We start from the raw sequence: 112,261 nt of genomic DNA on the forward strand, positions 1-112,261 counted from the left end.
CCCGCGCTTCCGCCTGCCCGAGAGCGTGATCGACGAGGAGATGGGCTTCATCGTCAATCTGGGCCTCGACATGCGGCTGGGCCAGCGGGTCGACAGCATGGCGGCACTGCTGCGGCAGGACTATGACGCGATCTTCGTCGGCACCGGCGCGCCGCGCGGCCGCGATCTCGATCTGCCCGGCCGGCGTGAGGCGGCGGCGAACATTCATATCGGCATCGACTGGCTGGCGAACGTGTCGTTCGGGCATGTCGACAGCATCGGCAAGCGCGTGATCGTGCTCGGCGGCGGCAACACCGCGATGGATTGCTGCCGTACTTCGCGCCGGCTCGGTGGCGAGGACGTGAAGGTGATCGTGCGCTCCGGCTATGAGGAGATGAAGGCGTCGCCGTGGGAGAAGGAGGATGCCCAGCATGAAGGCATTCCGATCCACAATTATCTGGTGCCAAAGGCGTTCACCCATGAAGACGGCCGGCTGACGGGTGTGACCTTCGAGAAGGTCGCCCCGCTGATCGACGAGAAGGGCCGCCGGACGCTGCAGCCGACCGGCGAACCCGACGAGCATTTCGAGTGTGACGATGTCCTGATCGCGGTCGGCCAGGAGAACAGCTTCCCCTGGATCGAGCGCGACATCGGCCTCGAGTTCGACCAGTGGGGGATGCCCGTTGTCGACGAGGTCACTTTCCAGTCGACCTTGCCGAAAGTCTTCTTCGGCGGCGACGCCGCGTTCGGGCCGAAGAACATCATCTGGGCGGTCGCGCATGGCCATGACGCGGCGGTGTCGATCGACCATTTCTGCCGTGGCACCAATTTGCGGCTGCGACCGCCGCCGGGCGTGCATGTCTCTTCGCAGAAGATGGGCATCCACGAATGGAGCTACGACAACGACATCTCCGCGCAGGATCGCCAGAAGGTGCCGTTGCTGCCGATCGCCGCCGCGCTCGCCGACGTGAAGGCCGAGGTCGAGCTCGGCTTCGACGATCCGCGGACCTGGGCGGAGACCCAGCGCTGCCTGAACTGCGACGTGCAGACCGTGTTCGCCAAGCCGCTGTGCATCGAGTGCGACGCCTGCGCGGACATCTGCCCCACCGACTGCATCACCTTCACGGTCAACGGCGACCAAGATGAACTCCGGCCCCGGCTGAAGGCGCCCGCGCTGAACCTGGCGCAGGAGCTCTATGTTTCCTCGACGCTGCCGACCGGCCGGGTGATGGTGAAGGACGAGGATGTCTGCCTGCATTGCGGGCTATGCGCCGAGCGCTGCCCGACCGGCGCGTGGGACATGCAGAAGACGCTGATCGAGATGACCCATGCTGGAGGGTGCTCGAAATGACCAAGGCCCTGAGCGCGGTGAACGATTTCGTCGTCAAGTTCGCCAATGTGAACGGCTCGGGCTCGGCCTCGGCCAACGGGCTGTTCGTCAAGGCGATCCTGCGGATGGGCGTGCCGGTCGGCGCGCGCAACATCTTCCCGTCGAACATCCAGGGGCTGCCGACCTGGTACGAGATCCGCGTCAGCGGCGAAGGCTGGCTCGGCCGGCGCGGCGGAGTCGACCTGATGGTGGCGATGAACCCGCAGACCTGGGACCGCGACATCGCCGAGATCGAGAGCGGCGGCTATCTGTTCTACGACTCGACCAAGCCGATGCCGGCCGACCGCTTCCGCAAGGACATCAACATCGTCGGCATTCCCCTGACTGCGCTGTGCAACGAAGCCTATGTCGAGCCAGCGAAGCGAAAGGTATTGAAAAACATCATCTATCTTGGCGCCCTTGCCTATCTTCTCGGGATCGAGCGTGAGGTGGTCGAGGCGCTGCTGGCCGAGGAATATGCCTCCAAGCCCGCGCTGATCCCGGCCAATATCGAGGCGCTGGGCATCGGCTTCGATCACGCGCGCGCCACGCTGAAGCCGCTGGGCCTGCAGCTGCAGCGTGCCGATGCGGTCGGCGAGCGGATCTTCGTCGACGGGAACACCGCGGCCGGGCTCGGCGCGGTCTATGGCGGCGCCACCGTCTGTGCCTGGTATCCGATCACGCCCTCGACCTCGCTGGCCGAGGCGTTCATCGACTATTGCAGGAAGCTGCGCCACGATCCCGACACCGGAGACGCGCGCTACGCCATCGTCCAGGCCGAGGACGAGATCGCCTCGATCGGCATGGTCACCGGCGCCGGCTGGAACGGCGCCCGCGCCTTCACCTGCACCTCTGGACCCGGCATATCGCTGATGCAGGAGTTCATCGGCCTGAGCTATTTCGCCGAGATTCCGGCAGTGATCTTCGACGTCCAGCGCGGCGGCCCGTCGACCGGAATGCCGACCCGCACCCAGCAGTCGGACATCCTGTCCGCCGCCTATGCCAGCCATGGCGACACCAAGCATGTGTTGCTGCTGCCGGAGGGTCCGGGCGAATGCTTCGAATTCGGCGCGCTCGCCTTCGATCTCGCAGATCGACTGCAGACCATGGTGTTCGTCATGCTCGATCTCGACATGGGCATGAACGAGTGGCTGATCGAACCCTTCGCGTGGGACGAGAGCCGGCCGCTCGACCGGGGCAAGGTGATGACCGCCGAGATGCTCGAGGCCGGCGCCGATTTCGGACGATACAAGGATGTCGATGGCGACGGCATCCCCTACCGCACCCTGCCCGCCACCCATCCGTCGAAGGGCGCCTATTTCACCCGCGGCACCTCGCGCGATCCCTATGCGCGGTACAGCGAGGAGGGCGCGGTCTATGTCGACAATATGGAGCGGCTGCTGCGCAAGTTCGACAGCGCCAAGGCGCTGGTGCCCGCGCCTGTCCTGCACAAGGCGGTCCGTCCGACCTCCTATGGCGTGATCTATTACGGATCGACCTCGCCGGCGATGGACGAGGCGCTGGCGTGGCTGGACGGCGAGGGTATCGCCATCGATGCGCTGCGCGTCCGCGCCTTTCCTTTTTCGGGCGAAGTGTTCGATTTCATCGCGGCGCACGATCTGGTGTTCGTGGTCGAGCAGAACCGCGATGCCCAGCTGCGCGCGCTGCTGATCAATGAGGGCGGGGTCGATCCGGCCCGGCTCGTCAAGGTCCTGAACTACGATGGCTCGCCGATCACCGCGCGCTTCATCGAGCGCGAACTCGCCCGGGGAATGGCCGCGGGCATGGGCACTACCGTCGGGGAGATGGTGAAGTGACATTTATCGCCAAGCCGAAATTCCATCACCCGTCGCTGCAGACCAACGCGCTCGGCTTCACCCGGCGCGACTATGAGGGCAAGGTCTCGACCCTGTGCGCCGGCTGCGGACACGACTCGATCAGCGCGTCGATCGTCCAGGCCTGTTTCGAGATCGACCTCGAGCCGCACCGGCTCGCCAAGATGTCGGGGATCGGCTGCTCTTCGAAGACGCCCGATTATTTCCTGGGGGCGAGCCACGGCTTCAATACCGTGCACGGCCGCATGCCATCGGTCCTCACCGGCGCCAATCTCGCCAATCGCGAGCTGATCTATCTCGGCGTGTCAGGCGATGGCGACAGCGCCTCGATCGGGCTCGGCCAGTTCGCCCATGCCATCCGTCGCGGCGTCAACATGGCCTATATTGTCGAGAATAACGGCGTCTACGGACTCACCAAGGGGCAGTTCTCGGCGACCGCCGACAAGGGCAGCAAGTCCAAGAAGGGCGTGGTCAACTCCGACAGCGGCATCGATCTGGTGGCACTCGCGCTGCAGCTGGGCGCGACCTTCGTGGGCCGCAGCTTCTCCGGCGACAAGGAGCAGCTGGTGCCGCTGATCAAGGCGGCGCTGCGGCACAAGGGCGCGGCGTTCATCGACGTGCTGAGCCCGTGCATCGCGTTCAACAATCACAAGGGGTCGACCAAGAGCTTCGACTGGGTGCGCGAGCATAACGAGGCGGTCAACCGGCTTGACGTGCTGCTCGGTCGCGCCCCGGTAATGGCATCCTATGAGCCCGGCTCGCTGGTCGAGGTGGCGCAGCATGACGGTTCGGTGCTGGTGCTGCGCAAGGTTGCCGCCGACTATGATCCCACCGATCGGGTTGCCGCCATGAGCTATCTCCACCAGCGGGAGGCGGTGGGCGAGATCGTCACTGGCCTGCTCTATGTCGATCCCCATGCCGAGGACCTGCACGACGCGCTGGGCACGGTGAAGCGCCCGCTCAACGCGCTGTCCGATCGCGAGCTGACCCCGCCGGCATCGGCGCTGGCCAAGATCAACGCGGCGTTGCGATAGTTTACTTGACCAGGGTGGCAAATCTTCGCTGAATGGCGGCATCGTAGCGCCGAGTGATCGAGATCATAGCGCTACGCCCGTATGACGACGACACGGGACATATCGTTCGAACTGCCGATCCTAACCCTTCGGTAATCGAATGTCGGAGATAGATGCCCGATGTCGCTGCTTGTCTGCCTCAGCCTGTTCCTCGCTTTGCTGGCCGCGCTGCGGCTCTACGCATGGCGCGAGGCTCTGGGCACGACTCGCGTCGCGACTGCCCGGCGGACCAGTGAGCATTGGACGGAGCGCCGGGCAAGGCATGCGCGCGCGCGCGCGGCACGGTCGGGGGCGATCTACCTGGGCTCGGCCGCGGTCTTGCTCCAGGGTGTCGCGCAGCTGTTCAACTATTAGAGCCTGAACCGATCAAGGCCGGGGCTCGAGCCACCGCCGGCCTAGCCTGCCGATGCATCTCGCGCTATGGCGCGCGGCGATGAGCAACAAGCTGACCGAAATCTGCGACGTCAAACGCGATCATGTGGCGCGCGCCAAGGCGGCGACATCCTTCGCCGACCTCACCGCCCGTGCCCGGGCCGCCAGCCCTCCTCGCGGGTTCCGGGCCGCACTCGATCGCAAGGCTGCCGACGGCTATGGCCTCATCGCGGAGATCAAGAAGGCGTCGCCCTCCAAGGGCCTGATCCGCGCCGATTTCGATCCGCCGACGCACGCGCGCGCCTATGAGCAGGCCGGCGCCGCCTGCCTCTCGGTGCTAACCGACACGCCCTATTTCCAGGGTCATGACGATTATCTGGTGGCGGCGCGGGCGGCCTGCTCGTTGCCGTGCCTGCGCAAGGATTTCATGATTGATCCGTGGCAGGTGACCGAGGCGCGCGCGCTGGGCGCCGATGCGATCCTGATCATCGTCGCGGCGCTCGACAACGGCGCGATGGCCGAGATCGAGGCCGCAGCGATCGAGCATGGCATGGACGTTCTGGTCGAGGTCCATGACGCCGGCGAGCTGGAGCGCGCCACACGGCTCACATCCCGGCTGATCGGGGTCAACAATCGCGACCTGCGCGACTTCTCCATCGATCTGTCGCGCACCTATGAACTGGTGGCCAATGCGCCCGCGGGTTGCACGTTCGTCGCGGAGAGCGGGCTCGGCTCGAAGGCCGATCTCGACGCGATGGCCGGGCACGGCGTGCGCTGTTTCCTGGTCGGGGAGTCGCTGATGCGCGAAGCCGATGTCGCCGCGGCGACGCGCAGGCTGCTGACCGGCGCATGACCGGCAAGCTCACCCATATCGACGATGAGGGCGCGGCCCGGATGGTCGACGTCTCGGCGAAGGCCGAGACAAAGCGGGAGGCGATCGCCGAGGGGCGGATCCTGATAGCGGCGCCCGCGCTCGATGCGATCCGCGCCGGATCGGTCAAGAAGGGTGACGTCCTCGCGGCGGCGCGGGTCGCCGGGATCATGGCCGCCAAGAAGACCGCCGACCTCATCCCGCTGTGCCATCCGCTGCCGATCTCGGGCGTGACGCTGGACCTCGCGATCGAGGCCGACGGCATCCGTGCCACCGCCGCGGTGGTCACCACCTACACCACCGGCATCGAGATGGAGGCGATGACCGCTGTCTCGGTCGCGCTCCTCACCGTCTACGACATGGCCAAGGCGCTCGATCGCGGCATGCGGATCGAAGGCGTCCGCCTGTTGTCCAAGACCGGCGGTAAGTCGGGCGACTGGACGGCCTGATGACGCTGATTCCCGTTGCCGAGGCGCAGGCGCGGATGATGGCGCTCAGGCCGCCGCTGCCGATCGAAACGGTGCCGCTGGTCCAGGCGAACGGACGCCATGCCGCCGTCGATGTCGTCGCCGCCCGCACCCAGCCCGCGCTCGATCTGTCGGCGATGGACGGCTATGCGATCCGCTTCGCCGAGCGGCCCGGGCCCTGGACCGTCATTGGCGAAAGCGCGGCGGGCGGCGGCCTGGATCGTGCGCTCGCAGCTGGCGAGGCCGCGCGGATCTTCACCGGAGCGCCAGTGCCCGAAGGGGCCGACGCGATCCTCGTCCAGGAAGAAGCGGCGCGCGACGGCGACCGCCTGATGATGGCGGGCGAAGGACCGCGCGGGCCCGGCGCGCATATCCGCCGCGCCGGCAGCGATTTCGCGCAGGGGGACACGCTCATCGCTGCTGGCACGGCCATCGGCGCGGCGGCGATCGCGCTTGCCGTCAGCGGTGGCCATGGCGCGCTCGCAATTCGCCGGCGCCCGCGCATCTCCATTCTCTCGACCGGCAACGAACTGGTGCGGCCGGGCGTGCCGACCAGCGGCGCGCTGCTGCCCGCTTCCAACGGACCGATGCTGGCGGCCATGCTGGCGGGGCCGACCTGCATCGTCACCGATCACGGCATCGTCCGCGACGATCTCGACGCAATCGCTGCGGCCTTCTCCGCTTTGGCCGACCAGGCCAATATCATCGTCACCACGGGCGGTGCGTCGGTCGGCGATCATGATCTCGTCCTGCCCGCCCTGCAGAAGGCCGGCGCGCGCATCGATTTCTGGAAGGTCGCGCTGAAGCCCGGCAAGCCGGTGATGATCGGCACGCTCGGCGAAGCGATCGTGCTGGGGCTGCCCGGCAATCCGGTCTCGGCCTTCGTCACCGCCACCCTGTTCCTGAAGCCCCTCGTCGCCCACCTGCTGGGCGCGCGCAGTCCTGTCCCGGCGCCTATGCTCGCCCGGCTCGGAGCGGCGCTCCCGGCGACCGGCAACCGCGCCGAATATCTGCGCGGCCGCTGGAGCGAAGGTCGGGCGGTTCCGGTCATCAGCCAGGACAGCGCCGGCCTCGTGGCCCTGGTGCAAGCGGAAATGCTGATCGTGCGGCCGCCCAAGTCCGCGGCGCTCGAGCCGGGCGCGGATATCGAGATCATTCCACTCGCTTGACAGATTCGCGCCGGTTGCCTAAATGTTCTCCGTCCGTTCTAGACGAGGGCATTGCCATGCTGACGCGCAAGCAACATGAACTTCTCCTATTCATCCACGACCGGCTGATCGAGACCGGCGTGTCGCCCTCGTTCGAGGAGATGAAGGATGCGCTGGACCTCAAGTCCAAATCGGGCGTCCACCGGCTGATCAGCGCGCTCGAGGAGCGCAACTTCATACGCCGGCTGCCGAACCGCGCGCGCGCGCTCGAAGTGCTGCGTATGCCCGACATGATCGCCAAGGCTCCGGCCGCACCATCGAAGGCTCCGCCGGTCGTGCCGCAGGCAGCGAACGAGAATGTGCTGGAAATCCCGCTGCACGGCCGCATCGCCGCCGGTTTGCCGATCGAGGCGCTCGAGGGCCAAAGCACCTTGTCGGTGCCTGCGGCGCTGCTCGGCCCAGGCGAACATTATGCGCTCGAAGTCTCCGGCGATTCGATGGTCGAAGCCGGTATTCTCGACGGCGACTATGCCCTGATCCGCAAGGCCGAGACGGCGCGCGACGGCGACATCATCGTGGCCCTGATCGCCGACAGCGAAGCGACGCTCAAATATTTCCGCAAGGAAGGCGCGATGATCCGGCTCGACCCGGCGAACCGCGCTTATGACCCGCAACGCTACAAGCCGGACCAGGTCCGTGTGCAGGGCAAGCTTGCGGGATTGCTGCGGCGCTACTGACAGGCCGAACGTCATCCTGCACTTGTTTCAGGATCCACATGTCGGCTCGGGATCATTCCCGTGTCGGGAAGTGGATGCTGGAATAAACTCAGCATAGCGACATCAAGGACGAGTAGGCGATCCGGGCCGGAACACGGACCAGGGATGGCGACCGACCGACCCGGCCACGGTTTCGACGACGCCGCGCTCCAGATCGATCGACAGACCCCCGCTGCGCGCCAGTAACGGCCGGTCGATGACGATCCAGCGCGGGCGGCACGAACGCGGCATCCGCCGGTCGCTTATGACAATGTCGGCGCGCGCGCAGGCACGGTTCATCCGGGCGATGTCGACCAGATAGGGGCTCCGGGTCGCGAGCAGCGTCCACGCGCGGCTGCCGCGCCGGAGCTGCGCCTCGCACAGGTCCGCGGAGCAGCGCGCCGCCTGGAGCGCATCGATCGGCACCGGCTCGCCATCGACCCCGGCCGCCTCGCTGAGCACGTCACGGATATAATCGCCGGCACGATCCCGCAGCAACGCCACCCGTCCGTCCGCCAGCACCACGGCAACATGCCGGCCGTCGCCCGTCACCAGCAGGTCCGGCACCGGGGACTGCAGCGCCCAGACGGCACCTATCACCAGCGGCACGGTGCCCCAGCGCCGCATCTTCGTCCGCCACAGCGCGATCCACAGCCCGCCCGCGATCATCAGCGCGAAGGCGCCCCACGCCATGCTCGGCAGCATCGCCACCGCACCCGGCGCGTCGCCGACCCGATGGGCGATCCAGAGCAGCAGCGCGAGCGCCTTCGACACCAGCCACCAGAAGGGCGCACCCAGGCCAGCAATGTCGAGCAGCAGCGCCACCGCCTCGAGCGGCATGATGACGAAGGTGGTCAGTGGAATCGCGACGATGTTGGCGGCGGCGCCATAGAGACCCGATTTGTGGAAGTGAAACAGCGCGATCGGCGCCAGCGCCGCCTCGATCACCACCCCCGAGAGCAGCAGCACCGCCAGCGAGCGCCCGAGCCGAGCCGCCCAGTGCTCGTCCCGCCCAGCCGAGAAGGATACCACTTTGGGATGTTCCAGGAAGGCGATCAGCGCGGTGACGGCCGCGAAGCTCAGTTGGAAGCTCGGCCCCGCGAGCGCTTCCGGCCACAGCAGCAGCACGATCAGGGCCCCCGTCGCGACCAGCCGCAGCGTGATCGCCTCTCGCCCCATGGCAATGCCGGCCAACACGAGCAGCGCGGCGACGCACGAGCGGATCGTCGGCACCTGCGCGCCCGACAACAGGGTATAGCCGATCCCCGCCAGCGCGCCAGCGCCGGCCGCGACCAGCAACAGCGGCGCGTGCAGCGCCAGCCGGGGGCTCAGCGCGAACAGCCGCAGGGTAAGCAGCATCACGCCGCCGACCACCGCCGAGACGTGCAGCCCCGACACCGACAGCAGATGGGCCAGCCCGGATCGCCGGATCGCCTCCGCGTCTTCCTCGCCGATCGCCCCCTGGTCCCCGGTGGCGAAGGATGCGGCGATGCCACCTGCGCTGGCGCCGGTGACCCGCTGTTCGATATGCGCCGATAGCCGCGCCCGGCGGTCGGCAAGCCAGGTTGAAAAGCCGCCGCCGCCCGCGCCGGCATCGATCTTCGGCGGATCGAGCGCCTTTCCCCCGGCGCCGATGCCGAGGAACCAGGCGGTGCGGGCATAGTCATAGCCGCCGGGCACCGCCGGGGGTGCAGGCGGCATCAGCCGCGCGCGCACTGCGATATGCGCGCCGCCGGGTACCAGGGCGGGCAGGTCGGCCTGATCGACATTCAGCCTGATACGCGGCGGCAGCAGGGCCGGATCGGTCGCTATCGTCAGCCGGACCAGCTCGCGCGCCGGAAGCCGCTCGACCGTCTCGATCCGTCCCGTGACCATCGCCACCAGCGGTCGATCGATCCGCGGCGCCGCCACCCAGTCGGCCCGCGACCATATCACCACCATGCCGATGAGCGCCGCCAATCCGGTTACCAGCACGGCACGGCCGATCCTGCGCTCGACGCCGGTCGCGACGCCGGCCAGCGCCACGCCCGCGAGCGCCGCCATGCCAGCCAGCCAGGCCAAGCGGTCAGGCAGCACCAGCCACAGCGCGATCCCGCCGGCGAGCATGACCGGCACCCACAAGCCAAGCTGGTCGCGCTCCATTTCGAGCGCACGCTCGACCCGATCTAGCATCCGCGCCATGGCCGCCCGGCCGCCCGTTGGAAGAGGCGGAGCCGCTACGCTAGGTGCGCGATCGAGCATCGACCACCCCGCTCTGATCATGGCCGGCCGCTCCCGACTCGCCGGCCAATTTGACCGGAGCCGAAAATGCTATACGGGGCGCCTCGACTTCGCTGGCCATCGTGCCGATCTTGGAGAAAGCGCGCGTGGGCGCAAGCACCGAAAATCAGACCCCCAAAGCCGAGGTCGTCACCCGCTTCGCGCCATCTCCGACCGGATATCTACATATCGGCGGTGCGCGAACCGCGTTGTTCAACTGGCTGTTCGCCCGCCATCATGGCGGCAAGTTCCTGCTTCGCATCGAGGATACCGATCGGGCCCGGTCGACGCAGCCCGCGATCGACGCCATCCTCGACGGCATGAACTGGCTCGACCTCGGCTGGGACGGGGATGCCGTCTACCAGTTCGCGCGCGCCGATCGCCACGCCGCGGTGGCGCAGCAGCTGCTCGAAAAGGGGCACGCCTATCGCTGCTATGCGACCTCCGAGGAACTGGCCGAGCTGCGTGAACAGCAGCGTGCCGCCAGGCAGCCACTGCGCTATGATGGCCGCTGGCGCGATCGCGACCCCGCAGAAGCGCCAGCCGGCACGCCCTTCGTCGTCCGCCTCAAGGCGCCGCGCGAAGGCGAGGTGACGATCGAGGATCTCGTGCAGGGACCGGTGACCGTCCAGAATGCCGAGCTCGACGACATGATCCTGCTCCGCTCCGACGGCAGCCCGACCTATATGCTCGCCGTCGTCGTCGACGATCATGACATGGGTGTCACCCATGTCATCCGTGGCGACGATCACCTCAACAACGCCTTCCGGCAGCTGGCGATGATTCGCGCACTGAATGAAATCTCGGGCGGCTGGCCCGATCCCATCTACGCCCATATCCCGCTGATCCACGGCGCGGATGGCGCGAAGCTGTCCAAGCGCCATGGTGCGCTCGGGGTCGATGCCTATCGCGACGAGATGGGAATGCTGCCGGAAGCGGTGAACAATTATCTGCTCCGGCTGGGCTGGGGCCATGGCGACGACGAGATCATCGACCGCGAGCAGGCGATACGCTGGTTCAGCCTGGATGGCGTCGGACGCTCACCGTCCCGGTTCGATTTCAAGAAGCTGGAGAACCTCAACGGCCATTATATCCGCGAAGCCGCCGATGCCCGGCTGGCCGACCTGATCGCGCCCGGAGTCGCGGCGCAGCTGGGCCGCGATTTCGGCCCGGAAGACCATGAACTACTGCTTCGCAGCATTCCTTTCCTGAAGGTAAGGGCTAAGGATCTCAATGAGTTGAAGGAGGGAGCAACCTTTCTGTTTCGCACCCGCCCGCTCGATATGGACGAGAAGGCCGCATCGCTGCTAGACGAACCGGGCAAGGCGCTGCTGGCGCAGGCCCGCGACGCCCTTGCAGCCACTGCCGACTGGTCGGCGCCCGCGCTCGAGGCGGCGGTCCGGACGGTGGCGGAAAACGGGGGGATCGGCCTCGGCAAGGTTGCGCAACCGCTGCGGGCGGCGCTGACCGGCCGCACCACCTCTCCGGGTATTTTCGATGTGCTGGCGCTGCTCGGCCGCGACGAGAGCCTGGGGCGGCTGGACGATCGACTGGGTTAGAACGGGTGAAAGCATACAGGACGAGGACCGAGCCGGCCTGCCGGTGAAGGGGCGAACCAGGAGGAGTGAAGATGGCGGACAAAGTTAAGGTGGAGTTCGACGGCAAGGCGTCGGAATATCCCGTCATGTCGGGCACGGTCGGCCCCGACGTCATCGACATCCGCAAGCTTTATGCGGCGACCGGCGCCTTCACCTACGATCCCGGCTTCACTTCGACCGCCTCCTGCCAGTCGGCGCTGACCTATATCGACGGCGACGCTGGCATATTGCTCCACCGTGGCTATCCGATCGACCAGCTCGCCGAGCAGTCGAGCTTCATGGAAGTGTCCTACCTGCTGCTCAACGGTGAGTTGCCGAGCCGCGAAGAGCTGGACAAGTTCACCTACACTATCAGCCGCCACACCATGCTGCACGAGCAGCTCGCGACCTTCTATCGCGGCTTCCGGCGCGATGCGCATCCGATGTCGATCATGTGCGGCGTGGTCGGCGCATTGTCCGCCTTCTATCACGACTCGACCGACATCACCGACCCGAAACAGCGGATGATCGCTTCGCACCGCCTGATCGCCAAGATGCCGACAATCGCGGCCATGGCGTATAAATATGCGGTCGGGCAGCCCTTCCTCTATCCACGCAACGATCTGAGCTACACCGGGAACTTCCTGCGCATGACCTTCGGCGTTCCCGCCGAGGAATATGAGATCGATCCGGTGATCGAGTCGGCGATGGACAAGATCTTCATTCTCCATGCCGATCACGAGCAGAATGCGTCGACCTCGACCGTCCGCCTCGCGGGATCGTCGGGCGCCAACCCGTTCGCCTGCATCGCCGCCGGCATCGCCTGCCTGTGGGGTCCGGCGCATGGCGGCGCCAACGAAGCGGCGCTCAACATGCTGCGCGAGATCGGCACGCCCGATCGCATTCCGGAATATATCGCCCGCGCCAAGAACAAGGACGATCCGTTCCGGCTGATGGGCTTCGGCCACCGCGTCTACAAGAATTTCGATCCACGCGCGAAGGTGCTCGGCAAGGCCGCCACCGAAGTGCTCGACAAGCTCGGGATCAGCGATCCGGTGCTCGATACCGCGCGCGAACTCGAGCGGATCGCGCTGTCCGACCAATATTTCATCGACAAGAAGCTTTATCCGAATGTCGACTTCTATTCGGGCGTGATCCTGTCGGCGATCGGCTTCCCGACGACGATGTTCACCGTCCTGTTCGCTCTTGCCCGCACAGTCGGCTGGGTGGCGCAGTGGAACGAGATGATCTCCGATCCGGAACAGAAGATCGGCCGCCCCCGCCAGCTCTATATGGGCCCGGACCAGCGGGATTATGTGCCGGTCAGCCAGCGCTGACGAGGCGATAGCCGCAAGCATCGAGGGCGGGACGAAAGTCCCGCCTTTTTGCGCTAAACCATTGACAGAACATGATTCACGGTTTCGGCGGAAGCGCCACGCGCTTCCACCTCAAACGATCATGCTCTAGACGCCCGGCCGGTCGAAGGCAGCTGCCACCGGTAGCGTGAGGACGAATCGCGCGCCCCGCCCCGGCGCGCTGTCGACGCCGAGATCCCCGCCCATCGCGCGCGCCAGGCGACGCGAGATGTACAGGCCCAGGCCGCTGCCGCTGCCGTCGCGCAGTCCCAGCCGCTCGAAGCGATCGAAAATCTTTTCCTGGTCCTGCTCGGCGATGCCGCGGCCGTCGTCCGCCACCACAACGGCGGCGATGTCGCCTTCGCGCTCGCAGCGTATCCACACCGTCCCGTCGGCGGGCGAATGCCGGATCGCATTGCTGAGCAGGTTGATCAGCACCTGCAGAATACGCCGGAAGTCGCCGCTGGCCATCACGGGCTGCGCCGGCGCGGCGGCGTCGATCCGGACATGGTGATTGGCTGCGCGCACGCCGAGCAGGCCGGCGGCGCGCAGCGCCGTGTCGGCCAGGTCGACGACGTCCGCCTCCGGGCGGAAGTCCGGCCGCTCGATGGTCTGCAGGTCGACCAGGTCCTCGACCAGCGCCAGCAGGTGGCGGCCGGCGCCGGCGATATCCTCCGCATAGGCGGTATAATCGTGCCGCACCGGCCCGTCGCCGCGATCCTGGATGGCGTCGGCGTTGGCGATGATCCGGTCGAGCGGCTCGCGCATGGCCCGGCCCAGCTGAGTACCGAATGCCTCGTCGAACAGGATGAAGTCGGCACCATGGCCCGCGCCGGAGGGATCGGGCGACCGGCGGCTGACCAGCAGTTGATAGCCGGCCAGCCCGCCTAGCCCGTCGACCAGCGGCACCCCTGCGACGCACACCGGGATGCCCGCGCCAACCAGCAGGACGGCGCCATCGTCCTCGAACCGTTCATGAACTCGCGCCGCACCGGCGATGCGGCTGCCGCCGGCTTCGTCGCGACTCAATGCGAACAGCAGGTCGATCGGCTGGCCGAGAGCGCCCGGCATTCCGACCGGCGGCTGGGTGACCCGGAGCATCGTGTCCGTCTCGAAGATCCAGTCCGCGCCCGCTCGGCTGAAGTCGCGCCAACGCACCGCCTCCAGCCCCGGCTGCGGCTGGCTCGGGGCCACGTCCTGCCAGCCGGTGATGGCGAGTTCGACGCCGTCGCCATCGGGCTTCACCCGCACCCATAGATCGACATCCTGATCGCCATGGGCGGCCACTACTCGCCGCGAGATTGTAATCCTGAGCCGCCGGGCCAACCGCGCCAGCGAGGCCAGCTGCGGCACCGCCAGCCCGCCGCCATGCACCCCGCCCGCCTGTTCCTGCAGGTGCAGCAGCGGCGGATCCGCCTCCACCAGCCGGCCTTGACCGTCGATCCTTCCATGGACAGGCCGAACCGCGATATGGGCGTTCACCGCCCGTCTCCGGCGCTGCGGCCGCCGCCGATCTCGATCACGGCACGGCGGTAATTGGGGTCGAGTCGCCAGATCAGTACCGCCTCGGCGGCATCGCGCACTGCGAGCCGATCGAACCCGTCGGCGCGCTCCACGAGCACCTCTTCGTCCGCGCCCTCGGCCGATCCGATCCGCCAGATCATCGTCACGGCCGCGTCGCGGCCGCAATCGATCGCCCGCAGGACCGTACCCAGCATCATGCCCGACGGATCGGCGACCATCGACCAGACGCCCGCCGAATCTATTCCAGCCCGCTGCGCGATCGCGGCGGTGAAAAGCGCAAGCCAGCCCTCCTCGAGCGCGGCCGACAACAAGGCATCGTCGAGCAGGCCGGCGCCGCCGAGCAGCGCCGCCAGCGCATCGGCCCGCCCCTCCAGCGTGTCGTCATCGTCATGATCGTCGAGCAGATCGCGGACGGCGCCGGCAAGCAGCAGGTCCGCCTGCGCGTCGGGCACCGCGTGCTGCCGGATCAGGTAATGCCGCAGCGCCGCCGCAACCGCCCACAGCAGCCGGCGATGCGGCCCCGGCGGCAGGTCGGTACGGGCCAGCGCCGGATCCCCGAACTGATCGTAGCGGCGGCTCTCGGCAATCAGCAGCGCCATCACCGCCTCGGCGATGGCTTCGTCGCCGAGGTCGAGCAGCCGTTGCGCCAGATCGGCGGAATGATAGGGCGAATCACGGCCCAGCCGCAGCGCGAGGCGGTGCTCGTCGACGCGGCGCAGCATCGCCGCGATGAGGTCGGGTTCGCGCAGCAGCTGGGTGCGCTCCAGCAGCGGCAGCGCTATCGCAACATGCGCGGCACCGAGCGCGGCCGCCAGCCCGGCAGGCAAATCGGCTGGAAGAGCATTGCCGACGCGAATCCTGAGCTCGTCCTCGATCGCGCCGATCAGCGCGCGCATCAGCTGGGTGATCTGCGCACGGTGCTGGTCCGAAAGGTTGAAGGCGTCGTTGTGGAACAGCTCGCTGGCGGCGCGGCCGACGCGATTTTCGAGACCATCGAGCGCGCGCACGGCGTCGGTCAGCCATCGCGTTCCCGCGGGCCGTTCGCCCTCCAGCCGTTCGTCGTCCAGCCCCATCATGCTTCGGTCATATAGGAATGTCGTTAAATCGAAGCTAAACCCTCATTTGTCACAAATCCGTGCGCCCTTCCATGCCGCAATGAACCTTTGCAGGAAGGAGATCACCGCATAGCCGGCCAGTGCCACGACCATCCAGCGCCAGCCGCCAAGGACCGCCATGAACGGCGCCACCCACAGCAGTGCGTCCGCGCTTGCCAGCCAGGGCGACGGCGCCAGCGGCCGGATCGCCTCGACGATCGGCTCCAGCGCCAGCAGCCCAGCGAGAGCCACCGGAAGCAGCGCCGCCACCATCCACCAGCCCCAGCCGCCCTGCGCCGCGAGGACCTTGGTGAGCAGGATCAGCGCGGCCAGGCCAGCGGCATGGCGCGCTAGCGCCGGCAGCACCGCGGGCGCGGCGACGCCGATCCAGATCCGCGCCATCCGTCGCGCCGCGGACGCGATGGCCGCGCCAAGCGGCAGCAGCAATATCGTCGCCCAGAACAGACCGAATGCCGCAAGCAGCGCCCCGATCCAGGCAAGCGCTATTGCTGCGATGGCGACATGCATCTGATCGATCTGCCGCGCGACAAGCTGCCTGATCAGCGGCGCCGCGACGAAGCGGTGGACATAGCGTTCGGTCCAATGGCCGTCGCCGGGATCGGCGCGGCGCAACAGATTTGCCTCGATCGTGGCGATCGCCGATGGGCCGATCGCCAGCACCGGTGGCGGCAACGGCCGATCACCGGTGGGGTTCAGCGCCTCGATGCGCACGGCGTCGGCCTGGACGAGGCGGCGCAGCAGCGTGGAGCCCAGGTCCCAGTCGCCGAGCATCTGCGCCGTCGCCTCGAGCGCGGGCTTGGCGAGCAGCGCGAAACCCGCCCAGCGCTGCGCCGCGTCGATCCGTTCGAACTCGGCATGATCCTGGGTATCGGGCAGGGCGAGCAGTGCCGGTGCATGTCCGGCCACGAGGGCATCGACCGCCCCCTGCGCCACGATCGCGCCATCGGCGATCAGCAGGATCCGCTCGTCGGGATGCATGCGGTCGATCGCATCGGCGACGCTGCGCGCGATCTCGATCCGGGCGCCCTGCCGACGCAGCCGATCCACGGCCTGCGCCAGCGCCGCCGGAACCCGCTCGACCAGGATGACGACATGGCCCGCTCCCGCCGCCAGCGCCAGACCGGCCTGATATTCGACGAGCGTCCGGCCGGCGAGCGGCAGTGTCGCCCGCAGCCCGTCTCCGCTATCCGTCTGGTCCTGCGCGGCGATAAGCGCTGCGAGCGGCAAGTCTCGATCCCCCTTCGGCAAGCGGAGCGGGATAGGCGCTGCAAGCCGATTCGGCAAAGCCCATCATTTTAGGCGACTGTCAGCGGCACCCGGCCAGGGCTTCCGCCAGCGACTCGAGCAGCAGCGGATCCTGCGCAGCGCATGCCGCGCGCGCTGCGGCCTGCATCAGGCCGGTCATGCCAAAGCTGGCGGCGAGACCCTGCAGCTTGAGTGCCTCGTCGCGCCATGAGGCGGCACCGCCGGCCTGCGACATCGCCGCGAGGTGCATGGTTGCCGACGCCAGGAACAGCGCGCGCAATTCACCCGCGACGGCGCTGTCGCCGCCGACGGCTTCGGCGAGCAGATGATCGAGGGTGCCGGGTTCGAAGGACATGCCCCGATAAGCGGCCAATCGGGTTAAGATTTCGTTAGGCTGAGGCTATCGCTCGATTCGCGATTCCTATAGAATCCCGGCGCATGGGGAAGGCACCGCATCCACTGGATAGCTGGCGCGCCGCGAATGCGGCCGAGGCGGATGCCGTGCGCGCAGCGGCGGCGGCAGGGCAACTGCCTGAAACAGCTGCCCAAAGCGACAATGAACATGGCGAACTGCTGCTCGTCGACACGGCGGATGACGATGTCCCCGCCGGTGCCGAGCCCGCCGCGCCGCGATCGTCGCGCCGCGCCGCGGACATGGCGATCGGCGCGCTGTTCGGCCTGGCCGCGGCCGGCTGGATCGCGCTGTGGATCGTCGGCACCGGTCCTGTCCCGCTCGATCCATCGGCCATCGCCAACACTGTCGCGCTGGCCAGCGGGCCGCTCGCGCTGCTCGGCATCATCTACATACTGATCCAGCGCAGCACTCGCCGCGAAGCCGGCCGCTTCGGCGAGACGGCCCTGTCGATGCGCGTCGAGAGCCGCCGGCTCGAGGATGCGGTGGGCCGTGTCCTCACCGCGCTCGACAGCCGCCGCACCGAACTTGCTGCCCATACCGACTCGCTGTTCGAAGAGGGCGACCGTGCCGCCCGCAGGCTGCAGCAGATCAGCATGGACATGCGCGACGAAACCGATCTTCTCGCCCGTCAGACCAGCCTGCTCCATGATGCCACCGGCGTCGCCCGCTCAGACATGACCGGCCTGATGCAGGACCTTCCCCGCTCGCTCGGCATCGTCAACGAGGTCGCCGAACTGATCCGCGGCATCGGCGGCACCGCGCGCGAGCATGCCGAGGGCCTGTCGGAAGCGCTGACCACCATTATCGCCCGCAGCCATGAAGCCGACGAGCTGATCGGCGCCGCCACCGGCCGCTTCGCCACCCAGATCGGCCGGATCGAAACGCGTACCGAGCGCACCGCGCGCACGATCGAGGAGACGACGGCCGGCCTTGGCCACGCGATCGACACCACCCTCGACCGCGCGACCATGGCCATCGAACAGACCCGGGCGGGCATGGATCTGCAGCGCGAGGCGATGGCGGCGATTATCGACCATGGCCGCGCCGCCCTGGACGAAGCCGGCACGGTCGCCGCCGCTTCGATCGCCGAACGGCTCGGCGAGATGAGCGCGCACGCCGAGGCGCTCTCGGCGCAGCTCGCCCGCCAGGATGAGGATGCCCGCCGGCTCGTCGCCAATCTCGAACAGGCGCTGGGCGCCATCGAAAGCCGCTTCGAGGCGCTGGGCGCGACCGGCACGGAGCAGACCGCCGACCTCGCCGAACTGATCGTGACGCTCAGCGAACATGTCGACCATCTCGGCCAGGCGGTGACCAGCAGCATGGCCGGCGCGCGGACCCTGACCGACCGCGCCAACGGGCTGCGCATCGCCTTCGATTCGATCATCGGCAATGTCGAGCGCGATCTGCCGCAGACGATGCAGCGGGTCGAGAGCGAAGCGGCGCGCGGCGACGCGACGATGCGCGCGATCACCGCCCAGGCCGAGCAACTCGCCGCGACGGTCGAGCGCGCCACCGACCGGCTCGACTCCGCCGACACCATGATCGACCGCCAGCGCGAGGCGATCGCCGGCCTGGGCGACCAGGCCGCCCGCCGCATGGCCAGCATCGCCGCCGAGGGCGACACGATGCTCGAACGCCAGCGCGAGCTGTCCGATGCCTTCGCCGAGGAAGCCAACGCCCGGCTCGAGGCGCTGCGCGACCATTCGAACGAACTCGGCCGGCTCATCGCCGAAAGCGAATCGAACATGCGCTCGCTGTCCGAACTGTCGGGAGGGCAGCTCGTCGACGCGATCCTCAAGGTTCGCGAAACCGCAGGCGAAGCCGCGCGGGGCGCACGGGCGGCGCTCGAATCGATCATCCCCGATGCCAGCGAGATGCTGGCGAAGAGCGGTGCCGAGGCGATCGAACGCACCTTCGGTACCCAGATCACGCAGCGCATCCACCTGATCTCGGACACCGCCGAGGCCGCCGTTACCGCCGCCAACCTGGCCAGCGAGCGACTGCTGACCCAGATGCTGTCGATCGCCGAGGCGAGCGCAAATATGGAGAAGCGCGTCGCCGAGGCGCAGGCGCGCCAGGAGCATGTCGAGCAGGAGGAGGTCAGCCGCGAGGTCGCGATCCTGGTCGAGCATCTCAACTCGGCCGCAATCGACGTGACCAAGCTGCTGTCGCACGACGTGCCCGATGGCGCGTGGAAAGCCTATCTCCACGGCGATCACGGCGCCTTCACCCGCGCCGCGGTGCGGCTGCTGCGCAAGGAGGAAGCCGGGCTGATCAGCCAGCTGTACGACGGCAATGTCGAGTTCCGCGAGCATGTGAACCGCTACATCCACGACTTCGAGGCGCTGCTCCGCCGCGTCCTCGCCAGCCGCGACGGCGGCGCCCTCGCGGTGACGATGATCTCGTCCGACATGGGCAAGCTCTATGTGGCCCTGGCCCAGGCGATCGAACGCCTGCTGATCTGAGTGGAGCCGGGCAGCCGGGGGCTCGCGCGCACCGCGCCTTCGCGCCCTGACACCGTCATGCTGAACTCGTTTCAGCATCCACTCTTCCACGAGGAAGCGCTCCAGCCCGACAAGTGGACCCTGAAACAAGTTCAGGGTGACGGAATCGCCGCGAAGGCGCCACGTCGCATTGACCGAACACGCTTCGCTAACCACCTTGCTGCTAAGGGCCGGGTCGATCCGGCCTATTTGCCGCAAGGCGAAATGCCTGTAGGATGGCACCCTTCTCTGGGATGTAGCGACTGATGAAGACCAAGACCCTGTTGCGTTCGGTTGGGCTGTTCGGCGCCGGAGCGCTTGTTGCCACGTTGACGCCCGCGATCAGCGCGGTCGACATGAGCACCTACAAGGAACTCGACCAGTTCATGAGCGTGTTCGAGCGCGTCCGCGCCGACTATGTCGACAAGGTCGATGACCGCACGCTGATGAAGGGCGCGATCGACGGCATGCTCGCCAGCCTCGATCCGCACAGCGCCTATCTCGACGCCCGCGACCGCCAGAATATGCGGACCCAGACCCAGGGCGCCTATGGCGGCCTCGGCCTGTCGGTCACGATGGAGGACGGCGCCGTCAAGATCATGACCGCGCAGGAGGATACCCCGGCGCAGAAGGCCGGCCTCAAGACCGGGGACTATATCACCCATCTCGACGGCAAGCTGCTCTATGGCGGCACGCTCGACGAGGCCGTCGACCAGATGCGCGGCAAGCCCGGCAGCAAGATTTCGCTGACCGTCGTCCGCCCCGGCCGCGACAAGCCGTTCGACGTTTCGCTGACCCGTGAGCTGATCCAGCTCAAGCCGGTCAAGTGGGAGGTCAAGGACCAGGTCGGCATCATCAACATCAACACCTTCGTCAATTCGAACACGGGCGATTCGGTGCGCGCGGCGATCGCGGGCATCCAGAAGTCGATCGGCCATGATCCACTCGGCTATATCGTCGATCTACGCTCCAATCCGGGCGGGCTGCTCGACCAGGCGATCGACGTGTCGGACATTTTCCTGGAGCGCGGCGAGATCGTCTCGCAGCGCGGGCGCGAGAAGACCGACATCGAGCGCCGCTTCGCGACCGCGGGCGACCTGGCGCACGGCCTGCCGGTGATCGTGCTCGTCGATGCCGGCTCGGCCTCGGCCGCCGAGATTGTCGCAGGCGCGTTGCAGGACCAGAAGCGCGCGCTCGTCATGGGCGAACGCAGCTTCGGCAAGGGTTCGGTCCAGACGGTGATGGAGCTGTCCGACGACACGGCGCTGAAGCTCACCACGGCGCGCTATTTCACGCCGTCGGGCCGGTCGGTGCAGGAAGGCGGGATCAATCCCGACATTCTCGTGCCACAGCTCAGCGACCCCGATTACAAGGATCGGCCGCGCCTGCGCGAGGCCGACCTGCGCCGCCACCTGATCAACGAAGCGAAGATCGACGACAAGGTGCTCGAGGATGACGGCAAGGCCGATCCCCGCTTCATCCTGACCGCCGAGGCGCTCAAGAAGCAGGGCGTCGACGACTTCCAGCTCGACTATGCGGTCAAGACGATCGCCCGCATGTCGCAGCCGGCCCTGCGCACGGCGCTGGCCGGCGCGAAGCGCGGCGCGCGGTAACGCCGATTCCTCCTCCCGGCGGGAGGAGGAATGCGGACGCGGGGGCTTATTTCTTGCGCGTCACCCGCTATACCGGGATGATGACCCGCTTCGCCCAGGCCAGGCTCGCCGCGCTCCTGCTTCCTGCAGCATTGATGGCCGGCGCGCTCGGCTCCCAATATGTTGGCGGGCTTTTCCCCTGCGAGATGTGCCACTGGCAGCGCTGGCCGCATTATGCGGCGATCGCGCTGGCCCTGCTCGCCTTCGGGGTTCCTGAAAAACCGCTCGGCCGGATGCTGGTGGCGCTGGCGGTCGCGGCGATACTCACAAGCGGCGCGATCGGCCTATTCCATGCCGGCGTCGAATATCACTGGTGGACGGGCATCACTCGCTGCTCCGCCCCGATCGTGGGCGGATCGAGCGCCGACCTGCTCTCGCAGATCATGGCGACGCCGATGATCCAGTGCGACGTGCCGCAATGGACGCTGTTCGGCATATCGCTGGCCGGCTTCAACGCGATCTTCTCGATACTGGGCGGCCTCGCGATCCTTGCCTTGTGGAGATCCCGCATATGAACGCCGACGAACAGCAACGCGCCGGGATGCTGCGGGTCGATCAGGCCGGGGAATTTGGCGCGACCCGTATCTATGCCGGCCAGCTGGCGGTGATGGGGCAGCGTTCGGACGAGGCGCGGGCGATCGCGCGCATGGCCGAGCAGGAGGCCCGGCATCGGGCGATCTTCGACCGGATGATGACGCAGCGCGGCGTCCGCCCGACGGCGCTGCAACCACTGTGGAACGTGGCGGGATTCGCACTGGGCGCGGCCACCGCGCTGATCGGTCCGAAGGCGGCGATGGCCTGCACCGTCGCGATCGAGACCGAGATCGACCGCCATTATGGCGAACAGCTCGACCAGCTGGGCGATGGCGATCCCGAGCTGAGCGCCACGATCGGGGAATTCCGCGCGGAAGAGGTCGAGCATCGCGAGACGGCACTGGCGGCAGGCGCCGAGCAGGCGCCCGCTTATGCGCTGCTGTCGGGCGCGATCCGGCTCGGTTGCCGCATTGCCATTCACCTGTCGCGCAACATATAAGAAGCACCCATAGGACAGGATCCGAGCCGATGAAGACCCTCCGCTTGCTTTCTCCGGCTCTGGCGGTCGCCGCCCTGTCGATGGCTCTGCCGCTGGCGGCACCGGTCGAGGCGCAACGCACCGAACGGGTGCTCACCATCTTCGGCACCGATCCCTGCCCCACCAGCAACGGCGAGGAAATCGTCGTCTGCCGGCGCATGCCCGAGGCGGAGCGCTATCGCATCCCCGAGCAGCTGCGCAAGTCCGGCGACCGCGGCAACGAAAATTGGGGCGATCGCGCCGCCAGCCTCGAATATGTCGGCCGTAGCGGCGTCAACAGCTGCTCCACCAGCGGCTCGGGCGGCGCCTCCGGCTGCTTCCGCGAACTCGCCCGCAAGGCCTGCGAAGAGGACAAGGCCGACGGCAAGAAGTGCGGCATCAAGTTCTGACGCCTTTGGCCACCGGACGCACGTCATTCAGCAGTCCGAAAGCCGCCAGCGCGTCTAGCTGAAGCTATGAAATCGCTGATCCTGCTCCCATTGTTCATGGCCGCGACCCCGCTCGCTGCTGCCCAAAAGGCGGAGGACTCACCGCCGCGAGTCAGCACGCTCGTCGTGTTCGGCAACGATCCCTGCCCGCGCAGCAGCGACGAGGAGATCATCGTCTGTGCGCGCCAGCCGGAGAGCGAGCGCTATCGCATCCCCAAGCAGTTCCGGAAGCAGAAGCGCGAGGCGGTCACCCAGAGCTGGGTCGATCGCGCCCGAACGCTGGACATGGTCAGCCGCAGGGGCCTGCCCAACAGCTGCTCGCCGCAGGGGTCGAATGGCCAGACCGGCTGCATGCGCCAGTTCCTCGAGGCCGCCCGTGCCGAGCGCGAGGCGATGAAGAACGGGGAATGACGTTTTCCGATCCATCGCGTCGGCCGGCACCGTCCGGATGTCCAGCACTCTTCCGATTTGGTCCGAATCCGCTATAATTCCCTCGATCGAGGGGTGAATCGATGAAGGCGATCGATCCGGACCTGTTGCTGAGAGCCTATTCCATCGGCGTCTTTCCGATGGCGGACAGCCGCGCCGCGGATGATGTCTACTGGGTCGAACCCAAAAAGCGCGGAATAATGCCGCTCGATGGCTTCCGGCTGTCACACTCGCTGGCGAAGACGATCCGCTCCGAGCGCTTCACCGTGACCGCCGACAAGGCGTTCTCGCAGGTCGTGTCGGAATGCGCGGCAAGCACGTCGGATCGGCCCGATACCTGGATAAATCCCGCCATCGAAATAGCCTATGCCGACCTGCACCGGCGCGGCCACGCCCATTCGATCGAGACCTGGCATGATGGCCGCCTGGTGGGTGGCCTCTATGGCGTCAAGCTGGGCGGCGCCTTTTTCGGCGAAAGCATGTTCAGCCGCCAGAGCAATGCGTCGAAAGTCGCCCTTGCGCACCTCGTCGCACGGCTGAGGGCGGGGAAGTTCACCCTGCTCGATTGCCAGTTCATCACCGATCACCTCCAGTCGCTCGGCGCGATCGAGGTGAGCCGTGACGCCTATGTGGCGCTGTTGGATTCCGCGATGGGCGTGGCAGGCGGCGCCGTCGGCGCGGCGGCGGGCTGGTCGCCGCCCGACTTCTTCGCCTTGGACGGCGCGACCGATCCGGAAAGGCGCACGGTGTCGGGCCCGATATCAGGATGCACCATCGTGCAGCTTTTGGGCCACACGTCGTAAACCGCATCCTCGACCGCGTTCAGCGACGGGGATTCCTTGAACAGCCAGCCGGAGAACACCCGCCGCCAGCTGCCGTCGCGGTTGCGGACGTCGGTCTGGACGAAGGCGCCGGTCAGCTTCTGGTCCTCCCACGGCGCGGTGGTCTCGCAGGCGCGCAGGCGGATGACGACGTCGCCGACCCGGATCGCCTGGCCCGGCCTGAGCGTCACGTCGCGTGACTCGCCGTTGCGTTTGTTGAGCAGGCCGAGCACCGCAACCCGTTGATCGAGCGGCGTGCCTTCGGTGATCAGCGGCTTGTCGGGAATCTTCTCGACCACGGCGCCCGGCGCCGCGGCCTGGGCGCTGCTGTTGCCTGGCTCGCTGTCGCCGGCGGCCGGCGCCAGAATCGGCGACGCGACCTGCTCTTCCGAGGTCACCGCCTCGATCGGCGCCTGCTCCTGGCTCACCGCCCAGGTCGCAGCGCCCGCAATGCCGCCGAGCGCGACGGCGCCCAGCAGGACACGCTTCACGGCTTGGCGGCTCCAGCAGGCGCAGGTTCGGCCGGCGCGCTGCTGCCGGACTTGTTGATGAACTGGCCGACCATGCTCATCAGGTCCATTGCGCCCTGGGTATCGGCGATCGTATCGCCATTTTTGAGCGGGGCGGGATCGCCACCCGGGATCAGCGAGATGAAGGTTGCGCCGAGGAAGCCCTCGGAGGTGATCGCGGCGCTGCTGTCGGCAGGAAGCTTCACGGCCGGATCGAGCGCCAGGGTCATGTTGACCTGGAAGCTTTGCGGATCGAGCTTCTGCGCGGTGACGGTGCCGACCTTCATGCCCGCGACCCGAACGTCGCTGCCGACGTTCACGCCGGTCGAGTTCGGGAACAGCGCGTGGACATGGATCGCGCCGGACTTGGTGCCGCCGCCCGTGGCCGACCACGCAAACCATATGAACCAGGCTGCGAAGACGATGACGAACAGGCCAACCAGCGCCTCGCCGATATTTTCACGAAACAACGACTTCATGGTTCAGCTCGGGCTCCATGCCTCATAATCGCCGGTCGCGGCGGCACGGACGCCGCCCTTCTCGAGAGCGCCCGCCGGCCGGTAGGCCGCATCGGTTCCCGTGAGATTGGGCTGTGGCGTCTTCTGCCAGCTGCGCGGTGGCGGCAGCTGGTCCGGGGTAAGATCGGTGCTGTGATGCAGCCAGCCATGCCATTCGGGGGGCACCCGGCTGGCGTCGTTGGCTCCCGAATAGATCACCCAGCGGCGAGCGCGGCCATCGGTGGTCCGGCCGCCCTCGAAATAGACATTGCCGAGCGAATCCTCGCCCACGCGGCTGCCGTTGAGCTTGCTGAACAGCAGCGTGCCGATTGTGGCACCGTTCCACCAAGTGAAGATCTTCTTGAGCATGGCACCTCGCTTAGCGCTTGCCGGCCATGCCGTGCAACCGTTTAGAGGCGAAGGCCAGCCCGTCGCCAGATTGCCGGCCGGCCCGTCAACGAGGAGCCACTGGGCTCGGTGAGACACCGCATCGAGGACGTCCTTCGATGCGCCTCTCTCCTTGGCCGCTCAGCCGGACGAGCGGTCCCGCGCATCTCGACCGCCGTTACGGCCTCTTCCAGCTCACCTTGTCGCCCTCGACGATGCCATCCGCGGCCGCGCCGCCTCCTGTAATCTCGAGGACGGCCGACACCGGTTCACCCGATTCGACCGTATCGAGACTTTCGGGAACGGTGTTTGCGGCGATCCTGGCGATCGTGCCGTCCGGGCGGATGAAGATCATATCCAGCGGGATATAGGTGTTCTTCATCCAGAAGGCTGCGAAGCGGGCAGGCGTCATCGGGAAGATCATCCCGCCATGAGCGGGCAGGCTGGTCCGGTACATCAGCCCGCGCGATTGCTCCTCCGGCGTCGACGCGACCTCGACGTGGAATTTGACGACACCCCTGGCCGTCCTGATCTCCAGCGGCGCCAGCGGCACGCCCGTCGCGGAGGCGGCAGCCGCGGTATCGGCGGAGCGCGCCGCGCCGGGCGTGCAGCCTGCCAGCGCAGCGAGCGCGAGCACGCAGAGAGGCCGCGCCGGGAACGCCACCGTCAGTTGGGGATAAGTTCCACCGCGAGCGGACCCTTGCGGCCCTCTGCGATGCGCGCCTTCATCCGCATCTCTGGCATGAGATCGGCGAAACCGGCCCTGCGCACGGTTTCCATATGGATGAAAATGTCCTGGGTGTCGCCCTCGCGGACCACGAAGCCATAGCCCTTGAGCCGGTTGAACCATTTGACCACGACCGCCTCGGGTTCGCCGGCATTGTCGATCAGCTGGGTCGGATCGACCCGATCGGCATTGCGCTTGGCGATGAGATCGGGATCCGGGCCGGTCGCGGTCGACAGGTCGATGGCGAGGATGCGGCGGGCCTGCAGGCCGCGATCACGCGCCACTACTTCGCAGGCGATCCGGGCGCCTTCGGGCAGGGTGCGCCGGCCATGGTCGCGCAGCACGGAGAAATGGACGAGCACATCGCCACGATCATTGTCGGTCGCGATGAAGCCGAAGCCGCGGGTGGCGTCGAACCACTTGACCGCGCCCACAACAGTTTCGGCGGCTTCGCCAGCAGTCATCGATACGCGTTCCTGATCGCTATCCAGGCTCACGTCGCGCAACGTCACAGACGCAACAGACTGTTCATTCATCGTTGAGACACCCGCTGCCTAGATGACCTTTTTATCACAGACCGGCTTTGAAACGAAGCTATTCCGACACCGGATATCCGCCATTGCCCGGAAAATGCGGATTATCAACCTCTTCTTCCTCGGGTTCGCCCCCGAGCACGCGCAAAACCAGATCGAGGGGATGGCCCGCCCGTGCCATCGCGGCGATCCAGCGGCGCTTTTCCGTCGCGTCGGGCCGGTGGCCGGCAAACGGCCCGATCCGCTTGCGCCGTGCATAGAGCATGGCAGCCTGTTCCGCGCCGGCGTCGATCCGCCCGCATAGCGCGCCGCTCGTCTCGGCATCGATGCCGGCGGTGCGCAGCGCCATGGCGATGCGGCGCACGCCATAACCGCGGCGCAGCAGCGAATCGGCGCGCGCCGTGGCAAAAGCACGGTCGTCGACATAGCCGCGCTCGGCAAAGCGCTCGACGAGCGCCTCGACCGGCGGTGGGCTGTCGCCCTCCCAGCCGCGCTCGCGCAGCTTGCGGCGCAGATAGGCGGCCAGTTTGGCGCGGGTCGTGGCATAGCGCGCGGCATAATCGAGCGCAGCGCGTTCAAGTGTCGCAATGTCATATGGCGACAGGATTTTGGGGGTCGATCGGGGCATGCGCCATGATTGTGCCACAGTCGGGCCGGATTTTGAACGCGGGCTTCGGCGAAGGCAGGCAACATGAACAGGGCTGCCCGGCGGCCGCAGTGGCCCCAGGGGAGGCGCGCTGATGCTGGACCGGGTGGATAGCGCTTCGACGATGCAGAGGAACGATATTATAATGGCATTGGTGCCGACGCCCACGATGGACGCCCTGCCGCGCCGTTTCGCCGATTTCGACACTCTGGGAGCGGCGCTCGACTACGCTGCCGCCGGGGTTCGCGGCCTGAATTTCCACGACGCGCGCGGGACGCTTGTCCAGCCCTACACCTACACAGAGCTGCGCGCCGACAGCATGGCCAATGCCGGCCGGCTGATCGCCGCAGGGATCCGCCCCGGCGATCGCATCGCGCTGGTCGCCGAAACCGGGCCGCTGTTCGCAGCGCTGTTCTTCGGCGCGGTCTATGCCGGCGCATGGCCGGTGCCGCTGCCGCTGCCGACCTCGTTCGGCGGCAAGGACAGCTATATAGACCAGCTGATCGTCCAGCTTTCGAGTTCCGATCCGAAACTCTTCTTCTATCCGGCCGAGCTCGAGGACATGGCGTCGGCCGCGGCCCGGCAGCGCGGCGTCGAGGGGCTGAGCTACGAAGCGTTCGAGGCGCGCGAGGCAGTCGACGCGATCCTGCCGCAGGCTTCGCCGGACGATATCGCCTATCTGCAATATTCGAGCGGTTCGACACGCTTTCCGCATGGCGTGGCGGTTACCCACCGCGCGCTGCTCAACAATCTCGCGGCGCATTCGCATGGCATGCTGGTCGAGCCGCAGGATCGCTGCATCAGCTGGCTGCCCTGGTATCACGACATGGGGCTGGTGGGCTGCTTCCTGTCGCCGGTCGCCAACCAGGTTTCGACCGACTACCTCAAGACCGAGGATTTCGCGCGCCGCCCGCTCGCGTGGCTCGACATGATCAGCCGCAACGAAGGCACGACGATCAGCTATTCGCCGACCTTCGGCTACGACATCTGCGCGCGCCGCATGTCGAGCCAGACCAAGGCCTCCGACCGTTTCGACCTGTCGCGCTGGCGGCTCGCCGGCAACGGCGCCGACATGATCCGCCCGGACGTGATGCAGGCCTTCGTCGATGCCTTCGCCGAAGCCGGCTTCCGGGCCAACGCCTTCCTGCCGAGTTATGGCTTGGCCGAGGCGACGCTCGCGGTATCGATCATGCCGCCGGGCGAGGGCATCGTCGTCGAGCTGGTCGAGGAGACCCAGCTGTCGGGCGGCGACCACAGCCAGGACCGGCCGCGCCGCTTCCGTGCCATCGTCAATTGCGGCAAGCCGGTGCGCGACATGCGGGTCGAGATCCGCGACGACGACGGTTCGGTGCTGCCCGAGAAGATGATCGGCAAGCTGTGGGCCAAGGGCCCGTCGATCATGCAGGGCTATTTCCGCGACCAGGAGGCGACCGACGCCTGCATGGTCGACGGCTGGCTCGACACCGGCGACATGGCCTATATCTCGGACGGCTATATCTTCATCGTCGGCCGCGCCAAGGACATGATCATCATCAACGGCAAGAATCACTGGCCGCAGGACATCGAGTGGGCCGTCGAGCAGCTGCCGGGTTTCAAGGCCGGCGACATCGCCGCCTTCGCGATCACTACGCCGGGCGGCGAGGAGACCCCTGCCGTGCTGGTCCAGTGCCGCACCTCGGACCCCAGCGAGCGCGCCCGGCTGCGCGACCAGATCCGCGAGAAGGTACGCGCGATCACCGGCATGCACTGCGTCGTCGAGCTCGTGCCGCCGCGCACCCTGCCCAAGACCAGCTCGGGCAAGCTGAGCCGCGCCAAGGCCCGCAACCTCTATCTGGCGGGCGAGATCCAAGGCTACGACATCGCGGCATAAGCCCTGTCCATTACCGCTCGTCATGCTGAACTTGTTTCAGCATCCACTTGCGAACGCGGGAACGGCCACCTGTGGAGGAGTGGATGCTGAAACAAGTTCAGCATGACGGCGGCGTGGTTATCGGGGCTCTTTGCTCAGCGGCACTCATCTCTTTGCTGATCGTCGCCACGCCGCTGGCCGCAGCCCCGCTCGACCCGCTCGGCGATCCCGCCGTCTTCAAGCGCGACCTCGAGGAGCTCAATCGCAATCCTCTGCCCGACGATGCCGCGCTGGCCCGGGCAGTCGGCACGGCCGTCGCCGTCGACGCCCGCCAGCGCGGTCGATGCGCGCCGAAAAAAATCAGGCTCGGCAAGCTCGCGCCCGTCAGCCTCGACGGCATGATCACCACCATGATCGCCAAGGGCCAGATCGAGAATGGCTGGCTGGTGCGGGTTACGCTCGACGATTGCCCGCCGGCCGATCCGATCCGCGTGCTGCTGTTGCGCGCCGCCGATGGCCGGACGCTGCAGGGGATCTTCGCCGGACAGGGCACGAGCTATGCCTGGCCATCATTGTCGCGCGAGGCGCTGCGGGGTGCCGTGAATACCGCGCTCAAGCAGCTTCGCACCGCCGACTCGGCCTGTAGCCCACGCGACATCACACCAACGGGCATGCGCATCGCCGGCAGCAGCGCCGATCTCGGTCCCGATGTCTATGGAATCAGGCTGAAGGGCTCGTGGAACGAGATCTGGACGTTCGAGCCCTGCCGCCACCGCATCGAAGTGCCGATCGCCTTTCGCACCAACGGCAATGGCGGCGCCTATTGGGACATCGACGATGCGGGCGTCAGATATACGCGCTGACCGCTTGGCACGTCGCCAACCCCTTGCACTCCAACGGTCCCACCGCTATGTGCCCGCGTCTCGGACCCGGAGGAGTGTAGCTCAGTTGGTAGAGCATCGGTCTCCAAAACCGAGGGCCGTGGGTTCGAGTCCCTCCACTCCTGCCATTTCGAAATGGTAGGGTAAGGCCGACGGGGTCGAGAATAACGAGGTCAAGGTCCGCAGCCGCAAGGCTAAATAGCGGACTGAGGCCTCGTGTCGTTGTTGTGGAAGCACTGGCAGGCATTTGCCTGTCGATTTGGGTAGGCGAGGACGTGGCGAAGACTTCACCCGGCGAGTTCATCCGGCAGGTAAAGGCCGAGACGGCGAAGGTCGCCTGGCCGAGCCGCAAGGAGACCGTGACGACCACCATCATGGTGGGCATCATGACGCTGCTGCTGGGTATATTCTTCTTCGGGCTCGATCAGCTGTTCGCAGCGATCGTGAAGTTCCTGCTGTCGCTCTTGGGCTAGATTTTTTGGTGGTCGCGATTTCCGGGTGTCGGATCTGATCTGACTGGAAATCGCTCCGAATACGGAGACGTTGGCGTTCATGTCGCGCTGGTACATCATTCACGCCTATTCGGGCTTCGAGAACAAGGTCAAGGAATCGATCCTGGCCGATGCTGCGCGCATGGGGCTCGAGCAGCTGGTCGAATCGGTCGAAGTTCCGACCGAGAAGATCACCGAGGTTCGCCGCGGCAAGAAGATCACGTCGGACCGGAAATTCTTTCCCGGCTATGTGCTGGCCAAGCTCAGCATGAACGACGACGTCTATCACCTGGTGAAGAACACGCCGAAGGTGACCGGCTTCCTCGGCTCGATGGGCAAGCCCCAGCCGATCAGCGAAGCCGAGGCCGCACGCATCCTGAACACCAAGGAGGAGGCCGCCGCGGCCGCCCCCAAGGCCAAGCTCAAGGTCGATTACGAGATCGGCGATCAGGTCAAGGTTCTCGACGGCCCGTTCGCGAGCTTCAACGGCATCGTCGAGGAGCTCGATTTCGATCGCAGCCGCGTCAAGGTGTCGGTCTCGATCTTCGGCCGCGCGACCCCGGTCGAGCTCGAGTTCGAGCAGGTCGAACGGGTTAAGTGACGGCCTGATCAAGGCCGTCATCCTGAACTTGTTTCAGGATCCACCGAGCCACGGGAGAGCGTTCCCGGTTGATGGGTGGATGCTGAAACAAGTTCAGCATGACGAATTTGGAGGTTCCGGCTCAAACCGGATAGTGCCTTCCAGGCACAAGCTGCGGGAGGAGATTTCGATCTCCGCATGGACCGCTAAACTTGAACCGGGAGGATCGCCTGCGATCCGACCAACTACAGAGTGAGTGAACATGGCAAAGAAGATCACGGGCTATATCAAGCTCCAGGTGCCCGCTGGAAAGGCGAACCCATCGCCGCCGATCGGTCCCGCGCTGGGCCAGCGCGGCGTCAACATCATGGAGTTCTGCAAGGCGTTCAACGCGCAGACCGGTGACCAGGAAGTCGGCACGCCGCTGCCGACCGTCATCACCGTCTATGCCGACCGCAGCTTCAGCTTCATCACCAAGACGCCACCCGCCAGCTTCCTGATCAAGAAGGCCGCCGGCCTGAAGTCGGGCTCGAAGGAGCCGGGCAAGATCGTCGCCGCCAAGATCAAGCGTTCGCAGCTCACCGCGATCGCCGAAGCGAAGATGAAGGATCTCAACGCCAACGATATCGACGCGGCGACCCGCATCATCGAAGGCAGCGCCCGCGCAATGGGCCTCGAAGTGGTGGAGGGCTGATAACATGGCCAAGCTCAGCAAGAAGCAGAAGAACCAGGCCGCTTCGGTCGACCGCGACAAGCTTTACGACGTCGATGCGGCGATCAAGCTCGCCAAGACCAACGCCACCTCCAAGTTCGACGAGACCATCGAGGTCGCGCTCAACCTGGGCGTCGATCCGCGTCACGCCGACCAGATGGTCCGCGGCGTGGTGACGCTGCCCAAGGGCACCGGCAAGGACGTCCGCGTCGGCGTGTTCGCGCGCGGCGCCAAGGCTGAAGAAGCCCTGGCAGCGGGTGCCGAAGTCGTCGGCGCCGAAGACCTGCTCGAGACGATCCAGGGCGGCACGGTCGACTTCGACCGCTGCATCGCGACCCCGGACATGATGGGTCTGGTCGGCCGGCTCGGCAAGATCCTGGGCCCGAAGGGCCTGATGCCGAACCCCAAGCTGGGCACCGTCACGATGAACGTCGGCGAAGCCGTCAAGGCTGCCAAGGGTGGGCAGGTCGAGTTCCGCGTCGAAAAGGCCGGCATCATCCATTCGGGAATCGGCAAGGCGAGCTTCCCGGCGGAAGACCTGCGCGCCAATTTCGACGCGTTCGTCGATGCGATCGTCAAGGCCAAGCCGACCGGCGCCAAGGGCAAGTACCTCCAGAAGGCCGCGGTCAGCTCGACCATGGGCCCGGGCGTCAAGATCGACACCGCCGACCTCGGCGCCTGATCCTGCGCCCCGCCGCCAGGCGGGGTGACGGATCATCGAACTACGGAACCGCGACGACGCCCTTGCCGGGAGTCGCCGCGGTTTTTGTTTGCCGCGCACCACGTCCCGAGGCCGGACCCGACAAGCGTCGGGATTCCTTACACAGATCAGGAATGATCATGACCGATAATGTGCACAAAAGCCGGAAATCCGCCGATTCCTGGATCTGGCACGATTCTCGCTTACTATTCGGCGTACCCGATTTTCCAGCTCGCCGGGGGCGAAGGCGGGGGGAGGCGATCCGATGGTAAGTGCCGCATTACGGGGGGTAATTGCGTTGATTGCTGCCCTCGCGGTTGCCTCTCCCGCCTGGGCGCAGCTCGGCCTTGTATCGGCATGGCTGCGCAACGTGCCGCAGCCGAGCGCGCTGGGCATGTTCCTGATCGCGATCGCCGGCGTGTTCGTCGGCCGCATCGCCAGCCAGAAACGTCGGGACCCGTAGTTTTGCTTCTGTTCGGTTTGCTTAGAGATTTTATCCTTTCCCCTGTAGCGTTGCGATGCGTATCCGGCCCCCGCCCACCCCTCACCGATGCGATCGGTGGAGGGCGGGCGGGGGCCGCGTTCTTTCTGCGTTGACCTGATCGTGCGGGCGCGCTTGAAGCGGCAGCTATGACGACCACCCTCGAACAGCTCGAATCGACGATCAATGCGCGGCGGGGCGCCGACCCATCAACGTCCTACGTCGCCTCGCTGTTCGCGCGGGGCATGCCCAAGATTGCCCAGAAGCTCGGCGAAGAGGCCGTAGAAACGGTCATCGCCGCGATGGCCGGCGATCCGAAGGCGGTTGCCAGCGAGGCCGCCGACCTGCTTTTCCACCTTACCGTGCTGCTCGCTGCCGCAGGCGTGCCGCTTGGCGACGTGCTCGCCGAACTCGACCGGCGCGAGGGGGTTTCCGGATTGACCGAGAAAGCCGGGCGGACCTCATCCTGATCCGAGTCATCACGGGAAACAAACATGCCGATCGACGCCACCCTGCCCTATGACGACAGCAACGTCTTCGCCCGCATCCTACGTGGCGAGCTGCCGTCGAAGACCGTCTATGAGGATGAGTTCGCGCTCGCCTTCCACGATGCCAGACCGCAGGCGCCGGTCCATCTCCTGGTCATTCCCAAGGGCCGCTACGTCTCGTGGGACGATTTCACCGCGAAGGGCAGCGACGCCGAGATCACCGGCTTCATCCGGGCGGTCGGCCATGTCGCCCGCGCGGCGGGGCTGGCCGAGCCCGGCTATCGCCTGCTGGCCAACACAGGCGGCCATGGCCACCAGGAGGTGCCGCATCTCCATGTCCATGTTTTCGGCGGCCGCCAGTTCTACGAAATGCTGCCGAGATCGTAACCGTCACATCCGCGCAATCCTATTGCGCGCTCGGAATTACCGGTTAGGCTCCTCTTCCCATGACCGGCCGCGCGCGAACAGCCCGGCCCGACGAGGGAACTCCGCATGATATTTGGGCGCGTAAAGCCACTCGACGCCATTCTCGCCACCGCAGCCCGAAAGTCGCTGCATCGATCCCTCGGCCCCTTCCAGCTGACCATGCTGGGCATCGGCGGCATCATCGGTACCGGTATTTTCGTCCTCACCGCCGAGGCCGCCCAGAAGGCGGGCCCGGGCATGATCCTCGCCTTCATCATCGCCGGCTTCGTCTGCGCGGTCGCCGCGCTCTGCTATGCCGAGATGGCGGCGATGGTGCCGGTTTCGGGCTCGGCCTACACCTATAGCTATGCCGTGATGGGCGAGCTGGTCGCCTGGATGGTCGGCTGGGCGCTGGTCCTCGAATATGCGATCGCCGCGGGAGCCGTGTCTGTCGGATGGTCGGGCTATGTCGTCGGCCTGTTCCAGAACCTGACGGGCATAGTCCTGCCCAAGACGCTGGTGCTGGGCCCGATCGACGGAGGCATCATCAACCTCCCCGCCGCGATCATCGCCGGCCTGGTCACCTGGTTGCTGGTGCTCGGTACCAAGGAGAGCGCCACGGTCAACGCGGTGCTCGTCGGCATCAAGATCGCAGCGCTGTCACTGTTCGTGATCCTTGCCCTGCCGGTGATGAACATGGAGAATTTCCACCCCTTCTCGCCGACCGGCTTCGGCGGCATTTCCGCGGCGGCGGCCTCGATCTTCTTCGCCTATGTCGGCTTCGATGCCGTCTCGACCGCAGCCGAGGAAACCAAGAACCCACAGCGCAACATGCCGATCGGCCTGATCGGCTCGCTGGGCATCTGCACCATCTTCTACATGCTGGTCGCGGCCGGTGTGATCGGCGGCGTCGGCGCGCAGCCGATGCTGAACGCCGCGGGCACCGCCTTGCCGACCGGCTCGGCCGAACTGACCGCCGCCTGCTCGGCGATCGGCGACGCCAAGGTTGTCTGCTCGAAGGAGGCGCTGGCCTGGACGCTGCGCGAGATCGGCTGGCCGCAGATCGGCAACCTGCTCGGCCTCGCCGCCGGCCTCGCGCTGCCGTCGGTCATCCTGATGATGATGTTCGGCCAGACCCGCATCTTCTTCGTGATGAGCCGCGACGGCCTGCTGCCGGCCGTGTTTTCGAAGGTCCATCCCCGCTTTCACACGCCACATGTCGTGACGATGATGACCGGGGTGTTTGTCGCCATCTTCGCGGCGCTCTTCCCGGTCGGCGCGCTCGCCGACATCTCCAACTCCGGCACGCTGTTCGCCTTCGCCGCGGTGTCGATCGCCGTGCTCGTGCTGCGCTGGACCGATCCGAGCCGTAATCGTCCGTTCCGTACCCCGGCGGTGGCGATCGTCGCGCCGATCTCGGTCTTCGGCTGCATCTATCTATTTTCCAGCCTGTCGACCTACACGATCACGCTGTTCTTCAGCTGGGCGGCGATCGGCCTGGTGGTTTATTTCCTCTACGGCTACCGCAAGAGCAACCTCGGCCGCGGCATCGTCGAGACCCACGAGATGGACGAGGACGTGCCGCCGATGCCAGTGCCGCCGATCAGCTGACGGCGCAAATCGACTGCTTGGGCGCACCGTCATCCTGAACTTGTTTCAGGATCCACTCTCCCGCTCGGGGCCGTTCTCCTGTTGCACGGTGGATGCTGAAACAAGTTCAGCATGACGGAAATATGTTCGGCGCTAACCGCCCAGCCGCGCTTCGATCAGGGCGCCAAGATCCTCGCCCTCGGGCAGGCGAGGGCCGATAATGCCGATGATCCGGCCCGCCGCGATCGATCCCATCCGCAAGGCGACAGCCAAATCGCGGCCCTGCGCCAGCCCGGCCAGAACGCCGGCCGCGAACAGATCGCCCGCACCGGTCGTATCCACGATCGGCCCGCACGGCTCCGCCGCTATTTCGGTGCGCTGTCCCTTCTCGATGCCGATCGCCCCATCGGCGCCGCGGGTCGCGATCAGCAGCGGCACCCGCTCCGCCGCCCAGGCGACGGCGGCCTCGACATCGGCCAGCCCGCTCAAGGCGGCAAGTTCGCCCTCGTTGGCGAACAGCATGTCGACCAGCCCCTCGTCGAGCAGCCCGACGAACTCATCATGATGCTGTCGCACGCAAAACTCCGAGGAGAGCGTGAAGGCGGTGCGACGGCCATGCGCGCGGGCAACTGCCAGCGCAGCACGCGATGCCGCGCGCGGCTCCGCGGTGCGCCACATATAGCCTTCGACATAGAGGATCGCCGCTTCCGCCGCGATTGCCGCATCGAAGGCGGCGGCGGGCAGATATTCGGACGCGCCGATCGCCGTGTTCATCGTGCGATGGCCGTCAGGGCCGACGATGATCAGGCAGCGCCCGGTCGGGGCCGCGATAGGCGGCAGCGGGAAGTCGATGCCGCTCGCCGCCATGTCGCCGGCGAACATCCGCCCCAGCCGGTCGTCGCCGACCTGCCCGACAAAGGCGAGCCGCAGGCCGAGCCGCGCCAGCGCCGCCATCGTGTTGGCCGCCGAACCGCCGCACACTTCCTGGCAGTCGCCCATCGCCTGGTGCAGCAACACCGCGCGATCGGGCGCGATCGGCTGCATCATCCCGCGATCGAGCCCCTGCGCCGCGACGAACGCATCATCCTTATGGGTAAGCACGTCGACCAGCGCATTGCCGATCGCGAGGACATCATAGCGGAGGGAAGCCATCGCCACCCCTTCGGGTGCCCGGCTATTGGATTCGGTCACTCTTCCGCACATCCTGAGTAAGGGCTGAGCTTGGCGAAGACCGCATCGAAGGACGATCCTTCGAGACGCCACTTCGCCAGGCTCAGTGGCTCCTCAGGATGAGCGGATCGATTTGGTCATAGCAGGCGTAGCGAAATCCGCCGTGGCCGCAAAGCCGCTCGACGACGCCGGCTTGCATCAGGCCGAGGATGATGCTCTCGGGACAGCATGAATATCCTGCGCCTGACCCCGCTCGCGCCGCTCGCGATCCTCGCCGGCTGCGGCCCCACCCAGCCGCCGCTGGTGGTCGCGCCGCCCCCGCCGGTGCGGGTCGAAGCCGGACTGGACCGGGTGCTGGGCCAGGACGCCCGTGCACTGATCGCGCTGTTCGGCACGCCCAACCAGGATGTCCGCGAGGAGCCCGCCCGCAAGCTCCAATATGCCAGCGGCGTCTGCGTGCTCGACGCCTATCTCTACCCGCCGGGCCCGGGCCGCGAACCGCTGGTCACCCATGTCGACGCGCGCCTGCCGACCGGCGAGGACATCGACCGCGCGTCGTGCATCGCGGCGCTGGTACGAAGGAAAGAGGCGCGCTGAGGTCAGTCCTCGACGCCGTCGAGCGCCGCCGCCAACTCGTCGAGCCAGAGCTTGGCATTACCGTCCGAAGGCGCGCGCCAGTCGCCGCGGGGGGACAGCGCGCCGCCACCCGACACCTTGGGGCCGTTGGGCATCGCCGAGCGCTTGAACTGGCTGATCGTGAAGAAGCGGAACAGGAAATTCTCGAGCCAGCGGCGGATCGTCGCGAGATCGTAGCTGTTGCGCAATTCGTCCGGGAAGCCCGCCGGCCACAGCCCCGCATCGGCGTCCTTCCAGGCATGCCAGGCGAGGAAGGCGATCTTCGACGGCTTGAGCCCGAGCCGGATGACATGGTGGAGGAAGAAGTCGTTCAGCTCATAGGGCCCGACCTTGGACTCGGTGCTCTGGATCGCGCCGCTGGCATCGGCGGGGACAAGTTCGGGTGAAATCTCCGTGCCCAGGATCGATGTCAGGATCGCATCGGTCGCAGCGTCGAACTGGCCGGTGCGCACGCACCAGCGGATCAGATATTGGATCAGGGTCTTGGGAACGCCGGAATTGACGCCATAATGGCTCATCTGGTCGCCGACGCCATAGGTGCACCAGCCGAGCGCCAGCTCGCTCAGGTCGCCGGTGCCGATCACGAAGCCGCCATGCTGGTTGGCGAGGCGGAACAGATAATCGGTCCTCAAGCCGGCCTGAACATTCTCGAACGCGATGTCGTAGACCGGCTCGCCCTTGGCGAAGGGATGGTCCATGTCGGCCAGCATCTGCCGGGCGGCGGGACGGATGTCGATCTCGGCCGCGGTGATGCCAAGCGCCCGCATCAGCGCCCAGGCGTTGGACTTGGTGGCGTCGCCGGTCGCGAAACCGGGCATGGTATAGCCGAGGATCGCCTTGCGCGGCAGGCCGAGGCGATCGCACGCCTTGGCGGCGACGATCAGCGCATGGGTCGAGTCGAGCCCGCCCGAGACCCCGATCACCATCGTGCGGCCCGAGGTTGAGGTGAAGCGCTTGGCCAGGCCTTCGACCTGGATGTTGAATGCCTCGTAGCAGTCGGCATCGAGCTGCAGCGGATCGGCCGGCACGAACGGAAAGCGCGCCACCTGCCGCTTGAGGCCGACATCGGCGAAGCTGGGCTTGTGGGCGAAGGCAATGCGCCGGAAAGCCTTCTCCGGGTGGCCGCTGGCGGCGGCGCAGTCGTTGAACGTCCCCATCCGCAGCCGCTCGAGGCGCAGGCGGGAGACGTCGACATCGGCCATGATCAGCTCCGGATCGTCCCCGAAGCGGCTCGACTCCGCCATCATCACGCCGAGTTCGTGGATCATCGCCTGGCCGTCCCAGGCAAGGTCGGTGGTGCTCTCGCCCGGCCCACTGGCCGAATAGCAATAAGCGGCGATGGCGCGCATCGATTGCGACGCGGCGAGCACCGCCCGGTCGCGGGCCTTGCCTATGATGATGTTCGATGCCGACAGGTTGCACAGGATCAGCGCCCCGGCCATCGCGCCGAGCGTGGACGGCGGCAGCGGCGCCCAATAATCCTCGCAGATCTCGACATGGAAGATGAAGTCGGCGAGATCGTCGGCGGCAAAGATCAGGTCCGGGCCGAACGGCGCGGCCTGGCCGCACAGGGCGATGTCGAGGCCGCGCAGCCCATAGCCCGGCGCAAACCAGCGCTTCTCATAATATTCGCGGTAATTCGGCAGGAAGCTCTTGGGCACCACCCCCAGGATTTGCCCGCGCGAGACGACCACCGCGCAGTTATACAGCCGGCCATTGCGCCGGATCGGGGCGCCGACCAGCAGCACTGGCGCCAGGTCGGCACTGGCAGCAACGATCCCGGCAAGTTCGGCCTCGACCCGGTCGAGCAGCGCATCCTGGAGATGGAGATCGTCGATCGCGTAGGACGACAAGGCGAGCTCCGGCAGGACGAGCAGGTCGACCCCTTCGCCATCGGCCTGCCGCGCCAGCGCGACGATCCCGGCGGCATTGGCCGCGACATCGCCCGCGCTCGCCAGGGGCGTGCCGGCACCAAGGCGCACCAGGCCATGGCCATGTATCGAACGGAAGGGAACGGCACCGGGCATTGAGGCTCTCGCAAACTGCTGTCGTTCCGCCCAGTAAAGGATGAAGGGCGATTGGGCTAATCGCATACGGATAAACCGCGTCATGCTGAACTTGTTTCAGCATCCACCCCGAGACGCAGGGATGCCATGGGGGCGTAGTCGACCCGTCGACCAGGCGTTTATAGGCTTGCGAGCGGCCGCAATCATGTCGGCGTGATGTCGAACCCGATGGCCCGCATCTATCAGCACGGATTGGAATCGCCCATGTCCAGCTGACCATCCCCGAGCGGCGAGGTGGATGCTGAAACAAGTTCAGCATGACAAGGAGAGGGCCTTGGCCTGAGCCAATTACTCCGCTGCGTTGATCCGGTTGCGGCCGTCCTGCTTGGCCTTGTACAGCGCGGCGTCGGCGCGCTTCAGCAGCGAACCCGGCGAATCCTTGGCATCGAGCGTCGCGACACCGCCGGAGAAGCTCAGCCGCCCCAGCGACTGGCCGGTGTGGGTGACCTTGAGTTCGCGCGCGGCAATCGCGGCGCGGACCTTGTCGAGGATCCCCATCGACTGAGCGGCGGCACCGCGCTCGAACACCATCACGAACTCCTCGCCGCCATAGCGCGCGACGAAGATGTCGCCATTGGCCGAGCGGCCGAGCGACGATCCCACGAACTTGATCACCTCGTCGCCGATCTGGTGGCCATGGGTGTCGTTGAAGATCTTGAAATGATCGATGTCGCAGATCGCCAGCGCCAGCGGCGAATCGGCGCGGCGGGCATTTTCGAAGGCGGTGCGCAGGTGATTGTCGAGCGCACGACGATTCGGCAGGCCGGTAAGCGGATCGCTGTTGGCCTTGTGGTGTGCGACGGCCAGGTCCTTGCGCATCGCGCTCATCTGCATCTCGGTGCGGCGCAGATCCTCTTCGGCGGCCTGCGCCTTGTCGATCATCGAGCGGGTCAGTTCGACCAATGTCTCTACCGACACGACCGGGGACTTGCTCTTCACGAGCCCCGCCGCCTCATTCTCGAGGGCGACGCCATAGTCGCGGGCATCGTCGCCCGAGCGGGCGAGAATGGCGGACATCTGCTCCAGATAGCCCTGCGCGTCGACGGCGATGCGCGACAGTTCGTCGGTCGACAGCCCCGAGTCGAGCTTGGCCGAGATTGCCGCAGTCACGGCTTCGCTGAGATTGCCGTCCTTGGCGATGGCGCGATCGACCATCGCGGTGAGCTCGCCGTCGCGGCCCGACAGATAGCGGTGGCACAGGTCGAAATTAGCCGGGGATGGCTCGAGTCCGTGATCGAACAGCAGCTTGCCGATCATGTCGTACAGCCTGCGCCATTCGTCACGCTCTGCTGATTTCGCGGCTATTCTTTCTTCGCGCACCGTCACACCCCTAATCTCAGTGCAGGGAGATAGCGCGAGATTCGATACATCCGGTTAATGCGACCACGTGTTTCTACGCAGTCAGGGTCGCCAGCGGCCGGTTTCCATCCATGCCAGCAGCGGCTTGAGCGGCAATATCCATATGATGCCCGCGACGATGTAGATCGCCGCCTGCACGAGCATATGCTGCTGCCCGATCCAGGGCGAAGCGCTCGCCACGATCACGGCCCACACAAATATGATGAGCAAGATCAAAAAGATGCCGAACGGCTTGCGCCAGCTGGGTTGTGTCATTGCTGCTCGCTTTTCCCGATCATGCCCGCTTCCGTGACGACGGCATCGAGCCGCACATCCCAAGGATCGCACGCTATGACCGGAACGCGCTGTACCGACCAGCCGAAACCGATCTTCGCCCCCCCCGGCCGTTCGGCAAAGACGCGATCGTAAAAGCCGGCGCCCTGGCCGAGTCGCGCCAGGGTCGAGTCGAAACCCAGCAGCGGGGTGACGATGATGTCCGGGACAAGCTCGGGCGCATCGCCAAGCGGCTGCTGCAGTCCGCGCCAGCCGGGCTCGAGCGGATCGCCTGGTGCCCATGCGAGAAAGCGCATGGGCTGGGCGCGGCCTGCCACATGCGGCAGTGCGATGCTGACGCCCTGGATCGCCGCCGCGGCGATCGCGGGGCCGCAGCCGAGCTCGCTGCCCAGCCCATGATAGAAGGCGACGCATTTCGCGCCCGTGATGAGCGGCATCAGATTCGCCGCGGCGCGCGCCTCGAGCCGCGCACGCTGCCCCTCCGCGAGATCCAGCACGAATCCGTCGCGGGCGGCGCGCAGCCCGGCGCGCAGCGCCGGCTTGGATGGCTCAATCATCGGGGCCGGCTCGCTTCATGGGGTGGCGGGACCGCCATGGTCGTTTCTGGAATATCCTCTGACGCCGAAAGCATCAGGTGGGAGCCATATGCATCGGACCAGGGTCCGGACAGAGACAGCCCCCATAGGAATTGAATCGCCTCAGGGATGTTCGCGCAGCTCGTGCCGGGCAGTACCCGCCATGGCCATATGTAGGGCGCGGGGCGGCTGAGCTCAAGAGGATGGTGACGACAGGGGAGCTTCCCTCGTGAAACGAGGGGCGACTGGCAATCTACTCCCTCGGCCGCTCGAACTGCGACGCCAGCCGTTCGACCCGCTCGGCGATGCGCTCGATCGCCACAGCATAGGCGGGATCGGGTTCGACATCGGCCGGCGACTCGTTGCGCGCGACCGCCGCCGCGCCGCGCAGGTCGTTGAGTTCGTCGGCGATCAGCAAGGCGGAAAGCAGCAGCGTCCTGGTTTCGGTCATCTCACCGAGCGTGCCGGTGATCTCCTCGGCCTTGAGATCGACCATCCGGACGAGCGCGCGAAGATGATCCTCCTCGCCGTCGCGGCAGCTCAGCTTGTAGCGGCGCCCGGCGACAGCAACCTCGACATCGGCCATCAGTTCGCTCCCAGCAGCCGGTCGATCCGCTCGATCGCCGATTCGGTAGCCTCGCGCAGCGTACGGTGGCGCTCGGCAAGGCGGAACAGCGCCTCGCTTTCGTCATGCCCGAAGGGCGGCGCTGACGAGAGCGATTGCGGACCCGCCTCGATTCCCGCCTCAATGCGGGCAAGTGCGCGTTCGAGGCGGCCAAGGGCCAATATGAGACGACGGTCGGTCATGGATTCAAAGGAATAGCAGCCTCGTTACGGCCCGCAAGCGCAGCGTTGCGATCGGCCAGCTCGCACGGATGCTTTGCTGAAACCGACCCTGGAGTTGACGATAGCGCCTCAGCACGACAAAGGGTCCGCGCGAGCAGCAAATCCGCCTGTTCGCCGATCCCGCCGGTCTGCAGAAGGTTATTCCATGACGATTGCATCGAAGCAGCTCGCCAATGCCATTCGCGCGCTGTCGATGGATGCCGTGCAGGCTGCGAACTCGGGGCATCCCGGCATGCCGATGGGCATGGCCGACGTCGCCACCGAGTTGTTCACCAAGCACCTGAAGTTCGATCCGTCGCAACCCAAATGGGCCGACCGCGATCGCTTCGTGCTGTCGGCCGGCCATGGCTCGATGCTGATCTACTCGCTGCTTCACCTCACAGGTTATGCGCGCCCGACCATCGAGGATATCGCCAATTTCCGCCAGTTGCACAGCCCGTGCGCCGGCCACCCCGAGAATTTCGAGCTGGCTGGCGTCGAGGCGACCACGGGTCCGCTCGGCTCGGGCCTGGCCACAGCGGTCGGCATGGCGATCGCCGAGCGGCACCTGAACGCCGTGTTCGGCGACGAGCTTGTCGATCACCGCACCTGGGTGCTGGCCGGCGACGGCTGCCTGATGGAAGGCATCAACCATGAGGCGATCGGACTCGCCGGGCATCTGCAGCTCGGCCGGATGATCGTGTTGTGGGACGACAACCGAATCACCATCGACGGCGCGGTCTCGCTCAGCTCGTCGGAAGACGTTCTCGCCCGCTATGCCGCGACCGGCTGGCATACCGTCAGCTGCGACGGCCATGATCCGGACAGCATCAACGCCGCGCTCGAGGCCGCGAAGTTCGATCCGCGCCCATCGATCGTCCGCTGCACGACGATCATTGGCTATGGCGCACCCAACAAGCAGGGCACCTCGGCGACCCACGGCGCAGCGCTCGGCACCGACGAAGTCGCCGCGACGCGCGCTGAGCTCGGCTGGACCGCCGAGCCCTTCGTCATCCCGGAGGATATCAAGGCCGCCTGGCTCGAAGCCGGCCATCGCGGCGCGGCGGCGCGCAGCGGCTGGGAAGCCCGGCTCGTCGCCTCGAACAACCGCGCCGAATTCGAGCGCCGCATGGCCGGCAAGCTGCCGGAGAATTTCTCGCTCCAGCCCTATCTCCAGGACCTGATCGCCAACCCGCAGAAGGTGGCGACCCGCAAGGCGTCCGAGATGGTGCTGGCGCCGATCAACCAGCAGCTGTCCGAGACGATCGGCGGCTCGGCCGACCTGACCGGATCGAACAACACCAAGACCAAGGATCAGGCGCCGCTGACCGCCGGCGACTATGCCGGCCGCTATGTCTATTACGGCATCCGCGAATTCGGCATGGCCTGTGCCATGAACGGCATGGCGCTGCATGGCGGCGTCATCCCTTATGGCGGCACCTTCCTGGTCTTCTCCGATTATTGCCGCGGCGCGATCCGGCTGTCGGCGCTCCAGCAGCAGCGCGTCGTCTATGTGATGACCCATGATTCGATCGGCCTCGGCGAGGACGGCCCGACCCACCAGCCGATCGAGCATCTGATGAGCCTGCGGGTGATGCCGAACCTCGATGTCTATCGGCCCTGCGACGTGATCGAAACCGCCGAATGCTGGGCGTTGAGCCTCGAAAAGGCCGATGGCCCGTCGCTGCTCGCCCTGTCGCGCGAGGGGCTGCCGCAGCTCCGCACCGACATCAGCCAGAATTTCTCGGCCAAGGGCGCCTATCGCCTCAAGGCGGCCGAGGCCCCGCGCAAGGCGGTGCTGATCGCCAGCGGCTCGGAGGTCGAGATCGCGCTCGCCACCGCGAAGAAGATCGAGGAAGCCGGCCATGGCGTCGATGTCGTCTCGATGCCGAGCTGGGAGCGCTTCGACGCGCAGCCCGAAAGCTACCGCGACGAGATCCTGCCCGATGGCGTGCTGCTGGTCTCGATCGAGGCTGGAACAACCATCGGATGGGAGCGCTATGTCGGCCGCAAGGGCCTGCGCTTCGGCCTCGACAGCTTCGGTGCGTCCGCGCCGGTGAAGGCACTCTACGATCATTTCGGCCTGACGGCCGACAAGCTCGCCCCGCAGATCCTCGGGGCGCTCGCACACTAAGAAGGAGTATTTCGGCATGGCGGTTAAGGTTGCGATCAACGGGTTCGGGCGCATTGGGCGCAATGTCGCGCGCGCCATCCTCGAACGGACGGATCATGATCTCGAGCTGGTCTCGATCAACGATCTCGCCGACGCAAAAGCGAACGCCCTGCTGTTCAAGCGCGATTCGGTCCATGGCGCCTTCAGCGGCTCGGTCGAAGTCGATGGCAATGACCTGATCATCAACGGCAAGCGCATCCACGTGACCGCCGAGCGCGACCCGGCCAAGCTGCCGCACGCGGCGCAGGGCGTCGACATCGCGCTAGAGTGCACCGGCTTCTTCACCAATCGTAAGGGCGGCCAGGCGCATATCGATGCAGGCGCCAAGCGCGTTCTGATCTCGGCGCCCGGCAAGGAGGTCGACCTGACCGTTGTGTTCGGCGTCAATCAGGACAAGCTGACCGCAGATCACATCATCGTCTCGAACGCCTCCTGCACCACCAACTGCCTCGCGCCTTTCGCCAAGGTGCTGAACGATGYGATCGGCATCGAGCGTGGGCTGATGACCACGATCCACGCCTACACCAACGACCAGAAGATCCTCGACCAGATCCACGAGGATCCGCGCCGCGCCCGCGCCGCCGCGATGTCGATGATACCGACCACCACCGGCGCCGCGCGCGCCGTCGGCGAGGTGCTGCCCGAGCTCAAGGGCAAGCTCGATGGCTCGGCGATCCGCGTGCCGACCCCGAACGTATCGGTCGTCGACCTGACCTTCACGCCGAAGCGCGACACCAGCAGGGAAGAGGTCAACGCGCTGCTCAAGGCGGCGGCGGACGGCCCGCTCAAGGGTGTGCTCGGCTATACCGACGAGCCATTGGTCTCGATCGACTTCAACCATGACGCGCATTCGTCGACGATCGACAGCCTGGAGACAGCGGTGATCGACGGCAAGCTGGTCCGCGTGCTGAGCTGGTATGACAATGAATGGGGCTTCTCGAACCGCATGGTCGACACCGCCGGCGCGATGGCCAAATTGCTGTAAGTGAAGCGCGCCGGTCTGATCGTCACCCCGGCGGAGGCCGGGGTCTCAGGAGGCAAGGACACATCCTCGCCTCGCGAGGCGCCGGCCTCTGCCGGCGCGACGAGCGCCGCGCGCTGATGCCGGGCCGCCTGATCGGTATCGCTCGCAAGGGGCGTCCGCGCGGGGAGATGGAGACGCTCGATCATGCCATGGTCGGGATCGAGACCGGCATAGCCGGCGACTATCGCGGCGCGATGCGGCCCGGCAAGATCAACCGGCGGCAGATCACGATCATGGCCGCCGAGGACTGGATGGCGGCGCTGGCGGAACTGGGCGAGCCGGTGTCGTGGGAACAGCGGCGCGCCAATCTTCTGATCGAGGGCATCATCCTGCCGCGCGAACCCGGCACGCGCCTGAAGGTGGGGAAGGTGCTGGTGGAAATCACCGGCGAATGTGATCCGTGCCGGCGGATGGATGCGGTGGCGGACGGCCTGTTGCTGGCGCTGATGCCGGACTGGCGCGGAGGCCGGACGGCGCGGGTGATCGAGGGCGGCGATATCGCGCTCGGCGACTTGGTTTCGTGCTTCGATGCGACCGAACAAACAGATGATGGGACGGTAACATGGCTTTCAGGACGCTCGACGACATAGGCGATGTGCGCGGCAAGCGCGTGCTGGTCCGCGAGGATCTGAACGTGCCGATGGAGGATGGCCGGGTCACCGACGACACCCGGCTCCGCTCGGCGGCACCGACCGTGGCGGAACTCGCGGACAAGGGCGCGATCGTGCTGGTGCTCGCGCATTTCGGCCGGCCGAAGGGCGAGCGCAATCCGGATATGAGCCTTGCGCTCGTCACCAACGCCTTCCGCGCCGTGCTCGGCCGCGACGTGCGCTTCATCGGCGACTGCTGCGGCGAACAGGCCGAGGCGGCGGTCGCGCAGCTCGAACCCGGCACCATCGCGCTGCTCGAGAACACCCGGTTCCACAAGGGCGAGGAGAAGAATGACCCCGCACTCGCCACGGCGATGGCGAAGCTCGGCGACCTCTATGTGAACGACGCCTTCTCGGCGGCGCACCGCGCCCATGTCTCGACCGAGGCCCTCGCCCATCTGCTGCCCGCTTATGCCGGCCGTTCGATGCAGGCCGAGCTGGAGGCGCTCGAAAAGGCACTCGGCAAGCCCGAGCACCCGGTCGCAGCGGTGGTCGGCGGCGCCAAGGTGTCGACCAAGCTCGACGTGCTCAAGCATCTCGTCGCGCGCGTCGATCACCTGATCATCGGCGGCGGCATGGCCAACACCTTCCTCGCCGCGCGCGGCGTCGATGTCGGCAAGTCGCTGTGCGAGCATGATCTGAAGGATACCGTGCTCGAGATCCTCGACGCCGCCGACAAGGCCGACTGCACCGTCCACCTACCCTATGACGTGGTGGTGGCGAAGGAGTTCAAGGCCAATCCGCCAACCCGCACCGTCAACGTCCACGATGTCGCCGCCGACGAGATGATCCTCGATGTCGGGCCGGCCGCGGTCGAGGCACTTGGCGATGCGCTGAAGACCTGCAAGACGCTGGTCTGGAACGGTCCGATGGGCGCGTTCGAGATACCGCCCTTCGACACCGCCACCGTCGCGCTCGCGCGGACCGCCGCGGCGCTCACCAAGGGCGGTTCGCTGGTCTCGGTCGCGGGCGGAGGCGATACCGTCGCGGCGCTCAACCATGCCGCCGCCGCCGCCGACTTCAGCTTCGTCTCGACCGCGGGCGGCGCCTTCCTGGAATGGATGGAGGGCCGCGAGCTGCCAGGGGTCAAGGCGCTGGAGGCCTGAAACAGATGCCGGCGGCCTCGACATCGCGAGCCGTCGGGCTGTTCGCGACGCCGGTGATCGCCGAGTCATGGCCGGAGGCCGCCCGCTTCAACCAGGCGCTGCGCGCCGCCATCGTCGAGCGCCGCGCCAGCGATCCTGGCGTATCGCTGTCGAACATATTGGGGTGGCAGTCTGGCAACGATATGACCCGCTGGGGCGGCGATGCGGCCCGTGCGCTGAGCGACTATGTCACCCGCCGCGCCGACGGGATCACCTTCGACAAGGGGCAGACCGGCCCCGCGCGCCGCTTCGCCTGGTCAGCCGAGATGTGGGCCAACGTCTCCGAGCGGGGCGCGTCGAACCAGACCCACAGCCATCCGGGCGCCTATTGGTCGGCGGTCTATTATGTCGACGACGGCTATGGAGGGTCCGACGATCCCGCGCTCGGCGGCCAGCTCGTCTTCCTCGACCCGCGCTTTCCGATGGTGCGGATGCGCACGCCCGACCTGCGCTACCGACGTCCCGACGGCAGCGGCGATCATCACGAGGTCTGGATGCGGCCCGCCGAGGGGCGGATCGTGATCTTTCCCTCCTGGCTGTCGCATAGCGTGCGCCCGTTCGAGGGGCCCGGCACGCGGATATCGATCGCGATCAACCTTGTGACCGGATTGGTCGCCTGATGGGCCCGGTGATCGAAGCCCTGTTCGAGACGCCGGTCATCGTCGATTCGCTGCCCGACGCTGCGGCGCTGAATGCCGGGTTGCTCTCGGCGATCCGCGCCCGCCGCGCCAGCCATCCCGCCGGCGTCACCCGCTCGAATCAGCTCGGCTGGCATAGCGATATCGACATGCTCGACTGGGGCGGCGCGGCGGCCCGCGCGCTTGTCGAGCATGTCGTCGGCGTCGCCGACGAGCACAGCATCGACATCGTCTCGCCCGATGCGCCGCGCTTCGCCTGGCTTCCCGAGATGTGGGCCAATATCTCGCCGCGCGGCGCCTCCAACCAGTTCCACTGCCATGCGGGCGCCTTTTGGTCCGCGGTCTATTATGTCGACGACGGCTATGCCGGATCGAGCGACCGGCGGCTGGGCGGTGAATTGATCATCGAGGATCCGCGCATGCCGATGCTGCTGATGGAAGGCCCCGACCTGCGCTTTCGCCCGCGCCCGGATTCGACGATCGCCGAGCCGGAGCAGCTGTTCCGCCCGGCCTCGGGCCGGCTGCTGATGTTTCCCGGCTGGCTGCGCCATGGCGTGAAGCCCTATCTCGGCGGCCGCGAGCGTGTCTCGATCGCCATCAACCTGACTGCCTTTCGCCGACCGGCCTGAGCTGGCCCATAACTTTCAAGCCCACCCCAATTGGAGAATATCCCACATGCTCAACCAGGACATGACCAAGAAGATCGCCGACGGAAACGGCTTCATCGCCGCGCTCGACCAGAGCGGCGGTTCCACGCCGAAGGCGCTCAAGGGCTATGGAATCGAGGAAGGCGCCTGGTCGAGCGAAGAAGAAATGTACGGCCTGATCCACCAGATGCGCACCCGCATCATCACCTCGCCCGCCTTTACCGGCGACAAGGTGATCGGCGCGATCCTGTTCGAGCGGACGATGGACGGCCAGGCCGATGGCAAGCCGGTGCCGCAGGCGCTGATCGAGCGCGGCGTGGTGCCCTTCATCAAGATCGACAAGGGTCTCGAGGACGAGAAGAACGGCGTCCAGCTGATGAAACCGATGCCCGAGCTCGACGCGCTGCTCAGCCGTTCGAAGAAGCTCGGCGTGTTCGGCACCAAGGAGCGCTCGGTGATCAACCTCGCCAACCGCGAGGGCATCGCCGCGATCGTCAAGCAGCAGTTCGAAATCGGCCGGCAGGTGCTCGCCGCCGGGCTGATGCCGATGCTGGAGCCCGAGCAGAACATCAAGAGCCCCGAGCGTGCCGAGGCCGACCAGATCCTGCTGGAGGAGCTGCTCAAGGCGCTCGATGCGCTGCCGGGCGACGACAAGGTGATGCTGAAGCTGTCGCTGCCGGCGAAGCCCGGCCTGTTCGATCCGCTGGTGGACCATCCCCGCGTGCTGCGCGTGGTCGCGCTGTCGGGTGGCTATGCGCGCCCCGAAGCCTGCGCCGAGCTCGCCAAGAATCGCGGCATCATCGCCAGCTTCAGCCGCGCCCTGCTCGAGGATCTTCGCCACCAGATGACCCCGGCCGAGTTCGACGCCTCGCTGGGCGGCGCGATCGGCGAGATCTACACGGCATCGACGAAGAAGGTCGGCTGATTTCTCTAGGCCCGCCTCTCACGGGCTACGGCCTCACATATTTTCCTCTTGTTCGTCATCTCAGCGAAAGCTGGGATCTCTCTTGGCACTTTGCTCAACAGGTCAGCGCAGAGAGATTCCAGCTTTCGCTGGAATGACGGGCTTGGGGTAAGTCCTGTTTTCAAATGATCTCTTCATACGAACCTCGGCACCTCAGGGGGAGGGACCGATCAGGGCCTTCATCGCCAGCGCATCGGCGATCGCATGGGCGTCGATGTCGTTGTTGAAATAGCCCCAGACCGTCCGGCCCTCCGCCTCCTGCGCGCGCATCCAGCGCGCCCAGTCGGCAAGGGCGGCCGGTTCGTAGCGCCCGGCATATTTGCCGCCGGCGCCGTGGAAGCGGACATAGGCGATCCGCCCCGAAGCCCAGCGCTCGGTTGCCAGCCCGGCCATGTCGTGCACGCAAAAGCCGGCACCGGCGCCATCGAGCAGCGCCAATATCTCCTCGCTCATCCAACTCCGGTCGCGAAACTCGAAAACATGGGCCAGGTCGCGCGGCAGCAGCACGAGAAACGCCGCGAGCCGCTCCGCATTTGCATGCCAGCGCGGCGGCAGCTGGTAGAGGATCGGGCCCAGCGTGGCGCCGAGATGGCGGGCATGATCGAGAAACCGCGCCACCGATTCGCCAGCATCCTTGAGCTTGCGCATATGGGTGATGAAGCGCGGCGCCTTGACCGCATAGCAGAAGCCCGGCGGCGCCGCGTCGGCCCAGGCGGCGAAGGTTTCGGGCTTTGGCAGCCGGTAGAAGCTGTTGTTGATCTCGACCGTGTCGAACTGCGCGGCATAATGGGCGTACCAGCGCCTGGCCGGCACACCCTCGGGATAGAAGCGGCCCCGCCAGTGGCGATAGTTCCAGCCAGAGCAGCCGATCCGGATCATATGGCGGTCAACGCCGATATTGGGCTAGAGGGCTCGCATGAACGATGATTTCGATGACGACAGCGAGTCCCTCTCGCTCGACCCCCACTTCGCCGACCGCTTCGAGCGCGACGAGCGCCGCGGCGCGTGCAAGCTCTACCTGATCTCGCCGCCGGCGATCGACATGGGCTTTGCCGAGACGCTGGCGGCCACGCTCGATGCGGGGCCGGTCGCGGCGTTCCAGCTGCGCCTCAAGGGCATCGACGACCACCGCATCGCCGAACTGGCCGGGCCGCTCCAGGCAGTCTGCGCCTCGCGCGAGGTGGCGTTCATCGTCAACGATTCGATCGGCCTGGCCAAGCGGCTCGGCGCCGATGGCGTCCACCTCGGCCAGGATGACGGCGACCCGCGCGAAGCCCGCGAGGTGCTGGGCCCCGACGCGCAGATCGGCGTCACCTGCCATGACAGCCGCCATCTCGCGATGGAGGCCGGCGAATCCGGCGCCGACTATGTCGCCTTCGGCGCCTTCTACCCCACGACCACCAAGGAAACCGAGCACCGGCCCGAGCTCTCGATCCTCGGCTGGTGGTCGACGCTGTTCGAGCTGCCCTGCGTCGCCATCGGCGGCATCACGCCCGGCAACGCCGCGCCGCTGATCGCGGCAGGGGCGGATTTCCTGGCGGTGTCGGGTGCGGTGTGGAACGATCCGGAAGGCGCGGCCGCGGCCGTGAAGAAATTCGCCGCGCTGAAGGGGATGGGGTGACGCTGCGGCGCCTTGCATCCAGAGCCATCCGCCTACATATTGTCCGTAATATCGGCCAAAGGAGCGGCAGATGACGCAAGCAGCCAAGAAGCCCACCGCCGCCGTGCGTTTCTCGATCACCAGCCTGATGGATGATCGCGGCGCGGTGAAGGTCGATGACGTGGCCGAAGCCTTCAGCATGTCCAAGGCGCAACTCGCCGACACCGCCGGCCTCGCCCGCGAAGTGTTCCAGAAAGCGAGCCGCCGCGACGGTCCCAAGGCCCAGGGTCGGGTCCGCGAAATGCTTGAGATCATCAACCTCGTCCAGGCCTGGGCCGGTGGCGCGGCCCAGGCCATGGCCTGGTATCGCGCCGAGCCCATCCCGGCGTTCGGCGGCCGAACCGCCGAAGCGCTGGTGAAGTCCGGCAACGCGACAGCGGTGCGGGACTATGTCGATCACCTGGCGACCGGCGGATACGCTTGAGGTTCAAAGGCGAGTGCTTCCGGGCGCATGATCCCAACTGGGCCTGGAGCCCGCTGTCGGGTGCCGGTGCCGCTCTCAAGGGCCGCCGGTTCAACTGGCCGGGATTGGACACGCTGTATCTCTCGCTCAACTTCACCACCGTGTTCCGCGAGGTATCCGGTGGTTTCGCGCACCGGCTGACGCCCTATGTGCTGTGCAGCTACGACGTCGACTGCGCGGACATCATCGATCTGAGGACCGATGCGGACCGGGCGGCGCTGGGCGTTGCACTGAGCGACCTGTGCTGTGCGTGGGGCGATGCGCTGATCGCGCGGCGAGATCCCGCATCCTGGGGCGTGGTACGGCGGCTATTGGCGGATGGCTGCGCCGGCATCCTGGTCCCGAGCTTCGCCAACGGCGCGACGGCGGACGACCAGAACCTTGTGCTGTGGCGCTGGGGGCCTGCGCTGCCGCACCGGGTAGAGGTGTTTGACCCTGCCGGGAAGCTGCCGAAGACCCGGCCATCGTGAACCTGGAATGAGGGCACACGGCACCGACGCGCTAGGGCGAACCATAGAACGGGAACGTCCGGAAGGGGTGGATTTGCGACGGTCCGCTTCGGAACGCGGAAGCGCTGAAACGGACATGGTTCAGAATGCCGAGGACAGGAGCTTCCGCCTCTTCCGGACCTCTGCTCAAAACTCTACGTACAGTTCCGGTCGTCACCACCCATTCTGATTATCGCAGTTCTCGCAAATCGGGCTAGGCTCAAGACGACGGTTTACATGAGCGTCGAACCATTTGTTAAGCCGGAACGCCTGATTATTGCCCGTGTCGCGCACATAAAAGAGGCTGACCCCGCAGTTCTGGCACCGCATTAGTCGCACCACCAGCAAGCCAGTTAGGGGAATTGCCAAGACGAAAATCGCATTCCCGAGCAGGCCCACATAGAGATGGCCGAGGAATATCCATATTAGGATTGCCCCCAACAACAGCAGTCTGAACTGTCGCGCAAAGCTATACCAAGGATGCATCGTTGCCCTGACTTATCTATATTGCTGCATCGGGTATCCGTGGAAGGGCCATCTTGCAACGGGCGCATTGAACGAATGACGGCTTTAGGGGTTCACGCCCGACTTCGGAACGACCGCGATGGGGTCGGCAGCCGCCACAAGATCCGTTCTGGACAGGGATGACCGCGAAGGGGTGGCTAGCTGCCGTGAGAGCGGCGGCGGATTATCCAGTTGATAAGTGCGCGGCTACCGAAACCAACCGTGGCTGCGATGGCAAGCGCGGTCAATATCAGTAGCCAATCAAGATCGTGATTACACGGCGTGTCTGGAGCGCAATCCCCGAGGGCGCTCACGACGATAGCAAGGCTGATTAGTGGGAGACCCACTAACGTCGCCAAACCACAGCCCCACTTACCGCCCAGTGAATTATTCGACTGATAGCCGCCATCCATAAGGGAGACTATCAACAGAACGACTGTCCGCAAATGGGTCGGGTGCGGCCGTTCGATCCGATCCGGTGCTAAATGACGAGGATTGGTCGCTTCCGGTCAGTCCGGTTTAAGCCCACCGCCTACCCCAGCTTCCCGAACTCGGCCTCGAAACCCGCCTTGTCGTCATTTTCCAGATAGCGCGCCTGGTCGATCCAGCGGTCGCGGAAGATGCGGCCCTTGAACGCGCCGAGCCGGGCGTCGACCTCGGCCGCCTGAGCGGGGTCAAGATCGGCGAGCTGGGCATAGTTGCGGATGCCGATGCCGTTCAGCACCGCCTGGGCCTTCGGCCCCAGCCCCTTGATCCGGGTGAGGTCGTCGGCCGGCTGGTCGGGATGGGCATCGATGCCGATCATCTGGCCCGAGACGTCGAGCACCGCGGCGGCAGCACTATCGGTCAGGCCGTGCCGCTCGGCCGGGCGGGCCGGCGCTGCGGGCGGCGGCGTCCGGGGCAGTGGCGCGCTTTCCGACAGCGACACCCGCTGGGTCGGCTTGCGCACCAGCACGAACAGCCCGACGACCGCGAATAGCGCGATGATGGCGGCAATGATGAGGGTGGTGTTAGACATTCCCCGTCCTTCTCACTCTGATCTTCTTATCCAATGCGGGAATGCTTCAAGCGTTCCGCTGCCGTGCCAATTCACGCCAGCCGATGTCACGCCGGCAGAATCCGCTCGGGAAATCGAGCGCATCGACCGCGGCATAGGCCGTATCGCGTGCTTCGCCGATATCCTTGCCCAGCGCAGTGACATTGAGCACCCGCCCGCCATTGGCGACGAGCCCCGCCGGTCCCTCGGCCGTGCCGGCGTGGAAGACCTTGGCACCCTTGGCCTCCGCCTCGACGATGTTGCGGATCGCGCCACCCTTGGCCGGCGTGCCCGGATAACCGCTCGCCGCCATCACCACCGTCAGCGCGGTATTGGGCGAGAAGCTCGGGCGCGGCAGGTCCGCCAGCCGCCCCTCCGCGATCGCGAGCAGCAGCGTGATCAGGTCCTCCTCGAGGCGGAGCATCAGCACCTGGCATTCGGGATCGCCGAAACGCGCATTATATTCGATCAGCTTCGGGCCGCTCTCGGTCAGCATCAGGCCCGCATAGAGCACGCCCGAATAGGGTGTTCCCATCGCCGCCATCGCGCGCACGGTGGGCTCGACGATCTCCTGCATGGCCCGTGCCTCGAGCTCGGGGGTCAGCACCGGCGCGGGGCTATAGGCGCCCATGCCGCCCGTGTTCGGCCCGACATCGCCGTCACCGACGCGCTTGTGATCCTGCGCCGAACCGAACGGCACCACCGTGGTGCCATCGGTCAGCGCGAAGAAGCTCGCCTCCTCGCCGGTGAGGAACTCCTCGACCACCACCTCCGCGCCGGCGGTCCCGAAGCTGCCACCGAACATGTCGTCGATCGCCTCCTCGGCCTGGTAGCGGCTTTCGGCGATCACCACGCCCTTGCCCGCCGCAAGACCGTCGGCCTTGATCACCACCGGCAGGCCGAAGCTGTCGAGCGCCGACTTGGCCGAGCCGGCGCTGGTGAAGCGGCCATAGGCCGCGGTCGGGATATGCTCGCGCCGACAGAGATCCTTGGTGAAGCCCTTCGAGCCCTCGAGCTGGGCCGCGGCCTTGCTCGGCCCGAAGGTGAGGATGCCATTCTCGCGCAGCAGATCCGCGAGCCCCGCGACGAGCGGTGCCTCCGGCCCGATCACGACCAGCCCGACATTCTCGTCGCGCGCAAAGGCCAGCACCGAATCGATATGGGTCGGATCGAGATCGACGCATTCGGCGCACTGGGCTATGCCGGGATTGCCGGGTGCGGCGTAGAGCTTGGTAAGGCGTTCGGATTGCGCGAGCTTCCAGGCCAGCGCATGTTCGCGGCCACCCGATCCCAACAGCAGGACGATCATGAACGAACTTCTCCCCGGAGATGCCCCAAGCGACGGGCCCCGCCTGTTAGCCGAGGAGCAGCCGGGCGACAACGCACCCGCGCTCACCGTCACCGAATTATCGGGAGCGCTCAAGCGGCAGGTCGAGGATGCCTTCGGCCATGTCCGCGTGCGCGGGGAGATTTCGGGGTTCAAGCGGCACAGCTCGGGCCATTGCTATCTGAGCCTCAAGGATGAGCGCGCCTGCATCGACGGGGTGATCTGGAAGGGCCAGGCCGCGGCCATGCGCTTTCGCCCGGAGGACGGGATCGAGGTGATCGCGACCGGCAAGCTCACCACCTATCCCGGTCGCTCCAAATATCAGATCGTCATCGACCGGATGGAACTTGCCGGCCAGGGCGCGCTGATGGCGCTGCTCGACCAGCGCCGCCGGATGCTCGCCGCCGAGGGCCTGTTCAGCGACGAGCGCAAGCGGCCGCTGCCCTTCATGCCGCGCGTGATCGGCGTGGTGACATCCCCCACCGGCGCGGTGATCCGCGACATTCTCCACCGGCTCGAGGACCGCTGCCCTACCCATGTCATCCTCTGGCCGGTCGCGGTCCAGGGCGAAACCGCGGCGCACCAGATCGCCGGCGCGGTGCGCGGCTTCGGCGCGCTGGGCGAACTCGGGCCGGTTCCCCGCCCCGACCTGCTGATCGTCGGGCGAGGCGGCGGCTCGATCGAGGATCTCTGGGCGTTCAACGAGGAAGAAGTGGTCCGCGCGATCGCCGAATCGCCGATTCCGGTCATCTCGGCGGTCGGCCATGAGACCGACACCACGCTGGCCGACTTCGCCGCCGACCGTCGCGCGCCGACCCCCACCGCCGCCGCCGAGATGGCGGTGCCGGTGCGCGCCGATCTGGCCCACCACGTCCGCGAGCTGGGCGCGCGCGCCGAGCGGCTGGCACAGCGCTATCGCGAGCGGGCCGCCGAGCGTTTCGCGGCGGTGGCCGATCGCTTTCCGGCGCTCGAAAGCCTGTTCGCAGGGCAGCAGCAGCGGCTCGACGACATCGCCGACCGGCTGCCCCGCGCGCTCGACCGCCGCCTCGCCGTGGCGCGCGGGGACCTCGCCCATGCAGCCGGGGCGTTGCGCCCTGCGCTGCTGACCCAGCGTCTCGCGCGCGCCAGCGACAGGCTCGGTGCGGTGCGGCTCAACGACCGGCCGATCAGGGCTCGGATCGACGAGGCCCATGCCACGCTCGACCGACTGTGGCGGATCGCCGAACAGCTCCATCCCGACAAGCCGCTCCAGCGTGGCTATGTCCGCGTCGAGAAACGCGGCGGCGGCGTGCTGACCGAGGCGGGCGCCGCAAAGGCTGCGGGCCTGCTCACCCTCCACTTTGCCGACGGCGCAGTCGATGCGCGGGTTGAGAATGGCGGCAAGCCGCCTTATGCGAAATCGAAGGACCCGGAAGCGACGCTGCGCCAGCAGGACCTCTTCTAGACCTTGGTCGAATCAGGCTGAATCAGCCTGATTCGACCAAGGCCCAAATCATTGACAGAGCATGATTCACGCTTTCGGCTGAAGCGCCACGCGCTTCCACCTCAAACGATCATGCTCTAGGATGGGATGGCCGATCCCATATATGTTGCGAAGGAGCCGAAGATGCTGATGAACGCGGGCCGCCTCGCCAAGCTCGATTATACCGCCAACGGGTTTCGCGTGCTGGTGCCGGGTGATCATGTGCTGTGCGCGGTATCGGGCGCTGCGATCCCGCTCGACGAGCTGCGCTACTGGAGCGTGGCCCGGCAGGAGGCCTATGCCGGGGCGGCTGAAGCGACCGAGGCGGAGCGGAAGGCTTGAACGAAGGCCGGTGCGGCCTGGGTGCCGCGCTGATCGCATCGCTGCTAGCGGGCTGCACCCCGACCGTCGTCCCGCCTGCGCCGCCGCCCGCGCCCTCTGCCGCGCCGGTCGTGGTCGACAATGCCGATTTTCATCTATCGGGAGCGCTGATCCAGGGCGGGCTCGCCTTCGGGACGGTCCCTGCGGGCACCCGCACCCTGCTGCTCGATGGCAAGGCGATCGGCTTCGCGGCCGACGGCCGCTTCCTGATCGCCTTCGATCGCGACCAGACGGCCACGGTCATGCTCGAGGCGCAGCTGGCCGACGGCGCGATTCATCGCCGCACGCTGACCATTGCGCCGCGCAGCTGGCAGATCGAATCGCTGCCCACCCTGCCGCGCGGCACGACGCCGACCCCGGAGTTCCTTGCCAAGCGTAAGATCGAGCTCGAGCAGATCGCTGCCGCCCGTGCGATCGACAGCGGCGCCACCGGCTGGCGCAGCCGCTTCATCTGGCCGGTGACCGGGAGGATCAGCGGCGTGTTCGGATCGCAGCGCATCTATGCCGGCGAACCCGGCGCTTTCCACACGGGAGTCGATGTCGCACGGCCGACGGGAACGCAGATCGTCGCCCCGGCCGACGGCGTGGTGATCCTCGCGGCGGCCGCCCCGTTCACGCTGGAGGGCAATCTGCTGATGATCGACCATGGCATGGGCCTGAACTCGGCCTTCCTCCATCTGTCGCGGATCGACGTGACGGTGGGGCAGACGGTTCGCCAGGGCCAGCCGCTGGGCGCGATCGGCATGACCGGGCGCGCGACCGGGCCGCATCTCCACTGGGGCATGAAGTGGCGCGATGCGCGGATCGATCCGGCGCCGCTGGCGGGGCCGATACCCGCGGCTGACCCGATAGGTTCCGATGGCGAGCGCTGACGCACTGCGCGAGGCCTATGCGCTGTACCAGCGCGGCGACTTTGCCGGCGCTGAAGCGCTGGGCCGTCGGATTGCGGCGAGCGGCGTGCGCAGCGGCGCGCTGGAAGGGCTGCTCGGCATGGCCGCGCTGCAGGCCGGACGCTATGGCGACGCGGTGCCGCACCTTGAGGCGGCGCTGCGCGAGACGCCCGACGCCGTGCAGCTCCGCGCCAGCCTCGCCTTCGCGCTGGTCAACAGCGGCGATCTCGAGGGCGCGCGCCGGGTTGCCGCGGTCGGCACCGCGCCGCAGCTGCTTCGCATAACCGCGTTCGTCGACCAGCAGCAGGGCCGCGCCGAGCAGGCGATCACCGGCTATCGCCGGGTGCTCGCCGGCTTTCCGCAGGATTATGAAAGCTGGGACAATCTCGGCCTGCTGTTGTCGGCGGCGGGCGATATCGGTGGAGCGGTCGACGCATTCGACCAGGCGATAAGGCTGCGCGCTGAACCGGCCTTCCACATCCATCGTTCCAAGGCGCTGGCCCAGGGGGTGCGGCATAGCGAGCGTCAGTCGGGACTGCGAGCTGCGGCCAAGCTGTTCCCGCGCGACGTGCCGCTGCTGGTGGAGCTGGGCCTCGCCGAAGGCGCCGTCGGGGATTTTGGCGCAGCCGAGGCCGCCTATCGCATGGCGCTGCAGGTCGATCCCCGCCATGCGCCGGCCTATCTTGAATATGGCATGCTGCTCGAAACGCTGAACCGGCTCGGCGACATGCGCGCGCTGGTCGGGCAGGCGCACACAGCCGGCATCGACGGCGCGGAGATCGCCTTCGTCGAGGCATGGCTGCTCAAGCGCGAAGGCCGCTTCGCCGAAGCGCTGGTCCGCGCCGAGGCGGCTTTTCCAGGCACCGAGCCATCGCGCCACGCGCAACTGATCGGGGAGATCTGCGACCGTCTGGGCGACACCGATCGCGCCTTCGCCGCCTTTGCCGAGATGAACCGCATCGCCGCGCTGGGGCCAGCATCGGCATTCGCGAGATCGCAGGACTTTCCCGCGCAGGTCGCGCAGGTCGTCGAGCGGCTCACCCCGGAGGCGGTCGCCCGCTGGACTCCGCTCGCGCTTGCCGACGATCCGCCCGCCCCGATCTTCCTCCTCGGCTTCCCGCGTTCGGGTACGACGCTGCTAGACACGCTGCTGATGAACCTGGCCGAGCTGCAGGTGTTCGAAGAAGCGCCGATGCTCGAGCGGGTCGAGGCGATGCTGGGCGATCCGGCCCGGCTTGCCACGCTCCAGAGCGATGAGGCCGCGCGGCTGCGACGAGCCTATTTCGCCGAAGCGGCAGCGATCCAGCCGCTCGACGGCCGCACCATCGTCGATAAATTTCCGCTCCACCTCGCAAGGGCGCCGCTGATCCACCGGCTGTTCCCCGATGCGCGCATCATCATGGCCGAGCGCCACCCCTGCGATGTGGTGCTGAGCTGCTTCATGGCGCGGTTCCAGGTCAATCGCGCGATGGTCCAGTTCCACGGACTGGACAGTGCGGCGCGGCTATATGACCTCGCGATGCAGGCCTGGACGCGCGCCGAGGCACTGCTGCCGATACGCGTCCATCATGTCCGCTACGAGCGCATGGTCGATGACCTCGCCGGCGAGATACGGCCGCTGCTCGATTTCCTCGGCCTGGCCTGGCGCGACGAAGTGCTCGACAACCGTGGCAGCGCCGCGCGCCGCAGCCACATCGCCACCGCAAGCTACGCCCAGGTGAGCGAGCCGATCTACACGCGGGCAGCCTATCGCTGGGAGCGGTATCGCCGCCATCTCGAACCGGTGCTGCCGGTGCTCGCGCCGTGGGCGGAGCGGCTGGGATATTCGATCTAGAGTCGCGCGCTCTTAATCTGAAGCACTTCCCGCTCATCCTGAGTAGGCATTGAGCGAAGTCGAAATGGCGTATCGAAGGACGTCCTTCGATACGGGGCTTCGGCAAGCTCAGCCCCTACTCAGGATGAGCGGTTCATATCAAAGGCGGGACGCTCACATCTAGCTCAATCCACCCGGCGGAAGCGGACGCCCTTGTTCGATCCGAACGAACCGAGATAGCTGCCCATCATCGCCTTCGAGATGCGGATCTTCTGGCCTGCCCGCGGTTCGTACTTCACCGGCGTCATCGTCTCCCAGGTGCCGGCATCCGGCAGGACGAGCGACCAGCGATCGCTGGCGATCTGGCGCACCGAGCCGATGCTGGTCTGGATCTCGCTGACATCTTCCTGGGCCTCTTCCCTGCCACCGCCGAACAGGCCTATTTTCGGCAGGGTGAAGCCGAACAGCGATTTGCGCGTCTCGCGCATCTGCTCGCGGTCGACCACCACGACGTCCTTGCGCTGCTCCGCGGCTTCGAGCGCGCCGACCGACTGGTCGTAGCAGGCAAGACGCTGGGTATTATCCGTAATGGATCGGCAGTCTATCACCTTGCTAAACAGCTCGGGCCGGTTGCGTGGCTTTTCTGCCGCCGCCGCGGTCGCCGACAGCATCGCTGCCGCTGCGAAGATTGTCGTTACGGGCACATAATTCACCGCGTTTCTCCTGAGTGTGAAACAATATAACCATCTTTTGGTGCGTCACAGCAATGACATTTCGCGACTGTTGCAAAAAGGCGACATCGGCGTTGCAAGATGCCCGCGGGATTAACCTCCGCTTTACAGTCTGATCGGATTTCTTGCACATCTGCCGACATGCCTGAAAGGAATGGAGGGCGGCGTGCCAGCGCCGCGCCATTTTCGAAGGTTGAGCACGGGTAGAAGATCTCCCCCCGCTCACTCCAGAAAAGGGACTGGAAAGTGACCAACAACATGAAGAAGATGGGCCGCTTCGGGCTTGGCGCAAGCGCGGGTTCGATCGCGCTGAGCCTGCTCATGGGCTCGACGCCAGCGTTCGCGCAGGCGGCGCCCGATGAAGGATCCGAAAATGTCATCATCGTCACCGGGTCGCGCATCGCGCGTCCCGACCTGACGGCGAACAGCCCGATCTCGATCGTCGGCACGCAGGACATCGAGCTGAAGGCCGGATCGGCAAACGTCGAGCAGGTGCTGAACGATCTTCCGCAGATCACCGCTACCCAGTCGTCGACCTCGAACAACCCCGGCGGCGGCGTCGCCACGGTCAACCTGCGCAATCTCGGTTCGCAACGCACCCTCGTCCTCGTCGACGGCAAGCGCTACATGTCGTACGACGTTCAACAGATCGTCGACCTCAACACCATTCCGTCGTCGCTGATCAAGCGGGTCGACGTGACGACTGGCGGCGCCTCGGCGGTTTATGGTTCGGACGCGATCGGCGGCGTCGTCAACTTCATCCTGAAGCGTGATTTCAGCGGCGTCGAGCTCAACAGCGAATATGACGTCACCTCGCGCGGCGATGGCCAGGTGTGGGACATAAACGGCACCATCGGCACCAATTTCGACGAAGGCCGCGGCAACGTCACCCTGTTCGCCGAATATACCAAGCGCAAGCCCACTTTCGCCGGTGATCGCGCCTTCTCGACCAACGCGCTCAGCGACGCTGAGGACGGCACGCCGCCCTTCGCCGCGGGCGGTTCGCCTTCGGTTCCGCAGGGCCGCGTCAACATCGCCGGCCTCGGCGCCGCCACCGGCCTCGGCTGCGACATCCAGGACTTCACCGATACCGGCGCAAATCGCTGCTATGTCGCCGCCAACGGCTACAACTTCTCGCCGATCAACTATCTGCAGGTGCCGCAGGAGCGCTTCCTCGTCTCGGGCATGGCGCAATATGAGATCAACGAGCATTTCACGCCCTATATGGAGGCGCAGTTCGTCAACAACCGGGTTACCGCCCAGTTGGCAGCGACGCCGATCAGCAACGGCTCGCCTTACGGCGCCAGCGCGGCAGGCGTGATCGGCCCGCTGACCCTGCAGACGCAGTCGCCCTTCTTCACCCCGGCCTTCCGTGCGGCATTGGCCTCGCTCGATACCGACGGTGACGGCTATGTGCAGTCAAACTTCAACTATCGTACTACCCAGCTCGGGCCGCGCGCCAATTTCGACGAGCGCAACGCTTTCCGCGTCTTGGCGGGCATGAAGGGCGACATCGCGGCGGGCTTCTCCTATGACGGCTCGTACATGTATTCGCGCACGAAGAACTCGCAGCGCCAGCTCGGCAACGTCGCGATCAGCAACTTCCTGGCGGCGACGACGACCGAGTTTGGTCCGGGCGGCGTCCTCCAGTGCCGTGACGCCACGGCGCGCGCCGCTGGTTGCGTTCCGGCGAACATCTTCGGCCAGGGCAATCTGAGCCAGGGTGCGATCGATTATCTCGGCATCGGCGCGACCAACCTCGAGCAATATGTCACCCAGGTCGCCAACCTGTCGATCACCAACAGCAATTTGTTCGACTTTGGGGCCGGAGGCGTTGGCGTGGCGTTCGGCGTCGAATGGCGCAGTGAGAGCGGTTCGGTCACGCCGGACCAGTATCTGTCCTCGGGCAATGTGGCGGGCTTCAACCCCGGCCAGGCGACTTCGGGCCGCTACAGCGTCCGCGAGTTCTTCGGAGAAATCCGCGTCCCGCTGATCAAGGACAGCTTCATCTACAGCCTCGAGCTCAACGGTGCGGCTCGCGCAACCCATTACTCCAACGCTCCGGGCAATGTGTTCACCTTTGCCGGCGGCGTCGAGTTTGCGCCGATCAGGGACATCCTGTTCCGCGCGAATTACCAGAAGGCGATCCGCGGCCCGAGCGTTAACGAGCTCTATTTGGGCAGCACCGTCAACTTTGCCGGCAATGCCGATGGCTGCGCAACGGCGGCGGCTCCGACCGGCACGCTGCGCGACATCTGCCTTGCGCAGGGCGTTCCCGCGGCAATCCTCGACGGCCCGGCACCGGCCCGTCTCGCGCTCGGCGATCCCAACAACGTCAATCCGCTGACCTTCCTGGGCGGCAACGCCAACCTGAAGGAGGAAACCGCCAAGACCTACACCGTCGGCGTGGTGTTCCAGCCGACCTTCCTGCCGCGCTTCCACGCCAAGGTCGATTATTACCACATCAAGATCACCGACTTCATCGTGCCCGGCATCGGTACGCAGACGATCGGCAATCTCTGCTTTAGCGCGTTCAACCAGGCTTATTGTGGTCCGGACATCATCCGCCGCAACTCGTTCGGCGAGATCGACAGCTTCAGCGATCTCTACACCAACTCGGGCGGCCTGCTGAACGCCGGTATCGACGTTGAGGTGGACTATACCGTTCCGCTCGGCGCCACCTTCTTCGGCGAAGAGTCGCGGCTGGCATTCGACCTCAAGGGTTCCTACCTGACGAAGTCGACGATCCAGACCGTGGTCGGCATCCCGTCGACCCTGGTCGACTGCCAGGGCAAGTTCGGCGTGCTCCAGTGCGGCGTCCCGACGCCGAAATGGCGCCACACCTTCCGCACCACCCTGGATACCGGCCCGGTCACGATGTCGCTGCTGTGGCGCTACATCGGCAAGGCGACCGACGACGATCCCAGCATCCTCTATGGTTCGGAGACCCTCAAGGCGCAGAACTATATCGACCTGACCGGTCAGGTCGAAGCCACCGACAACATCACCCTCACCGCGGGTGTCAGCAACCTGTTCGACAAGAAGCCCCCGCTCGCTGCCAGCCAGCAGAATGGCGGCAATGGCGAACAGTCGAACACCTACCCGACGCTGTACGACGTGCTCGGCCGCTCCTTCTTCATGCGCGCCAAGCTCAAATTCTAAGCTTCGGACCTTCGCTTAAAATCGGGGGGCGGCGAGCAATCGCCGCCCCCTTTTTTGTGTGAGCACAGGACGTACCCACCGCAGTCATTCCAGCGAAAGCTGGAAGCTCTCTGCGGTGACTTCTTGAGCAGGTGCCAAGAGAGATCCCAGCTTCCGCTGGGATGACGAACAAAAAGGAGGATGTGTGAGGCCGTCGTCTTCAGGCGAGGCGCAGGCGGTGCTCCTCGATACAACGCGCAAGGGGAGTTACGCGTCCTCGGCCCAGCCCCGCGCCCGGCCGCGATGGCGGTCATAGGCGGTGAGCAGGCCGGTCAGCCCCGGCCGCTCGGCGGGCTCGATATAGGGATTCCAGCCGTCGACGATCAGGATCACCCGATCCTCGCCACTCTCGTTCCACGCCTCATGCTCAATCGTGTCGTCGAACGCCCAGGCCTTGCCGGCCTGCCACGCGCGCACCTCGTTGCCGACCCGGAAGGCGCAGTCCGGCGGCACGATCAGCCCCAAATGGATCGTCGCCCGCATGTTGGTGACACCGGTGTGCGGCGGAATGCGCGCGCCGGCGCGCAGCACCGAGAAGAAGGCATTGGGCGCGCGATCGGGCACGACGATCCGCGGCAGGCTTTCGACCAGCGCGGCGGTTCGCGGGCAGCGCGCACAATTCGCGTCTTGTCGGATGCCGTTCAGCCACAGGTGGAACGCGCTCCAGCGCTTCGAATGGTTGAGCTCGCCCCATTGGTTTAGCGGAACCCCGGCGGGGCGTGCGACATAGGGTTCGAAGCCCGGCTCATCAGGCGCCGCCAGCAGGCCGAGCAGTTCCTCCAGCACATCCTCGGCGGCGGCTTCGAGATCGGCGAGCCAGGGGAAATCGGCCGCGTCGAAATAGGGGATCGCCGGCAGCCGCGGCACCGTCAGAAAGGTCGGCTGCTGGACATAGCGCCGCGCCTCGCCCGTGAGCAGGCCGATCGCCTCGGCGAGGCGAGGCGAGATGTCCGCGACGCCGACCGTCTCCGCCACGATCGCCCGCAGCTTGCCATTGTCCGCGTCGATCGCTGCCAGCGCCTGCGCCACCGCCCCGGCCATCCGGGGATCGGATCGCAGCTGGGGCGGCATGCAGTCGAAATAGTTGCGATAGATCGCCGCCGCCTCGACCGGTTGCCCGACCCGATCCAGCAGGGCCGCCTTATGGAACAGTGCCTGGACGAAATAGGGATCGATCGCCAGTGCCGCATCCAGCGCCCGGAGCGCGTCGTCATAACGCCCCAGGCCGCCCTGCGCGGTCGCCAGGTTGAAGTGCAGCGCCGCCTGCCTGGGCTCGGCGGCCACGGCGCGGGTCAGCAGCGGCACCGCTTCTCCGGCCTCTCCCTGCGACAAATGCCAGTTCGCCACCGCATTGAGCGCTTCGGGATGACCGGGATCCTGCGCGAGCACCTGCCGCCACAGCGCGGCGGCGCGCGGCCTGTCCCCGGCCGCGGCGCGGGCCTGGCTCGCGACAAGCTCGGTCTCTGCTCCCCCGCTCATCGCGCCAGCATGCGATGCGCCGGCGGCGCGGGCAAGGTCTTCATGGCTGCCCGGCGCGCAGCCAGCCGGTGATCGACAGGCGCGGCGCGCCGGCGAAGCTGGTAACGATGCTCACGCTGTGCGGCTGCGGCACGCTGAACAGCGTCAGGCTGTTGAACGCCGGCACCAGCCCGCTGACCTGTCCATCGCTCTCGTGGAACAGCAGCAGCCCGCCCCATTCGACCCGCCAGCGGCGCGTCAGCCCATAGACATAGGCAGCCACGCGGTTCTTGCCCGCCACCTCGTCGTCATGGCCGGTCAGGAAATCGCCCGGGTTGTAGCGGGTGGCCTGGGCATCGGCGAAGCCGATCGCGGCTTGCCCGGTCACCGCCTGCAGGAACCGCAGCACCGGCTCGGACGACAGGAAGGCCGCAAAGCGATCGATCGGCCGTCCCGCCGCGCTGCGCTCGGCCGGAGCATCGGGCACGCGCAGCGCCTCATAGCGATATTGAAAACCCCAGCGCGCCGCCTCGTCGACAGCAGCCTGCAGCGCTGCGGAGCGGTCGGCGTCGAAGCTGGCCCGCACCTCGCGCGAAAGCTCGAACAGCTTGTCGCCCGAATTGACCATCTGCAGCCAGGCATCGCTTGCCAGCAGCACGCGCTCGAGCTCATCGGCCGAGGCAGGATCGAGCAAGTCGTCGATGCGGACCCTGCCGTCGCGACGATAGGCCTCGGCGAGCCGCGACCAGTCGAGCGCCGGGTTCAGGCTGGGGGCGAAGCCGTTCACAGCATCAGCGATATTCGGCCGCGGTCGCAAACTCAATCGCCCCCTCCACATCGGTGCCTAACGAAGCATCTAAGCCGGGTGCGGCCATTTCACATACGGTGCGACATTCTGTGTGATTATCGAGATTAAATCCCTGTAATATAATAATTTTTGTTATTTACCGTCTCCGCACCAATGCGCAGACACGACCATCAGCCAAGGCCGGATCGGTAGCGATTTCCGCGTCAGAATCGTCGTCCCGACCGGTCTTCATCGGCCAGCAAAGGGATTGTCGTGAACCGCTTTCAAAACAAGATCCGTCGCGCCGCGCTCGCCGCCGGCGCGGCGCCATTCGCTGTCGGCATCATGCTGGCGTCTCCGGCCCAAAGCCAGGCGACGCCGCCGACCAGCCGGCCCCCTGCGGCGGGAAGCGCCGCCGCGTATGACGAGAACAACGTCATCATCGTCACCGGTTCGCGCATCGCGCGGCCCGAACTCCAGGCCGCCACACCGATCGCCGTGGTCGGCGCGCCCCAGATCCGGAATCAGGGTGTCACCAACGTATCGGACCTGGTGCAGGAGCTACCGCAGGCGGGCATTCCCGGCATCAGCACCACCAACAGCAACTTCAACACCACCGGAAACGGCATCTCGACGATCAACCTGCGCAACCTGGACACCGCGCGCACGCTGGTGCTCGTCAACGGCCGCCGTTTCGTGCCAGGCGTGGCCGGCACGTCGATCGTCGACGTCAACAACATCCCGACCGATTTCGTCGACCGCGTCGAGGTGGTGACGGGCGGCGCCTCGGCGGTCTACGGTTCGGACGCCATCGCCGGCGTCGTCAACTTCGTGTTGAAGGACAAGCTCGACGGCCTGGTGGCTCGAGCCCAATATGGCCTGACCTCGCGCGGCGACAACCGGCGCTATTCGGCCAGCCTGACCGGCGGCATGGCGTTCGGACCCGACGACCGCGGATCGGTCATCGCCAACTTCACCTATGACCGCGACTACGGCCTGCTGTCGCGCAAGCGCAAGATTTCGGCACAGGACTGCCTCTTCACCTGCGGCCCGGAAGCCTATAGCTCATTCCCCGCACAGGGCCGCTTCGTGCTGGTCGGTGATTCCCCCGAGATCCTGACGGCGGCGGACGGCACGCCAACCGACAACTTCACCTTCAACCCCGACAACAGCCTCGTGACCGGTTTTCCGGTCGGCTACGGCTATAACCGCAATTCGGTGCGCCGCATATCGACCCCGGTGGAGCGCTATCTGGGCGCGGCATCGGCCAGATATGAGCTGACCGACCATGTCACAGCGTTCATCGAAGGCACCTACGCCCATACGCGGTCATCCTCCCAGATCGAGGCCGCGCCGTTCGGTGCCGGTGCAGGCATCCCTCAGCCCGACCTGGCCCTGGGCTATGGCATCGACAATCCGTTCATCCCGGCCTCGGTCGCGGCGGCCATCGCCGCGCGCAACGGCGATGCCGATCCGACCAACGACATCACCTCGATCAGCTTCGCGCGCCGCCAGACCGAGGTGTTCACCCGCAGCAACACCAACCGCCGCGACACTTTCCGCATTGCCGGCGGCGTCCGCGGCGACATCGCCGACCAGTGGAACTACGAGATCTCCGCGGTCTACGGCCAGCTCAAGGACCATACCCAGACCCAGGACGTCGACCTGACGAAATATGCCGCTGCGCTCGATGCGGTGCGCGATCCGACCGGCGCGATCCTGTGCCGCGACCCCGCCGCGCGGGCAGCCGGCTGCGTGCCGATCAACCTGTTCGGCTACAACAGCGCCTCGCCCGAGGCATCGGCCTATGTGCGCTCCGCGGTCCCGCGCAGCGACGACGTCAAGAATACCCAGCTCGTCGTCACTGCGAATATCTCTGGCACGGTGGTGAAGCTGCCCTATGGCGACCTGAAGGTGTCAGTGGGCGCCGAATATCGCCGCGAGAAGAGCGTCGACAATTGGGACGAGTTGACCAATGCCGGCCTCAACTCGGGCAACCTGACGCCGGACACGATCGGCAGATATACCGTGAAGGAGCTGTTCGGCGAGGTGGACATCCCGCTGCTCAGGGATCTGCCTTTCGTCCGCTCTCTCAGCGTGCAGGGCGCGGCGCGCTATTCGCATTATTCGACGATCGGCAATGTGTTCAGCTGGAATGCCGGCGCCGAATATTCGCCGGTCGAGGGGCTGCGGCTGCGCGGCAACTATGCCGTCGCCAACCGCGCACCGAACATCAGCGAGCTGTTCTCGGCACCATCCGAAACCTTCCCGACCGTGCAGGATCCCTGCAACGGCATCACCGCCACCAGCGGCGGCGGCGATTTCGCGGCGGCATGCCGCGACATTCCGGCGGTCGCGGCGGCCATCGCGCGCAACGGTAGCTTCGAATATGGGCAGGCCGATCTGCAGGGCATCAACGGCTTCGACGGCGGCAATCGCAATCTGCAGGAGGAGAAGGGCAAGACGCTGACGCTCGGTGCGGTGATATCGCCGAACGCGCTGCGGGGCTTCAGCCTGACCGCCGATTATTTCGACATCAAGGTGTCGAACGCCATCGGCATCATACCGCGCCAGACCTCCATCCAGCAGTGCCTCGCGACCGGCCTGTCGCAATTCTGCAACAACGTCATCCGCGATCCGAACAGCGGCTTCATCACCACCGTCAACGCGCAGAACATCAACATCGCGAACCTGCGCACCCGCGGCATCGATTTCAACCTGGCCTATAATCGCAGGCTCGGGCTGATGACCGACGACCGGCTGGCGCTGAACATCCTTTATACGCGGACCCTCAAGTACAAGACCCAATCCGATCCGTCCGCGCCGGTCCAAAGCGGCCTCGGCAACCTCGAATATGGCGAGGTGTTCAAGCACAAGATCAATGCGACGATCAATTACAGCTTCGGGCCGATCAGCCTGAACTGGACGACCACCTATCTGAGCAAGATGGTCGATACGCCGATCGAGGAGTTCGATCCCGAGGGCACCCTCGACTTCCTGATCAACAGCGCCGGCCTGACCCCGGAGCAGGCCGCGCGGGCGGTGTCGCACAACAACATCAAGGCGCGTCTCTATCACGATGTCCAGTTTCGCGCCCGCGCCGGCGACAAGGAGCAGTTCGAGTTCTTCGTGGGCGTCGACAATCTGTTCGACCGCAAGCCGCCGATCCTGGAAGACGGGCTGTTCTTCGGCTCGATCACCGGAACGACCACCGCTGCCGACGTCTACGACCCGTTCGGCCGCCGCTTCTATGCCGGCGTGCAGGTTAAGTTCTGATCGGGCGGCTTTTCAGGCCCGGGTGGCGCCGGGCTTCCACAGGATATCGCCCTCGCCGCCAAGGTTGAGGTAACGCGCGAGCACGAACAGATGGTCGGACAGGCGGTTGATATAGGCGAGCCCCACCGGGTTGAGGCCGACATCGGCGTTCGCCGCCACCGCAGAGCGCTCGGCCCGGCGGCAGGTCGCGCGGGCGAGATGGACCGCCGCAGCTGCAGGCGATCCGCCGGGCAGGATGAAGCTGCGCAGCGGATCGAGCGCTTCGTTCATCGCATCGATCTCGCGCTCGAGCCGCTCGACCTGCGACGCGACGATGCGCAGCGCCATGTCCGACGGCGCGAAGTCGGGGCCGGGAGTCGCGAAATCGGCGCCCAGATCGAACAGCTCGTTCTGGATACGGCCGAGCTGGGCGCGAGCCTCTTGCGGCAGGGCCTGCGTCAGCGCGACGCCGATCGCCGAATTCAGCTCGTCGACGTCTCCGATCGCGGCCATGCGCGGCGCATATTTGGGCAGGCGCGATCCGTCGACCAGCCCGGTTTCGCCGGCATCGCCGCCGCGCGTGTAGATCCTGTTGAGGCGCACCATCGCCGGTGGCTCAGCCGCCGCGGCTCATGATCAGCAACAGGATGACGAGGATCACCGCGATCGCCTGGAACGCGATGCGCTGCCGCATCATGCGGTTCTGCTTGAGCCCCGACTGGCTGATCCCGTCGCCCTTCAGGTCCGCCTCGGTGGTTCGCAGGAAGGTGATGATCCCCCGCACCAGCGCCACGACGGTCGCGATCATGGCCGCGACGATGAGGATCAAGAAGAGCGTGTTTCCCATGAACAGCATGTAGCGCGACAGCCGGTGAATTACACCCCTGCTGTTTTCCTCAGCCCGTCATGCCAACGAGGGCTGACGTCTCAGGCTTGCGCAGAGCGCCGCCGCATCCACGCCCTCGGCGCGCATCGAGGCCAGCGTCGGCGCGCCCGCGCGTTTTGCGAGCCGCTCACCTTTCCCGTCGGTCAGCAGCCGATGATGATGGTAGCGCGGCGTCGGCAGGCCGAGCAGCGCCTGCAACAGGCGGTGGACATGCGTCGCCGCGAACAGGTCCGCGCCCCGGACAACATCGGTGACGGCCTGCGCGGCATCGTCGACGGTGACCGCGAGATGGTAGCTGGTCGGCGCGTCCTTGCGCGCGAGAACGACATCGCCATGGATTTCCGGCGTCGCCGACACAGCGCCGGCAGCCTCGTCATGCCAGGTCAGCGGGCCCGCCCGCACCGCGGCCATGGCGATGTCCAGGCGCCAGGCATGCGGTTCACCCGCGCCGATCCGTCCCGCCCGCTCGGCATCGCCCAGCGAGCGGCATGTCCCCGGATAGATCGGTCCATCCGGTCCGTGCGGCGCACTCGCGCTCGCCGCGACCTCGGCGGCAATCCGCGCACGGGTGCAGAAACAGGGATAGGCCAGGCCCGCTGTCCGCAGCTGGTCCAGCGCGGCGCGATAGAGCGGCAGCCTTGTCGACTGGAACAGCGGCTCGCCATCCCATTCCACCCCCAGCCAGCGCAGGTCCTCTATTATTCCGTCGACATGTTCGGGACGGCAGCGGGTCGGGTCGATATCCTCGATCCGCAGCAGGAAATGTCCGCCGCGCGACCGCGCGAAATCATGCGCCAGCAGCGCCGAAAAGGCGTGGCCGAGGTGCAGCCGTCCGGTCGGGCTCGGCGCAAATCGGGAAATTACACTTTCGTGCATTCGGACTCTTGACGAGGAGTCGACGGAAATGCTGTCATGCCCATGTCACGCTTTCGAGCGAAAGGGTGGCCACGAGGGCGCGGCCGGTTCGGCCATAGGCGTTCCGGTGTGCGAACGGAAGGCTGTGGGCTGGCCCGGGTGGAGTTCTCCATCTCGTGCAGAAGGCTCTGGTTCGTTCATGTACCATTCCGATCTCATGCGACATCCGGACAGTTGTCCAGCGCTCGTGCTCAACGCCGATTATACGCCGTTGAGCTATTACCCCTTATCGTTGTGGAACTGGCAAACCGCTATTAAGGCGGTTTTTTTGGAACGCGTCGACATCGTCTCGCAATATGAGCGCGAGGTGCACAGCCCCAGTTTCTCCATGAAGCTGCCCTCGGTGATCGCGCTGCGGCAATATGTGAAGCAGTCCGAGCATCCCGCCTTCACCCGGTTCAACCTGTTCCTGCGCGATCGCTTCTCCTGCCAATATTGCGGTTCGCTGGCGGACCTGACGTTCGATCACGTCATTCCGCGCGCGCACGGCGGACGCACCACCTGGGAAAATGTCTCGACCGCCTGCGCGCCGTGCAACCTGCGCAAGGGGGGGCGCACCCCCCAGCAGGCACGCATGCGGCTCTTCGAATCGCCGTTTCGCCCGACCAGCTGGCAGCTCCAGGAAAACGGCCGCAGCTTCCCGCCGCACTATCTCCACCAGAGCTGGCGCGACTGGCTCTACTGGGACATCGAACTCGAGGCCTGATCGAATCCTCCGTCCTTGACGACAGAGAGCCGGGCCCCGCCGGGGTGACGGATAATGGCGAGCCTCCCCTCCTCCGTTGCCCGATTGGCCATTCCCGATTAAGTAGTTTCCCGGAGCGAGCGATGCGACTGCGTCCACGCCCCGGGGGAGTTTGCATATGTTTTCGTCCGAAGTGCTTTTGCGCGAGGGGCCGTGCCGCCGCGCCGCGTCGCGAAACGCCAGCGCGCTCGACACCAACCTGCGCCATGCTTCTTCGGCGTCCCGGTCGCCCTGCCGGATCATCGACATATCGATGAGCGGTGCGCGGCTGCGGCTCTATCAGGATCTCGCGCCCGATACCTCGATCCGCATCTCGCTGCCCGGAAAGGGGCTGGTCGACGCGCGCATCGTCTGGGCAGACGGCCGCGAGGCTGGCTGCAGATTCGATCGCCCGCTCGACGAGGCCAGCGTGAGCATGCTGCAAGCGAGCGCCGAACGGCCCGCGGCGGGCTGATCAACCGCGCATCGGCAGGGCGTCCAGCATTTCGTGGAGCGCGCCTAGGCAGTCCGCACCGAGCTGCTTGGACCGCTCCGGCGACCAACCCCGTTCGGGGTCGGGCAGGTCGCGATTGTCCTTGAACGGCATCTCCAGCGTCGCGGCCACGCAACCGAAGCGGTTGGCGAGCTGGTTAGTCGACATCGCGAGATTGGCCTTGCCGGCCGACGCCACCGGATAGCCGTAGCGCGTCTGGAAATCGGGGGTGCGGCGCGCCAGCGTGTCGCGGAACAGATGATAGAGCCGGCCCTGCTCCTCGGTCCAGTTCGGGATGCCCTCGAAGCCGGCGATGAAGACATAGGGGATCGCCTCGTCGCCATGGACATCCATTGCGAAATCGACGCCGGTCGCATCCATCCGGCGCAGGACATGCACGACCTCGGGGCTGCGATCGAGGCTGGGCTCGTGCCACTCGCGGTTGAGGTTGATGCCGGCGGCGTTGGTGCGCAGATGACCGCGGCGCGAACCGTCGGGGTTCATGTTGGGGACAATGTGGAAGGTGGCGCGCTGGCGCAGGCTGCGCGCGATCGGATCGGACGGATCGATCAGCCGCTCGAGGGCCCCTTCCATCCACCATTCCGCCATCGACTCGCCGGGGTGCTGCCGGGCGTAGAACCATAGCTGCCGCGGGCCGTCGCCCATCGTCAGCAGGTCGATATCCTGGCCATCCAGCGTAGCGCCGAGCCGTTCATGGCGGACTCCCGGCGCGGCTGCGATCCTGGCGACCAGGTCGTGATGCCGCTCCATCGAATAGGGCGCGAAATAGGCCAGCCAGACGTTGTCGGCCTCGGGCGTGAAAGCGATCGTCAGCATGCCGTCGGCAAAGCTGGTCGGCACCCGGAACCAGTGCTGCCGATCGATCGAAGCGCAGGCGTTATAGTCCTTCCAGCCGTCGGGATAGGCCGATCCGCCGGCATTGGTGATGCGCAGGCTGACCGGCTGGCCCTTGGCGCCGGTCAGCCTGAAGTGGAACCATTGGTAGAAATCGGACTGATGATCCTTGACGATGGCGAGGTCGAGAACGGTGCCGTCGCGACGGATCAGGGCGATGTTGCCGCTGTCGAAGCCGCTGGAAACACCGATGCTTTGGGGAGTGGTCATTTCACCGTGATAGTCTCGCCCGACTGGCCGGGGAAGCCCTGGAACAGCGCCGCGGCGAGACGCGCCGCGGCCGCTTCGGGATTGGCCTGGGGACTGCCGTCGCGCGCGACCGCTTCGGCGCGGCCTTCCCAGATCACGGTGCCCTCGGAACGCCGCTTGAGCTGGACCGACAGCTGCGTCAGCACGTCCATGCGCTGCCGCGCCTGCCCGATCGGAAAGCTCACCGCACCGCCGAGCCCGACGCTGGTGCCGCCACGCCAGCCGCCGCCGCTGCCCCCACCGACGCCGATCGACACCGAGGAACGCTGCGCCTCGCCTGCCGGGCGCCAGGAGCGGCTGACTTCGGTCACGGCCACCAGTTCGGACGTGGCGAGGTTCGGGGCGATGTTGAAGCCGAGCCGGTTGAGCTCGCCCTGCACGATGCGGGCATAGGTCTGGAATTCGAGATCCTTCGCCAGGGTGGGATCGCGCGGCTCCACGACCACCGCGCCCGGCGCGATCGGTTGGCCCAGATGAAAGCGGGTGACCCGCATCTCTGGCGTCTGCGCGGCGCATCCGGCAAGGGCGAGCGCCGTTCCGATCATCATGGCCCTGGCGGCGAAGTTGTTGGCGATCATGTATTCATCCCTCCAGCGATGCATAGCATCGAAACGCATCAGCAACATTTTCGCTGCATATAGGCTTAACGGTTGCAAGCAACCGCCCCTCAAACGCCGGGCGGCAGGCATCCGCCTGCCTTGGCTTCGCGCCAATAAGGCGCGGCGGCCGGTCGGCCTTGCGGAGCCCTGGCCGGGCTCCGACGCCGGGCTTGATCTCAGGACTCGCCAGTGTCGCTGCAACACCACCGCGAGCGAGACGCTGCGTGGCTCGAAGAGACAAGCGCGCACAGCGCGTCCGAGCGAAAGCGAGGAAGCCCAAGCAGGGCGGATGCCCTGCGCCCGGCGTCTGAGGGCAAAACAAACTTGACTCCCTCCAGCCGCCGCCATAGGGGAGCGCCTCGTTTTTCCGATATCAGACAGAGTGAAGGCAGGCGTTACGGCCATGAAGATCCGCAATTCCCTTAAGTCGCTGAAGGACCGTCATCGCGACAACCGCGTGATCCGCCGTCGTGGCCGCACCTATGTGATCAACAAGACCAACCGCCGTTTCAAGGCGCGTCAGGGCTAATCGATCCGCTGCCACAGCGCCGCACGCGCGCCGTCATCTTCGATGTCGGCAATGTGCTCTACGACTGGAACCTCCGGCAATTTTTTGAACAGCTCGTGCCCGCGCACGAGCTGGAGCTGTTCCTGCGCGATGTCGTCAATCTCGATTGGCACGGCCAGCATGATGCCGGCCGGCCTTTCGCCGAGACCAGCGCCGAACTGATCGCCGCCTGGCCGCGCTTCGCCGAGGCCATCACCGCCTTCGGCCCCCGCTTCTCCGAGACCGTCGCCGGCCTGTTGCCCGGCATGGAGGCGATTGTCCGCGCCCTGCACGGCAGCGGCATTCCGCTCTACGCCATCACCAATTTCAGCCATGAATTCTGGCCGCCATTCCGTGCCCGCGAGGCGGCGATCTTCGACCTGTTCACGGACATCCTCGTCTCGGGCGAGGTGCGGCTGGTGAAGCCCGATCCCGCGATCTACGCACTGGCGCTGGATCGGTTCGCTCTCATCGCGGGCGAGGCGATCTTCATCGACGACAGGGCGGAGAATGTCGTCGGCGCGCAGGCGGCGGGCATGCTGGGGCATCTGTTCGAAGGCGCAGGGCCGCTGGCGGAAGAGCTGCGGCGGCTGGGCCTGCTCGGAAGCTGATCATTCTGCGAAGGGATCAGCGGCTGCGCCGCTTCAGCGACCACCTCCCGGCACCTTTGTCCGCGCCGCGCCTGCGCGATGCTCATCCTCGGACCAACCCTGCTCGCCGATCAGCGGCACGAATGTGACCGCCCCGAGATTTTCCTCCTCGTAGCTCCCGGCGCCGGTGCGCGTCACCTTGCACAGCGACTGGCTTCCCCGCTCGCCTACCGGAACCACCAGGGTGCCGCCGACCTTGAGCTGGGCCTTGAGCGCGCGGGGCACCTCGGGTCCACCGGCCGAGACGATGATGGCATCGAATGGCGCTTGTTGCGGGAGGCCCAGGCTGCCGTCGCCGATATGCACCTCGACATTGCCATAGCCGAGCGCCTCGATGCGCTGCCGCGCCAGCCTGCCAAGCGTCTCGTGCCGCTCCACCGCAAACACCCTGGCGGCGATGCGACCGACCACGGCTGCGGCATATCCGGATCCCGCGCCAACCTCGAGCACGCGATCGTCGGCGTCGATCTCCGCAGCCTCGATCATGGCCGCGACGATATAGGGCTGCGAGATCGTCTGGCCGTGCCCGATCGCCAGCGGCGAATCCTCATAGGCAAACTCTTCCATGCCCTCCGGCACGAAGCGCTCGCGCGGCACCTCGCGCATGGCCGCCAGCACGGCCTTGTCGCGCACGCCCCGGCGCACGATCTGGGTGGCGACCATGCGCTTCCGCAGCTTCGCGAAGTCAGCCATGCACCGGCGCGGGTGGCTCATCGCACTGTCGCTCCATCGACTAGGCTCTTGTATATGGCATAGGCCTCGATCGGTTCCCATGAGCCGCAAGGCCGGCGCCACTTATCCCGCCAGTCGGGCCGCGGCGGCAATCATCCAGGCTAGCGCGCCTGATCCTCTACCCGCACATGCAGCGCCCGCCGGTCGAGGATCGTCACCGCCCGACCTCCCGGCAGGGCGATGATCCCGGCGCGCTTGAGGCCCGTCATCTGCCGACTGACCGTCTCGATCGTCAGGCCCAGCACTGCCGCCATCTCGCCGCGCGCCAGCGGCAGATCGAAGGTCAGCGGCCCGCCCGGCGCAGCGCGGCAGCCGGTGGCCTTCGCGCGGTCGGCCATGTCGAGCAGGAAGCCTGCCACCTTGGCCGCCGCCGAACCGCGCGTAAGGCTCACCATCCGCGCACGCGCATCGCCGAGCGCCGCGAGCACGCGTTCGAGCAGCAGCCGCTCCATCCGCCGATGATCACCAAGCACCTGTTCGAATGGCGCGCGGGGGAAAACGCATAGCTCGGCGTCGGTCAGCGCCGTGACGCTGAAGTCGACCTGCTCGGCGAACGGGCGCCCGACAAAATCCGCCGGATACAACAGGCCGACGATATGTTCGTCACCGCCGGCGGTGGTAGCGCCGAGCTTCAGCACGCCCGACAGCAGATTTGCGCAGACGATATTCTCATCACCAGCCCAGGCGATCGTTTCATCGCGCGCGATTCGATGGCGGCGGCCGATGCGGTTGAGCGAGGCGAGTTCGGCGTCGGTCAGGCTGCCGCACAGCGCCTGATCGCGCACCGCGCAGTCGGCACAGATATCGATCTGCATCATCACCGGACCATAGCCGCAACCGGGCCGAAATCGAACCCGATTTGACCGGGATCAATGGCTCCGCCGCCAGACCGGGGCAAGGCGTGGTTCAGGCATAGGAGGAACGACATGCTAGGATTTATCGGCGACCATTATTTCGTCATCCCCATCGCAGCGGGAATTTTCTTCACGGCAATCATCAGCTTCGTGAGCATCGAGGATGCGCTGCGGCGGCACTGATCGCGCAACGGCACCGATCGCGATGCCCGCTGCCCGCCTACCCCGGTTTCGCGGCGGCGGCGGAGGAGGCGGTCGGCGAATATAACGGCAAGTTCTGACCGGAAAACCTAACCCCCATAGCCCTTCAACTCATCCCCCGTCAGCCGCACGACATGGATCACATTCGTCGATCCCGGCGTCCCGAACGGCACGCCAGCCACCACGACGATCCGGTCGCCGGCCTTCGCCAGCTTGTGGCGCAGCGCCATGCGGCGGGCCTTGCCGACCATTTCCTCGAAGCTGTCGACATCGCGGGTGCGGACGGCATGGCTGCCCCAGAGGATGCCGGCCCGGCGCGCTGTCGCGAGCTTCGGGGTGAGCACCATCAGCGGCACCGAAGGGCGTTCGCGGGCGATGCGGCGGGCAGTGGAGCCCGACAGGGTGAAGCAGACGATCAGGCTGGCCGACACGGTGTCGGCGATCCGCGCCGCGGCCTCGGCCAGGGCATCGGCCGTGGTCGCGTCGGGATGGGTTTCGGTGAAGTGGAGCCGCGCGGCATAGCCGGGGTCGCTTTCCACCGACATCGCGATCGCGTTCATCATCGCCACCGCTTCCTCGGGCCATAGCCCGCTGGCCGATTCGGCCGAGAGCATCACCGCGTCGGCGCCGTCATAGATGGCGGTGGCGACGTCGGACACTTCGGCGCGGGTCGGGCTGGGCGACTGGATCATCGATTCGAGCATCTGGGTGGCGACCACCACCGGCCGGCCCATGCGCCGCGCGGTCTCGACGATGCGCTTCTGCATCGGCGGCACCCGCTCGGGCGGCAGCTCGACGCCGAGATCGCCGCGCGCCACCATCACCGCGTCGGCCAGCTCCAATATCTCCTCGAGCCGGTCGACCGCCGCCGGCTTCTCGATCTTGGCGAGCAGCGCCGCCTTGCCGCCGATCAGGCTGCGCGCCTCCGCGACATCCTCGGGTCGCTGGACGAAGCTGAGCGCGATCCAGTCGGCGCCATGTTCGCAGGCGAAGGTCAGGTCGCGCCGGTCCTTTTCGGTCAGCGCCGCCATCGGCACGATGACGTCGGGCACGTTGAGCCCCTTGCTGTTCGACAGCGTACCGCCGACCTCGACCAGCGTCTCGATATGGTCGGTGCGGACGGTGCGCACGCGCAGCACCAGCTTGCCGTCGTCGAGCAGCAGCCGCGCGCCCGGTTCGAGCGCTTCGAAGATCTCGCGGTGCGGCAGTTCGACCCGGCCGGCGTCGCCGAGCGCCGGATCCCGGTCGAGCACGAAACTCTTGCCGGTGGCGAGCTGGACGCTGCCGTCGGCGAACTTGCCGACGCGGAGCTTGGGCCCCTGCAGATCGAACAGGATCGTCGTCGCCCGGCCGAGTTCCTTCTCCATCGCGCGGATCGCCTGGATGACCGGCAGCTTATCCTCATGGGTGCCATGGCTCATATTGATGCGGAAGGCATCGGCACCGGCGCGAAACAGCTTGGCGATCATCGCGGGCGAGGCGCTGGCCGGGCCGAGCGTGGCGAGGACGCGCACCTTGCGCAGGCGGGGGGTAATCTGGCTGTCCACTAGGCGTATCTGCTCCGGGCCGAAGGAGGCGCCCCAGATAAAAGCAATGGTAGAGATCGCAAGCCTTTCCGCCATCGTTCCGTCATGGTTCGTCGCATCGGAGGCGGTTCGAATGATTCCCCGTTGAGCGGTCCGGCGGCACTCTCTACAGCCAGCGCCTTCACGAATCTCACGGGGTATCCGAATCATGGCCGAAGCCGACACGACCCAAGACAACGGCAGCATTGCGGCGCAGGAGCTGCGTCTGTTCGTCGAACGCGTCGAGCGGCTCGAGGAAGAGAAGAAGGGCATCGCCGACGACATCAAGGAAGTCATGTCCGAGATGAAGGGCCGCGGCTACGACACCAAGATCGTCCGCAAGATCCTCGCCATCCGCAAGAAGAAGAAGGGCGAGCATGAGGAAGAGGCGATGATCCTCGAAACCTACATGGCGGCATTAGGTATGATTTAAGGGGATTTTTGTTGAGCCTCAGGCGCCGGCGGTCACATCCGTGACCTTGGCTATCCTCGCTATCGCTCGGGCGCGCTGCACGCGCACGGCTCGCTCGGCGAGCCGATCTCCGGCTGCAGACTGCCCCCGGCAGTCCGCTGGCCGCCTACGATCTCTTCGAACCCCTCGAAGGCGGAGGATGAGCCCGGCGTCGGGACATGCTAATGTCCCGCAAGGCCGAACGGCCGCCCGAGCTTATTGCGAGGAAGCCAAGCCGACGGATGTCGGCGCCCGGCGTTTGAGGGGCTAAACAAAGATGTCGACTTTCCAGCTAGACAGCGCCACCAGCCGCGCCAATCCGACGCCCGCGCCGATGAAGCGGCTGACCGTGCCGGCGATCCGCAAGGCCAAGGGCGGCGAGCCGATCGTGGTGCTGACCGCCTATACGATCCGGATGGCGCAGATCCTCGATCCGCATTGCGACATGCTGCTGGTCGGGGACAGTCTGGGGCAGGTGCTGTACGGCCTGCCGTCGAGCGTTCCGGTCAGCCTCGACATGATGATCGCCCATGGCGCGGCGGTGGTGCGCGGCAGCTATCACAGCCTGGTGGTGATCGACATGCCGTTCGGCGCCTATGAGGAAAGCCCGGCGCAGGCGTTCCGCTCGGCCGCGCGGATACTGAAGGAGACCGGGGCGGCGGCCGTAAAGCTCGAAGGCGGCGAGGCCATGGCCGAAACCGTCGCCTTCCTGGCGGCGCGCGGCGTGCCGGTGGTCGGCCATGTCGGGCTGACCCCGCAGGCGGTGAACGCGCTTGGCGGCTATGGCGCGCGCGGCCGCAGCGAGGAAGAACGCGCCAAGCTGGTGCGCGATGCCAGGGCCATCGCCGATGCGGGCGCCTTCGCCCTGGTCGTCGAAGGCGTGGTCGAGCCGATCGCGGTGGAAATCACCCGGGCCATCGACATCCCGACGATCGGGATCGGCGGATCGGCCGAATGCGACGGCCAGGTGCTGGTTATCGACGACATGCTCGGCATGTTCGACCGGGTGCCGCGCTTCGTGAAGAAATATGAGCAGCTCGCCGAAAAGATCGATGCCGCGGTCGCGCAATATGCCGGAGAGGTCCGCGCGCGCAGCTTTCCGACGATCGAACAGACCTACCAGCCCAAGGCGTAACCCTTTGCCGCACGGCGGCGGCGCGGCCGCGTTCATCCACCATATCTATTGACTATGGCACCGCGCGCTTACGCCAGCTAAGAGGGCGGCGATCCTTGTTCTGGAGATGATGCTTGGCCTCGACGCCGCCCACCGAAGAAGCCTTTCTGCGTGAAGTCGACGATGAGCTGCGCCGCGAGCAGATCCAGACGATGTGGAAGCGTTATGGCACGCTCGCGCTGGTCGCGGTCGGCCTGCTGCTCGCCGGCTTCGCCGGCTTCCTGTTCTGGCGCGCCGAGATCGCCCGCAAGGCCGAGGAGCAGGGCGAGCGGATGAGCGCGGCGATCGCCGACATCCAGGCTGGCCGCAAGACCGCCGCCGGCCAGAAGGTCGAGACGCTGATCGCGGAAGGCGGGCCCGGCTATCGCATCACCGCGCTGTTCACCAAGGCGGCGCTGGCCGCCGACAAGGGCGACGCGAAGGCCGCCGCCGCCATCTATGCTGGCATCGCCGCCGACGAGGATGCCGCCCAGCCCTATCGCGATCTCGCCCTGATCCGCCAGACGCTGATCGAATATGACGGCCTGAAGCCGCAGCAGGTAATCGACCGGCTGAAGCCGCTCACGATCGAGGATAACGGCTTCTTCGGCACCGCGGGCGAACTCACCGCCATCGCGATGATCCAGCTAAATCGCCCAGCCGAGGCCGGACGCCTGCTCGCCGCTGTTGCCCGTGATGCCCGGACCCCGGCGACGCTGCGCGCCCGCGCGGGACGCCTCGCCACCAGCCTCGGTGTCGATGTCGACGCCAAACCGGCTGCGGCGGCCAATATTGCTGACAAGGACTGATTGCATGAACCGGAAGTTTTTCGCCCTGGCGGCGGCGCTGGCGCTGACGACCACGCTGGGCGGCTGCGGCATTTTCGGCGGCGGCGAAGGCAAGAAGCCGAAGACGCCGGTGCTGGGACAGCGCATCGCCGTGCTGACCGCCGAGACCGGCGCCGAGATCGACCCCACCCTCGAGGGCGTGCCGGTCGTGCCGCCCGCCGAGCAGGTCAATCCGGAATGGACCCAGCCGGGCGGCAATGCCGCCAAGTCGATGGGCCACCTCGCGCTCGGCCAGAATCTCGCCGTCGCCTGGGATCGCAAGATCCCGGGATCGAGCAAGCAGGCGCGGCTCGGCGCTGGCCCTGTGGTCGGCGGCGGCAAGGTCTATGTGCTCGACGTCGACGCCGTGATCCATGCTTTCGACCTGAAGACCGGCGCGCCCGCGTGGACCAGGGCGGTCACCGACAAGGAGGGCAACAAGCCGTCGCTGTTCGGCGGCGGGGTCAGCTATGACAATGGCAAGGTCTATGCGACCAACGGCGTGGGCGACGCCGCGGCGTTCGACGCGGGTACCGGCAACCAGCTGTGGAGCGTGCGCCCGGGCGGCCCGCTGCGCGGCGCGCCGTCGATCGGCAACGACACCGTCTATGTGATGAGCCAGGACAACCAGCTGTTCGCGCTCAAGGAAGCCAATGGCGAGACCATCTGGACCGCGAGCGGCAGTCTCGAAAACGCCGCGGTGTTCGGCGCGGCGGCCCCCGCGATCGGCCAGGGCACCGTCGTCGCCGGCTTCTCCTCGGGCGAGCTGACCGCCTATCGCTACGAAAATGGCCGCGCCGTGTGGCAGGACTCGCTGTCGCGCACGAGCATCACAACCTCGGTCGCCAGCCTCGTCGACATCGACGCCTCGCCGGTGGTCGAGCAGGGCCGCGTCTATGCCGTCGGCCAGGGTGGCCGCATGGTGTCGATGGACATCCTGACCGGCCAGCGGCTGTGGGAACTCAACATCGCCGGCCTCAAGACGCCCTGGGTGGCGGGCGAATGGCTGTTCGTGGTGACCGACGACTCCAAGCTGCTGTGCATCGCGCGCAACAGCGGCAAGGTCCGCTGGCTGACCCAGCTGGCTCGCTACAAGGACGCCAAGAAGCGCAACAAGCCGATCGGCTGGTCCGGCCCGGTGCTTGCCGGCGGACGCCTGATCCTGACGAGCACGCAGGGCGATATCATCAACGTCGCCGTCGCCGATGGCACGATCGGCACCAGCACGCGGCTGGGCACGCCGATCTACCAGCCGCCGGTGGTGGCGGACAGCACGATGCTGGTGCTGACCGACAGCGGCAGGCTGGTCGCGTATAGGTAGCCGCTGCGCGGCGCCCTCAAACGCCGGGCGCAGCACATCCGTGCTGCTTGGCTTCCTCGCTAGCGCTCGGACGCGCGGCACGCGCTTGCCTCTTCGATCCACTGTGACTTTGTGCCGGCCGAGGCGTAGTCGAGAAGCTGCCGACCGGCAGCCGCGCCTTATTGGCGCGAAGCCAAGGCAGGCGGATGCCTGCCGCCCGGCGTCTGAGGCGCCCCGAATTCTTCGGGGGCTAACAAAAACCATCCGGGCGCTGTAAGGCGCGCGGATGAAACGCTTACCCACCGTCGCGATCGTCGGCCGCCCGAATGTCGGCAAGTCGACGCTGTTCAACCGCCTTGTCGGCAAGAAGCTCGCCCTGGTCGACGATCTGCCCGGCGTGACGCGTGACCGGCGCGAGGGCGATGCGACGCTGATCGGGCTCGATTTCAGGATCATCGATACCGCCGGCTATGAGACCGACGATGCCGAGACCCTGCCGGGGCGGATGCGCGCGCAGACGCTGGCCGCAGTGCGCGGCGCCGACGTCGCGCTGTTCATGATCGATGCGCGCGCGGGCGTGGTGCCTCTCGAGGAGGAGATCGCCCGCTGGCTGCGCAGCGAGGATACGCCGGTGGTCGTCGTCGCCAACAAGGCCGAGGGCAAGGCCGGCGAAAGCGGCGTCATCGAGGCGTTCGGACTGGGCTTTGCCGAACCGATCCCGCTCAGCGCCGAGCATGGCGAAGGCATGGCCGATCTGTTCGAGGCGCTGCTCCCCTATATCGACCGCCCCGACGGCGAAGACGAGGAGGAGGAAGGCGAGGACGAGGAGAACGGCCCGCTGAAGCTCGCCATCGTCGGCCGCCCCAATGCCGGCAAATCGACCCTGATCAACAAGATCCTCGGCGAGGAGCGGATGATCACCGGTCCCGAGGCCGGCATCACTCGCGACTCGATCGCGATCGACTGGGACTGGACCGCTCCGGACGGGACCGTCCGCCCGATTCGGCTGATCGACACCGCGGGCATGCGCAAGCGCGCCAAGGTGCAGGACAAGCTCGAAAAATTATCGGTGGCCGACGGCCTCCACGCGGTCGATTTCGCCGAGGTCGTGGTGCTGCTGCTCGATGCGACGCTCGGCCTCGAGGCGCAGGACCTGCGCATCGCCGACAAGGTCCTGCAAGAGGGGCGCGCCCTGATCATCGCGCTCAACAAATGGGACGTTGCCGCCGATCCGCCCTCATTGTTCCAGGGGGTGCGCACCGCGCTGGACGAGGGGCTGGCGCAGGTCAAGGGCCTGCCCCTGCTGACCGTCTCGGGGATCACCGGGCGCGGCATCGATCAGCTGCTCCAGGTCGCCTATGAAAGCCGCGACGCCTGGTCGAAGCGCATATCGACGGGCCAACTCAACCGCTGGTTCGAAAAGGCGATCGAGGCCAATCCACCGCCGGCGCCCGGCGGCAAGCGGATCAAGCTGCGCTACCTGACCCAGGCCAAGACCCGGCCGCCGGGCTTCATCCTGTTCGGCACCCGCGTCGACCAGCTGCCCGAAAGCTATCGCCGCTACCTGGTCAACGGCATCAGGCGCGATCTCGGCTTCGGTGCCGTGCCGGTACGGCTGACCTTGCGCGCGCCGAAGAATCCGTTCGACTGATGGCGCCGCGGCGGCTGGACGCGCGGGGAATGCGCTGCCCGTGGCCGGTGCTGCGCCTCGCCAGGGCGATGCGCGAGCCTGGCGGGCCGATATTGATCCTCGCCGACGATCCGATCGCGCCGGGCGAAATCGCCGCGCTGGCGGCGGCCAAGGGCTGGATGGTCGCCACGGCCGACGAGCCATCCGCCTGGCTGGTCGAGGCGCCAATGCCACAGCCAGCGCCGTAACGACCCGCAAAAATCCGTAATAATACAAGGTTCTCGCGGTAACCTGTCGTTTACGTCCCTGCGCTATGGTCATCCTTCGCAGCTGATGGTGGCGAGCAGGGAACAGCTATGGGTCAGATGGGCAACGGCGTAGTGAATTGGACGACTTTCGCCCAGACACGTGCGTTGATCGGCAATGAGTTCGCCACGATACTCGGCTATTATCGCGATGACGCCGCCAAGTGCGTGGTCGCGGTCGAGCAGGCCTATAAACTACGCGATGCGATCTCGATGGTGCGCCCCGCGCATACGCTGAAGGGCGATTCGCTCCAGTTCGGCGGCGAGGCGCTCGGCAAGCTTGCCGAACATATCGAGCACAGCGCACGCCGCTGCGTCGAAGATCATAGCGCGCCCGATTCGCTCGATACCGAAATCCTGCGATTGCGGCCGATGCTGATCGAGACGCTTGCCTGCTTCGAGCGCGAACTCAAGAACAACATGGTGCCGATGCGCCGGCCTGCGGTCGCGGCAGGATTTGGCCGCAAGCAGGCGTAATTCGCGCCTTTCCAGCCCCTACTCTCCCGCCGGGCTCGACTGCAGCTGGACGTAATTCTGCATCCCCATCCGCGCGATCATCTCGAACTGGGTCTCGAGGAAGTCGACATGCTCCTCTTCCCCGTCGAGAATCGACTGGAGCAGGTCGCGGCTGACATAGTCGCGGACCTGTTCGCAATAGGCGATGCCTTCGCGCAGCTGCGGAATCGCCTCATTCTCCAGCGCCAGGTCGGCCTTGAGCAGTTCCTCAACCGTTTCGCCGATCCGCAGCCGCCCGAGCATCTGGAAGTTGGGCAGGCCATCGAGGAACAATATCCGCTCGGCGAGCCGGTCGGCATGCTTCATCTCGTCGATCGACTCTTCATATTCGGCCTTGGCGAGCTTCGCGATGCCCCAATGGCCAAGCATGCGATAATGCAGGAAATATTGATTGATCGCGGTCAGCTCATTCTTGAGCGTCTCGTTGAGGATCTCGATGACCTTTGCATCGCCCTTCATGTTCGCCTCCGCATCTGGTTCGCTCCCGACGATAGGAGCATGCGCAGACAATTACACGATTTTCTGTACCGATCAGGCGGCGACGGCCTCTTCCTCGATGATGGTGCGCGCGAAGGGCAGGCACTGTCCACAGCGCGGGCGGCGGCCAAGCGTTTCATAGGCGGACCGCGGGCAGCTGGCGCCCCTGCGGACCGCGGCGCGCACGTCCGATTCCTTGATGGCATTGCAGACACAGACGACCATGTTCAGCACCTCTCGTGATTCGGTATGTAGCGCTATTGCGACTGACTTGCAATAGTATTTAGCGGCGCGACTTGCATCCTGGACGCCCGGATGCTCTAGGCGCGCCGATGACCGCCACGCCGCTCGATCGTCCGGCCAGGATCGCCGCCGCTTTCGGCCGAGCCCATCGCTATGAGGAGGACGCTGCCGTGCAGCGCGCGGCGGCCGTGGCGCTGGGGCGGCGAATCGCCGCAGCAACACTGCCGCCACGGCCGCGCATCCTGGAACTGGGCTGCGGCACCGGCTTCCTGACCCGCGCGGTCGCCGAGGCGATCGGGCCCGCGCGGTGGACCGTCACCGACGTCGCCCCCGCCATGGTCGAGCGCGCGCGCGCGGCACTGGATCTCGACGCCGACTTCCGGGTGGCGGACGGCGAGGCGGTCGATCCGGCGCTCGGCGCCTTCGATCTGATCGCCTCCAACCTCGCCTTCCAATGGTTTCATGATCTACCCGGCGCGATAAAGCGGCTTGCGGAGCGACTGGGCGACGGCGGGCTGCTGGCCTTCACGACGATGGCTGCGGACAGCTTCCCGGAATGGACCGCAGCGCTCGCCGCCGAGGGCCTGGCATCCGGCACTCCCGACTATCCCGACGAGCGCGCCCTGCACACGCTGGTCCCGCCGCTCCTGTCAGGCGACATCGAGATCGTCGACATGCCCGAAGCGCAACACGATGCCCGTAGCTTCCTCCGTGGGCTCAAGGCGATCGGCGCGGGCACCCCCGCCCCCGGTTATCGCCCGCTGTCGCCGGCCGCGCTGCGCCGGGCGATGGCGCGGTTCGACGCCGGCCCGCGCATCATAACCTATCGGATCGGCTTCTGCCTGCTGCGCCGGGTCAGCGGCCGATCGTGACACTGACCTCGCCGGCCGTCATGCCTGACAGCGCCAGCACATAGCGTCCGGGGACCAGTTCATAGTCGAGTATCTTGGCGATGCCCGATCCGGGTGCTCCCGGCCGGTCGCCGACCGGCTCCAGCGCCTTGCCGTCGCGGACCATATCGACCCAGCCGGGCGCGCCGAGCGCGACATGGTAGCGACCGCCCTCGTCGACATCGACCGACAGGATCGCGCCATGATTGGCGGGGGCATGCGGCAAGGGCAGCGCGACCGGATAGGCGAGCTGGCCCTGCGGGCTCAACCTTATGCTGGCGGTGTCGCCCGGCTCGATCGGCACTTCGGCATGGGCCGAGGCGGCGAGCAGCAGCGCGCAGATGAATATTGTCGCCCTGCCCCGCATGATATCCTCCATCCTCGCTCCAGCGGCGCCGGATTCGTCCGGTCCTCTTTGCGTCAGTCGGCGCCGGGATTCCATCCCTGACCGTCAGGCAGACACCGCCGTCGCCGCTGCCGCTCGCATCTCCCGCGCCAGCTCCGCGACCAGTTGGGCCGCCGGCAACGCCCGGGCGAGCGGCGCGGCCTGCCCCGCCCATTGCGCGCCATAGCCGAACTCGCCCTTCGTCCTGGCGGCGGCATGAAGCGCCTTTCCGGCGTCATAGGCGATCGGATAATCCGGGATCGCCGCGGGATCGACGGCCAGCGCGGTGATGCGGTTGGCGATCGAGCGCGCCGGACGGCCCGATATGGTGGAGGTCATCTCGGTCCGTTCGCTCGCCGCCAGCGCCGCGCGATAGCCGTCCTCGGCGGAGGATTCGGGGCAGGCGATGAAGGCGGTGCCGAGCTGCGCCGCCTGGGCGCCGAGCGCCAGCGCAGCGGCGATGCCGGCGCCATCCATGATCCCGCCCGACGCAATCACCGGCCGGTCGAGCGTGCGGACCAGCAGCCGGGTGAGCGCGATCGTGCCGAGGCGCTCGTCGGGTGCGGCGGGATCGAACAGGCCGCGGTGGCCGCCCGCCTCATAGCCCTGCGCCACCACCGCATCGATCCCGGCGGCAGCGAGCGTGCGGCCTTCCGCGAGGCTGGTGGCGCTGGCGATCAGGAAGATGCCGGCGTCGCGCAGCGCCTTCAGCCTTTCAGCATCGGGCAGCCCGAAGTGGAAGCTGACGATCGCCGGCCGGGCCTCCAGCAGCATCGCCAGCATCGCATCGTCCTCGACGAAGCTGCGGTATATCTCGGTCAGCCGGGCCGGCGGCTCGGCGTCATAGCGGGCGAAGAGCGGGCGCAGCGTCTCGATCCACGCCGCTTCCTTGCCGGGGTCGGCGCGGGCGGGGCGATGGCAGAACAGGTTGACGTTGAACGGCCGGTTGGTGCTGCCGCGCACCGCCTCGATCATCGCCCGCGCGCCGGCGGCGTCGGTGGCGCCGACACCGATCGAACCAAGCCCGCCGGCATTGGAGACCGCGGCAGCCATAGCCGGCGTGGAGACGCCCGCCATCGGCGCCTGGATGATCGGCAGGTTCAGACCGAGGCGGGCAGCGAGCGGCGTCATGCTCGAAAATATGCCGCTCGCACCGCAGCGAGTCGAGCGGCGATGCCGAGGCTTTGCTAACCGCTGTTCCGCAGCGCCGTCGCGATCGCGTTGATCGACAGCTGGATGCCTTCGCGCACGCGGGGGTCGTCCTCGCCGGCGCGGTGGCGTTTGAGCAGTTCGATCTGGAGGAGGTTGAGCGGCTCGATATAGGGCAGGCGCAGCCGGATCGACTGGTCAAGCGAGGGGTTCTTCTGCAGCAGCCGGGTCTGGCGCGTTATCGATAGCAGGCAGTCCTGGGTCATCTGCCAGCCGTCACGGATCCGGCCGAAGATCGCCTTGCCCATCGCATGGTCCTCAACCAGCGCGACATAGCGTTCGGCCAGGTCCATGTCCGACTTGGCGAGCACCATCTCCAGATTCGCGAGGGTCGACTGGAAGAACGGCCACGCCTCGAGCATTTCGCGCAGCAGACCGATATCCCTGTGCGCCTTCAGGGCATGCCCCACGCCGTACCAGCCGGGCAGCATCACCCGCGCCTGCGCCCAGCTGAACACCCAGGGTATGGCGCGCAGATCCTCGATCCGGTCGCTCTTGGTGCGGCTGGCGGGACGCGAGCCGATCTTGAGGTCTGCGATCTCCGCGATCGGGGTCATTTGTCGGAAGAAGGTGCGAAAACCTTCGGTCTCATAGACCAGCCCGCGATAAGCCTTGAAGGCTTCACCCGAAATCTCGTCCATCGCAGCGAAGAAGCGGGTGGCGTCAGCCGGCTTTAGCGCGGCTTCCTCCAGGCTGGCCAGCAAGGTCGCCGAGGCCATCGCCTCAAGATTGGCCGCGGCGCTTTCGCGCGTGCCATATTTGGCGGCGATCACCTCGCCCTGTTCGGTGATGCGGATGCGGCCCTGCACCGTGCCGTGCGGCTGCGCCAGGATCGCGGCGAAGCTCGATCCGCCACCACGCCCGACCGCGCCGCCGCGGCCGTGGAACAGCTGGATCGCGGTGCCGGCCTTGGCGAATACCGGCTTCAGCGCACTCGACGCCTCGTGCAGGCTCCACACCGAAGTCAGATAGCCGCCGTCCTTGTTCGAATCCGAATAGCCGACCATCACCTCCTGATGCCCGCGCGCCGCGGTCAACGCGGCGACCTCGGGCAGGTCGAACCACTTCGTCATCACCTCCGGCGCGCGCTGGAGATCGCCGATCGTCTCGAACAGCGGCACCGCCATGATCGCGGCGGTCGGCGGATCGCCGGGAACGTACAGCCCGGCTTCCTTGAGCAGGACATTGACCTCCAGCATGTCGGAGACGCTCTCGGCCTTCGAGATCAGATAGGTGGTGATCGCCTGCGGGCCATAGAGCTTGTGCGCCTCCGCCGCCGCCGCGACGATCTCCAGCTCCGACAGCGTCTCCTCGCTATAGGCGCCGAACGGCGTGCGCAGCAGCCGCTTGGAGGCGAGTTCGCTCCGCATCAGCGCGACCCGCGCCTCCTCATCGAGCGCCATATAGTCGGCCTCGACGCCGGCCACGTTCAGCAGGTCGGCGATCACGCGTTCGTGGACATCGGCATTCTGGCGCATGTCGAGCGTCGCGAGGTGGAAGCCGAAGGTTTCCACCGCACGGATCAGCCGGCCGAGCGCACCGCCGCCCGACAGCGATCCCGCGCCGGTGCGGTTCAACGCATGGGCGATCTCGATCAGGTCGGCGCAGAGCTCCGCCGGCGTGGCATAGGGGCCCTCCTCGGCGCTGGTCGCCGGCAAGCGCGCGGGCAGCCGCCCGGTGAGTTGCTGATAGGTCTTCGACAGCCGCGAGTAGATGCCGGTGATGGCGCGGCGATAAGGCTCGTCGCTGCGCGTCGAGCTCTTGTCGCCGCTGGCCTCGGCGAGTTTTTCGACCTCCCAGGTGACCTCCGCGAGCTCGGTCGAGATCGACAGCTCGGCGCCGAGTTCGTGCAGCTGGCGCAGATAATAGCCGATCACCGTCTCGGCCGCCCGCGATAGGGCGAGGCGCAGCGAGTCCGCGTTGACGAACGGATTGCCGTCGCGATCACCACCGATCCAGCTGCCGGGCCGCAGGAAGCTGGCCGGCCGATGGCCGAGCGCGCGCTGCCAACGCGAATAGAGCGCCGGCAGGGTCGGCAGGAAGATGTCGCGCAGATAGGCGAGCGCGGTCTCGACCTCGTCGGCGACGTAGAGCTTCTCGCGCCGTAGCGGACGGGTCTGCCAGAGCAGCGCGATCTGGCGATAGATCGCCTGGTCGATCAGGTCGCCATCGGCGGTTTCGACCCGACCGATATCCTTGAGCATCATCAGCTCGGCTATCTTGTTGCGATGATCGATCATGCTCTTGCGCCGCACCTCGGTCGGGTGGGCGGTGAGCACCGGCGCGATCAGCGCGGTCTCCAGCATCTCGACGACGCTCGACCGCGAAATACCCTGCCGCTCGAGCCGGTCGAGCGCCGCGGCCACGTCGGCGCCCGGCTCGGCAGCGACGCCCTGGCGGTCCTCGGCCAGGTTGGCGAGCATCGAGAACAGCATGAAACCGCGGACGAACGCGAGCGTATCGTCGAGGCTGAGCGCATCCAGCCCGGAATCGATATCGTCAGCATGGACGATCCCGCGCGCGCGATCGACCGAGGCCGAACGGATATATTCGATCCGCCGAAAAATCTGTTCGCCGCCATAGGCCTTTATGACATCGCCGAGCAGGCGGCCAAGGAAGCGGATATCGGGATTTTGCGTGATGGGCGGCGTGCTGGACATGACCCGAATGCTGCGCCGCAATAAATCAGGCGTCAATGCCATAGTTGGCGTGTTCAGCCGAACAATTCGCCGAGGAAATAGCGCATCGAATGCCAGCTGCGGCGGTCGGCAATCGGGCTGTACATGCCCTCGCGCGCCGGATTGGTGAAGGCGTGGACGGTCTGACCATAGGCATGGACCTGCCAGTCGACGCCGGCCTCGGTCAGCTCCTTCGCCAGACCCAGCACCGTCTCGGGCGGATCGAGCGGGTCGTTCCAGCCGTGGAGCACCAATATCCTCGCCTTGATGGCGCCATTCGCGAAAGGCGGCGGATCATACAGACCATGGAAGCTCACGATGCCGGCGACGTCGGCGCCGCTGCGCGCGAGATCGAGCACGCACTTGCCGCCGAAGCAGAAGCCGATCGCAGCGACGCGGCTCGGATCGCCTTGCGCCCCGACCGCTCGCGCTGCCTGCAGCGCGGCCTGCAACCGGCCCCTGAGCAGCGCCCGATCGGCGTTGAGCGCGTCCATCGCGACGCGCGCCTGATCCGCGTCCGCCGGCCAATGGCCGACGCCATAGAGATCGATCGCCACGGCGACATAGCCGAGCTCCGCCAAGCTGCGTGCCTTGGCTTCCTCGAAGCCGGTTCGGCCCATGAAGGTGCCGGCGACCAGCACGATCGGGCGCCGCACGGGGCTCGCATCATCCCATGCCGCATAGGCTTCGAAGGCGACGCCGCCATGATCGTAGCGGATGGATTTTTCGGCAATCGGCATATCTTGGAGCTCCTCGAGGGACGGCAGATTTGCGTCACCGATATGGCATTGCAAGGGTGACATGCCGGCAGCCGGCCATTAAGAGGCGCGTTTCGCCGCGAAGATAGGGGAATTGATGCCGACGCTCGTCCTGATCCGCCACGGTCAATCGGCCTGGAATCTCGAAAACCGCTTCACCGGATGGTGGGATGTCGACCTGACCGACAAGGGCGTCGCCGAAGCCGCCGCCGCGGGCGAGCTGCTCGCGGCCAAGGGCCTCGATTTCGACATGTGCTATACGAGCTTGCAGACCCGCGCGATCAAGACGCTGAACCTCGCGCTCGAGGCCATGGGCCGGCTCTGGCTGCCGGTCGAGAAGGACTGGCGGCTCAACGAGCGTCATTATGGCGGGCTGACCGGCCTGAACAAGGCCGAGACCGCAGCACGGCATGGTGACGACCAGGTCAAGATCTGGCGGCGCAGCTTCGATACGCCGCCGCCGGTGCTGGAATCCGGCAGCGAGTTCGACCTCGGCAAGGACCGCCGCTATGCCGACATCGCGATCCCTTCGACCGAAAGCCTCAAGGACACGATCGCGCGGGTCATCCCCTATTGGGAGGCCCGGATCGCGCCGGATCTGAAGGCCGGCAAGCGGGTGGTGATCTCCGCGCACGGCAATTCGCTGCGGGCGTTGGTCAAGCATCTGTCGCATATCCCCGACGACGAGATCACCGAGCTCGAGATACCGACCGGCCAGCCGATCGTGTACGAGTTGGCCGACGATCTCAGCGCCCTGGATCGCTATTATCTGTCGGAGCGCTGATATAGCCAAGGGAGCGTCTTCCCGCCGGGGGCCGGGGTCTCGGGAGGCAAGGGCTCGCCATATCCTCACGAGATTCCGGCCTGTGCCGGAATGACGGAAAATACGGCACGAAAGCCAAAGCAGGGATTGGGGGTTCACATGGCCGAAGCACCACTGATCGGTATCATCATGGGCAGCCGCTCCGACTGGGAGACGATGAGCCATGCCGCCGCCACGCTCGAAGCGCTCGGCGTGCCGCATGAAACCAAGGTGGTGTCGGCGCATCGCACGCCCGACCGGCTCTACGACTATGCCAGGTCGGCCGTCGGGCGCGGGCTGCAGGCGATCATCGCCGGCGCGGGTGGCGCGGCGCACCTGCCCGGCATGGCTGCGGCGATGACGCGGCTGCCGGTGCTCGGCGTCCCGGTCGAATCCAAGGCGCTCAAGGGCATGGACAGCCTGTTGTCGATCGTCCAGATGCCCGGCGGCATCCCGGTCGGCACGCTCGCGATCGGCAAGCCAGGCGCGATCAACGCCGCGCTGCTCGCGGCGGCGATGCTGGCCAACCATGATCCCGCGCTCGCCCAGCGGCTGGAGGCGTGGCGCGCGAAGCAGACGGCCGACGTCGCGATAGAGCCGTATGACTGACGCCATGGCGACGATCCCCCCTGGCAAGACGATCGGCATCATCGGCGGCGGCCAGCTCGGCCGGATGCTGAGCATGGCCGCGGCCAATCTCGGCTATCGCAGTGCGATCTACGCGCCCGAGCCGAGCGGGCCGGCGGCCGACGTGTCGTCGCGCTGGGTGCAGGGCGGCTATGACGACATGGACGCGCTGCTCGCCTTCGCCGCGACCGTCGATGTGATCACCTATGAGTTCGAAAATATCCCGGTCGGCCCGCTCGACGGCCTGCGGGTACCGCTCGCACCGCATCCCCGCGCGCTGGCGACGGCGCAGGACCGCGCGACCGAGAAGGCTTTCGTCCAGGCGCTCGGTGGCAGGCCGGCACCCTGGGCGGTGGTTTCCAGCCGCGAGGATCTCGATGCCGCGCTCGCCCAGATCGGCGCTCCGGCGATCCTGAAGACCCGCCGCTTCGGCTATGACGGCAAGGGCCAGGCGCGGCTCAAGACCGCCGCCGACGCGGACGAGGCCTGGGCCTCGATCGGCTGGCAGCCGGCGGTGCTCGAAGGCTTCGTCGCGTTCGAACGTGAATTCTCGCTGCTCGTGGTGCGCGGCGCCGATGGTGCGATCGCGACCTGGGATCCGGTGCTCAACGTCCATGAGGACGGCATCCTCGCCCTGTCGGCCGTGCCGGCGCCGATCGCGCCGGCGACGGTCGAGGCGGCGCGCGCGCTGGCCGAGAAGATCGTGGCGGAACTCGACTATGTCGGGGTGCTCGCGATCGAATATTTCGACACAGCCGCCGGCCCAGTGTTCAACGAAATGGCGCCGCGTGTCCATAACAGCGGCCATTGGACCATCGAGGGCGCAGTCACCTCGCAGTTCGAGAACCACATCCGCGCGATCTGCGGCCTGCCGCTCGGCGCCACGACGCGCGCCGCCGTCCGGGTGGAGATGCGCAACCTGCTCGGCGACCAGGCCGGCGACTGGGACATCATCCTCTCCGACCCCGCGGCCCACCTCCACCTCTACGGCAAGGGCCAGCCACGGCCGGGCCGCAAGATGGGCCATGTGACGAAGCTGTTCTTCGACTGAGGGCGCTCGTCAGCCCCGCCGCACGCCTGACATCTCGGCCCGGCCGAACGCGCCCATGATGATCGTGCCGGTGAGGCGGTCGCCGTCGATCACGGCTTTTCCAACCAGCGTCATCGGCATCGGCTTGCGCGTCGGCATTTTCCAGACGAGCTTGTCGCCCTCGATCCGGCCGTCGACCACCGGCAGCTCGCCGATGTCGGCGACATTGCTGCCGGTGAAGCTGTTGCCGTCGCGGACGATGGTGAAGACCGAGGCCTGTTCGCCGAACGGCGCCTTGGTGATGCAGTCCCAGATTTCAGCTGTCATTTTCCGGCTATGGCCTTTTCGACCGGGATACCCAAGCCCTTAAGCTGCGGCTCGACCTTGGCGGCATCGCCGACCACTACCCAGATCAGCTCGTCCGGCCGGATCGCGGCGCGCGCGGCCTGGTCGAGCTGCGCCGCGGTGAGGGCGCGGTAGCGGGCCGGCAGCTTGGTGTAATAATCGTCGGGACGGCCGAGCGTATCCATCGTCACCAGCGCGCCGAGCAGGTCGCTCGACGTTTCGAACGAGCCGGGCAGCGAGCGGATCTGGTTGTTGATGGTGCGCTCGCGCTCCTCCTCGTTGACGCCCTTGTCGCTCAGGAACGCCTTCATGTCGGCCAGCGCCGCCGCGATCGACGGGCCGGTCTGGTCGGTCTGGACCGGCGCGATCACGTAGAAGGGCATCGTCTCGCGCAGCATCTGCGCCTGGGTGAAGGCGCCGTAAGCCCAGCCCTTGGTTTCGCGCAGGTCCATGTTGAGCCGCGACAGGAAGCTGCCGCCGATCACGTCGTTGGCGGTGACCAGCGCGAGCGGATCGTCGGTGCCCTTGGTCGGCAGCAGCTCGCCCGCCATGATATAGCTCTGCGGGCTTTGCGGCCGGTCGATCAGTACGATCCGCGACGGGCGCGCCATCCTGTCCATCTTGAAGAGCTTGGCGCCCTTGGGTGCGGCGGGCTTGGCCCAGCGGCCGAAGCGTGCCTCGAGCAGCGGTTTGAGTTCGGCCAGCGTGGTGTCGCCGGTCACGAAGATCTTGGCATTGTCGGGCCGCAGCCAGCCATCGTGGAAGGCGAGCAGGTCGGCGCGGGTGACGGCCTTGACGCCCGCCTCGGTGCCGCTGCCCGACAGCGGCACGCCATAGGGGTGGGCGGCGCCGAACAGCAGCGGTGGCAGCGTCCGCCGCGCCACGCCGCGCGGCTGGGCATTCTCGGCGGCGATGCCGGCGAGGATCTGACCGCGCAGCCGCTCGATCTCGGCCGGCGCGAAGGTCGGCCGCTGGACGATGTCGGCCAGCAGGTCGAGCGACGGCGCGAGATTGGCCTTGAGCGCGAACATCGACACGCTGGTGCGGTCCATCGACGCGCTCGAGCTGATCTGCGCGCCGAGCCGTTCCTGCGCCTCGGCGATGCCGATCGAGTCGAGCTTGCCGGCGCCCTCGTCGAGCAGCGCCAGCATCAGCCCCTGGGTGCCGAGCTTGTCCTTGCGATCGGCGGCGTTGCCAGCGTCGAACACCATCGACAGGCGCACCGTCGGCACCGTCGTGCGCTGCGCGAACACCACCTGGATGCCGTTCGACAGGGTGGTCCGCTCGATCGCCGGGAAGGTCAGGTCGTTGATCGCTTCGACGGGCGGCGGCGACGAGCGGTCGACCGCGGCCAGCGGCTGGTGCGTCATCGAGATCGCCGGCGCGGCGGCCCCGCCCTCATATTTCGGATCGCGAAAATAACGCGGGCTCATGCCGCCGGAATCGCCGATCGCGCTGCCGCCGGCGGCGGCCAGATCGGACGGGGTCCGCTCGCCGGGCTCGACCACCAGCCGATAGGCCGGCCGTCCCAGCCATTTCTGCACGGCCGCCTGCACGCTCGCCGGGGTGACGGCCGCCGTGGCCAGCAGGTCCTTCTTGTACTTCTCGGGATCGTCCGAATAGACCTCGCCCTCGGCCAGCGTCACCGCCTTGCCGTTGAAGCCGCCGACCGTCTCGAGCCCGGCGATCTCTCCCGCCGCCTGCTTGGTCGCGGCGCGGGTCACCTCGTCGGCACTCGGCCCGGTCCTGATGAAATCGGCGATCAGGTCGTCGAGCTGCTTCGCCACCAGCTTCGGGTCGGTGCCGGGCTTCACGTCGGCGGTGACCTCGACCATCGAGATCTTCTCGAACGGCTGGACGCCGGCGGCGACCGACACCGCGGTCTTCGCCTTGCGCACCAGCGCATTGTCGAGCCGCGACGAGGCCAGGCCGCCCAAGATGTCCATGCCGATGTCGAGCGGGATCAGGTCGGGATCGTTGACGCCCGGCACCACCCAGTTGCGATAGATGCGCGTGGTTGCGACGCGATCCTTCATGACCTGGTCGACCGGCGCCTTGAGCGTCGGCACGGTCACGTCGGGCCGCGGCGTTTCCGGCCCGCGCGGGATATCGCCGAACCACTTGGCCACCTTGGCCTTCGCCGTCGCGGCATCGATGTCGCCGGCCAGCACCAGCACGGCGTTGTTGGGGCCATAATGGGCGCGGAACCAGTTCTTGACGTCCTCCAGGCTGGCCGCGTCGAGGTCGGCCATCGAGCCGATCGTCGAGTGATGATAGGGATGACCCGCCGGAAACAGCGCGGCGAGCTGGGCATATTCGACCAGGCCATAGGGTTCGTTGTCGCCCTGGCGCTTCTCGTTCTGGACGACGCCGCGCTGGTTATCGAGCTTCGCCTTGTCGATCGCGCCGAGCAGGTGGCCCATGCGATCGGATTCGAGGAACAGCGTCATGTCGAGCGCGCCGGTCGGCACCGTCTCGAAATAATTGGTGCGGTCGAACCAGGTGGTGCCGTTGAGGTCGGTCGCGCCGATCGATTCGAGCGGCTTGAAGAAATCGTCGTTGGCGTTCTCCGACCCGTTGAACATCAGATGTTCGAACAGATGCGCGAAGCCGGTCTTGCCCTGGGGCTCGTCCTTCGAGCCGATATGATACCATATCGACACCGCGACGACCGGCGCCTTGCGGTCGGTATGGACGATCACGCGCAGGCCGTTAGGAAGGGTGAAGCTGTCATAGGGAATGTCGACCGCCTTCACCAGCGTCGCCACCGAAGCAGGAGCGGCGGCGATGACGGGGGCGGTGAGGCTGGTCGCCAGCATCAGTGCGGTGAACGAACGGAACAGGGGACGACGCATCGGGGGAAGCTTTCCGCAAGGGGAGGATGGGAGTCAGTCTAGCCGCTGGGGCGCAAGGTGCAATATCCGGCTAATACGCTCTCGATTCGATCAACCCATACCCTTGTGTTGCACAAAAGCCACACCATATCGGCGACGGTAGGAAACAGGGATCAGGCATGAACCTCGAAAAATTCACCGACCGCGCCAAGGGATTTCTCCAGTCGGCGCAGACCGTCGCGATCCGGATGAGCCATCAGCGGATCGCCCCCGAACATCTTCTGAAGGCGCTGCTCGAGGACGAGCAGGGCATGGCGAGCGGGCTGATCAAGGCCGCTGGCGGCGATGCCGGCGTCGCCCTGCGCGCCACCGATGCCGCGCTCGCCAAAATCCCTGCCGTCTCCGGCGGCGGCGCGCAGCAGACGCCGGGAATCGACAACGACCTCGCCCGCCTGCTCGACCAGGCGGAGCAGATCGCGCAGAAATCGGGCGACAGCTATGTCACCGTCGAGCGGATGCTGCTCGCGCTGACCTTGGCCACGACAACGCCGGCCGGCAAGGCGCTGGCCGAGGCGGGGGTGCGCGGCGAGGCGCTCAACGCCGCGATCAACGAACTGCGCGGCGGCCGCTCCGCCGACACCGCCAGCGCCGAGGATCGCTATGACGCGCTCAAGAAATTCGCCCGCGACCTCACCGCGGCGGCGCGCGAGGGCAAGCTCGATCCGGTGATCGGCCGCGACGAGGAGATCCGCCGCACCATCCAGGTGCTGGCGCGGCGCACCAAGAACAATCCGGTGCTGATCGGCGAGCCCGGCGTCGGCAAGACCGCGATCGCCGAGGGGCTGGCGCTGCGCATCGCCAATGGCGACGTGCCCGACGGCCTCAAGGACCGCAAGGTGATGGCGCTCGACATGGGCAGCCTGATCGCCGGCGCCAAATATCGCGGCGAGTTCGAGGAGCGGCTGAAAGGCGTGCTCGACGAGGTGAAGGGCGCCGAGGGCCAGATCATCCTGTTCATCGACGAGATGCACACGCTGATCGGCGCGGGCAAGTCCGAGGGCGCGATGGACGCCGGCAACCTGCTCAAGCCGGCGCTGGCGCGCGGCGAGCTGCACTGCATCGGCGCCACCACGCTCGACGAATATCGCAAATATGTCGAGAAGGACGCCGCCCTGCAGCGGCGCTTCCAGCCCGTGTTCGTCGGCGAACCGACGGTCGAGGACACGATCTCGATCCTGCGCGGCCTCAAGGAGAAATATGAGCTGCACCACGGCGTGCGGATCACCGACGGCGCGATCGTCGCGGCGGCGACGCTCAGCCACCGCTATATCAGCGACCGCTTCCTGCCCGACAAGGCGATCGACCTGATGGACGAAGCCGCCTCGCGGCTGCGCATGGAGGTCGAGTCGAAGCCCGAGGAGATCGAGAATCTCGACCGCCGCATCATCCAGCTCAAGATCGAGCGCGAGGCCCTGAAACGCGAGACCGATGCCGCGTCGAAGGACCGGCTCGACGCGCTCGAGGCCGACCTCGTCGAGCTCGAGGAACAGTCGGCCGAGCTGACCACGCGCTGGCAGGGCGAGAAGGACAAGATCAACGCCGAGGCCAAGCTCAAGGAGCAGCTCGATGCCGCGCGGATGGAACTCGACCAGGCGCAGCGGCGCGGCGATCTCACCCGTGCGGGCGAGCTCAGCTATGGCGTGATCCCCAAGCTCGAAAGGGAACTCGCCGAGGCGGAGGGCGCCACCGCGGGCGCGATGCTGCGCGAGGAGGTGACCGGCGAGGACATCGCCGGCGTGGTCAGCCGCTGGACCGGCATTCCGGTCGACAAGATGCTCGAGGGCGAGCGCGAGAAGCTGCTGGCGATGGAGGCCGAGCTCGGCAAGCGCGTGATCGGCCAGAAGGATGCGGTCGAGGCGGTGGCCCGCGCGGTGCGCCGCTCGCGCGCCGGCCTGCAGGATCCGAACCGGCCGCTCGGCAGCTTCCTGTTCCTCGGGCCGACCGGCGTCGGCAAGACCGAGCTGACCAAGGCGCTCGCCGGCTTCCTGTTCGACGACTCGTCGGCGATGGTCCGCATCGACATGTCGGAGTTCATGGAGAAGCACAGCGTCGCCCGGCTGATCGGCGCCCCTCCCGGCTATGTCGGCTATGAAGAGGGCGGCGTGCTGACCGAGGCGGTGCGGCGGCGGCCCTATCAGGTGGTGCTGTTCGACGAGGTCGAGAAGGCGCATGGCGACGTGTTCAACGTGCTGCTGCAGGTGCTCGACGACGGCCGGCTGACCGACGGCCAGGGCCGCACCGTCGACTTCTCCAACACGCTGATCATCCTGACCTCGAACCTCGGCAGCCAATATCTGTCCAACCTGGCCGACGGGCAGGATGTCGACAGCGTCGAGGACCAGGTGATGGACGTGGTGCGCGCCCATTTCCGGCCGGAGTTCCTCAACCGGCTCGACGAGATCATCCTGTTCCACCGGCTCGCCGCCGAGCATATGGGACCGATCGTCGACATCCAGGTCGGCCGGGTCGGGCAGCTTCTCAAGGATCGCAAGATCCGGCTCGAACTGTCCGACGGCGCCCGCATCTGGCTGGGCCGGGTCGGCTATGATCCGGTCTATGGCGCGAGACCCTTGAAGAGGGCCGTGCAGCGCTACCTGCAGGACCCGCTCGCCGACGCGATCCTCCGCGGCGACGTGCCCGACGGCTCGACGCTGCGGATCGACGAGGGCGACGGCAAGCTGGAGCTGAGCGCGAGCTGAGGCTGTCAGGGAGCGAGTTTGCCCAAACGGAACCGCTCATCCTGAGTAGCCATTGAGCTTGTCGAAATGGCGTATCGAAGGACGGTCCTTCGATACGGTCTTCGCCAAGCTCAGCCCTCACTCAGGATGAGCGCATCAAGCTGATCGCAGAGTGCTCTAATAGCCCAGATCCGGCTTCGGCCCCGACTGCATCGGGTCGCCGATCATATAGTGAACCGCGGCCAGCCCCAGGATCATGAAGATCGCGATGATGATCGCGGTCTTGACGATCTCCTTCTTCTTCTCCGGATCCATGTCGCTCCCGATCGCCCTGCCCCACCCGGACGTGAGGCCGCAGGATCGCAGGCCGCGTCGCGGAAATCCAGCTTTTCCGCGCGCAGCGTCGAGGCGCCGGCCACGCGGGGTTGAGATATGCCGGCCCACCCACCAGATTGGGGACGGGGCAGCGACTCGCGCCTTGCGCACCGCGAACAAATCTGGAACAAAATACCGATGCTGACTCACATGCCGAAGCGGGCGCCTGCGCGATGCTGACCCACATAAGCGTGCGCGGTGCGCGCGAACATAATCTCAAGGGCGTCGACGTCGATCTGCCCCGCGACAAGCTGATCGTGATCACCGGCCTGTCCGGCTCCGGCAAGTCGAGCCTCGCCTTCGACACCATCTATGCCGAGGGCCAGCGCCGCTATGTCGAGAGCCTCTCGGCCTATGCCCGCCAGTTCCTCGAGCTGATGCAGAAGCCCGACGTCGATCATATCGAGGGCCTCAGCCCCGCCATCTCGATCGAGCAGAAGACCACCAGCCGCAACCCGCGCTCGACGGTCGCGACCGTCACCGAGATCTACGACTATATGCGCCTGCTGTGGGCGCGCGTCGGCGTCCCCTATTCGCCGGCCACCGGCCTGCCGATCGCCGCGCAGACGGTCAGCCAGATGGTCGACCGGCTGATGCAGCTGCGCGAGGGCACCCGCTTCCTGCTGCTCGCGCCGGTGGTGCGCGGCCGCAAGGGCGAATATCGCAAGGAGCTCGCCGAATGGCAGCGCAGCGGCTTCAGCCGGGTGCGCATCGACGGCGTCAGCTTCGACATCGAGGACGCCCCCGCCCTCGACAAGAAATACAAGCACGACATCGAGGTGGTGGTCGACCGCCTGGTGATCCGCGAAGGCATCGAGACCCGCCTCGCGCAGAGCCTGGAGACCGCGCTGCGGCTGGCCGACGGGCTGGCCTATGCCGATCTGGTGGACGGGACGGTGGCCGAGGCGACCCAGTCCTCCGCGCTGCGCGAAATACCGGCGAGCTTCCAATATGCCGACTCTCTCCCTCTCCCCGAGGGGGAGAGGACTAAAGGCGGCATGAAGAACGCCGGCATCCCCGCCAACCGCATCACCTTCTCCGAGAAATTCGCCTGCCCGGTCTCGGGCTTCACCATCGCCGAGATCGAGCCGCGGCTGTTCTCGTTCAACGCGCCGCAGGGCGCCTGCCCGGCCTGCGACGGCCTCGGCGAGAAGCTCTATTTCGATCCGCAGCTGGTCGTCCCCAACGAGGCGCTGTCGATCAAGCAGGGCGCGGTGGTGCCCTGGGCCAAGTCCAACCCGCCCAGCCCCTATTATATGCAGGTGCTGAGCTCGGTCGCCCGCGCCTACAAGTTCGACCTCGCGACACCGTGGCACGACCTGCCCGAGGAGATCCGCGACGTCATCCTCCACGGCACCAGGGGCAAGGTGATCACCCTCACCTTCATCGACGGCCGCAAGAGCTATGACGTGCAGAAGCCGTTCGAGGGGGTGATCCACAATCTCGAACGCCGCATGCTCTCGACCGAGAGCGCCTGGATGCGCGAGGAGCTGAGCAAATATCAATCGGCCGCGCATTGCGAGGTCTGCGGCGGCGCCCGGCTCAAGCCCGAGGCGCTGGCGGTGAAGATCGCCGGCGAGGACATCAGCATGTCCACCCGCCGCGCGGTCGGCCCCGCGCTGCAATTCTTCCGCGACATGCCGCGGCATCTCAACCCGCAGCAGAATGCGATCGCCGAACGCATCCTCAAGGAGATCGTCGAGCGGCTCGGCTTCCTCGACAATGTCGGGCTCGACTATCTCAACCTCGATCGCACCAGCGGCACGCTGTCGGGCGGCGAGAGCCAGCGCATCCGCCTCGCCAGCCAGATCGGCTCGGGCCTGTCGGGCGTCCTCTACGTGCTCGACGAGCCGTCGATCGGCCTGCACCAGCGCGACAATGACCGGCTGCTCGTCACCCTCCGCCGGCTGCGCGATCTCGGCAACACCGTGATCGTCGTCGAGCATGACGAGGACGCGATCCGCACCGCCGACTATATCCTCGATATGGGCCCCGGCGCCGGCGTCCATGGCGGCGAGGTCGTCGCGCAGGGGTCGCTCGACGACATCCTCGCCCATGAGGGCAGCCTCACCGGCGACTATCTGTCGGGCCGGCGGATGGTCGACGTCCCGAAGAAGCGCCGCAAGGGCAATGGCAGGAAGGTCACCGTCCACGGCGCCCGCGCCAACAATCTGAAGAACGTCACCGCCTCGATCCCGCTGGGGACGTTCACCTGCATCACCGGCGTCTCCGGATCGGGCAAGTCGAGCTTCACCGTCGACACGCTCTACGCCGCCGCCGCCCGCTCCTTGAACGGCGCGCGGGTGATCGCCGGCGCGCACGACAAGGTCACCGGCTTCGAATATTGCGACAAGGTGATCGACATCGACCAGTCGCCGATCGGCCGCACCCCGCGCTCGAACCCGGCGACCTATACCGGCGCCTTCACCAACATCCGCGACTGGTTCGCCGGCCTCCCCGAAAGCCAGGCGCGCGGCTACAAGCCGGGCCGCTTCAGCTTCAACGTCAAGGGCGGCCGCTGCGAGGCCTGCACCGGCGACGGCCTGCTCAAGATCGAGATGCACTTCCTGCCCGACGTCTATGTCACCTGCGACGTCTGCCACGGCAAGCGCTACAACCGCGAAACCCTCGAAGTGAAGTTCAAGGACAAGAGCATCGCCGACGTCCTCGACATGACCGTCGAGGACGCGGTCGAGTTCTTCAAGGCCGTCCCGCCGATCCGAGACAAGATGGCGATGCTGGCGGAGGTCGGCCTCGGCTATGTCAAGGTCGGCCAGCAGGCGACCACCCTCTCAGGCGGCGAGGCCCAGCGGGTCAAGCTCGCCAAGGAACTCTCACGAAGGGCGACCGGCAACACCCTCTACATCCTCGACGAACCGACCACCGGGCTGCATTTCGAGGATGTCCGCAAGCTGCTCGAAGTGCTCCACGCGCTGGTCGAGCAGGGCAATACCGTGGTGGTGATCGAGCATAATCTCGAGGTGATCAAGACCGCCGACTGGGTGATCGACCTGGGGCCGGAGGGCGGCGTGCGGGGCGGAGAAATAGTAGCGGAGGGCACTCCCGAGCAGGTCGCCAAGGAGCCGCGCTCTTACACCGGCCAGTACCTTAAACCGTTACTGACGCCGGGTGCCCGGAGCGTCCAGGCCGCTGAATAGCGGCCTGTCGTCCTGAGATTGTGGCGGAGGCTGAGCAGGAACGGCATGCCGGGGGCATGCCGCAGCCCGCACAAGCCGGAGCAGGTGGCGAGGGAACGCGGTCTTATACGGGGCAGTATCTCAAGCCGCTGCTGAAGCCCGGGGCCGGACCGCACAAGCAGCCGAGTAGCGGTCTCTATGCTGCCGCCATACGGTCTCGTTCCATGTCCATCATTATGACTGAATGTATGAGTTCTTCCTTTTCAGGCTCCGCTTTCGCGATCCGCGAGTCCGAGACCTCGCTCTCCAAGGCTTTGAGAAATTTTTGTATCGTATCGCGAAGCGGCTCCGCAATCTTGCTACCCTGCCCTTCTAATAGACCTAGCCTACCTAGCAAGTCCTTAATCGCTGCGGTTCCCACCGTCGATCCTGCAAGTGCCTGGTCGATGAGATCTGCAGCCTCGAAATCGGAAATCTCAGTATCAACCTTACCCCGTTCTTGTGCGATTCTCTTTCTGCCCTCTCTCCATAAATGCAGATCATTTAACGCCTTACCCGAAGCAAGCTCGATCAGACGGTCTCGCCCGATCGAAGAGTAAAGTAGTGGTACCAGCTTACGAAGCTTAGGATTGACATCCTCGATTGATGATCTTGCTAATTTAGCAAATTCTTCACGTGCTTTGCGCTTTCTTTTATCGACTACCGAAGATATCCCGACAAATAATAAAATTATGCTTGCTATACATGCTATGGCAATGAAAGGGTATGTTATCGTCCTAAGGAACTGCGTAAGCGGTCCTCCCGACCATGTCGATAAAATCGTTCCCTGACCCGATCCGGAGGGAGGAGTTAGGCTCGTTACTATGGAACGAAGACCCTCAACCTTTCCTAGACCGCGGAAACGAACAGATTCATTTACCGGCTTAACTATCAATAGATCGAACTGTATGTAATCATCTGGATCTATAATCAAACCGTAAGGGAGCACAAATGATTGTCCTATCCTGCGGGGTATCGCCAACCTACGAAGATGGGATGAAGTAGACGTTACCTGGTTCAATCTGACAATATTTCCGCCGTAAACCGAGAATCCGAGGGGATCGGACGCCGTTGTATTACGAGAATTTACACTGATTTCGCCATCGTTACGCAATCTAATGCGAGCGGCAACAAGATCTTGTGAAGTTGACGTTAAATCCTGCCTGTTAAGCGTTACCGATAATCCACGAACAGGTTGACGAACTGCAAATACCGGGATTTGGCTGACCACTTCCAGTGTAATGGACATCCGCTTCCCGAATATGTTTTCTGATATAGGAGGTAAACCGAGGAAGAAGCCAACAAGGCCCAACATGACGCCGAGTGCCGAGGCGGTTTGAAACCATCGATTAGCAAGGATCCGGCCCAGACTCCCCTCCTCTTTTGTTTCGCTCATCTAAGTAACCCCGCTTACCTATTCTGTTCACCTATATCCGGGCGCCGGTGACAGGTTCGACGGTCCCCAACTGCCTGTCGCCTTGGCCTTGATCGCGCCTCTCATGGATCAGGCCGCACGGCCTTTGTAAAGCCTAGGGGGATTTTCGGGGAAACAATACTATTTAGTCCGGTAATTTCAGGGACGCGGTTCCGGGGACACAATACTAATTAGCCCCGTAATGCCAACGAAGCCAGGAGTTCCGGGAACATGATATGAAATGCCGTTCTGGCCGGCTCCGCAAGCCGATCAGCGAGCTAAAGGCCCCGCCTCCCCTATTTCGTCCATTATGACCCAAACTCGGCTCGGCACTCGTTTCGTTACCGGGCTAATCTGAAGGCTTCCAGATCGGGGGGGCTTCACATGGAACTCGCAACGAAATTGATGGCGCTCGAAAAGCGCACCACCGAACACCGCGAACTTCTGCTGACCGAAGAGGCAGCGAAGACGGCCCTCGTCATGCCCTTCCTTCAGGCGCTCGGATATGACGTTTTCAATCCCAGCGAGGTGATCCCGGAATACACCGCCGACGTGGGGATCAAGAAGGGCGAGAAGGTCGACTACGCAATCTGTTCGGGCGGTACGCTGAACATCCTCATCGAGTGCAAGCCGTCGACCGTCGAACTCGACCTGAAACACGCTTCGCAGCTGTTTCGTTATTTCGCGGTTACCGATGCGCGCGTCGCAATCCTGACGAACGGCGTGGTCTATCAGTTCTATTCGGACACCGAGCAGCCCAACAAGATGGACGAGAAGCCGTTTTACGTTTTCACTATGGACGCGATCAAACGCACGGATCCCGCCATCTTGGAACGCTTTTCCAAACATGGCTTCAATATCGATCATATCGTCGAAGCTGCGGGGCGGTTGAAGCTTCAATCCCAGGTGCGGATCGAGCTTGAGAAGGAGTTCTCCAACCCCTCGGACGAATTCGTCCGGCTGATGTTGAACAGGGTGCATTCGGGCCGGGCGTCGGCGGCCATCAAGGAGCAATTTCAGGGATTGTTGACGCACTCGATTTCGGAACTCGTCAGAGACCGCGTGAACGACCGGCTCAATTCGGCGCTGAATGTCGCCAACCCCGGCGGAAACGTGATCGAAGAAAATGTGTCAGATGATATGTCCGACGGAGGCGGCGTTATTACCACCGACGACGAGGTTTCCGGCTTCCGGATCGTGCAGGCGATTGCGTCCCGGTACGTCGATCCGAGCAGGGTTATCATCCGGGATTCGAAGTCCTATTGCGCCATCCTTCTCGACGACAACAACCGCAAGACGCTCGCGCGCCTGCACTTCAACAGCCCGACCACGCGCTATGTCGGCACCTTTACCGACAAGGCCGAGACGCGCCACCCCATCAACGCGTTGACCGATATCTACAAAATCGAGAAGTTGATCCTCGAGCGCATCGAGGAACTGGAAGGCAAGAGGGTCGCTGCATAGCCACGATCGGCACTGCGGCGCCAACAGTTCCGGGGACACGATACTAATTAAGCCCCGTCGCCGGTCGGATGGGGCCTATCAGTCGAACCTGTAGTGCAGCCGGGCGCCGCCGCCGCCCAGCGATTGCGCCGAGAGCAGCGTCGGCGACGCGGTGAAGCCGGTGGGCGGGAACAGCGGAAAGCCTCCGCCGATGATCGATGAGATGAGGTAGATTTCCAGCTCGTCCAGGGCGCCGCGCTCGATGAACGCCATCTGCAGCTTGCCGCCGCCCATCATCCACACATCGCCATCATCGAGCGCCCGCAGTTCGGCGATCAGCGCCGCGACGTCCGGGCGGGTTTCCAGCGGCCCCCTGGGATCGGCGATCGGGCGCGAGGTGACGACGATGACGCGCTGTTCGCCATAGGCCCACGGGCTCTCCTGGCGGGCGAGCCAGTCATAGGTGGTGCGGCCCATGACCACGGTGCCGATGCGCTTGATGAAGAGCTCATAGTGGTGCTCGCCCAGCACCATGTCTCCGCGGGTGAACAGCCACTGCAGCGATTCATCGGGGGCCGCGATAAAGCCATCCAGGCTCGAGGCGACATATCCTAATATCCTGGCCAATCGATCCTCCTCGCTACAGTGCCGGGACGGTACTGGAAGGATATCCTTCGAGACGTCCCTTCGCCATGCCCCGCGCGCGGCTGTCCAACATCGAATGCCCCGCACCCATAACCATGCTACGCCGCGCGACATGCTCAACACTAACCGCCTCGCCGGCACCGTCGCCATCGACGGCGTCCACTATGAATGGGAACTCCGGCGCGAGCCGCAGTGGAGCGAGTCCGAAGGCTGGCAGGGCATGACCGTCGCGCTGCTGCAGAAGGATATGCAGCGCGGCGCCCTCATCGAATTTCCTCCGCCCAAGCGCCTGCTGAAAGGCCTGCAGCGGGGGCGGCTCCAGATCAACGATGCCATCGTCGCGCGCGGCGTCCGCGCTGCCCTGCTCGCCGGGTGGGAACCGGAATCGCGCGGCAAGCCGATGTGGTTCATGGTCGACGCGGACGGCAACTAAAGGGGCGGCTCCCACAGAGTTCCCGGCGGATGGCGCATCGCCCGACAGGCTGAACCGAACCACCCCGCCCCCATGGCGTCATCCCGGACTTGATCCGGGATCTCGCTTCTTTTCCCTCGCCGCCCAGAAAAGTGGGATCCCGGATCAAGTCCGGGATGACGGGATTCGGAATTGCGCCCGCCCGCTAACCTGGCCACGAGTTCCGAGATCACGACACTAAACACCGCCCCAACCGCATCCATTTCCGACCCTTATCCCCGCCCCCCGCTTGACGCCTCGCCCGGCCATCCCGCACGTGGTGGGGAGTCTCGGAGAATGGCGATATGGTCACGGTAACGGCCTCCGGCGGCAGCGCGCTGCGGATGGATTTCGACTTCGATCGCCTGACCGACAGCGACGCGGACATCGTCACGCTGAAGAGCAACTCCCTGGTCATCCGGGTCGACGATCTGCGGTACAGCTTCGCCGGCGCCAATGTCCGCTATAACCGCTATGACGAACCGGTCTCGGGCACGATCACCGGCCTCGAAATCGCCCGCAACGGAAGCCTCGTCTTCCAAGCCAGCGGGTTCAGCGTCAGTGCGCCGGCCTTCTATCTGGCGACCTATGCGCCGAACGATCCCTTCGCGCTGATCTTCGCGGGCAACGACAGCTTCACCGGCAGCGTGCTCGACGACAGCATCTATGACCTGCACGGCCACAATATCCTGGTCGGCGACGGCGGCCGCGATCTGCTGCGCGCGGGCGACGGCAATGACCATCTCTATGGCGGCACCGCCAATGGCGGCCCCGACGATGCCGACACCCTCTATGGCGGCGCCGGGTCGGACTATCTCCAGGGCAATGCTGGCGCGGACGAGCTTCACGGCGAAGCGGGGTCGGACCGGATCAACGGCGGCGCGGATAACGACCAGCTTCATGGCGAGGACGGCAATGACACGCTCAACGGCAATCGCGGCAACGATGACGTCCGCGGCGATGCCGGCAATGATTTTCTGCGTGGGGGGCAGGGCAATGACACGCTGACCGGCGGCGAGGGCGACGACGTGCTGATCGGCGACCGCGGGATCGATCGGCTATTCGGCGGCGCTGGCGATGATATCTTCGTGTTCGGACAGGAGACCAGCCTGATCGGCACCATAGACAGTGCCGAGGATTTCCAGCCTGGCCAGGATCACATCTCCATAGGCTTCCTGCCGAGCGCGATCCTCACGGGCGCCAGCGATCCCTATGCCAGCGCCACCGGTAGCTATGTCGCGAGCGCCCAGGCCGTGGCGCAGCGCCTGTTCGACGAACATGCCGGCGATCGGGAGGTGGCGATCATCACCGTCATCCAGCAGAGGATCATGCTGTGGGACGCGGACGGCAACGGATCGGTCGATTCCGCGGTCGAGCTGCGGACCCTCGCCGGGACGCCGGATTATGGGCTGGGGGACTTCATCTGAGGTGACCCCCGCCGGGCACCATCCTCATGTCATCGGCTTCGATGATCGCGTCCCCGTGCTGCCACGGCGTGCCGCTTCGCATCGGTGGGTCAATCAGCGGTCGTGGGGTCTATCGTCACCCTGACCTGCGCAATGCTGTTCGCCGGCAATCCAGCCTTGGTCGCGTGCTGCCGGATCAATTCTTCGCTGGGCGCCCGGTAGATGCAGTAGATCTTGTCATCGGTGACATAGCTGTGAACCCACTGTATTTCGGGGCCGAGCTCCCGCAGCACGCTGCAGGATCCTTGCGAGGCGCCCTTGAGGTCATCCTTGGTGAGCCGCCCCGCCCCCGGCATGTCCCGCTCGATCACGAACTGTGGCATATTGATACTCCTTCGCTTCCAGGCGGAGCGTGGACCTCCGCTCATCCAGGTTCGATCAGGGCCGCCGGGCCGCTTGCTGGTCCGCCGGATGAACGCTGCCATCATCGCCGCGGCGCCACGGGACGGGACGGCCAATCGCGGGCGCCGCAGACCGCGGCCTGACGGGAACCGTTCAACACCGACATCACCTCGTCCCTGTCTGGCTGGCGCGCGACGGCCTCGGCCGCGCTGATCTTCCTGTCCTCCATCCTACGACCGTGCAGCAATGGCCAAAGACTTTTCCGAATTACCCCGAATCGAATGGCGCCACCCAATCCGGCGATTCCAACGATTTCGGGACGCGATACTCGGTTCGGGTGACGCGCGTTACGGTGACGGCTTCATCTGAACGCGCTCCCCTCCGCGCCATCGTCGTCCCGGACCCGATCCGGGATCTCGCTGTCTTTCGCCGACGGCCCGCCAGTCGCAGGGACGAGAAAGGAGATCCCGGATCAAGTCCGGGATGACGGGGATATGCTCGGACGATCCCTCCGTTCACGTCAACCCCGCGCACAATGCTCCGGCAACCGCCATAGAATGTTCGCCATATGGTCTTGACGCGTAGGATCTGGTTCGCTGGGATAGCCCGTTGCGCAGACTGTATATCCGCGCTGCGGCGGCTCCTTCTCATGACCAGGATATTTCACGAGACCCTTTTGCGGTGCGGGCGGGGGCTTCCCATCCGCCATCGGCGCGGCGCCCGCCGATCGCCCCGCAGGCCCCATCGCGCGAGAAAAGATAAAAAACGCACACTCAACCCCATGCACCCGGAGTTGTTAAGAATCGTTCGCATCTAGAGCAGCGAGCGGATAATCTGACCCGCTCATCCTGAGGAGCCATTGAGCCAAGTCGAAATGGCGTTTCGAAGGATCCTTCGAGACAGGCCTTCGCCAGGCTCAGTCCCTCCTCAAGATGAGCGGAGTCGGGTGCGTCAGAGTAAAGCTCGATGCCCTGGCACAACGTTCCAGGGCCGCGACCTCCCCCTGAAGAACACCGGAGCCAACACCCGCTTGCCCTCCGCGCCGGGCGTCGCCACTTTCTCTCCATGTGCAATGAAGCCGCCCGCCGCATCGAACTCGGCATGCTCCGCAACGACTTCAACGAGCTGAAGATAAAGCTGCGCTTTCCCGAGGGCTTCCCCAACATGCAGCCGCTCGACAGCTTCCGGATCACCGATCCCACCGTCATCGTCCGCGCCGTCGCCGATGCGCCGTCCGACGCCGAACTCATCACCCGCCGCTGGAGCTGGCCGGGGCCGGGCGGCAAGCCGGTCTATAATTATCGCGGCGAGGGGCGCGAGTTCCGCAACAGCGCCAAGCAGGGCCGCTGCCTGATCCCGGTCGACGGCTTCTACGAGTTCACTGCGCCCGCCGATCCGGCGAAGAAGCGCAAGGACAAATGGCTGTTCCGCTGGCAGGGCGAGGACTGGTTCGCGATCGCCGGGCTATGGAAGGCCGACGAGACGGTCGGCGAGGCCTTCACCATGCTGACCTGCGAACCCGGCCCCGATATCGCGCCCTATCACAGCCGCCAGGTCGCCCTGCTCGATCGCCGCGACTGGGCGGGATGGCTCGACGGATCGGTCCCGGCGCGCGAGCTGATCGGCCCGGTGCCGGCGGGAACGCTGAGCGTCGAGCGGGTCGGTTAGATGTGTCTGATCGCGCGCGATGTCTGCGCTGCCTGGTCATCCTGAACTTGTTTCAGGATCCACCGTTCCGCTCGGAAACGGCGCGGTGTGGCGAAGTGGATCCTGAAACAAGTTCAGGATGACGTCCAAGCATGTGGACGAGGGGTATTTTTCGGAGAGCGTGCTTGTCCCGCGGTCGATCCGCTTTGGCGAGAAAGACCGCGCGGTCCGCTCAGTTCCCCTGGCGCCGCGCCAGGAAGGCCAGCCGCTCGAACAGCATGATGTCCTGCTCGTTCTTGAGCAGCGCGCCGTGCAGCGGCGGGATCGCCTTTTTCGGGTCGCGCGACTGGAGCACCTCGAGCGGCATGTCCTCGGCGAGCAGCAGCTTGAGCCAGTCGAGCAGCTCGCTGGTCGACGGCTTCTTCTTGAGGCCGGGGACGTCGCGGATCTCGTAGAAGATGTCCATCGCCTTGCTGACCAGCATCTTCTGGATGCCGGGGAAATGGACGTCGACGATCGCCTGCATCGTCTCGCGCTCGGGGAATTTGATATAGTGGAAGAAGCAGCGGCGCAGGAAGGCGTCGGGCAGCTCCTTCTCGTTGTTGCTGGTGATGACGACGATCGGCCGCTCCTTCGCCGCGATCGTCTCGCCGGTCTCGTAGACGTCGAACGACATGCGATCGAGCTCCTGGAGGAGGTCGTTCGGGAACTCGATGTCGGCCTTGTCGATCTCGTCGATCAGCAGCACCGGCAGCTCGGGCGCGGTGAAGGCGTCCCACAGCTTGCCGCGCTTGATGTAGTTCCCGATGTCGTGGACCCGCTCGTCGCCGAGCTGGCCGTCGCGCAGCCGGGCGACCGCGTCATATTCGTAGAGGCCCTGGTGCGCCTTGGTGGTCGACTTGATGTGCCACTGGATCAGCGGCGCGCCGGCGGCGGCGGCGATCTCGTGCGCGAGCACCGTCTTGCCGGTGCCGGGCTCGCCCTTCACCAACAGCGGCCGCCGCAGGGTGACCGCCGCATTGACCGCGACCTTGAGGTCGGCGGTGGCGATATAGTTGCTGGTCCCGTCGAAGCGCACGCCGCTGTCTCCCGCTACACGTCGGGTCGGGCGATAGGATGCGGCGGCGCGGCGGGCAAGCCCGCACGCGCACATCTTCCCTTTCGACGAGACCGGGCGATCAGCCCGTCACATCGCCAGGCGCGCTGCCGCCCTTGCCTCGAGCAGGTCCCACAGCCCGCGCTGCTGGAGCAGCAGCTGCTGCGCGCCGAACAGCATCGCGCGCTCTACCGCGGGCGAGCCGGCTTCGTCGAAGATCGCCAGGGTCTGCCGCGCCGAGGGCAGCGCCGGGGGCGTCAGGGTGACGCCGAAGCGCTGGGCGGCGGCGTCGATCACGCCGCGCGCGGCGCGCCAGTCGAGCACCAGCGCCATCGCCGCGCCCAGCGCGCAACCGTT

At 66.3% G+C, this 112,261-nt stretch carries 110 protein-coding genes, 1 tRNA gene and 1 pseudogene (2 of these 112 running past the window's edge); 66 read left to right on the forward strand and 46 right to left on the reverse strand.

Going from position 1 to position 112,261, the window contains the following annotated elements:
* The 8 genes from AC1DPF_RS06540 to lexA all read left to right on the forward strand — a co-directional run.
* A protein-coding gene (locus tag AC1DPF_RS06540; protein WP_477960314.1) for an FAD-dependent oxidoreductase crosses the window boundary here: on the forward strand, positions 1-1,330 show its 3' portion. The gene continues 452 nt to the left of window position 1, outside the view; 1,330 of the gene's 1,782 nt are visible here — the last part of the coding sequence; the start codon falls outside the window, past its left edge; the stop codon is at positions 1,328-1,330.
* The gene (locus AC1DPF_RS06545) at positions 1,327-3,165 is read left to right on the forward strand and encodes a 2-oxoacid:acceptor oxidoreductase subunit alpha (protein WP_477868466.1); all 1,839 of its coding nucleotides are present in this window, start codon (positions 1,327-1,329) and stop codon (positions 3,163-3,165) included. The genes AC1DPF_RS06540 and AC1DPF_RS06545 overlap by 4 nt, the downstream gene beginning before the upstream one ends.
* Positions 3,162-4,217, forward strand: a complete 1,056-nt coding sequence (locus AC1DPF_RS06550) for a 2-oxoacid:ferredoxin oxidoreductase subunit beta (RefSeq protein WP_477960316.1) — start codon at positions 3,162-3,164, stop codon at positions 4,215-4,217. Before AC1DPF_RS06545 ends, AC1DPF_RS06550 begins: the two co-directional genes overlap by 4 nt.
* A gap of 159 nt (positions 4,218-4,376) precedes the next feature.
* Positions 4,377-4,610: a hypothetical protein gene (locus tag AC1DPF_RS06555; RefSeq protein WP_477868462.1), complete on the forward strand. Its 234-nt coding sequence runs from the start codon at positions 4,377-4,379 to the stop codon at positions 4,608-4,610.
* 79 nt (positions 4,611-4,689) lie between these two features.
* Positions 4,690-5,481, forward strand: a complete 792-nt coding sequence (gene trpC / locus AC1DPF_RS06560; RefSeq protein WP_477868460.1) for an indole-3-glycerol phosphate synthase TrpC — start codon at positions 4,690-4,692, stop codon at positions 5,479-5,481.
* A complete protein-coding gene (gene moaC / locus AC1DPF_RS06565; RefSeq protein WP_477868458.1) occupies positions 5,478-5,948 on the forward strand; it encodes a cyclic pyranopterin monophosphate synthase MoaC in 471 nt (156 codons plus the stop codon). The genes trpC and moaC overlap by 4 nt, the downstream gene beginning before the upstream one ends.
* A complete protein-coding gene (locus AC1DPF_RS06570) occupies positions 5,948-7,135 on the forward strand; it encodes a molybdopterin molybdotransferase MoeA (protein WP_477868457.1) in 1,188 nt (395 codons plus the stop codon). The genes moaC and AC1DPF_RS06570 overlap by 1 nt, the downstream gene beginning before the upstream one ends.
* Before the next feature lie 56 nt (positions 7,136-7,191).
* Positions 7,192-7,851: a transcriptional repressor LexA gene (gene lexA, locus AC1DPF_RS06575; RefSeq protein ID WP_477868455.1), complete on the forward strand. Its 660-nt coding sequence runs from the start codon at positions 7,192-7,194 to the stop codon at positions 7,849-7,851.
* 102 nt (positions 7,852-7,953) lie between these two features.
* Here lexA and AC1DPF_RS06580 read toward each other — a convergent pair whose 3' ends face one another.
* The gene (locus AC1DPF_RS06580) at positions 7,954-10,050 is read right to left on the reverse strand and encodes a ComEC/Rec2 family competence protein (RefSeq protein ID WP_477960318.1); all 2,097 of its coding nucleotides are present in this window, start codon (positions 10,048-10,050) and stop codon (positions 7,954-7,956) included.
* A gap of 185 nt (positions 10,051-10,235) precedes the next feature.
* On the opposite strand from AC1DPF_RS06580, the gene gltX reads away from it, so the two are divergent.
* Positions 10,236-11,687: a glutamate--tRNA ligase gene (gene gltX, locus AC1DPF_RS06585; protein WP_477868451.1), complete on the forward strand. Its 1,452-nt coding sequence runs from the start codon at positions 10,236-10,238 to the stop codon at positions 11,685-11,687.
* Between the two features lie 71 nt (positions 11,688-11,758).
* A complete protein-coding gene (locus AC1DPF_RS06590; protein WP_477868449.1) occupies positions 11,759-13,042 on the forward strand; it encodes a citrate synthase in 1,284 nt (427 codons plus the stop codon).
* A gap of 126 nt (positions 13,043-13,168) precedes the next feature.
* Here AC1DPF_RS06590 and AC1DPF_RS06595 read toward each other — a convergent pair whose 3' ends face one another.
* The 4 genes from AC1DPF_RS06595 to AC1DPF_RS06610 form a co-directional block, all read right to left on the reverse strand.
* On the reverse strand, positions 13,169-14,542 hold the full coding sequence (locus AC1DPF_RS06595; RefSeq protein WP_477960321.1) for a sensor histidine kinase: 1,374 nt from the start codon (positions 14,540-14,542) through the stop codon (positions 13,169-13,171).
* Positions 14,539-15,660: a DUF2336 domain-containing protein gene (locus AC1DPF_RS06600; RefSeq protein ID WP_477960323.1), complete on the reverse strand. Its 1,122-nt coding sequence runs from the start codon at positions 15,658-15,660 to the stop codon at positions 14,539-14,541. The genes AC1DPF_RS06595 and AC1DPF_RS06600 overlap by 4 nt, the downstream gene beginning before the upstream one ends.
* A 42-nt stretch (positions 15,661-15,702) precedes the next feature.
* Entirely contained in the window at positions 15,703-16,926 is a 1,224-nt protein-coding gene (locus AC1DPF_RS06605; RefSeq protein ID WP_477868443.1) for a hypothetical protein, read from the reverse strand.
* Positions 16,927-17,005: 79 nt separating this feature from the next.
* Positions 17,006-17,299: a hypothetical protein gene (locus AC1DPF_RS06610; protein ID WP_477868441.1), complete on the reverse strand. Its 294-nt coding sequence runs from the start codon at positions 17,297-17,299 to the stop codon at positions 17,006-17,008.
* Positions 17,300-17,382: 83 nt separating this feature from the next.
* Between AC1DPF_RS06610 and AC1DPF_RS06615 the strand changes: the two genes are divergently transcribed.
* From AC1DPF_RS06615 to aat, 7 genes are all read left to right on the forward strand, one after another.
* Complete coding sequence (locus AC1DPF_RS06615) at positions 17,383-19,824, forward strand: hypothetical protein (protein WP_477868439.1); 2,442 nt, start codon at positions 17,383-17,385, stop codon at positions 19,822-19,824.
* A 284-nt stretch (positions 19,825-20,108) separates the two neighbouring features.
* Complete coding sequence (locus AC1DPF_RS06620; protein ID WP_477868437.1) at positions 20,109-21,455, forward strand: S41 family peptidase; 1,347 nt, start codon at positions 20,109-20,111, stop codon at positions 21,453-21,455.
* Between the two features lie 80 nt (positions 21,456-21,535).
* Positions 21,536-22,009, forward strand: coding sequence for a disulfide bond formation protein B (locus AC1DPF_RS06625; protein ID WP_477960402.1), 474 nt, complete (start codon positions 21,536-21,538; stop codon positions 22,007-22,009).
* On the forward strand, positions 22,006-22,527 hold the full coding sequence (locus AC1DPF_RS06630) for a demethoxyubiquinone hydroxylase family protein (protein ID WP_477960325.1): 522 nt from the start codon (positions 22,006-22,008) through the stop codon (positions 22,525-22,527). The genes AC1DPF_RS06625 and AC1DPF_RS06630 overlap by 4 nt, the downstream gene beginning before the upstream one ends.
* Positions 22,528-22,556: 29 nt before the next feature.
* Complete coding sequence (locus AC1DPF_RS06635) at positions 22,557-22,955, forward strand: hypothetical protein (protein WP_477868435.1); 399 nt, start codon at positions 22,557-22,559, stop codon at positions 22,953-22,955.
* Positions 22,956-23,021: 66 nt separating this feature from the next.
* On the forward strand, positions 23,022-23,405 hold the full coding sequence (locus tag AC1DPF_RS06640; protein WP_477960327.1) for a hypothetical protein: 384 nt from the start codon (positions 23,022-23,024) through the stop codon (positions 23,403-23,405).
* Between the two features lie 101 nt (positions 23,406-23,506).
* Positions 23,507-24,226 carry a leucyl/phenylalanyl-tRNA--protein transferase gene (aat, locus tag AC1DPF_RS06645; protein WP_477868431.1) on the forward strand — a complete coding sequence of 240 codons (720 nt, stop codon included), beginning with the start codon at positions 23,507-23,509 and terminating at the stop codon, positions 24,224-24,226.
* 35 nt (positions 24,227-24,261) lie between these two features.
* On the opposite strand, the pseudogene AC1DPF_RS06650 reads toward aat, so the two are convergent.
* The 6 genes and pseudogenes from AC1DPF_RS06650 to AC1DPF_RS06675 all read right to left on the reverse strand — a co-directional run.
* Positions 24,262-24,735, reverse strand: a pseudogene (locus AC1DPF_RS06650) (DUF2155 domain-containing protein); the annotation flags it as partial.
* Positions 24,732-25,232: an outer membrane lipid asymmetry maintenance protein MlaD gene (gene mlaD / locus AC1DPF_RS06655; RefSeq protein WP_477960329.1), complete on the reverse strand. Its 501-nt coding sequence runs from the start codon at positions 25,230-25,232 to the stop codon at positions 24,732-24,734. The gene mlaD and the pseudogene AC1DPF_RS06650, both read right to left, overlap by 4 nt.
* Before the next feature lie 3 nt (positions 25,233-25,235).
* On the reverse strand, positions 25,236-25,619 hold the full coding sequence (locus tag AC1DPF_RS06660; RefSeq protein ID WP_477868427.1) for an NADH:ubiquinone oxidoreductase subunit NDUFA12: 384 nt from the start codon (positions 25,617-25,619) through the stop codon (positions 25,236-25,238).
* A 196-nt stretch (positions 25,620-25,815) separates the two neighbouring features.
* A complete protein-coding gene (locus tag AC1DPF_RS06665) occupies positions 25,816-26,274 on the reverse strand; it encodes a DUF192 domain-containing protein (RefSeq protein ID WP_477868425.1) in 459 nt (152 codons plus the stop codon).
* A 29-nt stretch (positions 26,275-26,303) separates the two neighbouring features.
* Complete coding sequence (locus AC1DPF_RS06670; protein WP_477868423.1) at positions 26,304-26,900, reverse strand: cold-shock protein; 597 nt, start codon at positions 26,898-26,900, stop codon at positions 26,304-26,306.
* Positions 26,901-26,958: 58 nt separating this feature from the next.
* Positions 26,959-27,525 carry a regulatory protein RecX gene (locus AC1DPF_RS06675; protein WP_477960331.1) on the reverse strand — a complete coding sequence of 189 codons (567 nt, stop codon included), beginning with the start codon at positions 27,523-27,525 and terminating at the stop codon, positions 26,959-26,961.
* Positions 27,526-27,688: 163 nt separating this feature from the next.
* Between AC1DPF_RS06675 and AC1DPF_RS06680 the strand changes: the two genes are divergently transcribed.
* From AC1DPF_RS06680 to AC1DPF_RS06730, 11 genes are all read left to right on the forward strand, one after another.
* A complete protein-coding gene (locus tag AC1DPF_RS06680) occupies positions 27,689-29,413 on the forward strand; it encodes a fatty acyl-AMP ligase (protein WP_477960333.1) in 1,725 nt (574 codons plus the stop codon).
* A gap of 83 nt (positions 29,414-29,496) precedes the next feature.
* Positions 29,497-30,255: a hypothetical protein gene (locus AC1DPF_RS06685; protein WP_477960335.1), complete on the forward strand. Its 759-nt coding sequence runs from the start codon at positions 29,497-29,499 to the stop codon at positions 30,253-30,255.
* Between the two features lie 70 nt (positions 30,256-30,325).
* Positions 30,326-30,401, forward strand: a tRNA-Trp gene (locus tag AC1DPF_RS06690).
* A gap of 147 nt (positions 30,402-30,548) precedes the next feature.
* Complete coding sequence (secE, locus tag AC1DPF_RS06695; RefSeq protein ID WP_477868415.1) at positions 30,549-30,746, forward strand: preprotein translocase subunit SecE; 198 nt, start codon at positions 30,549-30,551, stop codon at positions 30,744-30,746.
* Positions 30,747-30,825: 79 nt separating this feature from the next.
* Complete coding sequence (nusG, locus tag AC1DPF_RS06700) at positions 30,826-31,365, forward strand: transcription termination/antitermination protein NusG (RefSeq protein ID WP_477868413.1); 540 nt, start codon at positions 30,826-30,828, stop codon at positions 31,363-31,365.
* A gap of 241 nt (positions 31,366-31,606) precedes the next feature.
* Positions 31,607-32,038 (forward strand): 50S ribosomal protein L11, encoded by a 432-nt coding sequence (rplK, locus tag AC1DPF_RS06705; RefSeq protein ID WP_477868411.1) that lies wholly within the window; start codon positions 31,607-31,609, stop codon positions 32,036-32,038.
* A gap of 4 nt (positions 32,039-32,042) precedes the next feature.
* Positions 32,043-32,738 (forward strand): 50S ribosomal protein L1, encoded by a 696-nt coding sequence (rplA, locus tag AC1DPF_RS06710; RefSeq protein WP_340314456.1) that lies wholly within the window; start codon positions 32,043-32,045, stop codon positions 32,736-32,738.
* Positions 32,739-33,021: 283 nt separating this feature from the next.
* Positions 33,022-33,219 carry a hypothetical protein gene (locus tag AC1DPF_RS06715; protein ID WP_477868409.1) on the forward strand — a complete coding sequence of 66 codons (198 nt, stop codon included), beginning with the start codon at positions 33,022-33,024 and terminating at the stop codon, positions 33,217-33,219.
* 167 nt (positions 33,220-33,386) lie between these two features.
* On the forward strand, positions 33,387-33,707 hold the full coding sequence (locus AC1DPF_RS06720; RefSeq protein ID WP_477868407.1) for a phosphoribosyl-ATP diphosphatase: 321 nt from the start codon (positions 33,387-33,389) through the stop codon (positions 33,705-33,707).
* Positions 33,708-33,731: 24 nt separating this feature from the next.
* Positions 33,732-34,112 carry a histidine triad nucleotide-binding protein gene (locus AC1DPF_RS06725; protein ID WP_477868405.1) on the forward strand — a complete coding sequence of 127 codons (381 nt, stop codon included), beginning with the start codon at positions 33,732-33,734 and terminating at the stop codon, positions 34,110-34,112.
* Positions 34,113-34,217: 105 nt separating this feature from the next.
* The gene (locus AC1DPF_RS06730) at positions 34,218-35,741 is read left to right on the forward strand and encodes an amino acid permease (protein WP_477868403.1); all 1,524 of its coding nucleotides are present in this window, start codon (positions 34,218-34,220) and stop codon (positions 35,739-35,741) included.
* Positions 35,742-35,873: 132 nt separating this feature from the next.
* Here the strand turns inward: AC1DPF_RS06730 and AC1DPF_RS06735 are convergent, their stop codons facing one another.
* Positions 35,874-36,872: an adenosine kinase gene (locus AC1DPF_RS06735; RefSeq protein WP_477869248.1), complete on the reverse strand. Its 999-nt coding sequence runs from the start codon at positions 36,870-36,872 to the stop codon at positions 35,874-35,876.
* A gap of 246 nt (positions 36,873-37,118) precedes the next feature.
* Here AC1DPF_RS06735 and AC1DPF_RS06740 point away from each other — a divergent pair, with 246 nt between their 5' ends.
* On the forward strand, positions 37,119-37,487 hold the full coding sequence (locus tag AC1DPF_RS06740; protein WP_477868401.1) for a hypothetical protein: 369 nt from the start codon (positions 37,119-37,121) through the stop codon (positions 37,485-37,487).
* 2 nt (positions 37,488-37,489) lie between these two features.
* Here AC1DPF_RS06740 and AC1DPF_RS06745 read toward each other — a convergent pair whose 3' ends face one another.
* The 6 genes from AC1DPF_RS06745 to AC1DPF_RS06770 form a co-directional block, all read right to left on the reverse strand.
* A complete protein-coding gene (locus tag AC1DPF_RS06745; protein WP_477868399.1) occupies positions 37,490-39,553 on the reverse strand; it encodes an NAD(+) synthase in 2,064 nt (687 codons plus the stop codon).
* A 327-nt stretch (positions 39,554-39,880) separates the two neighbouring features.
* Positions 39,881-40,912: a GGDEF domain-containing protein gene (locus tag AC1DPF_RS06750; RefSeq protein WP_477868397.1), complete on the reverse strand. Its 1,032-nt coding sequence runs from the start codon at positions 40,910-40,912 to the stop codon at positions 39,881-39,883.
* Between the two features lie 81 nt (positions 40,913-40,993).
* Positions 40,994-41,206 (reverse strand): DUF2842 domain-containing protein, encoded by a 213-nt coding sequence (locus AC1DPF_RS06755; RefSeq protein WP_477868395.1) that lies wholly within the window; start codon positions 41,204-41,206, stop codon positions 40,994-40,996.
* A complete protein-coding gene (locus tag AC1DPF_RS06760) occupies positions 41,203-41,781 on the reverse strand; it encodes a 5-formyltetrahydrofolate cyclo-ligase (RefSeq protein WP_477868393.1) in 579 nt (192 codons plus the stop codon). The genes AC1DPF_RS06755 and AC1DPF_RS06760 overlap by 4 nt, the downstream gene beginning before the upstream one ends.
* Before the next feature lie 271 nt (positions 41,782-42,052).
* Positions 42,053-42,385 (reverse strand): cell division protein ZapA, encoded by a 333-nt coding sequence (locus tag AC1DPF_RS06765; protein WP_477868392.1) that lies wholly within the window; start codon positions 42,383-42,385, stop codon positions 42,053-42,055.
* On the reverse strand, positions 42,385-42,606 hold the full coding sequence (locus AC1DPF_RS06770) for a hypothetical protein (protein ID WP_477868390.1): 222 nt from the start codon (positions 42,604-42,606) through the stop codon (positions 42,385-42,387). Before AC1DPF_RS06770 ends, AC1DPF_RS06765 begins: the two co-directional genes overlap by 1 nt.
* A 184-nt stretch (positions 42,607-42,790) precedes the next feature.
* Between AC1DPF_RS06770 and tkt the strand changes: the two genes are divergently transcribed.
* The 7 genes from tkt (at position 42,791) to AC1DPF_RS06805 (ending at position 49,826) form a co-directional block, all read left to right on the forward strand.
* Entirely contained in the window at positions 42,791-44,758 is a 1,968-nt protein-coding gene (gene tkt, locus AC1DPF_RS06775) for a transketolase (protein ID WP_477868388.1), read from the forward strand.
* A 16-nt stretch (positions 44,759-44,774) separates the two neighbouring features.
* Entirely contained in the window at positions 44,775-45,782 is a 1,008-nt protein-coding gene (gene gap, locus AC1DPF_RS06780; RefSeq protein WP_477960337.1) for a type I glyceraldehyde-3-phosphate dehydrogenase, read from the forward strand.
* A 116-nt stretch (positions 45,783-45,898) separates the two neighbouring features.
* A complete protein-coding gene (locus tag AC1DPF_RS06785) occupies positions 45,899-46,411 on the forward strand; it encodes an MOSC domain-containing protein (protein WP_477868384.1) in 513 nt (170 codons plus the stop codon).
* Entirely contained in the window at positions 46,384-47,577 is a 1,194-nt protein-coding gene (locus AC1DPF_RS06790; protein ID WP_477868382.1) for a phosphoglycerate kinase, read from the forward strand. Before AC1DPF_RS06785 ends, AC1DPF_RS06790 begins: the two co-directional genes overlap by 28 nt.
* A gap of 5 nt (positions 47,578-47,582) precedes the next feature.
* Complete coding sequence (locus AC1DPF_RS06795) at positions 47,583-48,236, forward strand: 2OG-Fe(II) oxygenase family protein (protein ID WP_477868380.1); 654 nt, start codon at positions 47,583-47,585, stop codon at positions 48,234-48,236.
* Positions 48,236-48,883, forward strand: coding sequence for a TIGR02466 family protein (locus AC1DPF_RS06800; protein ID WP_477868378.1), 648 nt, complete (start codon positions 48,236-48,238; stop codon positions 48,881-48,883). The genes AC1DPF_RS06795 and AC1DPF_RS06800 overlap by 1 nt, the downstream gene beginning before the upstream one ends.
* Positions 48,884-48,929: 46 nt before the next feature.
* The gene (locus AC1DPF_RS06805) at positions 48,930-49,826 is read left to right on the forward strand and encodes a fructose bisphosphate aldolase (protein ID WP_477868376.1); all 897 of its coding nucleotides are present in this window, start codon (positions 48,930-48,932) and stop codon (positions 49,824-49,826) included.
* Positions 49,827-50,018: 192 nt separating this feature from the next.
* Here the strand turns inward: AC1DPF_RS06805 and AC1DPF_RS06810 are convergent, their stop codons facing one another.
* Positions 50,019-50,744 (reverse strand): DUF72 domain-containing protein, encoded by a 726-nt coding sequence (locus AC1DPF_RS06810; protein ID WP_477868374.1) that lies wholly within the window; start codon positions 50,742-50,744, stop codon positions 50,019-50,021.
* Between the two features lie 37 nt (positions 50,745-50,781).
* Between AC1DPF_RS06810 and thiE the strand changes: the two genes are divergently transcribed.
* From thiE to AC1DPF_RS06825, 3 genes are all read left to right on the forward strand, one after another.
* Complete coding sequence (gene thiE / locus AC1DPF_RS06815; RefSeq protein ID WP_477868372.1) at positions 50,782-51,486, forward strand: thiamine phosphate synthase; 705 nt, start codon at positions 50,782-50,784, stop codon at positions 51,484-51,486.
* A 70-nt stretch (positions 51,487-51,556) separates the two neighbouring features.
* Positions 51,557-51,949 carry an antitoxin Xre/MbcA/ParS toxin-binding domain-containing protein gene (locus AC1DPF_RS06820; protein ID WP_477868370.1) on the forward strand — a complete coding sequence of 131 codons (393 nt, stop codon included), beginning with the start codon at positions 51,557-51,559 and terminating at the stop codon, positions 51,947-51,949.
* Positions 51,946-52,458: an RES family NAD+ phosphorylase gene (locus AC1DPF_RS06825; protein WP_477868368.1), complete on the forward strand. Its 513-nt coding sequence runs from the start codon at positions 51,946-51,948 to the stop codon at positions 52,456-52,458. Before AC1DPF_RS06820 ends, AC1DPF_RS06825 begins: the two co-directional genes overlap by 4 nt.
* Before the next feature lie 1,054 nt (positions 52,459-53,512).
* On the opposite strand, the gene AC1DPF_RS06830 is transcribed toward AC1DPF_RS06825, so the two are convergent.
* Both AC1DPF_RS06830 and purD read right to left on the reverse strand, forming a co-directional pair.
* The gene (locus AC1DPF_RS06830) at positions 53,513-53,998 is read right to left on the reverse strand and encodes a hypothetical protein (protein WP_477868366.1); all 486 of its coding nucleotides are present in this window, start codon (positions 53,996-53,998) and stop codon (positions 53,513-53,515) included.
* A gap of 46 nt (positions 53,999-54,044) precedes the next feature.
* Positions 54,045-55,325 carry a phosphoribosylamine--glycine ligase gene (purD, locus tag AC1DPF_RS06835; protein ID WP_477868364.1) on the reverse strand — a complete coding sequence of 427 codons (1,281 nt, stop codon included), beginning with the start codon at positions 55,323-55,325 and terminating at the stop codon, positions 54,045-54,047.
* Here purD and xseA point away from each other — a divergent pair.
* The 4 genes from xseA to AC1DPF_RS06855 all read left to right on the forward strand — a co-directional run bounded on the left by xseA (position 55,324) and on the right by AC1DPF_RS06855 (position 59,910).
* The gene (xseA, locus tag AC1DPF_RS06840) at positions 55,324-56,787 is read left to right on the forward strand and encodes an exodeoxyribonuclease VII large subunit (protein WP_477960339.1); all 1,464 of its coding nucleotides are present in this window, start codon (positions 55,324-55,326) and stop codon (positions 56,785-56,787) included. The genes purD and xseA overlap by 2 nt on opposite strands.
* A 162-nt stretch (positions 56,788-56,949) precedes the next feature.
* A complete protein-coding gene (locus AC1DPF_RS06845; RefSeq protein ID WP_477869246.1) occupies positions 56,950-57,147 on the forward strand; it encodes a DUF2093 domain-containing protein in 198 nt (65 codons plus the stop codon).
* Positions 57,144-58,058 (forward strand): M23 family metallopeptidase, encoded by a 915-nt coding sequence (locus AC1DPF_RS06850; protein ID WP_477960341.1) that lies wholly within the window; start codon positions 57,144-57,146, stop codon positions 58,056-58,058. Before AC1DPF_RS06845 ends, AC1DPF_RS06850 begins: the two co-directional genes overlap by 4 nt.
* Positions 58,045-59,910: a tetratricopeptide repeat-containing sulfotransferase family protein gene (locus AC1DPF_RS06855; protein ID WP_477960343.1), complete on the forward strand. Its 1,866-nt coding sequence runs from the start codon at positions 58,045-58,047 to the stop codon at positions 59,908-59,910. The genes AC1DPF_RS06850 and AC1DPF_RS06855 overlap by 14 nt, the downstream gene beginning before the upstream one ends.
* Before the next feature lie 164 nt (positions 59,911-60,074).
* Here the strand turns inward: AC1DPF_RS06855 and AC1DPF_RS06860 are convergent, their stop codons facing one another.
* Positions 60,075-60,602, reverse strand: coding sequence for a hypothetical protein (locus AC1DPF_RS06860; protein ID WP_477960345.1), 528 nt, complete (start codon positions 60,600-60,602; stop codon positions 60,075-60,077).
* A gap of 264 nt (positions 60,603-60,866) precedes the next feature.
* Here AC1DPF_RS06860 and AC1DPF_RS06865 point away from each other — a divergent pair, with 264 nt between their 5' ends.
* Positions 60,867-63,782, forward strand: a complete 2,916-nt coding sequence (locus AC1DPF_RS06865; protein WP_477960347.1) for a TonB-dependent receptor domain-containing protein — start codon at positions 60,867-60,869, stop codon at positions 63,780-63,782.
* Positions 63,783-64,028: 246 nt separating this feature from the next.
* Here AC1DPF_RS06865 and AC1DPF_RS06870 read toward each other — a convergent pair whose 3' ends face one another.
* Positions 64,029-65,300 (reverse strand): aspartyl/asparaginyl beta-hydroxylase domain-containing protein, encoded by a 1,272-nt coding sequence (locus AC1DPF_RS06870; protein ID WP_477960349.1) that lies wholly within the window; start codon positions 65,298-65,300, stop codon positions 64,029-64,031.
* A gap of 40 nt (positions 65,301-65,340) precedes the next feature.
* Positions 65,341-66,066 (reverse strand): 2OG-Fe(II) oxygenase, encoded by a 726-nt coding sequence (locus AC1DPF_RS06875; protein WP_477960351.1) that lies wholly within the window; start codon positions 66,064-66,066, stop codon positions 65,341-65,343.
* Between the two features lie 273 nt (positions 66,067-66,339).
* On the opposite strand from AC1DPF_RS06875, the gene AC1DPF_RS06880 reads away from it, so the two are divergent.
* The gene (locus tag AC1DPF_RS06880; RefSeq protein ID WP_477960353.1) at positions 66,340-69,342 is read left to right on the forward strand and encodes a TonB-dependent receptor plug domain-containing protein; all 3,003 of its coding nucleotides are present in this window, start codon (positions 66,340-66,342) and stop codon (positions 69,340-69,342) included.
* Positions 69,343-69,354: 12 nt separating this feature from the next.
* Here the strand turns inward: AC1DPF_RS06880 and AC1DPF_RS06885 are convergent, their stop codons facing one another.
* Genes AC1DPF_RS06885 through gluQRS form a run of 3 tightly spaced genes read right to left on the reverse strand, consistent with a single transcriptional unit; the run spans position 69,355 to position 71,083 of the window.
* On the reverse strand, positions 69,355-69,927 hold the full coding sequence (locus AC1DPF_RS06885) for a cob(I)yrinic acid a,c-diamide adenosyltransferase (RefSeq protein WP_477868346.1): 573 nt from the start codon (positions 69,925-69,927) through the stop codon (positions 69,355-69,357).
* Between the two features lie 10 nt (positions 69,928-69,937).
* On the reverse strand, positions 69,938-70,168 hold the full coding sequence (locus AC1DPF_RS06890) for a twin transmembrane helix small protein (RefSeq protein ID WP_477868344.1): 231 nt from the start codon (positions 70,166-70,168) through the stop codon (positions 69,938-69,940).
* A gap of 57 nt (positions 70,169-70,225) precedes the next feature.
* Entirely contained in the window at positions 70,226-71,083 is an 858-nt protein-coding gene (gluQRS, locus tag AC1DPF_RS06895; protein ID WP_477868342.1) for a tRNA glutamyl-Q(34) synthetase GluQRS, read from the reverse strand.
* Between the two features lie 178 nt (positions 71,084-71,261).
* Between gluQRS and AC1DPF_RS06900 the strand changes: the two genes are divergently transcribed.
* Both AC1DPF_RS06900 and AC1DPF_RS06905 read left to right on the forward strand, forming a co-directional pair.
* Positions 71,262-71,828 carry an HNH endonuclease gene (locus AC1DPF_RS06900; protein ID WP_477868340.1) on the forward strand — a complete coding sequence of 189 codons (567 nt, stop codon included), beginning with the start codon at positions 71,262-71,264 and terminating at the stop codon, positions 71,826-71,828.
* A 157-nt stretch (positions 71,829-71,985) separates the two neighbouring features.
* A complete protein-coding gene (locus AC1DPF_RS06905) occupies positions 71,986-72,321 on the forward strand; it encodes a PilZ domain-containing protein (protein ID WP_477868338.1) in 336 nt (111 codons plus the stop codon).
* Here AC1DPF_RS06905 and AC1DPF_RS06910 read toward each other — a convergent pair whose 3' ends face one another.
* Together AC1DPF_RS06910 and AC1DPF_RS06915 are read right to left on the reverse strand one after the other, a co-directional pair.
* On the reverse strand, positions 72,322-73,464 hold the full coding sequence (locus AC1DPF_RS06910; protein WP_477960355.1) for a M14 family metallopeptidase: 1,143 nt from the start codon (positions 73,462-73,464) through the stop codon (positions 72,322-72,324).
* The gene (locus AC1DPF_RS06915; RefSeq protein ID WP_477868332.1) at positions 73,461-74,081 is read right to left on the reverse strand and encodes a DUF4136 domain-containing protein; all 621 of its coding nucleotides are present in this window, start codon (positions 74,079-74,081) and stop codon (positions 73,461-73,463) included. The genes AC1DPF_RS06910 and AC1DPF_RS06915 overlap by 4 nt, the downstream gene beginning before the upstream one ends.
* Before the next feature lie 424 nt (positions 74,082-74,505).
* Here AC1DPF_RS06915 and ykgO point away from each other — a divergent pair, with 424 nt between their 5' ends.
* A complete protein-coding gene (ykgO, locus tag AC1DPF_RS06920) occupies positions 74,506-74,631 on the forward strand; it encodes a type B 50S ribosomal protein L36 (RefSeq protein ID WP_003046794.1) in 126 nt (41 codons plus the stop codon).
* A gap of 8 nt (positions 74,632-74,639) precedes the next feature.
* Entirely contained in the window at positions 74,640-75,260 is a 621-nt protein-coding gene (locus AC1DPF_RS06925) for an HAD family hydrolase (RefSeq protein WP_477869244.1), read from the forward strand.
* Positions 75,261-75,293: 33 nt separating this feature from the next.
* On the opposite strand, the gene AC1DPF_RS06930 is transcribed toward AC1DPF_RS06925, so the two are convergent.
* The 3 genes from AC1DPF_RS06930 to pyk form a co-directional block, all read right to left on the reverse strand.
* Positions 75,294-75,992 carry a protein-L-isoaspartate(D-aspartate) O-methyltransferase gene (locus AC1DPF_RS06930; protein ID WP_477868322.1) on the reverse strand — a complete coding sequence of 233 codons (699 nt, stop codon included), beginning with the start codon at positions 75,990-75,992 and terminating at the stop codon, positions 75,294-75,296.
* A gap of 140 nt (positions 75,993-76,132) precedes the next feature.
* Entirely contained in the window at positions 76,133-76,849 is a 717-nt protein-coding gene (locus AC1DPF_RS06935; RefSeq protein ID WP_477868320.1) for a Crp/Fnr family transcriptional regulator, read from the reverse strand.
* Between the two features lie 326 nt (positions 76,850-77,175).
* A complete protein-coding gene (pyk, locus tag AC1DPF_RS06940) occupies positions 77,176-78,633 on the reverse strand; it encodes a pyruvate kinase (protein WP_477869242.1) in 1,458 nt (485 codons plus the stop codon).
* A gap of 187 nt (positions 78,634-78,820) precedes the next feature.
* Here pyk and AC1DPF_RS06945 point away from each other — a divergent pair, with 187 nt between their 5' ends.
* The 7 genes from AC1DPF_RS06945 to AC1DPF_RS06975 all read left to right on the forward strand — a co-directional run bounded on the left by AC1DPF_RS06945 (position 78,821) and on the right by AC1DPF_RS06975 (position 84,794).
* On the forward strand, positions 78,821-79,084 hold the full coding sequence (locus AC1DPF_RS06945; protein ID WP_477868318.1) for a DUF2312 domain-containing protein: 264 nt from the start codon (positions 78,821-78,823) through the stop codon (positions 79,082-79,084).
* A 295-nt stretch (positions 79,085-79,379) separates the two neighbouring features.
* The gene (gene panB, locus AC1DPF_RS06950) at positions 79,380-80,237 is read left to right on the forward strand and encodes a 3-methyl-2-oxobutanoate hydroxymethyltransferase (RefSeq protein WP_477868316.1); all 858 of its coding nucleotides are present in this window, start codon (positions 79,380-79,382) and stop codon (positions 80,235-80,237) included.
* Between the two features lie 113 nt (positions 80,238-80,350).
* On the forward strand, positions 80,351-81,064 hold the full coding sequence (locus AC1DPF_RS06955) for a tetratricopeptide repeat protein (RefSeq protein ID WP_477868314.1): 714 nt from the start codon (positions 80,351-80,353) through the stop codon (positions 81,062-81,064).
* A 4-nt stretch (positions 81,065-81,068) separates the two neighbouring features.
* Positions 81,069-82,403 (forward strand): PQQ-like beta-propeller repeat protein, encoded by a 1,335-nt coding sequence (locus AC1DPF_RS06960; protein WP_477868312.1) that lies wholly within the window; start codon positions 81,069-81,071, stop codon positions 82,401-82,403.
* Between the two features lie 265 nt (positions 82,404-82,668).
* Entirely contained in the window at positions 82,669-84,033 is a 1,365-nt protein-coding gene (gene der / locus AC1DPF_RS06965; protein ID WP_477868310.1) for a ribosome biogenesis GTPase Der, read from the forward strand.
* A complete protein-coding gene (locus AC1DPF_RS06970; protein WP_477960357.1) occupies positions 84,033-84,260 on the forward strand; it encodes a sulfurtransferase TusA family protein in 228 nt (75 codons plus the stop codon). The genes der and AC1DPF_RS06970 overlap by 1 nt, the downstream gene beginning before the upstream one ends.
* A gap of 108 nt (positions 84,261-84,368) precedes the next feature.
* The gene (locus AC1DPF_RS06975; RefSeq protein WP_477868306.1) at positions 84,369-84,794 is read left to right on the forward strand and encodes an Hpt domain-containing protein; all 426 of its coding nucleotides are present in this window, start codon (positions 84,369-84,371) and stop codon (positions 84,792-84,794) included.
* An 18-nt stretch (positions 84,795-84,812) separates the two neighbouring features.
* Here the strand turns inward: AC1DPF_RS06975 and bfr are convergent, their stop codons facing one another.
* Positions 84,813-85,292 (reverse strand): bacterioferritin, encoded by a 480-nt coding sequence (gene bfr / locus AC1DPF_RS06980; RefSeq protein ID WP_477868304.1) that lies wholly within the window; start codon positions 85,290-85,292, stop codon positions 84,813-84,815.
* Between the two features lie 72 nt (positions 85,293-85,364).
* Complete coding sequence (locus AC1DPF_RS06985; protein ID WP_477868302.1) at positions 85,365-85,535, reverse strand: (2Fe-2S)-binding protein; 171 nt, start codon at positions 85,533-85,535, stop codon at positions 85,365-85,367.
* 107 nt (positions 85,536-85,642) lie between these two features.
* Here AC1DPF_RS06985 and AC1DPF_RS06990 point away from each other — a divergent pair, with 107 nt between their 5' ends.
* Positions 85,643-86,425, forward strand: a complete 783-nt coding sequence (locus AC1DPF_RS06990; RefSeq protein WP_477868300.1) for a methyltransferase domain-containing protein — start codon at positions 85,643-85,645, stop codon at positions 86,423-86,425.
* Here the strand turns inward: AC1DPF_RS06990 and AC1DPF_RS06995 are convergent.
* The 4 genes from AC1DPF_RS06995 to AC1DPF_RS07010 all read right to left on the reverse strand — a co-directional run bounded on the left by AC1DPF_RS06995 (position 86,409) and on the right by AC1DPF_RS07010 (position 91,455).
* Positions 86,409-86,810: a hypothetical protein gene (locus AC1DPF_RS06995; RefSeq protein WP_477868298.1), complete on the reverse strand. Its 402-nt coding sequence runs from the start codon at positions 86,808-86,810 to the stop codon at positions 86,409-86,411. The genes AC1DPF_RS06990 and AC1DPF_RS06995 overlap by 17 nt on opposite strands.
* Positions 86,811-86,894: 84 nt before the next feature.
* Positions 86,895-87,959, reverse strand: a complete 1,065-nt coding sequence (locus AC1DPF_RS07000) for an NAD(P)H-dependent flavin oxidoreductase (protein ID WP_477868296.1) — start codon at positions 87,957-87,959, stop codon at positions 86,895-86,897.
* A gap of 56 nt (positions 87,960-88,015) precedes the next feature.
* Entirely contained in the window at positions 88,016-90,697 is a 2,682-nt protein-coding gene (gene ppc / locus AC1DPF_RS07005; protein WP_477868294.1) for a phosphoenolpyruvate carboxylase, read from the reverse strand.
* Positions 90,698-90,750: 53 nt separating this feature from the next.
* Complete coding sequence (locus AC1DPF_RS07010; RefSeq protein ID WP_477868292.1) at positions 90,751-91,455, reverse strand: dienelactone hydrolase family protein; 705 nt, start codon at positions 91,453-91,455, stop codon at positions 90,751-90,753.
* Positions 91,456-91,570: 115 nt separating this feature from the next.
* Between AC1DPF_RS07010 and gpmA the strand changes: the two genes are divergently transcribed.
* From gpmA to AC1DPF_RS07025, 3 genes are all read left to right on the forward strand, one after another.
* Entirely contained in the window at positions 91,571-92,257 is a 687-nt protein-coding gene (gene gpmA, locus AC1DPF_RS07015; protein ID WP_477868290.1) for a 2,3-diphosphoglycerate-dependent phosphoglycerate mutase, read from the forward strand.
* A gap of 138 nt (positions 92,258-92,395) precedes the next feature.
* On the forward strand, positions 92,396-92,884 hold the full coding sequence (gene purE, locus AC1DPF_RS07020) for a 5-(carboxyamino)imidazole ribonucleotide mutase (protein WP_477868288.1): 489 nt from the start codon (positions 92,396-92,398) through the stop codon (positions 92,882-92,884).
* A gap of 4 nt (positions 92,885-92,888) precedes the next feature.
* Positions 92,889-93,953, forward strand: a complete 1,065-nt coding sequence (locus tag AC1DPF_RS07025; protein WP_477868286.1) for a 5-(carboxyamino)imidazole ribonucleotide synthase — start codon at positions 92,889-92,891, stop codon at positions 93,951-93,953.
* A gap of 9 nt (positions 93,954-93,962) precedes the next feature.
* Here the strand turns inward: AC1DPF_RS07025 and AC1DPF_RS07030 are convergent, their stop codons facing one another.
* Both AC1DPF_RS07030 and AC1DPF_RS07035 read right to left on the reverse strand, forming a co-directional pair.
* A complete protein-coding gene (locus tag AC1DPF_RS07030; RefSeq protein ID WP_477868284.1) occupies positions 93,963-94,259 on the reverse strand; it encodes a hypothetical protein in 297 nt (98 codons plus the stop codon).
* A complete protein-coding gene (locus tag AC1DPF_RS07035; protein ID WP_477960359.1) occupies positions 94,256-97,132 on the reverse strand; it encodes a M16 family metallopeptidase in 2,877 nt (958 codons plus the stop codon). Before AC1DPF_RS07035 ends, AC1DPF_RS07030 begins: the two co-directional genes overlap by 4 nt.
* 158 nt (positions 97,133-97,290) lie before the next feature.
* Here AC1DPF_RS07035 and clpB point away from each other — a divergent pair, with 158 nt between their 5' ends.
* Positions 97,291-99,870: an ATP-dependent chaperone ClpB gene (clpB, locus tag AC1DPF_RS07040; protein ID WP_477960361.1), complete on the forward strand. Its 2,580-nt coding sequence runs from the start codon at positions 97,291-97,293 to the stop codon at positions 99,868-99,870.
* A 156-nt stretch (positions 99,871-100,026) separates the two neighbouring features.
* Here the strand turns inward: clpB and AC1DPF_RS07045 are convergent, their stop codons facing one another.
* On the reverse strand, positions 100,027-100,164 hold the full coding sequence (locus AC1DPF_RS07045; RefSeq protein WP_477960363.1) for a hypothetical protein: 138 nt from the start codon (positions 100,162-100,164) through the stop codon (positions 100,027-100,029).
* A gap of 233 nt (positions 100,165-100,397) precedes the next feature.
* On the opposite strand from AC1DPF_RS07045, the gene uvrA reads away from it, so the two are divergent.
* Complete coding sequence (gene uvrA / locus AC1DPF_RS07050; protein ID WP_477960365.1) at positions 100,398-103,382, forward strand: excinuclease ABC subunit UvrA; 2,985 nt, start codon at positions 100,398-100,400, stop codon at positions 103,380-103,382.
* Between the two features lie 175 nt (positions 103,383-103,557).
* Here uvrA and AC1DPF_RS07055 read toward each other — a convergent pair whose 3' ends face one another.
* Positions 103,558-104,796: a hypothetical protein gene (locus AC1DPF_RS07055; RefSeq protein WP_477960367.1), complete on the reverse strand. Its 1,239-nt coding sequence runs from the start codon at positions 104,794-104,796 to the stop codon at positions 103,558-103,560.
* Positions 104,797-105,198: 402 nt separating this feature from the next.
* Between AC1DPF_RS07055 and AC1DPF_RS07060 the strand changes: the two genes are divergently transcribed.
* Entirely contained in the window at positions 105,199-106,278 is a 1,080-nt protein-coding gene (locus tag AC1DPF_RS07060) for a type I restriction endonuclease (protein ID WP_477960369.1), read from the forward strand.
* Positions 106,279-106,356: 78 nt separating this feature from the next.
* Here AC1DPF_RS07060 and AC1DPF_RS07065 read toward each other — a convergent pair whose 3' ends face one another.
* Positions 106,357-106,884 (reverse strand): dihydrofolate reductase family protein, encoded by a 528-nt coding sequence (locus tag AC1DPF_RS07065; RefSeq protein WP_477960371.1) that lies wholly within the window; start codon positions 106,882-106,884, stop codon positions 106,357-106,359.
* Positions 106,885-107,014: 130 nt separating this feature from the next.
* On the opposite strand from AC1DPF_RS07065, the gene AC1DPF_RS07070 reads away from it, so the two are divergent.
* Both AC1DPF_RS07070 and AC1DPF_RS07075 read left to right on the forward strand, forming a co-directional pair.
* Complete coding sequence (locus tag AC1DPF_RS07070; RefSeq protein ID WP_477960404.1) at positions 107,015-107,335, forward strand: hypothetical protein; 321 nt, start codon at positions 107,015-107,017, stop codon at positions 107,333-107,335.
* A gap of 323 nt (positions 107,336-107,658) precedes the next feature.
* Positions 107,659-108,780 carry a calcium-binding protein gene (locus AC1DPF_RS07075; protein ID WP_477960373.1) on the forward strand — a complete coding sequence of 374 codons (1,122 nt, stop codon included), beginning with the start codon at positions 107,659-107,661 and terminating at the stop codon, positions 108,778-108,780.
* Between the two features lie 89 nt (positions 108,781-108,869).
* Here the strand turns inward: AC1DPF_RS07075 and AC1DPF_RS07080 are convergent, their stop codons facing one another.
* On the reverse strand, positions 108,870-109,142 hold the full coding sequence (locus tag AC1DPF_RS07080; RefSeq protein ID WP_477960375.1) for a DUF4242 domain-containing protein: 273 nt from the start codon (positions 109,140-109,142) through the stop codon (positions 108,870-108,872).
* A gap of 1,084 nt (positions 109,143-110,226) precedes the next feature.
* On the opposite strand from AC1DPF_RS07080, the gene AC1DPF_RS07085 reads away from it, so the two are divergent.
* Positions 110,227-110,829, forward strand: coding sequence for an SOS response-associated peptidase family protein (locus AC1DPF_RS07085; RefSeq protein WP_477960376.1), 603 nt, complete (start codon positions 110,227-110,229; stop codon positions 110,827-110,829).
* 211 nt (positions 110,830-111,040) lie between these two features.
* On the opposite strand, the gene AC1DPF_RS07090 is transcribed toward AC1DPF_RS07085, so the two are convergent.
* Both AC1DPF_RS07090 and AC1DPF_RS07095 read right to left on the reverse strand, forming a co-directional pair.
* Positions 111,041-111,886, reverse strand: coding sequence for an AAA family ATPase (locus tag AC1DPF_RS07090; RefSeq protein WP_477960378.1), 846 nt, complete (start codon positions 111,884-111,886; stop codon positions 111,041-111,043).
* 108 nt (positions 111,887-111,994) lie between these two features.
* Positions 111,995-112,261: the 3' end of a DUF6975 family protein gene (locus tag AC1DPF_RS07095; RefSeq protein ID WP_477960380.1), read on the reverse strand. Its footprint extends 444 nt past the window's final position; 267 of the gene's 711 nt are visible here — the last part of the coding sequence; its start codon lies beyond the right edge, outside the window; its stop codon occupies positions 111,995-111,997.

The organism is Rhizorhabdus sp. P4_G6 (assembly GCF_056401045.1).

Coding starts and splice junctions, on each gene's coding strand:
- AC1DPF_RS07045 (WP_477960363.1), bottom strand. CDS start 100,164: ATGGATCCGGAGAAGAAGAAGGAGATCGTCAAGACCGCGATCATCATC.
- gluQRS (WP_477868342.1), bottom strand. CDS start 71,083: ATGCACGAAAGTGTAATTTCCCGATTTGCGCCGAGCCCGACCGGACGG.
- AC1DPF_RS07075 (WP_477960373.1), top strand. CDS start 107,659: ATGGTCACGGTAACGGCCTCCGGCGGCAGCGCGCTGCGGATGGATTTC.
- AC1DPF_RS06995 (WP_477868298.1), bottom strand. CDS start 86,810: ATGCGGGGCAGGGCGACAATATTCATCTGCGCGCTGCTGCTCGCCGCC.
- panB (WP_477868316.1), top strand. CDS start 79,380: ATGTCGACTTTCCAGCTAGACAGCGCCACCAGCCGCGCCAATCCGACG.
- AC1DPF_RS06740 (WP_477868401.1), top strand. CDS start 37,119: ATGAATATCCTGCGCCTGACCCCGCTCGCGCCGCTCGCGATCCTCGCC.
- AC1DPF_RS06795 (WP_477868380.1), top strand. CDS start 47,583: ATGCCGGCGGCCTCGACATCGCGAGCCGTCGGGCTGTTCGCGACGCCG.
- AC1DPF_RS06685 (WP_477960335.1), top strand. CDS start 29,497: ATGCTGAAACAAGTTCAGCATGACGGCGGCGTGGTTATCGGGGCTCTT.
- AC1DPF_RS06820 (WP_477868370.1), top strand. CDS start 51,557: ATGACGCAAGCAGCCAAGAAGCCCACCGCCGCCGTGCGTTTCTCGATC.
- AC1DPF_RS06675 (WP_477960331.1), bottom strand. CDS start 27,525: ATGCCCCGATCGACCCCCAAAATCCTGTCGCCATATGACATTGCGACA.
- clpB (WP_477960361.1), top strand. CDS start 97,291: ATGAACCTCGAAAAATTCACCGACCGCGCCAAGGGATTTCTCCAGTCG.
- AC1DPF_RS06890 (WP_477868344.1), bottom strand. CDS start 70,168: ATGGGAAACACGCTCTTCTTGATCCTCATCGTCGCGGCCATGATCGCG.
- AC1DPF_RS07010 (WP_477868292.1), bottom strand. CDS start 91,455: ATGCCGATTGCCGAAAAATCCATCCGCTACGATCATGGCGGCGTCGCC.
- AC1DPF_RS06885 (WP_477868346.1), bottom strand. CDS start 69,927: ATGGTGCGCCTCAACAGGATCTACACGCGCGGCGGCGATGCCGGCGAA.
- moaC (WP_477868458.1), top strand. CDS start 5,478: ATGACCGGCAAGCTCACCCATATCGACGATGAGGGCGCGGCCCGGATG.
- trpC (WP_477868460.1), top strand. CDS start 4,690: ATGAGCAACAAGCTGACCGAAATCTGCGACGTCAAACGCGATCATGTG.
- AC1DPF_RS06830 (WP_477868366.1), bottom strand. CDS start 53,998: ATGTCTAACACCACCCTCATCATTGCCGCCATCATCGCGCTATTCGCG.
- AC1DPF_RS06715 (WP_477868409.1), top strand. CDS start 33,022: ATGGTAAGTGCCGCATTACGGGGGGTAATTGCGTTGATTGCTGCCCTC.
- AC1DPF_RS06770 (WP_477868390.1), bottom strand. CDS start 42,606: ATGACCGACCGTCGTCTCATATTGGCCCTTGGCCGCCTCGAACGCGCA.
- AC1DPF_RS06900 (WP_477868340.1), top strand. CDS start 71,262: ATGTACCATTCCGATCTCATGCGACATCCGGACAGTTGTCCAGCGCTC.
- AC1DPF_RS07055 (WP_477960367.1), bottom strand. CDS start 104,796: ATGAGCGAAACAAAAGAGGAGGGGAGTCTGGGCCGGATCCTTGCTAAT.
- AC1DPF_RS06640 (WP_477960327.1), top strand. CDS start 23,022: ATGAAATCGCTGATCCTGCTCCCATTGTTCATGGCCGCGACCCCGCTC.
- AC1DPF_RS06855 (WP_477960343.1), top strand. CDS start 58,045: ATGGCGAGCGCTGACGCACTGCGCGAGGCCTATGCGCTGTACCAGCGC.
- AC1DPF_RS06630 (WP_477960325.1), top strand. CDS start 22,006: ATGAACGCCGACGAACAGCAACGCGCCGGGATGCTGCGGGTCGATCAG.
- AC1DPF_RS06600 (WP_477960323.1), bottom strand. CDS start 15,660: ATGATGGGGCTGGACGACGAACGGCTGGAGGGCGAACGGCCCGCGGGA.
- AC1DPF_RS06660 (WP_477868427.1), bottom strand. CDS start 25,619: ATGCTCAAGAAGATCTTCACTTGGTGGAACGGTGCCACAATCGGCACG.
- AC1DPF_RS06790 (WP_477868382.1), top strand. CDS start 46,384: ATGGCTTTCAGGACGCTCGACGACATAGGCGATGTGCGCGGCAAGCGC.
- AC1DPF_RS06970 (WP_477960357.1), top strand. CDS start 84,033: ATGGCGCCGCGGCGGCTGGACGCGCGGGGAATGCGCTGCCCGTGGCCG.
- AC1DPF_RS06580 (WP_477960318.1), bottom strand. CDS start 10,050: ATGGCGCGGATGCTAGATCGGGTCGAGCGTGCGCTCGAAATGGAGCGC.
- AC1DPF_RS06990 (WP_477868300.1), top strand. CDS start 85,643: ATGACCGCCACGCCGCTCGATCGTCCGGCCAGGATCGCCGCCGCTTTC.
- uvrA (WP_477960365.1), top strand. CDS start 100,398: ATGCTGACCCACATAAGCGTGCGCGGTGCGCGCGAACATAATCTCAAG.
- AC1DPF_RS06760 (WP_477868393.1), bottom strand. CDS start 41,781: ATGATTGAGCCATCCAAGCCGGCGCTGCGCGCCGGGCTGCGCGCCGCC.
- AC1DPF_RS06800 (WP_477868378.1), top strand. CDS start 48,236: ATGGGCCCGGTGATCGAAGCCCTGTTCGAGACGCCGGTCATCGTCGAT.
- ykgO (WP_003046794.1), top strand. CDS start 74,506: ATGAAGATCCGCAATTCCCTTAAGTCGCTGAAGGACCGTCATCGCGAC.
- AC1DPF_RS06745 (WP_477868399.1), bottom strand. CDS start 39,553: ATGCCCGGTGCCGTTCCCTTCCGTTCGATACATGGCCATGGCCTGGTG.
- AC1DPF_RS06985 (WP_477868302.1), bottom strand. CDS start 85,535: ATGGTCGTCTGTGTCTGCAATGCCATCAAGGAATCGGACGTGCGCGCC.
- AC1DPF_RS07030 (WP_477868284.1), bottom strand. CDS start 94,259: ATGACAGCTGAAATCTGGGACTGCATCACCAAGGCGCCGTTCGGCGAA.
- AC1DPF_RS06960 (WP_477868312.1), top strand. CDS start 81,069: ATGAACCGGAAGTTTTTCGCCCTGGCGGCGGCGCTGGCGCTGACGACC.
- AC1DPF_RS06910 (WP_477960355.1), bottom strand. CDS start 73,464: ATGACCACTCCCCAAAGCATCGGTGTTTCCAGCGGCTTCGACAGCGGC.
- AC1DPF_RS06735 (WP_477869248.1), bottom strand. CDS start 36,872: ATGGCTTCCCTCCGCTATGATGTCCTCGCGATCGGCAATGCGCTGGTC.
- purD (WP_477868364.1), bottom strand. CDS start 55,325: ATGATCGTCCTGCTGTTGGGATCGGGTGGCCGCGAACATGCGCTGGCC.
- AC1DPF_RS06935 (WP_477868320.1), bottom strand. CDS start 76,849: ATGATGCAGATCGATATCTGTGCCGACTGCGCGGTGCGCGATCAGGCG.
- rplA (WP_340314456.1), top strand. CDS start 32,043: ATGGCCAAGCTCAGCAAGAAGCAGAAGAACCAGGCCGCTTCGGTCGAC.
- AC1DPF_RS06810 (WP_477868374.1), bottom strand. CDS start 50,744: ATGATCCGGATCGGCTGCTCTGGCTGGAACTATCGCCACTGGCGGGGC.
- thiE (WP_477868372.1), top strand. CDS start 50,782: ATGAACGATGATTTCGATGACGACAGCGAGTCCCTCTCGCTCGACCCC.
- gpmA (WP_477868290.1), top strand. CDS start 91,571: ATGCCGACGCTCGTCCTGATCCGCCACGGTCAATCGGCCTGGAATCTC.
- AC1DPF_RS06555 (WP_477868462.1), top strand. CDS start 4,377: ATGTCGCTGCTTGTCTGCCTCAGCCTGTTCCTCGCTTTGCTGGCCGCG.
- AC1DPF_RS06945 (WP_477868318.1), top strand. CDS start 78,821: ATGGCCGAAGCCGACACGACCCAAGACAACGGCAGCATTGCGGCGCAG.
- AC1DPF_RS06930 (WP_477868322.1), bottom strand. CDS start 75,992: ATGGCTGACTTCGCGAAGCTGCGGAAGCGCATGGTCGCCACCCAGATC.
- aat (WP_477868431.1), top strand. CDS start 23,507: ATGAAGGCGATCGATCCGGACCTGTTGCTGAGAGCCTATTCCATCGGC.
- AC1DPF_RS06635 (WP_477868435.1), top strand. CDS start 22,557: ATGAAGACCCTCCGCTTGCTTTCTCCGGCTCTGGCGGTCGCCGCCCTG.
- AC1DPF_RS06915 (WP_477868332.1), bottom strand. CDS start 74,081: ATGATCGCCAACAACTTCGCCGCCAGGGCCATGATGATCGGAACGGCG.
- AC1DPF_RS06615 (WP_477868439.1), top strand. CDS start 17,383: ATGGGGAAGGCACCGCATCCACTGGATAGCTGGCGCGCCGCGAATGCG.
- AC1DPF_RS06975 (WP_477868306.1), top strand. CDS start 84,369: ATGGGTCAGATGGGCAACGGCGTAGTGAATTGGACGACTTTCGCCCAG.
- AC1DPF_RS06610 (WP_477868441.1), bottom strand. CDS start 17,299: ATGTCCTTCGAACCCGGCACCCTCGATCATCTGCTCGCCGAAGCCGTC.
- AC1DPF_RS07025 (WP_477868286.1), top strand. CDS start 92,889: ATGGCGACGATCCCCCCTGGCAAGACGATCGGCATCATCGGCGGCGGC.
- AC1DPF_RS07060 (WP_477960369.1), top strand. CDS start 105,199: ATGGAACTCGCAACGAAATTGATGGCGCTCGAAAAGCGCACCACCGAA.
- tkt (WP_477868388.1), top strand. CDS start 42,791: ATGACGATTGCATCGAAGCAGCTCGCCAATGCCATTCGCGCGCTGTCG.
- AC1DPF_RS06620 (WP_477868437.1), top strand. CDS start 20,109: ATGAAGACCAAGACCCTGTTGCGTTCGGTTGGGCTGTTCGGCGCCGGA.
- AC1DPF_RS06545 (WP_477868466.1), top strand. CDS start 1,327: ATGACCAAGGCCCTGAGCGCGGTGAACGATTTCGTCGTCAAGTTCGCC.
- ppc (WP_477868294.1), bottom strand. CDS start 90,697: ATGTCCAGCACGCCGCCCATCACGCAAAATCCCGATATCCGCTTCCTT.
- AC1DPF_RS06785 (WP_477868384.1), top strand. CDS start 45,899: ATGCCGGGCCGCCTGATCGGTATCGCTCGCAAGGGGCGTCCGCGCGGG.
- AC1DPF_RS06755 (WP_477868395.1), bottom strand. CDS start 41,206: ATGACACAACCCAGCTGGCGCAAGCCGTTCGGCATCTTTTTGATCTTG.
- purE (WP_477868288.1), top strand. CDS start 92,396: ATGGCCGAAGCACCACTGATCGGTATCATCATGGGCAGCCGCTCCGAC.
- nusG (WP_477868413.1), top strand. CDS start 30,826: ATGTCGCGCTGGTACATCATTCACGCCTATTCGGGCTTCGAGAACAAG.
- AC1DPF_RS06625 (WP_477960402.1), top strand. CDS start 21,536: ATGACCCGCTTCGCCCAGGCCAGGCTCGCCGCGCTCCTGCTTCCTGCA.
- xseA (WP_477960339.1), top strand. CDS start 55,324: ATGAACGAACTTCTCCCCGGAGATGCCCCAAGCGACGGGCCCCGCCTG.
- AC1DPF_RS06765 (WP_477868392.1), bottom strand. CDS start 42,385: ATGGCCGATGTCGAGGTTGCTGTCGCCGGGCGCCGCTACAAGCTGAGC.
- AC1DPF_RS06670 (WP_477868423.1), bottom strand. CDS start 26,900: ATGAATGAACAGTCTGTTGCGTCTGTGACGTTGCGCGACGTGAGCCTG.
- AC1DPF_RS06590 (WP_477868449.1), top strand. CDS start 11,759: ATGGCGGACAAAGTTAAGGTGGAGTTCGACGGCAAGGCGTCGGAATAT.
- der (WP_477868310.1), top strand. CDS start 82,669: ATGAAACGCTTACCCACCGTCGCGATCGTCGGCCGCCCGAATGTCGGC.
- AC1DPF_RS07035 (WP_477960359.1), bottom strand. CDS start 97,132: ATGCGTCGTCCCCTGTTCCGTTCGTTCACCGCACTGATGCTGGCGACC.
- AC1DPF_RS06805 (WP_477868376.1), top strand. CDS start 48,930: ATGCTCAACCAGGACATGACCAAGAAGATCGCCGACGGAAACGGCTTC.
- AC1DPF_RS06680 (WP_477960333.1), top strand. CDS start 27,689: ATGGCATTGGTGCCGACGCCCACGATGGACGCCCTGCCGCGCCGTTTC.
- AC1DPF_RS06905 (WP_477868338.1), top strand. CDS start 71,986: ATGTTTTCGTCCGAAGTGCTTTTGCGCGAGGGGCCGTGCCGCCGCGCC.
- AC1DPF_RS06730 (WP_477868403.1), top strand. CDS start 34,218: ATGATATTTGGGCGCGTAAAGCCACTCGACGCCATTCTCGCCACCGCA.
- AC1DPF_RS07070 (WP_477960404.1), top strand. CDS start 107,015: ATGCTCAACACTAACCGCCTCGCCGGCACCGTCGCCATCGACGGCGTC.
- lexA (WP_477868455.1), top strand. CDS start 7,192: ATGCTGACGCGCAAGCAACATGAACTTCTCCTATTCATCCACGACCGG.
- bfr (WP_477868304.1), bottom strand. CDS start 85,292: ATGAAGGGCGATGCAAAGGTCATCGAGATCCTCAACGAGACGCTCAAG.
- AC1DPF_RS06870 (WP_477960349.1), bottom strand. CDS start 65,300: ATGAGCGGGGGAGCAGAGACCGAGCTTGTCGCGAGCCAGGCCCGCGCC.
- rplK (WP_477868411.1), top strand. CDS start 31,607: ATGGCAAAGAAGATCACGGGCTATATCAAGCTCCAGGTGCCCGCTGGA.
- AC1DPF_RS07080 (WP_477960375.1), bottom strand. CDS start 109,142: ATGCCACAGTTCGTGATCGAGCGGGACATGCCGGGGGCGGGGCGGCTC.
- AC1DPF_RS06720 (WP_477868407.1), top strand. CDS start 33,387: ATGACGACCACCCTCGAACAGCTCGAATCGACGATCAATGCGCGGCGG.
- AC1DPF_RS07085 (WP_477960376.1), top strand. CDS start 110,227: ATGTGCAATGAAGCCGCCCGCCGCATCGAACTCGGCATGCTCCGCAAC.
- AC1DPF_RS06845 (WP_477869246.1), top strand. CDS start 56,950: ATGCTGATGAACGCGGGCCGCCTCGCCAAGCTCGATTATACCGCCAAC.
- AC1DPF_RS06570 (WP_477868457.1), top strand. CDS start 5,948: ATGACGCTGATTCCCGTTGCCGAGGCGCAGGCGCGGATGATGGCGCTC.
- AC1DPF_RS06725 (WP_477868405.1), top strand. CDS start 33,732: ATGCCGATCGACGCCACCCTGCCCTATGACGACAGCAACGTCTTCGCC.
- AC1DPF_RS07000 (WP_477868296.1), bottom strand. CDS start 87,959: ATGACGCCGCTCGCTGCCCGCCTCGGTCTGAACCTGCCGATCATCCAG.
- mlaD (WP_477960329.1), bottom strand. CDS start 25,232: ATGAAGTCGTTGTTTCGTGAAAATATCGGCGAGGCGCTGGTTGGCCTG.